Source organism: Coleofasciculus sp. A1-SPW-01 (genome assembly GCF_040217205.1).
Lineage (GTDB): Bacteria > Cyanobacteriota > Cyanobacteriia > Cyanobacteriales > Coleofasciculaceae > Coleofasciculus > Coleofasciculus chthonoplastes_A.
This window is the reverse complement of the sequence record NZ_JAVJNP010000023.1, coordinates 57672-140891: the sequence shown is the minus strand read 5'-3', so window position 1 is coordinate 140891 and position 83220 is coordinate 57672. Positions and strand designations below refer to the sequence as shown.

56 protein-coding genes and 1 pseudogene (1 of these 57 cut by a window edge) are annotated in these 83220 nt (G+C 44.3%); 37 read left to right on the top strand and 20 right to left on the bottom strand.

Annotated elements, in window-relative coordinates; all coding sequences use genetic code 11:
• The 9 genes and pseudogenes from RH949_RS04540 to RH949_RS04500 all read left to right on the top strand — a co-directional run.
• A pseudogene (locus tag RH949_RS04540) lies at window positions 1-174 on the top strand (RRXRR domain-containing protein); the annotation flags it as partial.
• Between the two features lie 220 nt (window positions 175-394).
• A complete protein-coding gene (gene fabG / locus RH949_RS04535) occupies window positions 395-1093 on the top strand; it encodes a 3-oxoacyl-ACP reductase FabG (RefSeq protein ID WP_446352060.1) in 699 nt (232 codons plus the stop codon).
• A 220-nt stretch (window positions 1094-1313) separates the two neighbouring features.
• A complete protein-coding gene (locus RH949_RS04530; RefSeq protein ID WP_198016436.1) occupies window positions 1314-1844 on the top strand; it encodes a Rab family GTPase in 531 nt (176 codons plus the stop codon).
• Window positions 1845-2041: 197 nt separating this feature from the next.
• Entirely contained in the window at window positions 2042-4009 is a 1968-nt protein-coding gene (locus RH949_RS04525) for an adenylate/guanylate cyclase domain-containing protein (RefSeq protein ID WP_006100553.1), read from the top strand.
• Between the two features lie 356 nt (window positions 4010-4365).
• The gene (locus RH949_RS04520) at window positions 4366-5634 is read left to right on the top strand and encodes an RRXRR domain-containing protein (protein ID WP_446352059.1); all 1269 of its coding nucleotides are present in this window, start codon (window positions 4366-4368) and stop codon (window positions 5632-5634) included.
• Window positions 5635-5768: 134 nt separating this feature from the next.
• Window positions 5769-6536, top strand: a complete 768-nt coding sequence (locus RH949_RS04515) for a PAS domain S-box protein (protein WP_446352058.1) — start codon at window positions 5769-5771, stop codon at window positions 6534-6536.
• A 293-nt stretch (window positions 6537-6829) separates the two neighbouring features.
• Window positions 6830-7816, top strand: a complete 987-nt coding sequence (locus RH949_RS04510) for an ABC transporter ATP-binding protein (RefSeq protein WP_006100698.1) — start codon at window positions 6830-6832, stop codon at window positions 7814-7816.
• 151 nt (window positions 7817-7967) lie between these two features.
• The gene (locus RH949_RS04505) at window positions 7968-9839 is read left to right on the top strand and encodes an ABC transporter permease (RefSeq protein ID WP_446352057.1); all 1872 of its coding nucleotides are present in this window, start codon (window positions 7968-7970) and stop codon (window positions 9837-9839) included.
• Window positions 9840-10049: 210 nt separating this feature from the next.
• On the top strand, window positions 10050-11633 hold the full coding sequence (locus tag RH949_RS04500; protein ID WP_446352056.1) for a hypothetical protein: 1584 nt from the start codon (window positions 10050-10052) through the stop codon (window positions 11631-11633).
• 376 nt (window positions 11634-12009) lie between these two features.
• Here the strand turns inward: RH949_RS04500 and RH949_RS04495 are convergent, their stop codons facing one another.
• Window positions 12010-13236: a methionine gamma-lyase family protein gene (locus RH949_RS04495; RefSeq protein ID WP_446352055.1), complete on the bottom strand. Its 1227-nt coding sequence runs from the start codon at window positions 13234-13236 to the stop codon at window positions 12010-12012.
• 31 nt (window positions 13237-13267) lie between these two features.
• On the opposite strand from RH949_RS04495, the gene RH949_RS04490 reads away from it, so the two are divergent.
• Window positions 13268-13888, top strand: coding sequence for a hypothetical protein (locus RH949_RS04490; RefSeq protein ID WP_446352054.1), 621 nt, complete (start codon window positions 13268-13270; stop codon window positions 13886-13888).
• A 386-nt stretch (window positions 13889-14274) separates the two neighbouring features.
• Here RH949_RS04490 and RH949_RS04485 read toward each other — a convergent pair whose 3' ends face one another.
• Together RH949_RS04485 and RH949_RS04480 are read right to left on the bottom strand one after the other, a co-directional pair.
• Window positions 14275-15687, bottom strand: coding sequence for an aminopeptidase P family protein (locus tag RH949_RS04485; protein WP_446352053.1), 1413 nt, complete (start codon window positions 15685-15687; stop codon window positions 14275-14277).
• A gap of 146 nt (window positions 15688-15833) precedes the next feature.
• Complete coding sequence (locus RH949_RS04480; protein WP_446352052.1) at window positions 15834-16013, bottom strand: hypothetical protein; 180 nt, start codon at window positions 16011-16013, stop codon at window positions 15834-15836.
• A gap of 683 nt (window positions 16014-16696) precedes the next feature.
• Here RH949_RS04480 and sfsA point away from each other — a divergent pair.
• Window positions 16697-17437, top strand: coding sequence for a DNA/RNA nuclease SfsA (sfsA, locus tag RH949_RS04475; RefSeq protein ID WP_446352063.1), 741 nt, complete (start codon window positions 16697-16699; stop codon window positions 17435-17437).
• A 180-nt stretch (window positions 17438-17617) separates the two neighbouring features.
• Here sfsA and RH949_RS04470 read toward each other — a convergent pair whose 3' ends face one another.
• Window positions 17618-18562, bottom strand: a complete 945-nt coding sequence (locus RH949_RS04470; protein WP_446352051.1) for an Rpn family recombination-promoting nuclease/putative transposase — start codon at window positions 18560-18562, stop codon at window positions 17618-17620.
• A gap of 425 nt (window positions 18563-18987) precedes the next feature.
• Between RH949_RS04470 and RH949_RS04465 the strand changes: the two genes are divergently transcribed.
• Both RH949_RS04465 and RH949_RS04460 read left to right on the top strand, forming a co-directional pair.
• Entirely contained in the window at window positions 18988-20424 is a 1437-nt protein-coding gene (locus RH949_RS04465; RefSeq protein ID WP_446352050.1) for a polysaccharide biosynthesis/export family protein, read from the top strand.
• Window positions 20425-20649: 225 nt separating this feature from the next.
• The gene (locus RH949_RS04460) at window positions 20650-23010 is read left to right on the top strand and encodes a GumC family protein (protein ID WP_446352049.1); all 2361 of its coding nucleotides are present in this window, start codon (window positions 20650-20652) and stop codon (window positions 23008-23010) included.
• A 312-nt stretch (window positions 23011-23322) separates the two neighbouring features.
• Here RH949_RS04460 and RH949_RS04455 read toward each other — a convergent pair whose 3' ends face one another.
• A complete protein-coding gene (locus tag RH949_RS04455; RefSeq protein WP_446352048.1) occupies window positions 23323-24327 on the bottom strand; it encodes an NAD-dependent epimerase in 1005 nt (334 codons plus the stop codon).
• Between the two features lie 363 nt (window positions 24328-24690).
• On the opposite strand from RH949_RS04455, the gene RH949_RS04450 reads away from it, so the two are divergent.
• The 8 genes from RH949_RS04450 (at window position 24691) to RH949_RS04415 (ending at window position 39529) form a co-directional block, all read left to right on the top strand.
• A complete protein-coding gene (locus tag RH949_RS04450) occupies window positions 24691-26433 on the top strand; it encodes a hypothetical protein (RefSeq protein ID WP_006100571.1) in 1743 nt (580 codons plus the stop codon).
• A gap of 62 nt (window positions 26434-26495) precedes the next feature.
• A complete protein-coding gene (locus tag RH949_RS04445; RefSeq protein ID WP_006100648.1) occupies window positions 26496-28088 on the top strand; it encodes a glycosyltransferase family 39 protein in 1593 nt (530 codons plus the stop codon).
• A 54-nt stretch (window positions 28089-28142) separates the two neighbouring features.
• A complete protein-coding gene (locus RH949_RS04440; RefSeq protein ID WP_044206695.1) occupies window positions 28143-29099 on the top strand; it encodes a lysylphosphatidylglycerol synthase transmembrane domain-containing protein in 957 nt (318 codons plus the stop codon).
• 31 nt (window positions 29100-29130) lie between these two features.
• Window positions 29131-30873, top strand: a complete 1743-nt coding sequence (locus RH949_RS04435; protein ID WP_446352047.1) for a hypothetical protein — start codon at window positions 29131-29133, stop codon at window positions 30871-30873.
• On the top strand, window positions 30863-32641 hold the full coding sequence (locus tag RH949_RS04430; RefSeq protein ID WP_006100653.1) for a glycosyltransferase family 39 protein: 1779 nt from the start codon (window positions 30863-30865) through the stop codon (window positions 32639-32641). The genes RH949_RS04435 and RH949_RS04430 overlap by 11 nt, the downstream gene beginning before the upstream one ends.
• Window positions 32642-33325: 684 nt before the next feature.
• Entirely contained in the window at window positions 33326-37117 is a 3792-nt protein-coding gene (locus tag RH949_RS04425) for a PAS domain S-box protein (RefSeq protein ID WP_446352046.1), read from the top strand.
• A 168-nt stretch (window positions 37118-37285) separates the two neighbouring features.
• A complete protein-coding gene (locus RH949_RS04420; RefSeq protein WP_446352045.1) occupies window positions 37286-38638 on the top strand; it encodes a hybrid sensor histidine kinase/response regulator in 1353 nt (450 codons plus the stop codon).
• Window positions 38639-38929: 291 nt separating this feature from the next.
• Window positions 38930-39529 carry a hypothetical protein gene (locus RH949_RS04415; RefSeq protein ID WP_446352044.1) on the top strand — a complete coding sequence of 200 codons (600 nt, stop codon included), beginning with the start codon at window positions 38930-38932 and terminating at the stop codon, window positions 39527-39529.
• Window positions 39530-39922: 393 nt separating this feature from the next.
• Here RH949_RS04415 and RH949_RS04410 read toward each other — a convergent pair whose 3' ends face one another.
• Window positions 39923-40693 (bottom strand): hypothetical protein, encoded by a 771-nt coding sequence (locus tag RH949_RS04410; protein ID WP_446352043.1) that lies wholly within the window; start codon window positions 40691-40693, stop codon window positions 39923-39925.
• Window positions 40694-40942: 249 nt separating this feature from the next.
• On the opposite strand from RH949_RS04410, the gene RH949_RS04405 reads away from it, so the two are divergent.
• Window positions 40943-42202, top strand: coding sequence for a DUF3747 domain-containing protein (locus tag RH949_RS04405; RefSeq protein WP_446352042.1), 1260 nt, complete (start codon window positions 40943-40945; stop codon window positions 42200-42202).
• 652 nt (window positions 42203-42854) lie between these two features.
• On the opposite strand, the gene RH949_RS04400 is transcribed toward RH949_RS04405, so the two are convergent.
• On the bottom strand, window positions 42855-43952 hold the full coding sequence (locus RH949_RS04400; RefSeq protein ID WP_446352041.1) for a hybrid sensor histidine kinase/response regulator: 1098 nt from the start codon (window positions 43950-43952) through the stop codon (window positions 42855-42857).
• A 184-nt stretch (window positions 43953-44136) separates the two neighbouring features.
• On the bottom strand, window positions 44137-47415 hold the full coding sequence (locus tag RH949_RS04395) for a PAS domain-containing sensor histidine kinase (RefSeq protein WP_446352040.1): 3279 nt from the start codon (window positions 47413-47415) through the stop codon (window positions 44137-44139).
• 409 nt (window positions 47416-47824) lie between these two features.
• On the opposite strand from RH949_RS04395, the gene RH949_RS04390 reads away from it, so the two are divergent.
• Window positions 47825-48511 carry a class I SAM-dependent methyltransferase gene (locus tag RH949_RS04390; protein ID WP_446352039.1) on the top strand — a complete coding sequence of 229 codons (687 nt, stop codon included), beginning with the start codon at window positions 47825-47827 and terminating at the stop codon, window positions 48509-48511.
• An 858-nt stretch (window positions 48512-49369) separates the two neighbouring features.
• On the opposite strand, the gene RH949_RS04385 is transcribed toward RH949_RS04390, so the two are convergent.
• From RH949_RS04385 to RH949_RS04370, 4 genes are all read right to left on the bottom strand, one after another.
• Window positions 49370-53557 carry a CHAT domain-containing protein gene (locus RH949_RS04385; RefSeq protein WP_446352038.1) on the bottom strand — a complete coding sequence of 1396 codons (4188 nt, stop codon included), beginning with the start codon at window positions 53555-53557 and terminating at the stop codon, window positions 49370-49372.
• Window positions 53558-53886: 329 nt separating this feature from the next.
• Window positions 53887-54843: a succinylglutamate desuccinylase/aspartoacylase family protein gene (locus RH949_RS04380; RefSeq protein ID WP_006100498.1), complete on the bottom strand. Its 957-nt coding sequence runs from the start codon at window positions 54841-54843 to the stop codon at window positions 53887-53889.
• Window positions 54844-55082: 239 nt separating this feature from the next.
• Window positions 55083-55988, bottom strand: a complete 906-nt coding sequence (gene rimK / locus RH949_RS04375) for a 30S ribosomal protein S6--L-glutamate ligase (RefSeq protein ID WP_044206699.1) — start codon at window positions 55986-55988, stop codon at window positions 55083-55085.
• A 7-nt stretch (window positions 55989-55995) separates the two neighbouring features.
• Window positions 55996-56460 (bottom strand): ATP-dependent zinc protease family protein, encoded by a 465-nt coding sequence (locus RH949_RS04370; protein WP_006100567.1) that lies wholly within the window; start codon window positions 56458-56460, stop codon window positions 55996-55998.
• Window positions 56461-56583: 123 nt separating this feature from the next.
• On the opposite strand from RH949_RS04370, the gene dapB reads away from it, so the two are divergent.
• The 3 genes from dapB to RH949_RS04355 all read left to right on the top strand — a co-directional run bounded on the left by dapB (window position 56584) and on the right by RH949_RS04355 (window position 58416).
• Window positions 56584-57411: a 4-hydroxy-tetrahydrodipicolinate reductase gene (gene dapB / locus RH949_RS04365; RefSeq protein WP_006100377.1), complete on the top strand. Its 828-nt coding sequence runs from the start codon at window positions 56584-56586 to the stop codon at window positions 57409-57411.
• Between the two features lie 64 nt (window positions 57412-57475).
• Complete coding sequence (locus RH949_RS04360) at window positions 57476-58174, top strand: phosphate ABC transporter permease (RefSeq protein WP_446352037.1); 699 nt, start codon at window positions 57476-57478, stop codon at window positions 58172-58174.
• Window positions 58175-58281: 107 nt separating this feature from the next.
• Entirely contained in the window at window positions 58282-58416 is a 135-nt protein-coding gene (locus tag RH949_RS04355; protein ID WP_446352036.1) for a hypothetical protein, read from the top strand.
• Between the two features lie 251 nt (window positions 58417-58667).
• Here the strand turns inward: RH949_RS04355 and RH949_RS04350 are convergent, their stop codons facing one another.
• The 5 genes from RH949_RS04350 to RH949_RS04330 form a co-directional block, all read right to left on the bottom strand.
• The gene (locus RH949_RS04350; RefSeq protein WP_446352035.1) at window positions 58668-59297 is read right to left on the bottom strand and encodes a precorrin-8X methylmutase; all 630 of its coding nucleotides are present in this window, start codon (window positions 59295-59297) and stop codon (window positions 58668-58670) included.
• Between the two features lie 335 nt (window positions 59298-59632).
• On the bottom strand, window positions 59633-59911 hold the full coding sequence (locus RH949_RS04345) for a hypothetical protein (protein WP_044206702.1): 279 nt from the start codon (window positions 59909-59911) through the stop codon (window positions 59633-59635).
• Between the two features lie 198 nt (window positions 59912-60109).
• A complete protein-coding gene (locus tag RH949_RS04340) occupies window positions 60110-62260 on the bottom strand; it encodes a PAS domain S-box protein (protein ID WP_446352034.1) in 2151 nt (716 codons plus the stop codon).
• Window positions 62261-62352: 92 nt separating this feature from the next.
• Window positions 62353-62748 carry a response regulator gene (locus tag RH949_RS04335; RefSeq protein WP_006100424.1) on the bottom strand — a complete coding sequence of 132 codons (396 nt, stop codon included), beginning with the start codon at window positions 62746-62748 and terminating at the stop codon, window positions 62353-62355.
• Window positions 62749-62856: 108 nt separating this feature from the next.
• Window positions 62857-68484, bottom strand: a complete 5628-nt coding sequence (locus RH949_RS04330) for a trifunctional serine/threonine-protein kinase/ATP-binding protein/sensor histidine kinase (RefSeq protein ID WP_446352033.1) — start codon at window positions 68482-68484, stop codon at window positions 62857-62859.
• A 917-nt stretch (window positions 68485-69401) separates the two neighbouring features.
• Between RH949_RS04330 and RH949_RS04325 the strand changes: the two genes are divergently transcribed.
• Together RH949_RS04325 and RH949_RS04320 are read left to right on the top strand one after the other, a co-directional pair.
• The gene (locus RH949_RS04325; protein WP_446352032.1) at window positions 69402-69803 is read left to right on the top strand and encodes a hypothetical protein; all 402 of its coding nucleotides are present in this window, start codon (window positions 69402-69404) and stop codon (window positions 69801-69803) included.
• Complete coding sequence (locus RH949_RS04320) at window positions 69754-70986, top strand: hypothetical protein (RefSeq protein WP_446352031.1); 1233 nt, start codon at window positions 69754-69756, stop codon at window positions 70984-70986. The genes RH949_RS04325 and RH949_RS04320 overlap by 50 nt, the downstream gene beginning before the upstream one ends.
• A gap of 369 nt (window positions 70987-71355) precedes the next feature.
• On the opposite strand, the gene RH949_RS04315 is transcribed toward RH949_RS04320, so the two are convergent.
• On the bottom strand, window positions 71356-71703 hold the full coding sequence (locus RH949_RS04315; RefSeq protein ID WP_446352030.1) for a CU044_2847 family protein: 348 nt from the start codon (window positions 71701-71703) through the stop codon (window positions 71356-71358).
• Window positions 71704-71724: 21 nt separating this feature from the next.
• Between RH949_RS04315 and trxB the strand changes: the two genes are divergently transcribed.
• The 5 genes from trxB (at window position 71725) to RH949_RS04290 (ending at window position 76194) form a co-directional block, all read left to right on the top strand.
• A complete protein-coding gene (trxB, locus tag RH949_RS04310) occupies window positions 71725-73116 on the top strand; it encodes a thioredoxin-disulfide reductase (RefSeq protein WP_446352029.1) in 1392 nt (463 codons plus the stop codon).
• Between the two features lie 128 nt (window positions 73117-73244).
• Window positions 73245-74186 carry a COX15/CtaA family protein gene (locus tag RH949_RS04305; RefSeq protein ID WP_446352028.1) on the top strand — a complete coding sequence of 314 codons (942 nt, stop codon included), beginning with the start codon at window positions 73245-73247 and terminating at the stop codon, window positions 74184-74186.
• A gap of 145 nt (window positions 74187-74331) precedes the next feature.
• Complete coding sequence (locus tag RH949_RS04300) at window positions 74332-75315, top strand: heme o synthase (RefSeq protein ID WP_446352062.1); 984 nt, start codon at window positions 74332-74334, stop codon at window positions 75313-75315.
• 224 nt (window positions 75316-75539) lie between these two features.
• The gene (locus tag RH949_RS04295; RefSeq protein ID WP_446352027.1) at window positions 75540-75794 is read left to right on the top strand and encodes a hypothetical protein; all 255 of its coding nucleotides are present in this window, start codon (window positions 75540-75542) and stop codon (window positions 75792-75794) included.
• Entirely contained in the window at window positions 75775-76194 is a 420-nt protein-coding gene (locus RH949_RS04290; protein ID WP_446352026.1) for a PIN domain-containing protein, read from the top strand. Before RH949_RS04295 ends, RH949_RS04290 begins: the two co-directional genes overlap by 20 nt.
• Window positions 76195-76220: 26 nt before the next feature.
• Here the strand turns inward: RH949_RS04290 and RH949_RS04285 are convergent, their stop codons facing one another.
• Complete coding sequence (locus RH949_RS04285; RefSeq protein WP_446352025.1) at window positions 76221-77957, bottom strand: glycosyltransferase family 39 protein; 1737 nt, start codon at window positions 77955-77957, stop codon at window positions 76221-76223.
• 150 nt (window positions 77958-78107) lie between these two features.
• A complete protein-coding gene (locus RH949_RS04280; RefSeq protein ID WP_446352024.1) occupies window positions 78108-78272 on the bottom strand; it encodes a hypothetical protein in 165 nt (54 codons plus the stop codon).
• Window positions 78273-78656: 384 nt separating this feature from the next.
• Here RH949_RS04280 and RH949_RS04275 point away from each other — a divergent pair, with 384 nt between their 5' ends.
• From RH949_RS04275 to RH949_RS04260, 4 genes are all read left to right on the top strand, one after another.
• The gene (locus RH949_RS04275) at window positions 78657-80801 is read left to right on the top strand and encodes a GAF domain-containing sensor histidine kinase (RefSeq protein ID WP_006100759.1); all 2145 of its coding nucleotides are present in this window, start codon (window positions 78657-78659) and stop codon (window positions 80799-80801) included.
• A gap of 8 nt (window positions 80802-80809) precedes the next feature.
• Window positions 80810-80956 carry a hypothetical protein gene (locus tag RH949_RS04270; RefSeq protein WP_446352023.1) on the top strand — a complete coding sequence of 49 codons (147 nt, stop codon included), beginning with the start codon at window positions 80810-80812 and terminating at the stop codon, window positions 80954-80956.
• Between the two features lie 164 nt (window positions 80957-81120).
• On the top strand, window positions 81121-81543 hold the full coding sequence (locus RH949_RS04265; protein WP_157453148.1) for a hypothetical protein: 423 nt from the start codon (window positions 81121-81123) through the stop codon (window positions 81541-81543).
• 237 nt (window positions 81544-81780) lie between these two features.
• On the top strand, window positions 81781-83220 hold the 5' portion of the coding sequence (locus RH949_RS04260) for a peptidoglycan D,D-transpeptidase FtsI family protein (protein ID WP_446352022.1). 306 nt of this gene lie beyond the right edge of the window; only the first 1440 of its 1746 coding nucleotides appear in the window; the start codon lies at window positions 81781-81783; its stop codon lies off the right edge, out of view.

The following is an 83220-nucleotide window of genomic DNA, read 5'->3' as shown; positions in this document are numbered from 1 at the left end:
CCAGCTAAAGCTAGCCGTGTTCGACGGTGGTTAAAGTCAGGCAAGGTCAAGGTTATACGCAATGACTTAGGTGTCTTTCAAGTCCAGTTAGTCAAGGAACCGTCAGGTGAACAGACCCAAGATATTGCAGCCGGAATTGATCCGGGAAAGCTGTTTACTGGGATTGCTGTCCAGTTATCCCCCTCCGACCTACTTCGTTGAGGTCGGAGTCCCACGAGGTAAAACGATGGACTCGGAGGGGTTTGGTAACCAAACCCCTGTTGTTTGTGCCGCCTATCCTAGACATCCATCCGATCAGGTGAAGCCAATTCGTGCTTGAATAGAGTAAGGGCAGCTTAATCGCTGCTCAAATTACGGTATTTTGGGAAAGGAAGATACCCACCTGTTCAACTTAATGAAAGGCAAACACGTTTTACTCACTGGCGGTACTGGCGGACTAGGAATAGGGGTGACTCCAGCCGTATTAGCCTCTACACCCAAAACGGTAACCATTCCTTATCGCAATCCTCAAGATGTAGAACGCCTGAAACAAATCCTATCTCCGGCGGATTTTGCCCGGATTAGCTTTGTCCCTACCGATCTCACTGATGAGGCGAATGTCAGCAAAATGATCAACGATATGGAAGGGGTGGATGTACTAATCCATTTAGTGGGTGGCTTTTCCATGGGAAAAACCCACGAATACAGTTATGAAGCCTGGAAAAACGATTTTGACCTGAACTTAAATACCACCTTTTTGGTGTGCAAGCACAGTTTGGCGAAAATGCTGCCCCAGAATTATGGGCGCATTATTACCGTAGGATCGCGGGGTGCTGTGCAACCGGGGGGACAGTTAGCCGCCTACTGTGCAGCAAAAGCTGGCGTTGTCGCCCTGACTCAAGCGATCGCGGATGAAACCAAAAGCACGAATATCACTGCCAATAGTGTACTCCCTAGTGTGATTGACACACCAACCAATCGCCAAGCCATGGGGGAAGAAAATGCCATTCAGTGGGTGAAACCCCAATCTATCGCCCAAGTGATTTGTTTCTTAGCCTCAGACGCGGCGCAGGATGTAAGCGGTGCGGCTGTTCCGGTTTATGGCAGCATTTAAGAGACGCGCCATGGCGCGTCTTTACATTGTTGTAAGGGCGGGTTTTACTTAACTCAATTGCCCTTCTTTGGAGATCATATCTGGATAATTAATCGCCCATCATTGGTCATTCGTCAGTGATAAGAAACACAAATAACCAATAATTTTATAACTATTTTATATCGCTTAACTCTAAATATACTATACTCTATTCCCTCTCAATTGGAGTTACACAACAAGCATGACTTCTCTGATCTCTAAAAAAATATGTATGCTGGGTGATTTTAGTGTCGGTAAAACCAGCTTAATTCGTCGCTTTGTAGAACGACAGTTTAGTGATAAGTATTTGTCCACTGTGGGGGTAAAGATTTCCCGAAAAACGGTTGAGGTGCAAGCCAAGACGCCAAAAAAGGCGCTCCAGGTACAAATGCTAATCTGGGATTTGGAGGGAAATACTAAATTTAAAACGGTGACGCCGATGTACCTACAAGGCGCAACCAGTGCGGTAATCGTAGCTGATGTCAGTCGCCAAGTCACAATCGATCATATTTCAGATCACTTACAGGCGTTTTTATCCGTCAATCCAAAAGGATTTGGTATCGTTGCGTTAAATAAAGCGGATCTTCTTTCGGAAAAACAACAGGAAGATTTGCTAGACAAGTGTCAATTGAATTATCCAAATAAAATCGCTGCTGTCTATCCCACATCAGCGAAAACTGGTAAAAATGTTGACGATATTTTTTTGACCCTAGCTCAGCGAATGGTTGAATGAAGAAGATTTCATCGACTGTATGACAAAATCGCATTATGTATAACGATGAAATACATTACTATAGGCTGGAGTTGATAGTACGAAAAATAGCGAGGATCTGTCAAAGGTGAAAACATGGAGCAATTTCACAGATTTGCCACCCTAGACGCCTGCACCGAATAATGTGGCTTTAGCTGAAAGCCTAAACCCAAGCTGATATGAGCAGATTTTTAAATAAACTTTTATCCCTGTTAGTACCACGCCATAGGGAATATTTACTAATTAATAGAGACGGTAAAATTCTGGAGACTTCTCCGGGAGTCAAGCGATTTGCCGAAGATTCCGATCAAGTTCGCCAAGGACAAAATATCTGTCTGGGATTTCCAGAACTCATTGGGTTAGAAACCATTTTGATTGATATTCTGGACGAACGACAGGATAATTTTGAATTAAAGGGGATTAGTCGGTGTTCAGTGACAGGCGAATCGCTGTATTTTGATTTGTATGTGATTAAACATCCTTTGGCTTTTGACCAGTATAACCCTGACAAACCAAATCAATTAATTATTTTATTAGAAGATGTCACAGAACGGATGGTTTTAGAACAAACCTTAGTTCAAGCCACTAATGAAACCCGTTTATTATTGAGTCGATTATCAGCATCTAAAGGGTATATTGATCAAATTATTACGGCTATGGCAGATGCACTCTTGGTGACGAAGCCGACTGGAACCATTAAAACAGTTAATCGTTCGGCACAAAATTTATTTGGCTATGACGAATCTGAGTTAGTTGGCAACTCTATGCGCCTAATTTTGTCTCTAGCTGATGACTTACTTGCCGAACATCAACAGCAGCTTTGTGTTGAGCAAAAATTTATCAATAATTGGGAGGTTGTCTGTCAGAAAAAAACGGGAGAAAAAATAATGGTATCCTTCTCCTGTTCAGCGATTCAAATGGAAACAGAAAGTAGTCTCCATTTTATTTATATTGGTCGCGATATTACTGAACGTCAGCGCACACAAAAGCGGATAGCTACTCAACATGCCATTAGCCGTATTCTATCGGATTCAGGCACAATCGAGGAGGCTATGCCTAAAATTTTGCCTGCAATTGGTGAAACGTTGGTGTGGGATTTGGGTGAACTTTGGATTTCAGAAGTGATAGGCGATCGCGAGATAGATAGGATAACACCTCAGTTGCGGTGCGAACACACTTGGGTTAGCCACGCGATTCCAGAATCGATGTCGATAACTCAGCCATTAATCGCATCCCCTAAGGGGGGATTACTGGGTCAAATTTGGACGAGTCGTTCTCCTAAATGGATTAGCGGTATCACCTCAGAATCGCTATCCCCAATCTTGCCAATTGCTGAATTACGCAGTGCTTTTGGCTTTCCGATTCAAGACGATGAGCAAATTTTGGGTGTAATCACCTTCTATTCCTATGATGTGCAACCCCCAGATCCGGAACTAACGCAGGTTATGGCAACAATTGGTAATCAGTTAGGACAGTTTATAAAGCGTAAACAAGCAGAAGCCGCATTGCGACAAGAGCAGGAAAAATCTGAACAGCTACTCCTGAATATTTTACCTGAACCGATTGTCGATCGATTGAAACATGAACATCAGATTATCGCCGAGGATTTTGCTGAAGTTTCGGTTCTTTTTGCTGATATTGTCGGGTTTACTCAACTGTCGTCCTCAATGCCTCCGATTACGCTGCTTAACTTACTCAATCAAATCTTTTCGATTTTCGACGAACTGTGCGAACAGCATCAATTGGAGAAGATTAAAACTATTGGGGATGCGTACATGGTGGTGGGGGGATTGCCGCGATCGCCCCTCAACCATGCCCACGCGATCGCCCGGATGGCACTGGATATGCAAGCCGCGATCGCCCAATTTCGTGACCAGACGGGACAGGCGTTTAATATGCGAATTGGCATCAACACCGGACCTGTGGTTGCTGGCGTAATTGGTCTAAAAAAATTCAGTTATGATTTGTGGGGAGATACCGTGAACATTGCCAGCCGTATGGAATCACAGAGTATACCCGGACGTATCCAAGTAACAGCGGCAATCTACGAAAAATTAAAGGATACATTTGAGTTTGAGCAACGAGGTATGATTGACGTGAAGGGTAGAGGCAAGATGACTACCTATTTTCTGATTGCTGTAAAATAAATTATTATAATTGGATAGCCAATAAACACACTCAGGGAGGAAGTATTTGCTTTTCTCCAGCTTGGTTAAACTCTACGCTGATCAGGTAGAGACGTAGCCAGCTACAGCGGTGATTAATAAAAGCAGGATAAGAATATTCAACAACCCTGACTTAGCTATCGCTTGAAGTCAGGGATTGACGGACAAACGTCATTAAACGTTGAATACCGCGTAGAGTCTCAGCTTGGTACAGACATCCGGATATTTCCCTAGTCCGGATTACCTCTAAAACCTTTTGTCGGGTTGTTGTTAAGCCAAGACATCTTAGCTGAGATGGCGGGAAGGGACTACACACTTTTACTCGGAGGTTTATCACCATGTTACGAGTACCAGTTTTATCGAAATCAGGTAAACCGTTAATGCCTACAAAACCCAGCCGCGCTAGGCGTTGGTTGAGGGATGGTAAAGCTAAAGTAGTACATAACGACTTAGAATGTTTTGCCATTCAATTGACCTTTGAAACCCAAGAGAATACTCAACCCATAGCCATGGGTATAGACCCTGGTAAATGCTATTCGGGGATTGGGGTTCAATCGAGTCTCTTTACCCTTTGGATGGGACATCTGGTTCTACCGTTCAAGACGGTTAAGGAACGGATGGAATTACGGCGGGTCATGCGTCGAGCCAGACGGGGGAGACGGATTAACCGGAAGCTGCCTTACTCTAAACGCTGTCATCGTCAAGCTCGGTTTGATAATCGCAGGCAAGGCAAACTCCCACCGTCAATTCGAGCCAATAAGCAGCTAGAGTTACGGGTAGTCAAAGAACTGTTTAAGCTGTTCCCGATTAGTGCCATTCATTATGAGTTGGTCATGGCTGACGTAGATAAAACCAGTGGTCGTAAATCGGCTCGGTCTGGTATTGGATTCTCTCCAGTTATGGTAGGACAACGACAGATGCTCAACTGGCTATCTAAGTTAGCTCCTGTTGTTACCCACAAGGGGTGGCAACGGGATGGTAACGGAACCAGTCAGCTTAGACAATGGCTAGGATTAGCTAAGGACAAAAAGAACAAAGCTAATCAAACTCCAGCAACTCACGCTGTTGACGGTGTAACCTTAGCCGCGTTTGAGTTTACCCGATGGCAGGAATGGCACTCTGATAATGCCAAACATGGCGACTGGAGTGGTTATGTTCAAATCACACCTGCACCATTTGCGGTAATCCGTAGACCGCCAATTAGCCGTAGACAGTTACATTTATGTGTCCCTTCTAAAGGAGGTAAGCGGCGCAAGTATGGCGGCACAGTTACCCGCCATGGGTTTAGGAAAGGTGACAAAGTTATAGCCGAAAAAGCTGGGAAGACTTACGTCGGTTGGTGTTCTGGAGACACCGAGAGACAAGTTTCGGTCAGTGACGCCAACTGGAAACGGTTGGGACAGTTCACTGCATCCAAAGTCCAATTGTTGCAGCGAAGCACGGGGTTAATCGTTCGCCGCCAAGCGAAGTCGAAATGTCGTGCCTTCAACTGGATTGTCAAATCTCCCCTTATTGAAAGGGTCGATTTGACCTCTATCCCTCTCCACCCTCCTGAGCCTGCGAAGGATCTGCTGAGGGTGGAGTCTCACGCGAAATACGATGAATGAAGAAGAATTAATAGTGTTAAATCCTATGCTTGCCATATATAATTTCTATGCTGTAATTATTGAGGTCAAAAATTATTAGGAATAAAATAAAATAAAACTGAAAAGATTAGCCAATCTAGATAATATAAATTTCCATGCATCCCCTGTTTAAAAAATTATTATTTTCTCGTCATATTGAATACTTAGCCGTCGATGAGTCATTCAATATTTTAGAACTATCTCATAAAATCGCTCAGTTCGCCGACCGTCCTCAGGATTTGAGTATCGGTAAGGATGTGCGTCTGAGTTTCCCGGAACTTGTAGGGATTGAAGAGATTTTAAGCCATATCCTTCAGGGGCGACAGTTAAACTTTGATTTAAAAGGAATTGGACGATTTTCTGGACGAGGTAATCTTCTCTATTTTGATATGTATATTATTAATGACAGTGAAGACTATCAGGCAGGAAATAAACTAATTATTTTATGTGAGGATGTCACTGAGCGGATGAATTTAGAACAGACTTTAGTTCAACGCTCAAATGAAACGACCTTATTATTAGATGCTTGGGCAGCATCAAGTCAATATCTTGATAAAATTATTCAATATATAGGAGATGCTTTATTCGTCACTAATTCGTCATCTGTTATAAAAATTGTCAATAAAGCAGCTAATTTCTTATTCGGTTATAACAATTCTGAGTTAATCGGCAAATCTTTATCTTTAATTATTGATGAATCTCAGGTGAAAAATTTAGTGGCACAGAAAAATGGATCTTATTGCAATGGCATCAACACAACTAAAGTGGTTTGTCAGACTAAGACAGGAGACAAGATTCTCGTGGCATTTTCCTGTTCTAGAATTGAGAGCAAATTAGAAGACGAACAGGATATTATTTATATTGGGCGTGATATCAATCGCTGAAGTAAAGTTAATAAATATTAAGAAACCTCAAATTCTTACTGTTTCCTATTTCCTGTGACACACCGAGCGTGTTACTGAGCGAAGTCGAAGTAAGCCGAGGTAAGCGTTCGACGGCTCGACTGAGCGCTCACGCCGAAGTCCAAGGTGTTCCCTAATCTCAACCGTTAACTTTAATTTTTTCTAGTGCTAGTTCCCCAATCCCCCGCCCAAACTGCATAAGTGTCACCGGATGAGAGATACCTTGGCTTTAAAGAGGTTAAACTGGCGGACATTAGATCCCATCAGCATCAACTATGGAAGCAGGAACATTTCTCCCATCCCCACCCCCCCTAAGTCAAGACTTAGCCATTTCTACCCATGGATTGACAAAACAATTTGACCGACATATCGCCGTCAATGATATCGATTTACAAGTCGCCGCTGGTGAAGTCTATGGATTGATTGGTCCCAATGGCGCAGGGAAAACGACGCTAATTCGCATGTTAGCCGCCGCTGAGGAACCGACGACGGGTGAAATTTATATTAATGGCGATCGCTTGTTGCGAGATCAAAGCAACCCCAAACTCAAGCAGCGCATTGGTTATCTTCCCGATGATTTCCCTGTCTACGAAGATTTAACGGTTTGGGATTATCTGGACTATTTTTCCCGACTCTATCGCCTGCGAGAACCCCGACGTACTCGACGCCTACGGGAAGTGTTGGAACTGGTACAGCTTACCAGTAAGCGCAAAAGTTTAATTGCTACCCTATCGCGGGGGATGAAACAACGCCTGAGTTTGGCGAGAACGATTATTCACGAACCGATTCTGCTGCTACTCGATGAACCCGTTTCCGGATTAGATCCCATCGCCCGGATGCAGTTTCGGGAAATTATTAAAACGTTACAAGAAGCAGGAATGACGATTCTGATTTCGTCCCATGTCTTAAGTGACTTAGCCGAACTCTGTACGTCAGTGGGGATTATGGAACTCGGCTATTTGGTGGAAAGTGCGCCTTTAGCTGAACTTTATCGCCGCCTTAGCCGTCAGAAAATTATTCTCTCCAGTTTAGGAGATATGGACACATTGGCGGCTGAATTGAAAAATTATCCGTTAGTGCAAGAAATCGAACGAATTTCGGGAAAGAACCAGATACGGGTTGATTTTTCCGGGAATCCAGAAGAGAGTGCGATGTTGTTGCGATCGCTAGTTGAAGCGGGAATTCCGTTAACCGAGTTTCACTGTACCCAAGAGGACTTAGAAACCATATTCTTAAAGCTAGGACATCAGCAAGTCTCTTAGAACGTTTTGAATTATGTGTAGGGGCGGGTTTTACTATTATCATTTTTGACATCACCCCGATGTAACTATAGCAGCCCCGATCCAGGTTTTTTCACGAATAACAAATGACATAAGACTAAGGACAAATGACCAAATTTAGGAGACTGTTTTCATGCTACTCAAAGGAATAGACAGACTAGGAGACTGGAACCCGCAACTCTTGCGGGAATTGAAGGGAAAATTAAAGGGGCGGAATATCGCGATCGCAGTTGGCGCATCGGTACTTGGCTATCTAGCCATGTTCTTCTATGGATTGAATCAATTTACTCGCTTGAGTGATCCTGATGCTTACCCCTACATTCGCAGCACCGAGATATTCTGTAAACTACGAGATAGTTACCTCGCTAATCAGGACAAACTGTCCCAACTACGGGAACAGTATCGCTCACTTCAAGACCAATTCTTTCGCTATAGCAGTGCAGAATCCTTTGATCTGGACAAAATTAATCAACTCAAAGGTAGTATAGCGGACGTTAAGGCAAAAATCGCCCATCTACAAGGAATTGAAACCGTCCACAAATGCCCGCAAGATGCCATCGATATTCCTCTGTGGTGGCAATATCAACAGGGACAAATGTTCGCATTGCTGAGTGTAATTGCCCTATTTATCCTGCTAATCGTGGGAACTTATATGCTAATCGCTGACTTAGCCGGAGAGGAACGTCGCGGCACATTTAATTTTATTCGCGTTAGTCCCCAATCTGCCCAGAGTATTTTATTCGGCAAATTGTTAGGCGTCCCCATCTTACTCTATCTCGCCGCCATTCTGATCATTCCCTTGCATCTGTGGTTAGGCTTATCTGCCCAAATTACTCTAGGAGAAATTTTCAGTTTCTATGCTGTTTTAATCGCAGGTTGTGCCTTCTTCTACAGTGCAGCACTGCTGTTTGGGTTAATAAGTTCTGGGTTAAATGGCTTCCAATCCTGGTTGGGAGGTGGTGCTGTTTTTACTTTTTTGTTGATCGCCCAAAACAATTGGATATCTAACAGTCCGGCTGACTGGATCAATTTATTTTCTCCGGCTGTAGTTCTACCCTATCTCTATAATCACACCGAACTTCATTATCAAGCCTTTCCATTCTCGAAAAACGACATCCAAACACTGCAATGGTTCCATTTTCCTGTGGGTTTAGCTGGATTAGGTATCGTCAGTTTTGTCTTAGTGAATTATACCTTATGGACAGGTTGGATTTGGCAAGCCTTGAAGCGACGCTTTCAAAATCCCAACGCAGCTATCTTGAGTAAACGACAAAGTTATTGGCTAGTCGCTTGTGTTGAACTCTTGCTGTTAGGATTGGCTTGGCAAAAGAGACAGTATGTCTACTCCTCTTATTCAGTTGTTGAGAATCTCGCTATAATCGCCTGCTTCAATGCTGTGTTATTTCTGGGTTTAATTGCCGCACTTTCATCTCATCGCCAGGTAATACAGGATTGGGCGCGTTATCGTCAGCAACAAGGAACAAGTCGCAAACAGGGGGGAATCGTTCAGGATTTAATTTGGGGGGAAAAGAGTCCAGCTATTGTCGCCATTGGACTTAATGTAGCGATTGCGACAACTCCGTTTTTGGTTTGGATTGCCGTGTGGTATGAACCAGGATTTGACAAACTCAAAGCGTTGTTAGCGGTTGCTTTCTTTATCTGCATTACTCTCATTTGTGCTACCCTAGCGCAGTTAATGTTAATGATGAAAACATCCAAGCGGGCGCTGTGGGCAACGGGAACGATTGGTGCTGTACTGAGTTTGCCTTCAATTCTGTTGTTAGTCTTGGGAGTTGAGCCTTCGGATAATCCTATTCCCTGGTTATTTTCGTCTTTTCCTTGGGCAGGAATTGAATATGCGGCTACCTCAATGATGGCTTGGGCGTTGCTTACCGAATGCCTAATCTGGGGACTATTAACGGTGCAGTTAACACGGCAACTACGCAAAGCAGGTGAGTCAGCAACTCAAGCTTTATTAGCGGGACATTCCTCAAGTCGTCGTTAGAGGCAACTTAATGTAAATGTTGCTGATTTAAGCGGGTTTCGTTCGTTCGTAGTCGGCACTTTAGTGCCATAAGCGCTCGCATCGCTGACTACAAACTGATAAAAGACCCGTTAAACTTGAGAGTATGAGTTCAGTGTTTGTGGTTATGACTCAAGGTTTTAGGCGCTAAAGCGCAACTACGAACGAACAGTTAATTTGGAGATATTTCCCATGCTTTCTACACTGATAAACCGACTGGGTGACTGGAATCCCCAGTTTATGCGAGAACTTCGAGGACGGTTGCAACTCCGCAATGGATGCCTGGTTGTGGCAACGTCTTTAATGATTCAAGCGTTAATTTTATTAACGTTTTCTAGCCAAAATTGTACGAAGCGTGTTAATGATTACTGTGTCGAATCCGTCTGGGAAGTTGATTGGCTGACGATTTTCAGAACACTGAATTGGATTCTACCTCTGTTTTTATTTTCCATCGGCGTCTATTTGCTGATTTCTGATTGGATGCAAGAACATCGGCGTGGTACGCTCAATTTTATTCGCCTCACTCCCCAATCTAGTCAGCGTATTTTGTGGGGGAAAATGCTAGGTGTGCCGATATTAGTTTACCTGGGATTAAGTTTGGCTATTCCTCTACATTGGATCTCAGGAATTGTTGCGGGTGTTCCCTTGGCTTGGATTATCAGTTTTTATGCTTTAATCCTGGTCACTTGTGGATTGTTCTATGGTTTAGGATTACTCAATGCGTCCTTAACTCAAGCGTCTTATCAAGGGTTAGCAGCTAGTCTAATCGGGGCGTGGTTAGGAAGTTTGTTTATTGGGGTGCTGGATTGGCATTTTGATTGGCAAACCTTGACATATAGGGATTTGGGAAATTGGTCTTGGTTTATTTGGAATCTGGGTGAAGCACCTTTACAGCTAACGTTGTGGATGCTAATCACTATTAGCGTTAGCGCCTACTGGGTTTGGCAAGCAACTAATCGTATGTTCCGCAATCCCAATGGAACGCTGTTAAATAAACAACAGAGTTACTGGTTAGTAGGAAGTGTTCAAATTTGGCTATTGGGATTATTTTGGTCCCTTCCCCGCCAGTTTATAACTAGCAAAGATGCACTATTTGGCTGTCTGTTTGGAATTTCTCTGTTTAGCTTGGTTGCCTTATTAGCGGTTAGTTTTGCAATTTCGCCGCAACGACAAAGTTTGCTGGATTGGTCAAGGTACGGGCAATTCCAACGTCAGAATTCAAAGGTTAAAAATGTGCAGATGTCATGGTGGGATTGGCTTTGGGCTGAAAAGAGTCCTTCGTCAATTGCGATCGCGTTGAATTTAGGGATTACGGCAATTGTCTGGTTCCCGTGGTTACTGCTGTTTCCCACTGGTGTCGATGACAAAGTGAAAGCGATCGCGGGATTGTTACTGTGTGCTAATTTAATTGGATTTTACGCCCTTCTCATTCAATTGATGTTGATAATCCGACGCAAAAAACCGTGGATTTGGGCAGGAAGTACCTTGAGTCTGACGATTTTTGTACCTCTATTTATTTTATCTATCATACAAGCGGACTTCACTTCAGGAGTACAATTGCCCGGATTATGGCTTGTGTCAGTATTTGGTGCGCCTTGGATTATCTTAGAACAGACATCTGTCTTCACTGTCTTGTTTAGTGTATTGGGTCAATGGGCGATAATGGCAGGATTAATTGTGCAATTAACTCGTCAGTTAAAACGTATCGGTGAATCAGCATCAAAACCGCTATTTGCCAATCCTAATGCTTTGCCTAATTTATCGAAAGTGCGCTGAAGTTTCATTAACCAGTTTGGGTTAACACGACAAACATTTAAGGTGTGCCACGCCACTACTGGATTGACACAGCTAAAATTGTGGATTAGATGTGACAATTGAATGGGGCGCAAGTCTTTGCGCCCCTACAGTTTCTGGATGGAATGTAATTGATTAATTACATTAGGTGTGCCAAATCATTACTTTCCAAACTTCCCTGTTTCTCCCCTGTCGCGTGCAAAAAAAGTAAGCTCCTTAAGCCTAGAACTAAAGTTCTGGCTTAAAGCTAAAACCCGTTAAAACGGGTTCAAAGTTTTATCCAGTAAGCTCCATTCTTACTTGAGCTTAAAGATAAGAAATTTATTTCCTGGCGTCCAAGTTGACGAATTCCCCCACCCTATATTGCTTCTATTGCTGCTTCCAGTGCGATCGCGACATGAGTCCAATGGGTTCCCCCTTGACAAAATACAATATAAGGCTCTCGCAACGGTCCATCAGCAGAAAACTCCGAGGTACTCCCATCAATAAACGTTCCTCCCGCCATAACTAACTGACTCTCATATCCCGGCATTTTGGCGGGTACAGGATCGAGATAGGAACCAATGGGAGAATATTGCTGAATTGCCCGACAAAAGGCGATTAATTTCTCCGGTGAACCTAACTGAATTGCCTGAATAACATCTCGGCGAGATGCCATGGGTTGAGGATTGACGGGATAGCCTAACTGATCAAAGACATAAGCGGTTAAATGCGTTCCCTTAATTGCCTCTCCCACCATTTGCGGGGCGAGAAAAAGTCCTTGAAATAATAACCGATTCTGTTCAAATGTTGCCCCACCCGAACTACCAATTCCGGGGGCGGTTAATCGACAGGTTGCCGCTTCGACTAACTCGGCTTTTCCAGCGATATATCCCCCAGCAGTGACAATTGTGCCACCCGGATTTTTAATCAACGATCCCGCCACTAAATCCGCACCAACGGTTGGAGGTTCTTTGTCTTCAATAAACTCGCCGTAACAGTTATCGACAAAACAAATTGTATTCGGATTTTGCTGTTTAACGCATTGGACAATTTTTTCGATGTCTGTTATAGAAAGACTAGGACGCCAAGAATAACCACACGATCGCTGAATTAAGACCAGGCGTGTACGTTGTCCAATTGCTGTTTTTAACGCCTGCCAATCTATTGTTCCATCAGCAGTTAATTCTAACTGACGATAATCAATGCCAAACTCCCGTAATGATCCTTGACCTTGACCTCGAACACCAATCACTTCTTCTAAGGTATCGTAAGGCGCACCCACCACAGATACCATCTCGTCACCAGGACGCAACACCCCAAACAAGCAACAGGCGATCGCATGAGTTCCAGAAACCAATTGAACTCGCACGGCTGCTGCTTCAGCACCCATGACTTCTGCAAATACTTGGTCTAAGGTTTGCCGACCTAAATCGTCATGACCATAACCACTCACTCCAGCAAAGTGATGTACCCCAACGCGATAATTACGAAAAGCCATCAGGACTTTTTTCAGATTTTGCTTGACGTTGATGTCAATCTCTTCAAAAATTGGGCGGAGTGCTTTAACAGCATCTTGAAGCTGTTCTGAACTGTTGATTACCATAGAATTGTTTTTTTTAGATCAAATCCATAAAATGCAACGTATTTTTGTCCAACTTGTTATCGTAACCAGTTTAGCCCTAAGCCTCCTCCTGACTAGCATCGCTCCCGCTGAAGCAATGACGGTTAATTTTACTTGGCAAGGCAATCAGGGGTATTCGGCAACAGGAACCTTCAATTATGATGAAAAAACGGCTCCTGCTATACTATCAGAAAAAGGAGTGGGTACAACTCAAGCCTTAGAAAGCTTGACCGTTTCTTTTGCTGATCCATCGAATCACCCGATCAAAACATACAACACTATTAACGATGGTGTATCAACGGGCAAGTATTTTCAGTTTAACTTTAATACGATGACTCAAGACATTATCGGTTTAATTGATATTGGCGGTGAGTTACCCGGAGATATTTATCTAAAAGGAACAGTTGATAGTAACTTATCCCTAATTCAGGTTTCGGCTTCAGGAGTGGAGGAAATAGTCGATAGTAATTCAGGGACAATTATATGTCATGCTGAGCAGAACGCAGTGAAACGGAGTGACGCGAAGCATCTGTCCAGATTCTCGTATCTCTTTCCTCGCTATAGCTTCGCTTCACGCTTCGCTCAGAATGACATGATATCGCTCTTATGTCACTTTCGGAAGGACGAAGCCTGAAACCCTTACAGTCAGGGAGTTTGGCAACTTACCCCTATATCATAAGTTTCTATCAGTTTCTAAATGCCCAAATGCTTTGCAGCCATGGCTTTCAGCAATCAGATTTAACATTTCGTTTCCCAGAGTGACAATAAAGCGATAGAACGCACCTTAGTATTAGGTCAGCTTGCAATCCCAGGATGCAAGAGGGTGGTAGAGATACTGTAGGGTGGGCATTGCCCACCAGCCTTAAGTCAGTGAGCAAGATGCTCAATGTAGCGAGCAAGATGCTCAATGTAGCGAGCAAGATGCTCGCACTACAGCAAGGATTTCACCATTATTGACATTAAGGTTTAAATGCCGAACAGCTTATGACATAAGACAAATGGCGATCCCCACTATTAACTTTAATTTCTCCCACCTAATAGAACCAATTCTTCAATCGCATCTGCCTCAGTTGGTAAAGTGGCGGTGAGAACTTCACTACCCTCCGGAGTGACTAAAACATCATTCTCAATCCGAATCCCACGCACATCAGCAAACTCAGCCAAACGATTCCAATTAACCACATCTTGATACTTGGCGCGTCGTTCTGGATCATTTAAAATAGCTGGAACTTGATAGAATCCAGGTTCAATCGTCACTAGCATTCCAGGTTGTAATGGTCGATCCAATCGCAGAAATCCTAACCCAAAGCGATCGCTCCTGACTCGCCCCTCTGCATATCCCGCTAAATCTCCTAAATCTTCCATATCATGCACATCTAAGCCCAGCAAATGCCCAATGCCATGAGGAAAGAACAAAGCATGAGCATCTCGTTCGACTAAATCTGATACCTGTCCCCGCAGAATCCCCAAATCCACTAATCCTTGAGTCAGGGTGGCGGCGGCTAACAGATGAATATCGCGATATTCCACACCGGGATGAATTTTCTCAATACAAGCGTTATGGGCGGCTAAAACAGTCTCGTAAATATCGCGCTGCGTCGCAGAAAACCTTCCGGTTACAGGGAAGGTACGAGTCACATCAGCTGCCCATCCTCTCTCCGTTTCTGCCCCCACATCTGCCAACAGTAAATCTCCGGGTTGCAAGGGATGGTGATACTGTTCATTGTGCAACACTTCGCCGTGAACGGTGACAATACTGCCATAAGCACAACTCATGTTGTGGGCAAGAATCATCCCTTCCATCGCCCCCCGGATTGTGGCTTCGTAGAGACATTCTGTTGCCACATCTCTACCCCCAATTGCCTGCATTCCCGCTTTATGGGCAGCTACCGTCACGGCGGCGGCTTGGCGTAACTCGGATAATGCCTCAGCATCGTGGCACAGTCGCAAGTATACAATGGCTTTGGCTAAGTCTCGGTCAATTCCTTCGGGGGCGTTAGCCCGGTTGACGCCTCGATTTAACAGTTGTTCTTGCTGCTGATAAGTGGCGATATCTTGCACCGCCAACGTTGCAGCATCGGCTGTGCGTGAGGCTAATTCTGATAATGGAAACGCCGCATCAGCACCCATTTGTTGGGCAATCTCCTCTCGTTTAGGCATTTCCCCATGCCAAAGGGTACTGGCTGGCGAGGGTTCATCCAGAAACAGTTCCAACCTGCCATGGTTGAGATAAATGGCAGCACCTTCCAACGGTAAACCTGCAAAGTAGAGAAAATGGCTACTGGCGCGAAATGGAAACGGATTTGCCGGAAAGTTACGTGGATAAGACTTGCCCGCCCAGAGAATGACAGGAAAATCAATAAGCTGGGCGAGACGAACTCGGCGATCGCGCAGGGTTGTGGCTAGGCTATCGTAGTTTTGCTGGCTCTCCATTAACAATTGTGTTAACCCATCACTGTATGATAACAAAACTGTTATATCTTAGACGTCCAACCTGTAACTTGGAGGTGAGAGCCTGCTACTTTTTTATCCTATGAGTCAAAACTGTTGGTGTATATAAGGAAAATTCGCATTTGAGATTATTCAGGATCATCATCAGCAGTGGTGTCTATCCCTTCCGCTTCATACCGTTTTTCTGCCTCCGTTTTTTCTTCAGCGGCGTCTTGATCAGCATCTATGACTGAATCATTCTCAGTTGCCTGATTTTCATTTTGTGGCGTGGATTCACTGATGGGTTTTACCAGTCCGCAGGAGGTCATCGTTAAACTACCCATCATCAGCAGTAAGCTTAATGAAGCGAGAGACGTCCAAAGGGGTTTTCTCGTGTTTGGTTTTCCTGAAAACATGAGTCAGCCTTTATTTTTATTTATCCATTTAGTCTTAAGGGACGCCAAAAGAAATCAAAAAGTTTCGTAGATTTTTGGTGTTTTAAGCTAGTTATTTTTATTTTTAAATCGAAAAATAAATTTAAATCAAAGCATAATTAATTGAGTGAATTGAGCTCTGTTCAAGACTTACCTGCCAAATATTTACAGCAGATTTCAGGTCGATGAGGTACAGCCTCAAGCAAGATCCCCGACTTCTTGGAGAAGTCGGGGATCTGTCTGTGTACCTAACTTACTTGTAACCTCTTCGCTTTCGGAGGGGAGACTTTCGGAGGGGAGAATGGGAACCGGAACTATCCCTGACAGACTGGCTGATTTCAATCGATCACAATTGACCCTAACCTCGTGTCATTTTGATATGATCCATAATCTGTTGTTTTTTAGAATCGGAATTCATCGAAAAGCCTCGCTGAGGAATGGTGATCGAGCGCTTTATGTGTTCCATGATCCGCTGTTTCCGTTGGTCTGAGTTAGCCATGTTGAGTCCATTGAATGTTACTGTATATTAAGTTATTTTAATATATTAGTTAAGTAATGTGAACAGTTCCAAAAAATTAATGGACGATCGCTCCGATTGGATTTACAGTTACCCACCGCTAGAGACGGGGACGCTACTCAGACGCTACAAGCGGTTTTTTGCCGATATTCAGCTTACATCAGGGGAAACCATTGTCGCCCACTGTCCGAATACGGGTCCAATGACAGGGGTTTCCACCCCTGGAAGTTTAGTTCAGGTCTCTCGTAGTGATAACCCTAAGCGCAAATTAGCCTACACCTGGGAGATGATCCAAGTCAATGACACCCAACCAACTTGGGTGGGGATTAATACCGCCCTACCCAATCGGGTGATGAAGATCATCCTGGAACAAAGGCTGATTCCGGAATTAGCCAATCGCTACAGCCAAATTCGCCCCGAAGTGGTTTATGGTGAAAACCGGAAAAGTCGGGTTGATTTTGTGCTAACGGGGGAGAATGACGCGCCTTCTATTTATTTGGAAGTGAAAAATACGACTTGGGCGCAGGGAACCTTAGCCTTATTTCCCGACACCGTAACCACAAGGGGACAAAAGCACCTGCAAGAACTCCAGAAGTTATTACCCCAAGCCAAGGCGATCATGCTTTATTTTATCAATCGGGGGGACTGCGATCGCTTTAGTCCAGGTGATAGTACTGATCCTGTTTACGGAAAACTTTTGCGAGAAGCGGTTCTCCATGGGCTTGAGGTGTTACCCTGTCGTTTTGAGATTACTCCCCAAGGTATTCGCTATTTAGGGTTAGCCGAGTTTCTTGTTGATTAGGGATTAGAGAATTACCCGCATACATCAGATGAGGGCGAGTCGAGATACCTGAATTCTCACGCCGCCTACGATATGCAGCGACTCGCCCCTACAACCGCGATAATCCCGATCATCCCGATAAATTAGCGGTTAGCGATATTCATGGCTTTCTCGATTGCTGGATCGGTATACTGCTCTTATTTACCTGCCCTTTGTATTGTCTTGTAACCAAACCGATAATTCCTCTAAATCGTTAAAATCTAAAATAGCATCACCTAGATCTTCTAATTCTTCAACAGACAAGTTTTGAATCTGATTAATGATTGCGGGCGGAATTGACCCAAACTGACGCTCCAGTAAACGCAATGTCCATCGGATTCCTTCTTCTACTCGTCCTTCTACTCGTCCTTCTACTCGTCCCTCTACTCGTCCCTCCTGCTTTGCCTTAACAATAAATCCCCGTTGATCTTCAAGGAATACCTCTCGCTTGCGTATTTTTTCTAATTCCTCTACACTTAAATTCGCTTGGTTAGCAATATTCATGGCTTTCTCGAGTTCGGGAACCTGTCTAAACGTGGGTGGAATGACTTCCAAGCTGGGAGCGTCTTTAATAAAGTAAATCCATTTATCGGTTAAATTGTCTAACTGCTCAAGCTTTTTATTGAATTTGGTTAATTCGACAAAAATTAGTTCGATTTCCGGATCGGTATAGTCAAATAATTCCTGTTTTTCCTTTAAGCCAAAACGAGTCAGGAACCGCTGAGTCTGGTCAAAGAGTTGGAAATCCGTTATCGTTAAGGCGATCGCGGGTTTAAGATGGGAGTATCCTTCTCCATATTTTAATTGATTAGCATAAGTTTTTGTCAGGTTATAAATGACCCGCTTTTCAAAGGATGCCACGTTAAGCACCTGCATTTCGATTAACACCGTTGAGCCATTATCCAGGACAGCTCTGACATCAAGATAACTATCTTTTAAATCGACAACATCTCCAGGATTGTACGGATCAATAATTTCTAAATCCTGAATTACTGGATTGGCATTATAGATTAAAGCGTTTAAAAAGCTAATCAAGATATCTTTGCTATCCTTCGCGCCAAAGATTTTCTTGAAGGCAAAATCTGTTTTGGGGCTAATAAATCTCATGATCATAATTTATCAATAATTTAAATATTAAAAGTATAATTTTTTTTAGCATAATTTGCTTTTTTTGAAGACGTAGCCGATTACGTTGCTGGAGCAGACGGTTTCAATTACACCGACAGGTATTCTCGAAACGAGTCTATATATTGATCATAGTTGAGACGAGCCTTCTCCCTAACGTTGACAGGGATATCGCTTGTGTTTCTCTAAAGATTTTTCCCATACCCCACACTCTACCTACCTTTGACGCGAGCTTGTCACCCCTTCAGCTTTAACGGTTTGGCAAAAGAACTTTTTCGTCCCCATTGGCTTCAACGGTAATGTGAGCTGATCACGCATGAGCCAAGACATCTGTAATAAATATGACTAAACTGAGAGTTAAAGAACCCATTGAGAGTTTTCGCACCATAGGGATCGGGAGGATCAACTTGAGCAAGCATTTAACACCATCTGTGGCAGGTTTAACCCTATTCGCCTTTTTTGCCATAACCGCACCGCTTCCGGGAATGGCGCAAGTCCCTACATTTTCGCCCCTTGCACCCACGACGGTTACGAATCCACCACCCGATTTACCCTATACCCTCGGATCAGGCGATCGCGTGGGCGTAACCATCTTTGATGTTCCCGAATACAGTGGAGAATACCAGGTTTTAGTAGATGGAACCCTTAATTTACCCGTTGCTGGCAGTATCCCTGTCGAAGGGTTAACCATTAATGCGGCTAGTGAACGGATTTCTCAGCGATACGCTCCCTATGTCAGACGCCCTTTAGTCACCTTAACCCTGATTGATCCTCGCCCCCTAAAAATCGCGGTCGCGGGAGAAGTCAATCGTCCGGGTTCCTACAGCGTAACTCTGAACGAAGGACAACAATTTCCCTCCGTGACTCAAGTGGTTCAGCTTGCTGGTGGAATTAGTCGCTCGGCTGATGTGCGAAACGTGCAAATCCGCCGCCGGATGAACTCAGCTACCCGACAAACCTATACAATTAATCTCTGGGAGTTATTGCAAAATAGCGATCTCGCTCAAGATGTGACCTTGAGAGATGGTGATGAAATCTTTATCCCCACCACCACCGGAATTGACCCCCTAGAAAGCCGTCAACTGGCAACCGCGAGTTTTTCGCCAGAGGCGGTTAAGCCAATTAAAGTTGCCGTAGTCGGGGAAGTGGTGCGTCCGGGTCCTTATACCGTTACCGCCGCCACATCGGGAGCGGCTACGGCTGACCAGGCTGGTGGCGGCGGTGGTAACAATACAGAACCGCCAACGGTAACTCAAGCGATTCAAGTAGCCGGAGGTATTACTCAATCTGCCGATATTCGTAATGTTGAAGTGCGACGCACCACCAGAGATGGCTCTGAGCAACTGATCGTTGTCAATCTCTGGGAACTCCTGCAAGAGGGTGATCTCTCTGAAGATGTGATTCTGCAACAGGGAGACACGATTAGAGTCCCGGAAGCCGAAACCCTGACCGCTTTAGAAGCGACAAAATTGGCATCAGCGAGCTTTTCGGCGGCGATTATCAATGTCAATGTGGTGGGAGAAGTTCAGAAACCCGGTACAGTTTCCGTCCCTGCTAACGCCCCCTTAAATCAAGCCCTGCTAGCATCTGGCGGATTTGATAATCGCCGCGCCCGCAAGAGTTCTGTAGAGTTGATTCGTCTGCAACCCAATGGTACGGTTAAAAAACGGGAAATCGAGGTGGATTTTACGGCTGATGTTAACGATGAAAGCAATCCGCCATTGCGCCCTAATGATGTGATTATCGTCAGACGTTCCGGTTTGACCCGCGTCACGGATACATTGGGGACAATTGTCAGTCCGATTGGTAGTGTGTTCTCTGTGTTTAGATTTTTTGGATTTTAGAGTAGAGACGTGCCATGGCACGTCTCTACAGAAAATAGGGATATTGTTGCTTCTGTTACCGTTTTTGAGGAATTGGATTGTTGATGGCTGATTCCCTACTCCTATCAAATTTGTAAATTTCAGCGGTATTCGTGACGATTTTGAGCCAACCTAGTACACAATTAAACAAGGTAAAATGATTTTTTGACGAACGCGCTCAATCCACGCAGAAGGAGTAGGGGGAAGATGGAAATCGGTCAGATTCAGCCACCATTATCGCCTAATGGTAATGGAAAACACCCGCAGTATGCACCACCGATGGTCTACCGGACGCCACCTCCGGAACCCGAACCTGATGAATGGACATTGCGACAGTTAGTCAACGTGATTCGGCGTCGGGCGTTAGTGATTGCTGGAGTCGCGATCGCAGTGACATCGGGGATCAGTTTTTGGACGTTGAATCAGACACCGAAGTATGAGAGCAAGTTTCAACTGTTGGTCGAACCCGTCACCGAGGAAGGAGACTTAGACAAACTCACGGAAGCAGTGGGTGGCGGTGATGGACGGAATTCCACACTGGATTATGATACCCAGATTCAGGTGTTACGCAGTCCTCAGCTAATGGAGGCTATTGTCCAAGAGATCCACAAGCATTATCCTGAGGTCAGTTACGAGTCCTTAATGACTCAGCTAATTGTCAGCCGACTGGGGGACACCAAGATTCTGGAAGGGCGTTATCGGGATACTGAGCCGGAAAGAGTGCGGCGGGTTTTACACGAAGTTGCTCGAGGTTATCTACGCTACTCCCTACAAGAGCGACAACTGAACCTGAAACAGGGAATTCAGTTCGTTGATGATCAATTACCCGTGCTGCGCGATCGCGTGAATAAGCTGCAAGGACAACTGCAAGCCTTTCGCCAACAACATAACCTCCTCGACCCGGAAATCCAAGCCCAAGAGTTATCTCAACGGGTGAGCGCGATCGAACAGCAGCAGTTGCAAACTCAGGTTCAGTATCAAGAAACGCGATCGCTTTACAATACCCTCTTACAGCAGTTGGGATTATCACCCCAGCAAGCTGTTGCTACTGTAACCCTCAGTGAAGCCCCTCGCTACCAACAGTTACTTAACCAACTCGCGGAACTTGAATCCCAGATCGCCCTAGAATCGGCGCGGTTTACGCCACAAAGTCCCACGATGCAAGCCTTGCGCCAGAAACGGGATAATCTCTTACCCTTACTCAACCAAGAATCCCAAAACGTATTGGGCGCAAGCCTAACCGAGGCTGGGGTTTCCAGTGCTTCCCCCAATTCGATTCGCACAAACTTGACCCAGCAACTGGTGCAAGCGACTAATCAACTGCAAGTCTTGCAAGTCAAGCAAAGTGCGATCGCGCGATCGGCTCAAATGCTCAACCTCCAGGTCAAACAAATTCCCGTCATCGCCCGCCGCTACACAGACTTACAGCGAGAACTCCAAGTCGCCACCGATAGTTTAAATCGCTTTCTGGCGGTGCGGGAAAATCTGGAAATTGAAGCCGCCCAGAAAGCCTTACCCTGGCAGATTATATTAAAGCCAGAAGTCCCCCAAGTCCCCGTGTGGCCCAATACCCAGCGCAATATCACATTAGGGGCGATCGCGGGATTATTGTTAGGTATGGGCGTGGCGTTGCTGATCGAACGTTTGGATAATGTCTTCCATTCTCCCGATGAACTCAAAGACTTAACCAAACTGCCTCTACTGGGCATTATTCCCTACCAAAAACAACTCAAACAACAGATGATGTCTACGGCAAACTTAACCCAGATGACATCATCATCCCCGTCCACTAACGGTCGAAAATCTCGCCATTCATCCCGAAGCTACAATGCGTCTCCCTTCTTAGAATCATTCCGTTCCCTCCAAACGAATATTCGGTTTCTGGGTAGCGATACACCCGTTCACTCCATTATTATTAGTTCCGCCACCCCCTCAGAAGGAAAATCGACGGTTTCCGTTCACCTCGCCCAAGCCGCCGCCGCCATGGGTCAACGAGTATTGCTGGTGGATGCGGACTTACGCCGCCCTCAGGTTCATCACTATTTGAACCTAGACAACCAGGTGGGCTTAAGTAACGTCATTGCTACTGGACTGACAGCAAAACAAGCAATCCAGCGCCTACCGATGTGGGATCGGTTGTATGTCCTCACCGCCGGTCAAGTCCCCCCTGATCCCAGTCGGCTGCTGTGTTCCAAGAAGATGCAACATTTGATGGAACAATTTCATGCGGTTTTTGACCTAGTGATTTACGATACACCACCTGTGTTAGGACTAGCAGATGGTCGTCTCTTGGCGGCTCACGCTGATGGTGTGATGATGGTGGTGGGCTTGGGTAAGAGCGATCGCTCGGCGTTAATGCAAGCCCTAGATAGTATGAGAATTTCTAACGCTACCGTGTTAGGAGTGGTTGCCAATGGTGTTAAAGGGTATACCACCCGGTCTTACTACTACTATCACAATCATTATGCAACTGGAACCGAATCCGATATCCTCAAAGCCAAACAGCTCTTGATGAAACGGATGGAGGAAAACATCCAGCCGGATGACGAACAGAAGAATCACGAATAAAAAAGGTTTAAACCTTCACCTGTGTAGGGGCGGGTTTCACTACTATCATTTCTGTTGCACCTAGATGCGACTAAACCCGCCCCGATTAAATATTATTTTTGACCTAAATAGGGCTTGCTGAATTAATTGTGAAGCTATACTATACAAGGGTTTAAAGCCATTTTTCCACCCAACAAGTGCAAGGTTTTTACACTTTTGAGATCTTGCATCCTTGGCTTGTAAGCCTCCGCGATGGCAAAATTTCCCCCCAACAGGGGGTTGAAACTGTTCCCTGTTCCCTGTTCCCTGTTCCCCAAACTTATTCAGCAGCCCCTAAATATTGTAATAAGACCGATACCATTGAACAAAACGTTCCACACCCACTTCAATCGGCGTATTCGGTCTAAATCCCACCTCTTGCATCAAATCATCCACATCCGCATAAGTAATCGGCACATCTCCCGGTTGCATAGGTAGCATATTTTTCACCGCCGTTTTGCCCAAACACTGTTCTAGAGTTTCGATGAGTTGTAGCAATTCAATCGGTTGATTATTGCCAATGTTGTAGAGTTTGTAAGGAGCAGAACTTCTCGAACCAGGTAAAGCATTTCCTGACGCTTCCGGCGGCGGAATTTTACCCATGACTCGCACCACCCCCTCGACAACATCATCAACGTAAGTAAAATCCCGTTGCATCCGACCATAATTGAACACATTAATCGGCTGTTCAGCGAGAATCGCTTTGGTAAATAAAAATAATGCCATATCGGGACGATACCACGACCCATAGACTGTAAAAAAGCGCAAGCCAGTTGTCGGGATGTTATACAGATGACTATAGGCATGAGCCATTAATTCATTCGCTTTCTTAGTAGCCGCATAGAGGCTAACGGGAGAATCGACATTATCCTGTACCGAAAACGGCACTTTCGTATTCGCGCCGTACACCGAACTGGAGGAAGCAAACACTAGATGCTTGATGTCAGAATGGCGACATCCTTCCAGGATATTGGTAAAACCCACCAAGTTACTATCCACATAGGCATAGGGATTTTTCAAGGAATAGCGAACCCCCGCCTGCGCCGCCAGATGGATGACACACTCAAAGGATTCTTGGGCAAATAACTGGGCAATTCCCTCTCTATCGGCTAAGTCTAGTTTATAAAAGCGAAACCCAGGTTGGTTCTCTAGTTGCGCCAGTCGAGCCTGTTTGAGGGAGACATCATAGTAGGCATTCAGGTTATCCAGTCCAATCACGGTATCACCCTGGGCAAGTAACCGTTGACTGAGGTGGTATCCGATAAAGCCGGCGGCGCCTGTAACTAAAACGTTGACCATATATCTGCTCCTCTCTAAACTCTTACCTTAAATTGACTTGCTCAGGATTAATGCTACACTGCTTTAATTTAACTGGAATATCTGATACTCTACTAATGCCCAGATGATAGAAATTGCATTGAACAGCAGATTGGCAATGAATGACACAGACTCAAGAGGTGATTGGACTGGTGATTTCCCATTGTATAGGTGGTTTTACACTCAAAACATGTTTATTTAAGTGGCATGTAACTGGAAATACCTTGGCTACCAGCCTATTACTATAACAAGATTGTCGAGAATGGAGGCTTTGTCGTCTTATTTTTTAGATTGTTTGGCTTCTGGTTTCTCTGAAAACTTGACGGGTAATCTTCAATCGCTACTATGCAAATCTCTTATCTGCAACAATGGCTCACGACACCCACTTATAAAATACACCGATCTCAGCTTAGATTTTGGTTCAGTTTGAGCCTAACGTTCTCTGTAATTTACAGCGTATTAGCCCTAGAGCTAGCGTTTCGCGGTAACTATCTGATTGATAGTGATGCTCGTCAGCATGTATTCTGGATGCAGCGGTTCTTAGATCCTGCCCTATTTCCTAATGATTTAATTACTGATTACCATCAATCGGTAGCACCTTCGGGATATGCCGCGCTTTACTGGTTAATCGCTCAGCTAGGCATCCCTCCACTGATTTTAAATAAATTGTTGCCTACTTTATTGGGTGTAATTACAACTAGCTATTGTTTTGCAACTTGCTTGCAGTTATTACCTGTACCAGCAGCAGGATTTATTGCCTCTTTAGTTCTCAATCAAACGCTTTGGATGCGGTATGATTTAGTCTCAGGTACACCCCGGGCGTTTATTTATCCACTATTTTTAGCGTTTTTGTACTATCTATTGCGGCGATCATTGCTGCCCTGTTTAATCGCGCTCGCGCTCCAAGGATTATTTTATCCCCAGTGTGTATTCATTTCATCAGGAATTTTAGTATTACAGCTATGGCGTTGGCACAAAGGACGACTTTGTTTGTCTGGGAATAAACAAGACTATTTATTTTGTGTAGCTGGACTAGGAACGGCGTTTCTGGTTATGCTGCCTTATGCGTTACAATCCTCGGAGTTTGGAGCCGTTATTACGGCTGCACAAGCAAAGATATCGCCAGAATTTTTACCGGGTGGACGAACTCCTTTTTTTCACGACAACTTTTTGGAGTTTTGGTTTTACGGGAAGCGAAGTAGTCTTGTACCCCGCCTGTCAAGGATAACTCCATTAATTTATACGGGTTTATTTTTACCGTTTCTCTTGTGGAAGTCATCCCAGTTTCCTTTGGCAAGACAGGTGACTCCTAAGGTGCAGGTTTTAATTCAAGGTATTATCGCTTCTTTGGGTATGTTTGTTATTGCCCATGTTCTCTTGTTCCAGCTACATCACCCCAGCCGCTATACGATGCACAGTTTACTGGTATTGCTGGCATTAGCGGCAGGAATCACATTGACGGTAAGCTTACAGGCTTTGTTTAATTGGGCAAAATGCTCGCCTAAATCTTACCCATGGAAAGGATATTTAGCGAGGGGTACTACAGTGTTTTTGGCAATTGTGCTGATTATTTATCCCGTTTTTACACCATTTCCCTATGCCAAGTATAAACAAGGTAAGGAACCGCTCCTCTATGAGTTTTTCAGCCAGCAACCCAAACATATTATGATTGCTTCTTTATCAGAAGAAGCCAATAATATACCAAGCTTTGCCCAACGCTCGGTTTTAACTAGCGAAATGTATACTATTCCTTATCATGTTGAATACTATAATCAAATTCGCCAAAGAACAATTGATTTAATCCGCGCTCAGTATAGTGCAGATTTAACCTTAGCACGAAACGTAATTGAAACCTATGGAGCAGATTTTTGGCTTCTGGATCGCACCGCCTTTACTCCAGAATATATTAGGGGAAGTAATTGGCTGATGCAGTTTTCGGAAGCCAGAGCAGTCGTGACGGAGCTTGAGCAGGGAATCATACCAGCGTTGTCTGGTATTATGGAGCAATGCTCAGTTTTGGAAACAGAATATTTGGTTGTTTTACCAACAGATTGTATACTTAAATTTGCTCAAAGAAAACGGAATTAATAATCTGAGTTCAAGAGATGAATTGCAATTAATTCAATTGACTGCTATACCGTGTATACCCGATGAAACAGTTAGTCAAATCCAGCCAAAACCAACAAAAGGTGCATTTACATTATCGTGATGCGTTCAAGCTTTGCATCATTGTCATTCTATTGCTCGGCGTATTATTTAGAGTCGTCAAGCTTGACCATAAGTTTTACTGGGAAGATGAGGTCAGAACGTCTTTAAGAATTTCAGGGTATACGGAAACGGAGATAATTGAGCAGGTTTATAATCAAAATATTCCTGTAAAACACCTAGACAAATACAAATTTCCTCATCCTGAAACCAGTTTAATGGATACCGTTCAAGCTCTCATGACTCATCCTGAACATTCACCTTTGTATTATCTCATGGCATACAATTGGATGAAGGTTTGGATGCAGTGGTTTGACAACCCAGTAACTGTTATTAGAAGTTTGTCAGTTTTAATAAGTTTTCTGGTTTTTCCGAGTATTTATTGGCTAGGTAGAGAATTGTTTAACTCACCATTTATTGCCGAAATTTCGGTCGCAATCGTTGCAATTTCACCGCTGCATATCGTGTATGCCCAAGAAGCCAGACAATATAGTTTATGGACAGTTGCGGTTCTTGTATCCAGTGCCACCTTACTCCAAGCACTCCGACTTAATACGACAAGAAATTGGGGAGTCTATGCCCTAAGCCTAATCATTGGTTTGTATTGTCACTTGTTATTTGGATTAGTCGTCTTAGCCCAGGGAGTTTATGTATTCATACTGCATCAGTGCCGCTTGCATAAAACAGTTATTCGTTATTGTCAAAGTCTTTTAATCGGACTAATTGCTTTTATTCCCTGGACTTGGGTGATATTTAATGCTTGGCTGAAATCCCAGAACAATCTGACACAATGGGGAGGCAAAACTTCTCTATCTCGTTTAACAAATCAATGGTTCCGAAATATCAACCGTGCATTTTTTGATGCTGACTTAGGCGCCGCTAATATGATAATTATTATTTTGGCAATTTATGCGCTGTACTTTCTCTGGCGTCATGCACCCAAAAAGGTTGGGTTGTTTATCGTTGCTATCGTAGGAATTTCAGCTTTAACGCTGATGATACCTGACTTGATATTCGGGAGTTCACTATCAACTCGACTACGGTACCTTATCCCTAGCTATTTAGGTATACAGATAGCGTTTGCCTACCTCTTTGGAACTCAGATGGCTACTGTTAGGACATGGAAACAACGATGGTGGAGAATTTGTGCGATCGCAATTATTTCGGGTGGCGTGATTGGTTGTATGGTTAGTTCTCCTAGAGCCGTAACTTGGAGTATGGATGATAATTCAGACTACTATGTTAAAATTGGACAAGTGATTAATCAAGCCCCACGTCCCCTGGTGATTAGTGATGCGTCCCCCATTCGGATTTTAACACTGAGCTATCGATTAGAGCCAAAAACGTGGCTGCAACCACTCACTACTTTGACAAGTGCAACGATTCCAGATAATGTTAATCATGTTTTCTTGTTTAAGTATACTAAACATGATACATCTCGGTCTTTAGTCGATTTTAATTCTACAAGTAAATTAGTTGTTCAAGGTCAAAGCCTATATTTATGGGAACAGCTTTCCTTGCCAAATTCAGCAAGATAAGTTATATGTTGTGAGTCTTTTTGTTGCCATAACCCTTTAAATCCCGAATATTTAATGAAAAAAATTATTTCTTTTGCGGTCAGTCTAATTATTTTAGGAATCCTTTATTGGAAAACGGACGTCTCTCAGCTTATGACTGTTCTACAAAACTGCGATTGGCTCTGGCTAACACTGAGTATGAGCCTAATCGCACCGATCACGATTCTGAATGCTTGGCGTTTGCAACAATTGATACCAATGCCCTATCAGATGAAGTTTGGGCAAGTTTATCAGTTAATTTTAATCGCCAACTCTTTAAATATGGTTTTACCCTCAAAAATGGGTGATGTTGCTAAAGCTTATTTTATCAAAGAACAAGGACATATAGATGGTTGTTTATCTCTCTGTTTAATCATTTTTGAAAAATTATGTGATATGTTGTCAGTATTAATATGCTGTGGATTTGGTCTATTTTTTTATGATACTAAAAGCCAGGTTTTAGAAGGAGTCTCTATCTTTATATTTTTGGCAATATTGGGGGGATTCGTTATCCTGTTTTCTGCTGAATTAATGCCCACAATTGATCGAACCTTAAAAATAAATTATCCGCGTCTACATCAAAAATCAAAAAATCTGATTAAATCTTGGCGAACTCTCAATCATTACATTTGGCACAATAAAATTATCTTTGGCAAAATTATACTAACATCCTTAATTATTTCATTTCTAAATTTTTTGCAAATTTGGTTGTTGATTATTGCCCTCAATGCTTGGACACCTTTTTTGATCAGCCTCGCACTCACTCCCCTTGCTATCTTAGCCGGATTACTGCCATTCACATTTGCGGGCATTGGAACTCGCGATGCCGCATTTATTATGCTTTATCAGCCATTTTTTAATACCCCGACAGGTGCAGCATTAGGTTTACTGTGTACATCACGCTACTTGTTACCTGCCATTATGGGGTTACCGTTCCTCGGACGTTCTTTATCATTTATTCAACAAAAACCCCATTATCAAAAAGAACTCTAATTTCTAGTTAACTTTTAAACTAAACACACTAATGGACAATTTGTTTATTTCCCACACTCCCAAAAAATCTCAGATTATTTTTTGGCTAGCTTTAAGCCTAACCTGGGCAGCGATTTACGGTATCTTAGGACTCCAGCAAGCGTTTGCGAGTGAGTATGTTGTCCAAGACGATGCCCGACATCATGTATTTTGGATGCGCCGATTTTTAGATCCAGAGTTACTCTCTAATGACCTAATTGCCGATTATTTTCAATCAATTGCACCTTGGGGCTATACTCTATTCTACAAGTTTTTTGCCACGATTGGTATTGATCCAATTTTATTAAGTAAAGTATTACCGATTATTTTGGGAATGATTTCCACTATCTACGGCTTTGGCATCTGTTTTCAACTTTTACCCGTTCCTCTAGCTGGATTTATCGGTACATTACTCCTCAATCAAAATCTTTGGTTTAAGGATGATTTATCATCGGGAACGCCAAGGGCTTTTTTATATCCAATTTTCTTAGCATTTCTGTATTATCTATTGAAGCGCTCTTTTATTCCTGCTTTAATTGTTTTAGCACTGCTCGGTGTATTTTATCCTCAGTATTTGCTCATTTGTATCGGGCTGCTCTTCCTACAACTCTGTTCCTGGGACAATGGACGACTACGTTTTTCGTCTCAGCGACAGGATTACCTATTCTACGGTGCTGGGATAGGATTGGCTTTATTCATGATTTTGCCTTATGTCTTGAACTCGTCTGAATTTGGTCCCGTGGTTACGGCGGCTGAAGCTAGAGCAATGCCAGAATTTTGGCCCGGTGGACGCACGAAGTTTTTCACGGATCATTTCTCAGATTATTGGTTCTGTGGTGGACGTACCGGGATGTTTCCCCGTGAGTGGTGTCAACTGGGTTTTCCACCGCCCCAAATTTTCCTGGGAGTGCTACTTCCCATTGTCTTGCAATTTCCGTCTCGGTTTCCGTTAGCGAAACAAGTCAGTCACAAAATTAAGCTTTTGGGTCAGCTTTTATTCGTGTCCTTTGGTTTCTTTTTTCTGGCTCACGCTTTGTTATTTAAGCTTTATCTTCCTAGTCGCTATACAGAACATGGATGGCGAATTGTCATGGCAATTGCTGCTGGAATTGCCTTAACGGTTGTACTCGATGGAATTTTTTCTACTAGACCTAAGCCTTCACCTTCACGCTCTCGCCCATGGCAGAAACAAGGAGTAGCAATAGGGTTTACTGTACTCATTAGCGCGTTTATTATACTCTATCCTACCCTAGAAGATGAATTTCCTGACGTCGCCTACAAAGTGGGTAAAGTTCCCAGACTCTATGATTTTTTTGCCCAACAACCGAAAGATAGTCTCATTGCTTCGGTTTCCGGAGAAACCAATTTTTTGCCCACTTTTTCCCAGCGTTCTGTTTTAGTTAGCAAGGAATATGCTATTCCGTTGTTAGTGGGTTATTATCAACAGATTCGCCAACGAGTGGTTGATTTGCTCATGGCTCAATATAGTACCGATGAGGCAGATGTACAGGCATTTATTCAAAAGTATGGTGTAGATTTTTGGTTACTTGACCGTTCCGCATTTACCCCCAATTATTTAGCCAGTAATAGCTGGCTGCAGCAGTATCAACCTGTTGCCACTGAAGCGTTGACAACTTTGCAGCAGGGGAAAATACCTGTTGTGGAAACCCTGATGGAACGCTGTACAGTTTTCCAAACCGAAGAAGTCGTTGTCTTAGAGGCAGAGTGTATTTTAGAAAAACGTCATGGTCGATAAAAAATCCTTTTCAACTGGACTGAGATATTTAATTGTGAGTTTGCTGATTATTGGTCTAGTTTTCCGATTTGCTCATCTCGATAAGAAAGTCTATTGGATTGATGAGGTTAATACGTCGATTCGCGTCTCTGCTTATACAAGTTCAGAAATCATGGAGCTTGTTCCCACGGGAGAGGTTATCGGTGTTAAGGATTTACAAGCCTTTCAACATCCTCATCCCCAACGAGATATAAGAGATACGATTCAAGCCTTGACAGGAAATGCTGAACATTCGCCCCTTTACTACCTAATGGCACGATTTTGGATGCAGTGGTTCGGTAGTTCGGTCATAGCCATGAGAAGTTTACCTGCAGTGATTAGTTTACTAACATTTCCTTGTCTCTATTGGCTTTGTCGGGAATTGTTTCCCTCTCCATGGGTAGGTGGAATAGCGATAGGATTAATGGCAATCTCTCCATTTCATCTGTTGTATGCTCAGGAAGCCCGTCAATACAGCCTATGGACGGTAACAATTTTGTTATCAAGTGCTGCCTTATTATGGGCAATGCGGAATGATCAGCCTCAAGTCAATGGCATTAACTTAAGGCTGATATATACTGTATACCCTAGTACAAATAAAGATTTATCGAAATCAAAAAAATCCAATTTAATACATACGATAAACCCTAAATACATCGGTGTTAAATGGGTAATTTATGCGGCAAGTATATCCCTGGGTTTATATTCACATTTGCTTTTTCTGTTTGTTATTTTATCTCATGGATTATATGTTTTAATCTGTCAAATTTTGCAAATTCAGGCAGGAAAATACCTAGAAGTTGAACGGGAGTTAGTTCCTGATATTTTTTTTTACAAACCCATAGGTAAACTGCTGATTTATAGTTGGGCAACATTGATTGGAATTGTTGGGTTTTTTCCCTGGATTTTAGTCCTATTTAACAAGTCAGCAGGCATGGCTGGCTGGTTAGTGAGAACCCTATCTATTACTGAAATTACTCAAAGATGGTTAATTAACTTAAGTTCTATCTTTTTTGACATTCAAGTGGGTTATGTTAGCCCGATATTTAGTATTGGTTCAGCGGAAAGTGGCATTTACCTGTCTGTTGACAATCCTTTTACTTATGTCATTTTCGCCATTGTTGTTATAGAGATTTATGCTGTCATTACGCTAGTCACGACTCAACCGCCCCAGACTTGGCTATTTATCCTAACCTTAATCGTTATTCCAGCCATGGCTCTAGTTCTACCCGATTTAATTTCTGGAGGACAGCGCTCGGTTACCGGTCGATATTTAATTCCCAGTTATTTAGGAATTCAAATCGCTGTAGCGTATTTACTCAGGATGAAACTATTTGATTTAAAGATTCAGTCCCGAAAATTATGGCAATTATTACTCATTGCTTTAATTTTGGGAGGCATTTTATCCTGTGGAGTTAGTTCTCAATCCGAAACTTGGTGGAATAAATACAGCAGCTATGATTATCCTCAGGTTGCTAAGGTGATCAACCAAGCACCGTCCCCACTGATCATTAGTGATCGGGAAAAAATTGGTCGCTTGATCTCGTTAAGCTATCTACTTGATGACAAGGTAAGCGTTATGGTCATAGAACCTTCTAGTCTTCCAAACATTCCTGCCGGGTTTCAACCTGTTTTTGTGTTTAAGCCGATGGAACAATGGTTCTCAGATATCAAAGTAAAACCAATGATGAACATTGAACTCACTCACCAAATTGGAGACCTTTGGCTAGTTCAACCAAGAATTCTTTAAATTTGATTTAATGACACTGTTGAACAGTATGAAGGTTCCTGTTGACCAAATACTCGATGTCATTTTTGTATTTTAATCGTTGTATAAAAGGTATCAATTAAGTTGTTTTTGTACTAGGCGACATGATAAGCTTGAGGCACTGAGCTGACTTTTTCTCGGGGGCTACTGCCAACTTTATAAGATTTTACAACAGAAAGCTCGAAAAGTTGGGATGCATTCAGCCGTGAGTAGGGTTCAAGGGATTCAGGCATGGCTTGGTAACAATGGGGGCAGAACCAGTAGACTTGGTGAGAGCGAATGTGCCTGAGTAAGGTGTGTGAGCAACAAAGACAAGTATGACTAAACATCTCTTTCCTTCCTATTTGCAGTAGAGTTTAATTCAATTCCGGTACGATACCGTTATTGGCGTGGTTTGACGAGACTGTAGAGTGTGATACAATCTACGACAACTCTGCTTTATCTCTAGACTAAAACCGAAATCTGAGGAAATTCTGAGGATAAAAATCTGTTTCAAAAGTTTAGAGTTTCCTGACTGTGGTGAATCGGACAAGAGTATTAAAAGAGTATTAAATAAAAGCTATTCAATTTATTTTTGTGGTAGGCAATCAGGCGGATCAGGCGTCACCGTGTCAAACTGGGGCGTCAAAATAGGGATTCTGTGACGATCGCACTGTAGATAGGAGTATGCCCCAACCCAGGATCTGTCGCATCAATGGCGGAATAACGGGTTTGGGCAAACCTCACGCACGCGATCGCAAGAATCAAGAATACAGTATGGTTATCCCTTACTCTGCTAGCAATCCTAGTCAAAGCCAACCCGCCAACCCGGTATCATGCCCGTTTCAGGAACAAAAGGGGAATTCTGAGGCTTGTGCGTTTCTGGCAATCTTCAATGACTCCTTGGATGCTATGGTTGTTGCTGATAGCCAGGGAAAATTCCTCAGAGTCAATCGGGCGGCGGGTGAATTATTTAAATTGTCTGAGGATCAACTGCTGCATCGCACGATATTGGAAACTACTCCAATTAGTCTTCATGATTGGTGTCACTTTCTTGCCCAAAGACGAATCACTTATAACTTTTGTCTGTGGCGTGCCGATGGCACTCAACGAGACGTAGAGTTAGAAGGTACTGCCAATATGTTGCCGGATCATCATCTATTAGTGTTGCGAGATGTAACTGAATATCAGCAAGCGGAAAAGGCATTGCAGCAATCCCAGAATTTTGTTGAACAAATCAGTCAATCTATTTCCGCCATTGTTTATATCTACGACATCATTGAACAACGGAATATCTATAGTAATCGCACCATCACCGAGATTTTGGGATATTCGCCGGAAGCGGTACAAGCCATGGGAGAAACCCTGTTATCTCAACTCATGCACCCAGATGATTTAGCCAAATTATCGGCACAAATTGAACGCTTGGCGACAGCTTCCGATCGCGAAATTATCGAAACTGAATACCGAATGCGTCGGGCGAATGGGGAATGGTGCTGGCTTTATAGCCGAGATACAGTGTTTGCCAAAACTCCCGATGGCAAACCTCAACAAATTTTAGGTGTCGCTACCGATATTACCACAATAAAATTAGCCGAAGCCAAAATATTAAGCTTGAATGCTGAATTAGAACAACGGGTGAAAGAACGCACCGAAGCCTTACAGCAAGCCAATGAAGAACTCAAACGAGAAATTCGCGATCGCCAACAGGCTGAAAAAACGTTACGAGAGAGTGAAGAACAATTCCGTTCTATTTTTGAGAATGTCTCGGTGGGAATTGCCCTGCTGGATCTCGACGGGTATATTCTGACCGCAAATGAAGCCAATTGTCGGTTCTTAGGCTACTCCCCGGATGAAATCGTCGGGATGCATTTTTCTGGGTTGACTCACCCGGAAGACTTATCTCTGGATACCGACTTATTTGATTCAATCCTGTGCGGAAAACGCACAAACTACACCATTGATAAACGCTATCTGCGCCAAGATGGTGCTTGTGTTTGGGGGCGGATCACGGTATCGATGATTAAAGATGAACAGAGTTCACCCCGATATATTGCCGTGGTTTGTGAGGATATCAATGATCGCAAACAAATGGAAGAAGAATTAAGAGAAAGTCAACAGAAATACAAAACCCTGTTTAAAATCTTTCCGATGGGTATTTCCATTACTGATAAAGGGGGAAATATTATTGAAGCCAATCAAGCCAGTGAGGAAATTTTAGGACTATCCCGTCAAGAACAAACCAGTCGCACTTATGATGCTCCCAATTGGTCTATTATTCGACTCGATGGTACTCCCATGCCAGCCTCTGAATTTGCTAGTGTTCGCGCTTTAACCGAAAATAGAGTCATTGAAAATATGGAAATGGGAATCCTTAAAGCCAAGGATAAAATCACTTGGATTAGCGTCACCGCCGCCCCCATTCCTCTCGCTGATTATGGCGTTGCCATTGCCTACATTGACGTTAGCGATCGCAAGCGCATGGAAAAGGCATTACGGGAAAGCCAACAAAAATATAAAACCCTGTTTCAAATCTTACCGATTGGGATTTCAATCACCGATAAACAGGGGAATCTGATTGAAGCGAATGCGGCGAGCGAGAAAATTTTAGGCTTATCGGTTTCTGACCGAATTAATGCTAAATATGTGACGCCACAATTGAACGTGATCCGACCCGATGGCACAGTAATGCCCCGATCAGAATTTGCCAATGTCAAAGCATTAATTCAAAACCAAGTGATCAAAAACCATGAAGCTGGAATCGTTAAGCCAGATGGAAAAATTACGTGGATTAGTGCGACAGCTTCACCGATTCCGTTACGGGATTCGGGTGTCGTTGTTGCCTATTTAGATATTACCGAACGCAAGCAAGCCGAAGAAGCCCTCCAGCAAGCGAAAGAAGTGGCAGTTCGAGAAGCCAAACGCAGCGAAATTGCCAACCGTGCCAAAAGCGAATTCTTGACCAATATGAGTCATGAACTCCGCACGCCATTGAATGGTATTTTAGGGTATACTCAACTGCTCAAACAAGACACAACGTTAACCAATCCACAGCACCATAATTTGAACATTATTCACCAATGTGGTGAACACCTGCTTACGTTAATTAATGACATTCTCGACTTAGCTAAGATTGAAGCGCAAAAGATGGAACTCTATCCCACAGAGTTTCACTTGCCGAACTTTCTCCATAGTCTGGCTGATTTGTTTCAGTTACGTGCCCAACAAAAAGATATTATCTTTACCTATCAAGTGCTTTCGCCCCTTCCGAATGGGGTGATAGCGGATAACAAACGACTGCGACAGGTTCTGTGTAATTTACTTAGTAATGCGATTAAGTTTACGGATCGGGGTGAGGTAACATTTACGGTGAGTGTTGTTAATCGAACCGATGTAAAATCGGCTTGTAGAAATTCTGCCGTTGAATCAAAACTTAGTCAGAGCGGGTTTTGTACAAACCTTACCAGCAATAGTCAAAATCAAGTCCCTAAACCCACCCCGACAAACCCGGTTTACTCGCGGGTGGCGAAGGATCAACACTGTAAAACAATTCGTTTTCAAATTAAAGATACAGGTGTGGGGATTGATTTGAGTCAATTAACCAAAATCTTTTTACCCTTCCATCAAGTCAGTGATCATAGCCATGCGACTGAAGGAACGGGATTGGGATTGGCGATTAGCCAGAAATTAATTCAACTGATGGGGAGTGAAATTAAAGTTAAGAGTATTCCCGGTAAAGGGAGTACATTCTGGTTTGATATTAATTTACCCTTAGTCTCAGGATGGCACGAACCGAATCCTTCTACCAAACGCCGGATTACAGGCTTCAAAGGGGACAAACGGAAATTAATGATTGTGGATGATAATAGAGTGAATCGTACTCTATTGCGGGCGATGCTAAAGCCTTTAGGGTTTGAAATAATAGAGGCGGTTGATGGTCTAGACTGTTTGCAGAAGGTTGTCGAATCTTATCCTGATCTAATTTTAATCGACTTAGTGATGCCAGAAATGGATGGATTGGAAACCACACGCCGAATGCTAGCATTACCCCAACTTCAGGATAAAGATATCGTCGCGATCGCGCTTTCGGCAAGTGTCTACCCCCAGATTCAGCAGGAGAGTCTCGCCGCCGGGTGTCGGGGTTTTCTCGCCAAGCCTGTGGAAAGCCAGCAACTTCTCGACGCGATCGCACTCCATTTAAACCTAGAATGGATTTATTCCCTACCCCAATCTCTCTCCCCAACGAAGGCGGCTAATCTGACGCAGACGCCGATTATTTCCCTACCCGCATCAGAAATTACAGCATTAGCTGATTTAGTTAAAATGGGGGATATCCAAGGCATTATCGAACGCGCTGAATCTCTAGCCCAACAAAATTCGCAATTTGAACCCTTAACCAGCCAAATTTGTCAGTTAGCGAGAGGGTTTCGATTGAAACAACTGCGGGAACTGATTCAAGATCATCTTGTTGATGGTTAATTGTTTATGGTTCATGGTTCATTGTATTCCTTTTCCTCTAAGGCAATCCATTATTTAGCCGTCAGGGGTATTCCGGGAATTCTTGATTACATCGTTCTAGCTAAACCATTACCCTATTAATCACTATATGTCTTGGTTGGTTGCTTGTTTCATCAGTTATCATTTATTATGACCCTTCAAGTTCCGGAGAAAAGTAAACTGCTGATTGTCGATGATAACCCCACCAATTTAGGGTTTCTCTTTGAATATTTAACTCAATCTGAATTCAAAGTCTTAGTCGCCTTAGATGGAGAAAGTGCGATTGAACAAGTGCAATATGCCCAGCCGGATCTGATTTTATTAGATGTAATGATGCCGGGATTGGATGGATTTACAACCTGTAAACACCTCAAATCTGATCCATCGACTCAAGATATTCCCGTAATTTTTATGACCGCCCTGTCTGATACCGTCGATAAAGTCCAAGGCTTTAAAATTGGTGCGGTTGATTATATTACCAAACCCCTGCAACCGGAAGAAGTATTGTGTCGCGTCCAAACCCATCTTGCCTTGAGAAATCTACAAAAGCGACTCATTAACCAAAATAAAAAACTATTGGATTCACAAGATAAAGAACGGCAAAGATCCTTAGAACTTGAGCAGGCATTAAAAAAATTACAACAAACCCAACTTCAACTCATTCAATCCGAAAAAATGTCAAGTTTGGGTCGAATGGTTGCCGGAATCGCCCACGAGATTAATAATCCGTTGAATTTTATCTACAGTAATGCTTCGATTACAAAAACTTATCTAGAAGAACTCTTACACTTGCTTCATTCTTATCAACGCACCTACAATAATCCCAGCCCCGAAATTGTTGCAGAAACGGAAGCCATTGATCTGAATTTTTTACAGTTAGATTTACCCAAAATTCTTAACTCAATGCAAGTGGGGGCGGAACGAATCTGTCAGATTATTCTGTTGTTGCGGAGTTTTTCCCATTTGGATGAATCAGAATTTAAGTTAACGGATATTCATCAAGGAATTGATAATACACTGTTTTTGTTACAGCACTGTCTTAAATCTCAGTCAGACCGACCAGCTATTCGAGTGATTAAAGAGTATAGTGATCTGCCTAAAATTGCCTGTTATGGTAGTCAGCTTAACCAAGTATTTACGTCTATTATCACTAATGCCATTGAAGCCATTGATCAGGAGAAAGAGAAATGGAGAACAGGTAACAATGGGTTTGAATCGAATCCGCCAACACCAACGATTTGGATTTGTACGGAAATTAAAGACAATGCCAATGTGGTTATTAAAATTGCCGATAATGGTTCAGGGATGAATGATGAGGTCAAACGCCAAATCTTTGATCCCTTTTTTACGACAAAGCCTGTGGGGTCAGGAACAGGTTTAGGTTTGGCGATTAGTTATCAGATTATTGTCGAAAAGCATAAAGGTCAGTTACAGATAAATAGTCAACTGGGAAAAGGAACAGAATTTGTAATTGATATCCCGCTAGATTTGAATGAAGAGTAGAAATAAATTCCATTAACTTTCACCTTGTTACACCGCCTTGAAATCTGGAAAACCTCTCTCCAAACCTCTCTCCTGCAAGGAGAGAGGCTTTGAATTCTGCCCCCTTCCGTGCAATAAAAGGGAAGCATCTTTTTTTCTAAATAGCGTTAAAAGTCAGATCTATCCCTCACCTCCTCACCATAATTATGGGTATTCAACCGGACATGATATTATTAATTTGTACGGAGATTTTTTTGATAATTAGCAAAGTGTAAGTATTCAATCGAACGTTATATTACAAATGGATAACCTATGTCCTACAGCCAGTTTACCCTTGCTCAAGCCGTAGCAGACTTTAATCTCGTCTTGGTTGAGGTTCCGCAATTTCTGCCAGAAATTGCTCCGGTTACACCGTCACCCATATTAACGGAATTCCTAGAAACGAGTCTACCTTTAACCGCCACAGGGAGTGAAAAGGCACGGTCTGAGGGTATTATTTACCCAATTCTCTGGGAAGTCAAACGCCTTTTATCTTCTCAAGTTAGCTTGTTTTCAGGAGAAGAATTTGATGTCGATCCCTCGGTCGGTTTAAATGGGATCTGTGATTTTATTTTGTCTCGTTCGGTTGAGCAACTATTTATTCAAGCCCCAGTGGTTCTATTAACGGAAGCAAAGAAGGCAGATATTCGCACGGGATTAGGTCAATGTGTGGCGGAAATGGTGGCGGCGCAGCGATTTAATGCGGCGGCGGAACGTTCGATTACGACGGTGTATGGCTGTGTAACCAGTGGTACACAGTGGCGGTTTCTGAAGCTGGAGGGACAAACGGTAACAATTGCGCTAACTGATTATCCGTTACCCCCAGTTGATCAGATTCTCGGATTTCTAATTTGGATGGTTAGAGACGGTTAATTGTAGGGGCGGGTTTAGCCGTTTAATTGACGGGTGTACCCATAACTGATCAACAAAACCCGCCCTCTTTTTGTTTCTGGAGGGACAAACGGTAACGATCGCGCTAACTGATTATCCGTTACCCCCAGTTGATCAGATTCTCGGATTTCTAATTTGGATGGTTAGAGACGGTTAATTGTAGGGGCGGGTTTAGCCGTTTACTGAACGGGCGTACCCACAACTGATCAACAAAACCCGCCCTCTTTTTGTTTCGATTTGAACCAAATAACGAATGACGAATGACGAATTATGCGGGAGCATCCCGTTTTGGACAAAGCATTACCTAAAGTAACGCAATTGCAAGGGTTTCAGCCCCATTTAAAGAGCCAACGTGCCAAATTGGGATGCTCCCAATTATGCTGTCTTGAAAAAGCGGATAATTTCGCGAACGTGATCCAGGAATTGACTATCTGTAGTTAATTGGGCGATCGCTTGTTGGGCTTCCCGGGCTAAACGCCTGTGTTCCGCTTCATTCTGGGCTTCGAGTTGATCAAAAGAAGCGCGGAGTCGGGCGATATCTTTGCGGCTTTCTTCCCAGTTACGGTTTTGTATCGCTACCCAGGACTGCTGATTTTCGGGATCGAGTTGGGGTTGGATCTGTCTGATATCCTGTTCTAAATTTGAGACGCGATCGCGCAATTGGTACACATCCTCACGCGGATACTTAAACTCCCGGCGAATCATCGCTAAACGGGCGGCTAAATATTCATAGAGTCGGATGGCTGGGCGTAAGGCGGTTAACAACAATGCTGCACCCGAACTAATGTAACCCACTGCACTAATTCCCGTAGCCGCTAGCGTGTAAAGCCCAATCGCAGATAGAATATGTAAAGCTATCGCCACCCAGAGCGATCGCGTTGCCACAACTTGAGCATAATTAACCTGTTTGGCGTCAATCTCTATTCCCTTTTCCGCCGATTGCGCCGCATCTGCCAAAACCGACTTGGCTTCAAAGTGGACATTCCAGGGAACTGTCACAACCACCAACAGCCACCAAAAGCTGGCAACTCCAATCACCCAATCCAGAAAATGTCCAGCGCTGATATGCAACCATTGCAGGATGCCAAATATCAGCAGGGTTACGATTCCCAATGCGCCACTCCATCCGATAAAGTTAAATAACATATCCTGTGACCTGTAAGTGTGAAACGTTTTCCCCGATCATGGGTAAGGGTTCCAGGGACAGGGGTTCAGCTTGTGATACTTTCTTTTGTTTCACAGGGGTACACCTGATCCGGTTGATTGTTACGAGATATTAAATACACGCTAAGTACCGAGGAATCTGGGAAACTTTTATACACGAGAGTGATCACAGACTTTGTACAGAGGAAAGTTGTTGAAGAACTACACAATTAAAGGATTGAAGCGGACAAGATGAGAAAGCGTGCATTTTTTACACAAGTAGCCACCCTAGCCACAATCGCCCTATCTAGCCTAATCGCGAATAAATCAGTGGCGGCGACATTTGAGCAAATTCCGGTTGATCAAAATAAATTTATTGCCGTGGCTGCACCTTTTGGCGAGAGTTCCCATCAACTGCTGATTATTGAACAAAAAAGCAATGCGCGGCAGTGTTGGAGTGAAAGTGGCAGTAATCCGGTTACCGTAGATCCCTTATTATTGAACTTTGACTTTAGTGGGATTTGCGGACGTAGCACCGATAGTAATGGGTATTCCATCCGCATGGCGGGTGAAGATTTGGGCTTAGATTATTTACTCAGAATCGTTGAACGCAATGGTGAATTGGTACTGATAGGAACCAATAGCCGCGATCGCAGCGCCCCAGAGGTTATAGTGGGTAGAACCCAAGGATTAGCCAATGGGTTTGTCAAGATAGTCTTAGAACCCGGTTGGGACTTTGCCCGACGTTCCTATCAAGGTAGACCATTGGGTCATATTTATCTGGCAAATAGTCAACCTTTAAGCAGTATTGGTACAGGTGGCGGTTCTGGTACAGGTTCTAACCCAGGCACAGGTTCCGGTACGGGGTCTAATCCAGGTGCTAACCCAGGCACAGGTTCAGGAACTGGCAATCCAACAGTAACCTTTCCCGATGTTGCCAATGACATTTATGCCAATGAAATTCAGCAAGCCGTGGCAATGGGATTTATTGCTGGATTCAGAGAAGATAACACATTCAGACCCCAAGCGGCTTTAACTCGTGAACAATTGGTTTCGATTATTTTTGAAGCCCTGAATCAACTTCCCAACGCCAATCTAGAACTGCCTAATCAAGTTACCTTTGCCCCTTATCCTGATGTTAATCCCTCCCGATGGAGTGCGGCGAAAATTCAATGGGCGCGGGAGAATAATATCATCAGTGGTTATGCGGATGGCAAATTTCGACCCACCCAACCCGTAACTCGCGCTGAACTGATGGCAATGGAACGACGGGCGGCGGAGTTTGCCTTAACCCTTCAAGGTCAACAACCGACGCTGACAGGCAATCAGTCTGCTTTACAGTTTAGCGATATTCAGGGTCATTGGGCAGATGCGCTGATTACTCAAATGTCGGCTTATTGTCGAGTGGCGTCTCCATTGAATGAAAGGGGGAGTGCTTTTTCTCCGAATAGCCAAGCCCAACGGAATTATGCGGCGGCGGCGACGGTGCGAATGCTTAATTGTGTGAAATAATTGGTCATTGGTTATAGCAATACGCATTGAGGTTAGGACAATAAAATTGGGTAAAAAGGCAATAGGCAATAGGCAATAGGCAATAGGGGAATGTCCTAACCTATGCCCGTAGTGCGATAAATCGGATTCTCTTGCTCCCCTCTTGCTCCCCTCTCCCAAGCTTGGGAGAGGGGCTGGGGGTGAGGGCTGGCGTGGGTGAGGGCTGGCGTGGGAGTCGCTGCAAAATGAACACAATTGACCGATAAAATTTACCGGGTCGCCCTGCATCAGGTATCAGAAAAACCCAGGAAAATCGACATGAACCATTGCCTAAAATTAACCTATCAATTTTCTGGTCAAAACGCAACAATCAACACTATTTCAACGGTGATGTCACGGTAAAGGTTGTGCGGTCTGGGCGGGTTTAGTTACATCTGGGTGAGGTGAAAAACGATAATAGTGAAACCCGCCCCTACACAGACACCTTCATCAAAGGTATGGGTCAACTATCAACCATCAACACTTTCAACGGTGATGTCACGGTAAAGGTTGTGCGGTCTGGGCGGGTTTAGTTACATCTGGGTGAAGTGAAAAACGATAATAGTGAAACCCGCCCCTACACAGACACCTTCATCAAAGGTATGGGTCAACCATCAACCATCAATCATCAAAACTATGTCAAGGGTAATTTAACGGTAAAGGTTGTGCCGACATTAACTTCACTCTCTACGCTAATTTCACCGCCATGGATATCCACGCAGCGCTTGACGATGGAAAGTCCTAAGCCTGTTCCTTTAATTTTGCCAACATTGCTGGCACGATGGAAGGATTCAAACAGGTACTTTTGTGCCTCTGGAGGAATGCCAATTCCACTGTCTTTAATCTGGAACGTGATCGTTGTATCGTTCCTGAATAAATGAAACGTGACGACGCCACCTTGCGGGGAGTATTTTACCGCATTTGCTAGTAAATTAGAGAGGATAGGGCGCAATAGATTAATATCCAGACAAGTCTCGGTGAATTCACCTTGATGCGTAAAAATAATTTGGTACTTATCCCCAGCATTGGTCTGGATTTCTTCGACTAAGTTATGACAAAATTTAACTAAATCGATAGGAATAAGTTGAAGTTCAACTTTTCCGGATTCGGCTCTACCAATCAGTAAAACGTCATCTAACAACTGGATCATCTGGTTCACAGATAGTTTAATTTGCCGCAAATGCTTTTCTTTTTTGGCATCCATGGTATCTCGACAATAGCGTTCGAGCAGATCATTTGAGGAACTAATTGTGGTGAGGGGGGTGCGGAATTCATGGGAGGTGATGGCGATAAACTGAGTTTTCAGTTGGTTTAATTCTTTTTCTTTAGCTAAGGCTAACCGCAGCCGTTCTTCAGATTGATGGCGCGAGAGGGCAATCTCAATCGTGGTTTGCAGTTCGTCTTCTTGGAAGGGTTTGAGAATATAACCAAAGGGGGCGGTTATTTTAGCTCGCTTTAAGGTAGATTTATCTGCATGGGCAGTCAGATAAACGACGGGAATATTTAGACGTTGACTAATCTCCTCAGCCGCTTTAACTCCATCCAGTTTTCCGGGGAGTCGAATATCCATGAGAACTAAGTCAGGTTTAGTTTGAGTCGCCGTGGCGATCGCCTCTTCTCCCGTCGTCGCTATCCCCACAACGTCATACCCTAGTGTCCGCAGTGTGGTTTCAATATCAAAAGCCACGATTTCTTCGTCTTCTACAATCAGCAGCTTGGCATTGGAGATCATGATGATGGCTTCCTTGCTAATAGAGAGTTGGTTCGGTTAGCTCAAACTTGAACGCCCTAGACAATTTTATATCGTTATGGCTATATTCCATAGAATGCTCTTAATGAATAACAAAACATAACCAATGTATGACAAGATACCTAGCCTAGAGCAAGTCAGGCGAGTTCAATGTTGTCTGGAAGGACTAGCAACTCCTGTTAAAGATAATTATAAACAGAGTTCCCTGATTGCGATCGAGTGTTATCTCACCGTTGAGTTGCTTAGCCAACCGACACACAAGCTGTAAGCCTAGAGACGAGGTTTGCCTAAAATCCACGTCCTCTGGGAAACCAATGCCATTATCACCGATAGTCAAGCATAATTGTTCTTGGAGAACAGAGGATAGAGAGTCTGAAGTGGCGTTTGTTAAGTTGTTTTCCCCATCTTCCCCATCTCCAATGGCACTGACTTTAGAGTTTGTAGTCAGCGCTTCAGCGCTTATGGCACTAAAATACCTACTACGAACCCAGCTTAAGTCAGCGACATTCCCCCTATCTCCCTGATCCTCCCCTTCGCCTTCATTAGTTCCTCCTCTCGTTTGGAGAGTGATGCCAATCTCACCATTGCGGGAGTCGGGAAAGGCATATTTTAAGGAATTGGATACTAATTCATTAATAATTAATCCACAAGGAATAGCGGTATCAATCGACAGCGAAACGGGAGCAATTGTCAGATTAAAGGTAATTCCTTTTTGCCTTGCTCCATAGCAGCGAGAGAGAGAGTAAACCAGACTTTTGATATAAGTACCAAAGTTAATCTTAGATAAATGTTCAGACTGATACAGTTTTTCGTGAATCAGTGCCATTGCTTGCACTCGATTTTGACTTTCTTGCAAAAGGTCTAATATTTCGGGTGTTTTCATTTTTCTTGCCTGTAAACGCAGCAAGCTGGATATAATTTGCAGATTATTCTTGACCCGATGGTGAATTTCTTTGAGCAAGGTTTCTTTTTCAATTAAGGACGCTTTAATTTGAGCTTCTGCTTGCTGGCGTTGGGTAATATCGCGCCAGGTTACGGCTAACCCATCATCGAAACGAACAGCACGAATATCAAAGGCTTGTCTCAAATTTTGTGGATGGGATAAATCATCATAGAAAAGTAATTCTTTAAGCAAGGGTTGACCCGTTTCCAAAACTTGACAGTAGGCATCGAATAACTCATCTTGATAAGCCGGGGGCAAAATCGAGTAGATTCGTTGACCTCTTTGTACGGGTTGAGTAAAACAGTGATACTGATTAGTAGCATCATTGACATACTCAATGACAAAATCAATAATTTGACCCGAATCATCGCGAATAGGTTTATACAACCCAAAGCAATCTAATATATTATCCAGCGAGGTTTGGATTCGGTGTTCACTTTGGGTTAATTCATCTTGTAACTGTTGCTGGTGAGTAATATCTTCGATCATGGCAACACAAAATACAGGTTCGCCAATCAAGTCGCGCAGCACCGCAACGGTTAGATTTGCCCAGACAATCTCACCATTCTTTTTAAAATAGCGTTTCGGCATCCGGAAACTATCGATTTCCCTCTGATCAATTTGTTCCATGTAGTGTAAATCATGCCCTAGATCATCAGGATGGGTAAAATCGTCAAAGGTAAGCGACATGATTTCTGACTCCGAATATCCCAGTGTCTGATAATAAGCCGGATTGACTTGAATAAACTGATGGGTATGAAAGTTGATCAGGGACATACCAATGGGAGCATGATCAAAAATTTGCCGGAATCGTTGCTCACTTTTTTGTAAGGCAAGTTCTGTTTGTTTACGCTCGGTGATATCCTGAGCAATTCCAGCAATGCGGTACATTTCACCTTGTTCATTGTAGATGGGAAAAGCGCGATCGCGAATCCAACGCATTTCTCCATCGGGTCGTATTATTCGATATTCTTCATCATACTCGCCTAATACCTCTTTGTGGATAGCGCTGCGGATGCGATCGCGATCATCGGGGTGAATTGTATCCAACCAAGATAGGCAATCAGTATACCAAGAAGCACAGGGTTGACCCCAAATTGTTTCGTAAGCCGGACTAATATAAATATTTTTGGTTTTCTCTACATTTGTCATCCAGAAAACATCTTGAATATTCTCTGCAAACTGACGGAAGGTTTCTTCACTCTGGCGCCATGCGGCTTCAGTTTGCTTGAGATTTGTGATATCTAGAATTGTCCCAAATACACCAATTATCTGGTTGTCTGAGTTTAAAATCGGTTTCCCTTTAGCGAAAATGTGGCGAATCGAACCATTGGGACGAATCAGTCGATAGTCTAATTTATAGGGTTGTTTATGTTGGATACTATGGGCAACGGTTTGAGTAAAATATTTGCGGTCATCGGGATGAGTAATCTGGTGTACCAGTTGTGCATAAGTTGGTTCACCGTGATCCGGATCTCGACCAAAAATCCGGAATGTTTCGGCTGACCAAGTAATTTTATGAGTCGTTATATCATAATGCCAATGACCCAGATGAGCTAGTTCTTCTGCTTCAGCAAGTTTGGCTTGGCTTTGACGTAAATGTTCCTCAACTTGTTTGCGATCGGTGATATCTTCAGCAATTCCCACAGTGCGGTTAGCTTGTCCAAAGTCATCGAGAATTGGCAAAGTACGCGCCCAAATCCAACGCTGTTCACCATTGGGTTGGATAATCCGATATTCTTGCTCAAAGGGTTTGTCCCAGACATGAGTTTGCCATTCGGTAATCACGCGATCGCGATCGTCTGGATGAATCGCATCTTGCCAAGATTCTGGCTGTTGATAGAGAGAGTCACAAGAGAGTCCCCAGATTTTTTCGTAAGCTGGACTAACATAAATCATCTGATTAACAGTGCGGATAAATAAGACTTCCCGAAGGGTTTCCGCAATTTGGCGCAAATTCTGTTCACTTTCTTTGAGTTTACGGTTGACGTGCTGACAATATTGAATTTCTTGAACCAGTTTTTGACTCGTGTGACGTAAATCAAGGGTGCGCTGATTCAGGTTAGATATCAATATCTTGTTGAAGAAGTGAGATGGATTAACTTCTTTTTTTCTGCGTTCAGTAATATTCAGACTACTACTAATTAGCCGATAAATCCGCGACTCTTGATTATACAAAGGTGTGAGCGTGGTTAACCACCAACTATCCTGAGATTGACAATAAGTTTCATAGACAATCGCACGTCTCTCCTGAACGCATCGGGTATAGTTATCCACGATAGCGGTTGCTTCAGCCGCCGGAAAAATCTGTTCCGGGGATTTGTCTTTTACTTCCTCTAAACGTTTTCCCATCCATCGTTCAGATGCCAGATTTATCTCCACGAAACGAAATTCACCAGAGGGTAAAACATCAATTACCGTGATAGGATGAGCAACACTTTGATAAATACTCTCTAAGAATTGGTTTCGTTGTTGAAGTTGGGCGTAGGTTTGTGGTTCCATTTCTCGCTAAAGTGGCTAGTGCAAGAAGGCAGAAATAACTGAACAGCTAATATCTCCCCCCGCTTCCCCTGCTCCCTCTGCTCCCCCTGCTTCATCGTATCTACGAAGCTGCTCAAGTATTTTTGCCTAGCTCCACTAGGGTGTAGGGGCGGGGTTCATCTCACCCCAATATAACTAAACCCGCCCTGACTTGACCCTTAGGTAGATTGGCACGTATTGGAAAATGTGCTAAAAGGTCAACAGGATAGAGTTAGATCGGATAGATATCAATATCTGCATCCTGCGATCGCGGCTACGCCCTTAAGTCGAATGTCACTGACTTTAGAGTTTGTAGTAAGCGCTAAAGCGCTTCTGGCACGCTTCGTGCCTACTACGAACCCAGCTCCCTATTCCCTGTTCCCTATTGCCTATGTCTAATAAAACCCTCGGTTTAGATACTCCACTGTATAAATATTTATTATCGGTGTCCTTGCGAGAACCCGATATCCTACAAAAATTACGGCAAGAAACCGCCACCCATCCAGATAGCGCCATGCAAATCGCCCCGGAACAAGGGCAGTTTATGGCATTCTTGGTTCAGCTTATGGGGGCGATGAAAACCTTAGAAATTGGCGTATTTACAGGTTACAGTGTTTTAGCTGTCGCCTTAGCCTTACCCAAGGATGGCAAGATTGTCGCCTGTGATGTGAGTGAAGACTATACCGCCATTGCCCGCCGTTACTGGGATGCCGCCGGAGTCTCGGATAAAATAGATTTGCGATTAGCACCTGCTTTGGAGACTTTGGATGAATTATTGGCAGCAGGGCAAGCAGAAACGTTTGATTTTGCGTTTATCGATGCCGATAAAGTAAATTATCTGGCATACTATGAGCGATCGCTGCAATTAATTCGTCCGGGGGGTTTAATTGCTATTGATAATGTCCTTTGGGGGGGACGAGTTGCTGATTCTCAGATGCAAGATAAAAATACCGCCGCGATTCGAGCATTTAACCAAGCCATTAGTCAAGATGAACAGGTTATTTTAAGTTTAGTCCCGATTGCTGATGGATTAACCTTGGCATTGAAGAGAGAGCCAAGAACTCAAGTTCTTGGCTAAAAGCTTAAACCCGTTAAAACGGGTTCAACGTCTTACCCCGAACAAATGACTACCTATAATTTTGCCAACTGAGTTAGGAACGGTAACTAATAGTTAATGCCGCAATTGATAATCAATCCCCTAAACATGTAGTAATTATAGGTGGTGGGTTTGGTGGACTTTTATCGGCATTTGAAGCCGCAGAAAAAGAAGCTGATCCTGATCAACGTCGGGCGTGGTTAACTTGGATTTTTGTACATATCTTTTTCCTAATTGAATTTGATAATAAAATCATCGTCATGGTGCAATGGGCATGGAGTTATTTCACCCGTAATCGTGGCACTCGGTTGATTACTAATCCAGAGGAGTAATCGTCATTCGTCTTATGTATAGCACTACGCATTAAGGTTAGGACATATCAAGAAAAATTTAAATCGCTCAATCCCTTGTCAGGTAAGCGTTTATTGAATGGTAGGGGCGACCCGCTGCAAAAATGAACACAATTGACCTATAAATTTTATCGGGTCGCCCTGCATCAGGTATCAGAAAAAGCAAGGAAAATCGACATAAACCATTGCCTAAAAATAAACCGTTAATTTTCTCTATGTAACCCTAAATTGCGTATAATTAATTATCGGAAACTATCACATTTGGCAGGGCGAGCAGGGCGAGTCGAGAGCAGTTATAGCGCTACGCGCCAGGGAATAGGCAATAGGCAATAGGCAATAGCACCATTGTAGAGACGCGCCATGGCGCGTCTCTACATAAATGATGTGTCCTAACCGCTATGGCGGTTGCTATACTTAGTGTGCTAAATTGTTAGTTTGATTTGCCCTAATATTGGACAGCAATAGAGCTTAGCGGTGGTTCAAAACTTTATTACCACGGACTTCCAACTAAAGTAAACGCACTCCAATAATAAGGATGAGTGAGTTCCTTTGATGGCAAATTCGCTAATTCTGGCGGTAAGGCAATCCGACGATTTGGCGTAACTAAATAACCCTCTTCTAATCGCACTTGTCCGCGAATCATGGCTAATTGTGCCTGTCGTAATGCTTCCGCTTTCAGAGGTGATTGCTGTAGTTGTTCATAAAAACCTGTCATTAACCCTAACGTGCCTTCATCACTCACATACCATAAACTTCCTAGGGCAGATTTAACCCCAGCTTGTACCGCTAACCCAGTAAATCCTAACTCCGCTTCTGCGTCTCCTAAAGCCGTCCGACAGGCACTTAATACCATCAGTTCCACAGTGGGATCATGTAATCCCAATTGGCGGATGTCACTCAGTTTGAGTTTACGATCCCAAAACTGAATATAAGAAGAACTGGGTTGACCCGATTTAAATTCACCGTGGGTGGCTAAATGGATAATTCCAAAGGGTTGAGATGCCCTCGCTGTTTTCAAATTAGCGGCGGTAAAGTCTTCATTCAAGAAGGATTTACCCTGCCATAATTGAGTCGCGATCGCGGATAATTCAGTGGGTACAGCCGGTAATGGGTTTTGATCCGTAAATTGTGACGCACCCATAGCTAAAACCTGCACATCTCTCACATCTCGATAGCGGGTATCAGTGAGCGAAAGACTAGGCATGAAACCGATACTATATTGTTCAATTATAAATTTATCCCCATCATGCAAAACAGCCAGAGGTAGGGAACGTAATCCCTGATCCATAATGAAGGCTAGATTATTAATCTCTTGCGTCTTTAATTCTGTTTCTAAGGGGGCAATTAACCACTGATACAACTGTTGGGCATAACGTTGATAGGGACGAGGAATGTGAGTATCAGTAACAGCGCGGCGCAATTTGTTAGCGGTATCCATTACTTTTTCACGGGTTGCACCCGGTATCGAGTGGCGTATGAGTTCCCCATTGGCGGTGACGAGGATAATTTGGAGTTGATCACTATCTCGTGAGGGAGACTCCTTGGCTGAAGATTGACTGTCTTGACTGCGAGTTTGGGGCGCTACTGTGGTGGGTACAAAAACGGCGTAGATAAGTGCAGGTTTAGCCCCTGTAGCTTGTTCGATACGATGTAAAGTTGCCCGGGCATCTGCCAGAGTCAAAATGGTAGTATCTTGGAGTCCTAAATAGGTCTCATAGTCACGGGTTAACGATTCCTCCCATTTAGCAACCTGGGTGTCAATTTCGATTTCCGGCGGTTCGTCTTTGTTGGGAGGTAAAGTGGGTTCAGTCAGAGGTTTAAGTAAATTAACAGGATTGATAGGAGGATTCGTTTCATCTGTATCCGGAATCGGTGGAGAATCAACGCTGATAATTTGAATATTGCCCACCTTCTGAGTAAACAGAAAGGATTGAGTGGGGGCAATAGTGAAATCGCCACTGGTAATCGTTCCCCTGGTGCCATTGGTTGTCCCATCACCCACGATGAAGGGAGTAAAACCATTTCCACCATGTCTCAACGTGATAGAATCTCCACCCAATCCCCCAGCCGTAGAGATGCTGGCGCTAATCCCATTCTGGTCAATAAATATTCCCGTAGCCCGGAAAAATTGACCAGCAGTGATATCAACTTGACCTCCTTGACCACTATTTCCGCCTTGGGCGTTGATCAAGGTAACTTGGATATCACCAATGGGATCTAACGTAACATTACCGCCATCGCTGATAGTACCGCTACTATTAATTTTTTCCGTTGTAATTGCAGTCGCGGCATCAATTAAAATATCACCGCCACTAAATCCAGAACTGTTGAGATCATTCGTGGTAATTTCTCCATCACGGCTGATTAACGTGATGTTTGCCCCTTGACCATTTCCACTCGAACTGGCATCAATATTTCCCGTGGTAATATCCCGAACGGCGGTTAGCGTAATTGTCCCACCATTGCTGTTTTGAGCATGACTATCGAGGATGCCGCTACGAGTATCAATCGACCCGTTACTGGTGAGAGTAATTGCCCGACCGGGATTAATAATTGTACCTGTCGTGATGCGTTGATTTCCTTGTAGTGTAATCGTAGCATCCTGAGTACCCGTTATCGTGAAACCTGTGGTATCAATTGCCCCTGAACCAAAAGGCGATCGCAAAATTACGGGAACCTTAAAGGTGATGTCATCTGCCAACATAATTGTACCCTGACTATCCTCGCCACCAATCACAAGTTGCTCAAATCCATCTTGGAAGAGATTCAGTTTATCAGTATCCAGGTTCCAGATATTACTATTACTATTGGTTGTATCTCCAATGGTTATATTTACAGTCGGGTCAAGGGGAGATAACACCACCGTTCCTGTGCCTTGGACTTGTGGCGTTTGCGGGATATTGGGAGTATCAACGACCCGAATTTCATCAGCAATCAAGGTTGTTGTACTCTCTCCTGTTCCGCTGGCTTGAATAAAACCATCTTGCACATTAATCCCTGCTGCACCATTAGCACCGATTCCCTCTAGGGTGAGAGTTCCGTCTGCGGTTGTCTCCACACCACCCCCTCTTAAATCAATGCCATAGTTACTTTCTCCTGTTCCTTTACCTACTCCGATTAGAGTAATCGCGCCATCCCTGGCGGTAATTCGAGAAGGATTACTCTGGTTAGGATCTATTTCCTGAATCCTAATTCCGTGATTTTCCGTTATTCCCGCGCCAGCAATTCCCTCAATCGTAATATTACCCTTTCCGGTTACCTCAACAGTAGAACCCCGAAATAGTTCAACCCCATGATTAAATTGATCGGGTTCAGTTCCCCCCTCACCAATAAACTGAATATTCCCATCTCTGGTACTAACTAAACCACCTAAATCAAGTTTGATTCCTTGACTCCCATGCAACGTCCCTTCTCCTCCATTCCCTCCAGTCCCCTCAACAATAATTGTTCCTGTTCCTGTTGACTGGACACTTCCTCCCTGATTACCAATAGAAACTCCATAATGTAAACCATTATCCCCAGAACCCCCAGTGCCGATGAGATGAATGATGCCATCTTGGGAAGACACCGTCGCGTTATTAATCGATATGCCCCGATTTCCTAGAATATCTTCGCTGAAATTCCCGCCGTTTCCTCCTGTACCGTTTAAGGTAATTGTTCCTTGTCCAATTGCTTCTAAACGGCTACCATCAATAATGTGGATACCAGAAATACCCGAGGTAGTATTTTCTTCAGTTCCGCCAATCCCTAGGATTGAAATATGACCTGTACCCGACTCAACTGTCCCTGACGCGATCGCAACCCCAACCTGACTTGGTATAATTCCCCCAGAATCCGTCTGTATCTCTCCCGATGCCGTTACCTCGACCCCAGTTTCCACCGTATTACCCGAACCTGTTAACAACGTCGCTAAATCCAGAGGGTTTGTCGGTAACGCTAAACCCCCATTACTCCTCGGTAACTCCACCTCAAAACTTAACACCTGTCCCGATTGGGAGATTTTCACCAAACGAGAATTCGGCACCGCCGCGATGGTAATCGTTCCCCCGGATGACGTCAGCGTTCCCGTATTCACCACTTGTCCACCCAGTAGTGCTAAATTCTGTCCGGGTTCAACCGCCAATTCACCCGCATTAATAATGATTCCCCCTTGAGATAAATCAAAGGCAAATTGACTGGGTTCTCCGACCAAGTCCTGATAATTATTATCTCCAAAGGCATTAAACCAGTTATTGCCAAACCCAATTCCTGTCGCCGTCGTTGCCGTAAAATCAGCCGGGACATTGAGTTGAGCATTCGCGCCAAAAACAATTCCCGCCGGATTCATTAAATATAAATTGGCTGTTCCCCCTGTCACCTGAATCAATCCGTCAATAATGGAAGGATTTTCGCCAATCACTCGTCCCAGAATATTTCTCAAATCCGGAGTTGCCAAAAAATTAGCAATTTGCTCTGAATTAATGCCAAACTCTTGAAGACTGTGGAATAAATTCGTCCCATCACTCGACAAACTGCCACCTTGAATATCAAATTGGTTGCCATCTTGGGTGACAGTTGTACCCGTACCGTCATCGGCTGGGGTAATCGGTTGAGCCAACACTGGAGTAGCTGTTACCAGTCTTACCGTTCCAGCTAAGAGAGTCAACAGGCAGATTTTGCACCACTGAGCAGATTTCATCAGGTTAATTGTTTGTTACAAACAGACTGCATTCTATCCCAGTGTTCTTTTTTATTTTTCCTTCAGCAACAAAACTCTAAAAAACGCTAACTTATGTAATCTTGTCGGTTGGTGGAAATAAACTCAACCCTATTAAACGCTGTAAATATTTCTCAAACTCTTACATAAGACAGATGACACAAGACATAAGATGAATGTCACTGACTTAAGGCTGGTGGGCAATGCCCACCCTACTAAAAAACGCTAAAACAGTTTATTATAATGTAACGGTTTTTAAATGAGTTGTGTAATCTTTTATTGCCTATTGCCTATTGCCTGTTCCCTGTTCCCTAATCACTCAAAACCGCTAAATGCAAAATCCCATCGCCCTGATTCACCAATGGATTCTGCGTGTGACCAATAACTAAGCCATCAAAGGGCGCATACGCTTTAATGCTATTCTCACCAAAGGCGTCAGAGATAATACACAAAACTTGCTTTTTGTCAACGCGCTGACCCAATTTAACAGTAAGGCGCAAAATCCCGCTACGGGGCGCTCGTACCCACTTACTTTGCTTAACTTCTAGTGATGGGTGCAACGATTCCGGGAACGTCAACTCAATCATCTTTAACCCCACCATCATTCGTAGAATACCTTCGACACCGATTGCGATCGCATCCGGGTCAAATCGCAACGCCTCACCCCCCTCATACAAGAGGATTGGGATACCTCGCTTCGTCGCGGCTTGGCGCAATGATCCATCACGCACCGTTGAATGCATCAGCAGGGGGGCTGCAAACGCTTTAGCACAGTAATAGGTTTCTGGGTCATCTAAATTCGCCCGTATTTGTGGTAAATTTGTACGATGTTGAGCCGCCGTGTGCAAATCAATCCCATGGGTACAGCGACTCACTATTTCTGTCATAAACAAGTCCGCCAACCGAGAGGCTAAAGAACCACGAGAGGAACCAGGAAACGAACGATTTAAATCTCTGCGATCGGGCAAATAACGGGATTGTTCAATAAAGCCAAAAACATTAACAATTGGCACCGCAATCAGGACACCATGAAGCTGAGATGGATTAATCCGTTCTAAGACTTGGCGAATAATGTCCACCCCATTAATTTCATCGCCATGAATCGCCGCACTCATCCACAGTCGTGGACCCGCCTCCACACCATTAATCACAGTAATTGGTAATGAAAGCAGCGTTTGCGTTGGTAGACGGGCGACCGGAATTTCTGTGCGCTTTCGTTCTCCGGGCGCAATACTAATTCCACCAATTGTTATAGTTTCATGATTCACAGTTGAGTTTTTAATTTTGACCCTTCACTGCGTTTGAGGTAACCGAGTTCGTAGGGGCGGGTTTAGGGACTTACGTTTCGCTATTGATGATATACGTTTGCACAAAACCCGCCCTTTCCAAATGTAGGCGGAGGTTTCACGATTATCATTGCTTCCCTCACCCATAAGTAACTAAACGCGCCCCGACTAACTTTTGCATACAACAAACAAAGGACAAATGACCAATGACATAAGACCCATTAATACTGAATGCGATCGCGCGTTTTTCCGGATGCTGCATTTTTCTGCAAAAACTCAATAATTTTCCCCGCCACATCCACCCCCGTCGCATTTTCAATCCCTTCTAAACCCGGAGACGAGTTAACTTCCATCACCACCGGACCATGATTAGATCGCAACAAATCCACACCCGCCACTCTTAATCCCATCGCTTTCGCCGCCCGTACCGCCGTACTACGTTCCTCTGGAGTTAACTTAATTTGTTCAGCATTACCACCCCGATGCAGATTGGAACGGAATTCCCCCGGTGCGCCTTGTCGCTTCATCGACGCCACCACTTTGTTATCAATCACAAAGCAGCGAATATCCATACCCCCCGCTTCTTTAATAAACTCTTGCACCAAAATATTGGCATCTAAACCGCGAAACGCTTCAATCACCGACTTCGCCGCTTGATGAGTTTCTGCGAGAACCACACCAATCCCTTGAGTCCCTTCTAGCAATTTAATCACCAGAGGCGCACCGCCCACAATGTCAATTAACCCATCAATATCTTGAGTGGAATGAGCAAACCCCGTCACCGGAAGTCCCACACCTTCACGGGAAAGAATCTGAAGACAGCGTAACTTATCGCGGGAACGAGAAATGGCTTGGGATTCATTCGCCACGAACACCCCCATCACTTCAAATTGGCGCACCACAGCCGTCCCATAAAACGTCTTAGACGCACCGATGCGAGGAATAATCGCATCCAACTCTTCCAAGACTTTCCCCTGATACACCACTTTGGGCTTATGAGACGTAATATTCATGTAACAACGCAGGTAATTAATCACCCGCATATCATGACCCCGCGCTTCCCCCGCTTCCTTGAGGCGTCGCGTGGAATATAGCGAAGCATCTTGGGACAAGATAGCTATTTTCATACAAAGACTATTGAATCATTTGCTTAATTGTGCGCTTCCTGGTTGAACTTTGGACAAAAGACCGACCCGCATCGACTAAAAAGCGTTTGCGAACGGCTTGACGCCCTAACAGCATCCGGAATCCCATGACATCTCGGTTCGTCAGGGTAAGTTCAATCAACCAGCGCTCCCCGTTTAGTTCTACCATAGTTTGGATCACGGGTCGTAACTGGGCGTGACCCCCAGAATTGCGAACCTGTCGTTGGTCAATCAGTTCCGCTTCAGCACAGACGGTGCGATGGGTATCCCGTTGATAGGGATGGACTTTGAACCGAACCATGGTTTTGTCATCCCGCGAGAAAGTTTCGACATCAAAAGCGTGTAAGGCGGAGGAACGCGCCCCGGTGTCAATTTTAGCTTTGATCTGGGCAATTCCTAGATCCGGCAAGGCGACTCGTTCCCGCCAGCCGATAATGGATAAAGATTTGGACATAAAGCACGGCAATACCTGTAGGGGCACGGCATTGCCGTACCCATACCATTGTGTTCTACAACGCCGCCTATCGCCAAAAAAAGCTAAAATTCCCTTGACGAGTCTCAAGGATAAAGCAAAACCATGACAAATGCATCTCCCATCCCCGTGGTTGTCAACGGTGCGGCGGGTAAAATGGGTCGTGAAGTGATTAAGGCGGTCAGTCAAGCCGATGATATGACCTTGATTGGTGCCGTTGATCATAACCCGAACTATATGGGTCAAGATGTTGGCGAAGTCGCAGGTTGTGGTGAATTGGAAATTCCGATTCTGAATGACCTGCAAGCCACACTCGTCATGGCAACTCAGGAGAAGGTGCAAGGGGTGATGGTGGATTTTACCCACCCTGACAGCGTTTATGAGAATGTTCGTACCGCGATCGCCTATGGGGTTCGTCCAGTTGTCGGTACGACGGGACTCAGCAGTGATCAAATCAAAGACTTAGGCGAATTTGCCGAAAAAGCCAGCACAGGTGCTTTAATTATTCCCAATTTTTCCATTGGCATGGTCTTATTGCAACAAGCCGCCATCCAAGCCTCCCACTACTTTGACCACGTTGAAATTATCGAACTCCACCACAATCAAAAAGCCGACGCCCCAAGCGGTACAGCGATTCAAACCGCTCAACAATTAGCCGGATTGGGCAAAACCTATAATCCCGCTAAGGTAGAAGAAACCGAAAAACTGGCGGGGGCTAGGGGGAGTGTCGCCAATGACAACATTCGCATTCACAGTGTCCGCTTACCCGGTTTAATCGCTCACCAAGAAGTCATCTTTGGTGCTACTGGTCAAATCTACACCCTACGTCATGATACCAGCGATCGCTCTTGTTATATGCCAGGGGTCTTGCTTGCCATTCGCCAAGTGACTCAGCTCAAATCTCTCGTCTACGGATTAGATAAGATATTGTAATAAATGACGAATTCCCTATTCCCTATTCCCTCTTCTCTGAACAAATGACCAATGACTAAAACCCATGCTAGTACCACTTACCCGCCAGAGCTTTGAGCAACTCATTCCGGTAATTGCCACAAGTTCCCAGTATGCTTACTACTGGGGAAAATTCCCCGACTTTTTAAAGCGACTACTGATTTCGGTTGTTGCTGTTGTCGTCATCTTGCTCTTAAAATTCCTTTTGGGTGATGGGTTTGATCCCTTGCTCTTTCTCTTAGGTATTATCGCTGGGTTGTACTGGTTTTGGAGTCCTGTCTACTGGGCAAGTCGGCGTAATATTGAGATACGTCGCTATAAATATAGTGGCTTCTGGCAAGGTCGAGTCTTGGATGTCTTCGTCACTGAAGAATTGATTGGGACTGAAGAAAATGTCAACAATCGGGGCGAGTTGGTGATTGTGGAAAATCGGGAGCGACGCCTGAATGTAGAAGTCGGTGACGAGAGCGGATTTACCACACTGCTACAAGTCCCTCTGCGCCGCACTCACAAAGGTATTGTTCCCGGTCAAATTGCCCAGATGGTGGTGATGTCGAATCAGCCGGATTTATCCCGTATTACCACCAATAGTGATATTTATATTCCTCGCTTGAATATCTGGGTAAGTGACTATCCTTATGTACAGCGCACTGTGTTTAGTCAAGTTAGTCGCCAGTTAACTCAAGCGGAGGAGGATGATTATCCAGCTAACCGTGTGGTCAAAACTCGGCGTCGTCGGCGTTGAGATGGGGAAGCTGGGGGGGAGCATCCCAATTTGGCAGGTTGGCTCTTTGAATGGGGCTGAAACCCTTGCAATTGCGTTACTTGAGGTAATGCTTTATCCAAAACGGGATGCTCCCAGCTGGGGGAGCTGGGGAAGCGGGGGAAGCTGGGGAAGCTGGGGAAGCTGGGGAAGCTGGGGAAGCTGGGGAAGCTGGGGAAGCTGGGGGATCTGGGGGAGCTGGGGAGGTTTTGGCTGTTCCATGATTTCTGCCAAGCTGTATTAGTCAGGGCGGGTTTAGTTACATCTGGGTAAGGAAAGAAACGATAGTAGTAAAACCCGCCCCTACACACTTGGTTAGGGCGGGTTTTGCCCAAACGTTATCATCAACAGCGAAAAGAGATTCCCTAAACCCGCCCCTACAAAATTGGTCAGGGCGGGTTTTGAACAAACGTTATCATCAATAGTGAAACGTGACTCCCTAAACCCGCCCCTACAACCCATACCCTCGAAGAATTCAACTGACACTGGTACTATCCTGCCCGTATGCCTGCCATGCTAAGTCTACCAGTCCATTGACAATAGCCGCCGCGACGACCGATGAACCTTTACGTCCTTCGATGCGAATATGAGGCACTAAGGAATCTTCGAGTCGGGATTTGGCAACATCTACCTCAACAAATCCTGAAGGTGTGCCAATGACTAACGCGGGACGGATTTCCTCTGCTTCAATCAGTTCCACCAACGCCGTTAGCGCCGTTTGCGCTTGCCCTACCACAAAAATCCCCTCTGGGTAACGTCGGGCTAGGGTTTGAATTCCCCAAGCCGCCTTCGTCTTTTCTTTTTGCGGGCGGGTGATGGCTTCCATGCTGCAATAGACGGGATTGGCAAAGGTTTCTTGAATGTGAGGCGTAATTCCCACCTGTACCATCGGCACATCAACCACAATCGTAGTCCGAGCCGCTAGAGCCGCCGCACCTGCTTGTAACGCACGTTCGGAAAACCGAATCAGCTTTTGATACTCAAAGTCGGCTGTTGCATAAATCACCCGGCGCACAATTTCGTATTCGGCGGGTGAAAAGGTATGAGCGCCAATTTCGCGATCGATAATTGCCAAACTTTGAGCATCTGTTCCGTGCCATTCCATGGTGTCTCTCAATGCCAACCCGATTTTTGAGCCGTGAAAACTTTAGGACTGACCCTAGGTCAGCTTCCTAGATAGCTTATCAAACTATTCTTACATTCAGTAGACCGAAACGGCTTGCGATCGCGCATTTTGCCTCTGAAAGATAATGTAGCGTGTAATACAAATAAATCCATTGTAGGGGCGACCCACCTGCATCAATTAACACCACCAATCCACTCAATGGGATCGGGTCGCCCTTTCTATAGGGTCAGGTTATCCTCTGCTTGTGATTTGAATCACGAGTAGAGACGTAGACTGATCCATCTCGACATCACCGACGATTACACCAATCGATGCTATGCGAACGGTTTGGTTAAATGGGAACAATAGCGATCCTCAACAATTGTCGATCTAGAGGACATCTTTACCGATTTATGGTGCGAGGTTGGGGAAACCACCTCTTTTTCTGGATGAATCGTAATCTGCTTACACACTAATTGCTGACTTCCGGGACGCACAAACCCCCAGGTATACACTTGGGAATCAGGGGTTGTCGCTTGCGCTGGAGCTAGTCGGATTGTGGTTGGTAATACTAGCCCTAAAATAAATAAAATGACAAGTACGGTTTTCCGCATTTATTTCTCTCAGTTGACTGAGTTCAAATTAATTTTGCTCTCTACTCTTTATTATAAGTAATCGAACAAAATTCAACTTCCTTTACAACTCCAAACGGCAAGGGATAAACTCTAATTTAATTTTTCTCCCATTTCCCCCATCTTTCTTCCCCAGCTCCCCAGACGCGCCATGGCGCGTCTCTACAAGCCTCTCCAGCTTCATCCCTCATCCCTCATCGTCAAAAAAAATCCGTTTTGCTGGAGTTGCGCCAGGGAACGGTTAAGATAGATTTGCGCGATCGTATCTTGGGGATTAATCCTCAAAACCTCTTCAAACCGCTGTTTTGCTTGACCAAAGGCTTGCTTGGCGTAGAGGAACAACCCTTCTTCAAATATTGAGATCGTAGCTAACTTGCCCTCCTTAATCTTGAGCGGATCTCCATCAAACACTTCAAACACCGCTACTGCTTTTGACTTACCCTTAACCTTAACCTGCTCCACAAACCGGAGACTATACTCGGTTGGATTATGTAAACGAGTTAACGTCTGTCCCGAAATTAATAACGACACCTTATACTGTTTCGTTAGTCCCTCCAAACGAGCCGCTAAATTCACATCATCACTAATCACCGTACTATCTATTCGGTGTTTTCCCCCAACTGTACCCAGCATCAACCAGCCAGTATTAATGCCAATACCAATTTTGATGGGGGTATACCCGGATTGCAGACGACATAGATTATACTCATATAACCGTTGAACCATGGCAATTCCGGCTTTAACCGAATCATCAGCAATCCCGCTAAAGAGTGCCATAATCGCATCGCCCATATATTTATCGATAAAGCCTTGATGTTCGATAATCGCTGGTTCCATCCGCTTTAAAAAGGCGTTAATAAATTTGAAATTATCCTGGGGAGTCATTCGTTCTGAGAGAGTGGTGAAATCCCGAATATCTGAAAAAAGGACGGACATTTCCTGCTGAACTTGGTCACCTAATTCTACATCAACCACACTTTCTTTATTTAAAATCTGTAAGAATTGACTGGGGACAAAGCGGGAAAAGGATTGATTCAGTTGGAACAGTTCATTCGTGAACTTGATCCGCTCCGCTTCTGCTTGTTTGCGAGAGGTAATATCTTCCACAAACCCCTGATAATAAAGTGGAGTTCCCGACGCATCATATACAGTGCGAGCATTCTCACTAATCCAAATAATTGTGCCATCTTTGCGACAGATCATCGACTCAAACTCGCACACAACACCATGCTGCTGTATCCCTGTCATAAAGTCCTGACGCCGACGGGGGTCAACGTAGAGTTGATGCTGAATACTGTTCAGAATTGCCATCAATTCTTCGGGGGAACTGTAGCCATAAATGTGGGCTAAAGCGGGGTTAGCACTGAGATAACTCCCATCCAGCGCAATCTGAAAGATTCCTTCTTGGGCGTTTTCAAAGATAGAGCGATACTTTTGTTCTGCTTTTACCAGTGCAGCTTCAGCTTCTTTGCGTAAACGTAACTCATTATAGACATCGCTAATATCTCGACCTTCGATAATCAAAAACTCAATACTGCCATTGTCATTAATAATGGGTTTAATCGAAAAATCAATTGTCGCAATGCGTTGTTGTGCGCCTAATATATCCACTTCATACCGGATAAACTTACCGCTAGCCGCTTGAGCAACGGCGGATTGTAACTGAGCTTGGGTTTCCCTGGAAATAGTCCACCAGTAACAGTCCCAAAACGGTTTTCCTGCCACATCCTCTAAATGCAATTCACCAAAATTTAGGGCAGTTTGGTTGACTTCTAGGACAATTCCGTCAACACTCAGCATTCCCGTCAACTGAAAAGTTTGATTGAAAATCGCCCGAAATTTTAACTCACTAGCACTGAGGGATTTAATCGATTGTTGTAGATCTCGATTTAAACATTTAAGTTTGGCGTTTTGTTCATCTAACTTTTTTGCTTGCAGATAACTATTAACGGCTTCTTTGACCGTCAAACTCAAGTCTGACGCCTGCCATGGCTTGGCGATATAACGATAGAGTTTGGCATACTTAATCGCATTGCCTACTGCTTCAATATTCGCTTGCCCAGTGAGCATAATTTTCAGCGTTTTCGGTGACAATTCATGGACACGCTTTAAGAGTTCATCCCCTTTCATCCCTGGCATGATATGGTCAGAGATAACCAAAAGAATCTCATAGTCCTCCTCTAAGAGTTCTTCAACTAACTCTAATGCCTCTTCTCCCGCTTCGGCAATTTCGATCAGGTAATTCTTGCCAATCGCTTCCTTAAGCTCGACTTTTAGACTTCTGAGTACTGTTTTCTCATCATCGACACAAATAATTACCGGTTTAGTCATAGTAGATTGCCCGTAGGGTTACGCCGCAGTCACAAGGATTTTGGATGGGGTTGAAATCATCGGATTGAGTGGGTAATTTTCCAATTAGTACGTTATAGTTGAGATAATCCTAATTTAATGGCTTCCACTAATTCCGCTTCTGACCAGGGTTTGTATAAGCAGTGATGCAGCTTTGCTTGCTGTTTTGCGCGTTCAATCGCCTCCTCATCCGCTTGACCTGTCAGCAGGATTTTAATGATATGGGGGAATTTATCATGCACCTGAACCAGAAACTCATCCCCTTTCATTCCCGGCATTAACCAATCCGACACAATCAGAATAATACTGACATTTTCTTCCACAAGTTCATCTATTAATTCTAACGCTTCATCAGCCGCTTCTGCCAGTTCATAGGTATAAGCATCACCAAAAGCTTCTTTGAGTTGAGTCTTGAGACTTTTAAGCACAGATTTTTCATCATCAACACACAAAATAACGGGTTTAGTCATTGGTTATTTGTCCTTTGTTATTGGTCATTTGTCATTTGTCATTCGTCATTTGTTCGATAAAGTCCGTTTGACATTTTTTAGTAACCCAACCTACTTGAACTGCCGTCTCTAGCCTTCCGCTGTCCGAAAAGGCAATGAAACAGTAAAAGTAGTTTTACCTGGAATGGATTCAACGTCAATTTTACCCTGATGCTTTTCAATAATCTTTTTCACAATATCAAGCCCTAATCCACTCCCTTCTCCGGCTGACTTGGTTGTAAAAAATGGCTGAAATATCTTAGCTTGAATTTCTGGAGGGATTCCCTTGCCACTATCGGTAATGCTAACGTTTATCTGTTGGTTTTGCTGCTTGACATCAAGGGTTAATGTTCCTTTATTATCCATTGCCTGTAACGCATTATGAATCAGATTCGTCCAGACTTGATTCAGTTCATCTGCATAACATAATATCGGTGGTAACTCGTCATAGTTGCGGATGACATTAATTCCATGTTTGAGTTGATTCTGATACAGGGTTAGCACAGTTTCAATACCTGCGGTTAGGTTTGCCGGAATCATTTTCCCCGATTCGTCATAACGGGAGTATGTTTTTAAGGCAAACACGACTTTAGAGGCTCGTTCAGTTGCGGTGTTGATGGTTTGAGTTCCCCGTTGTAATCCCGATAGTTTGTACGCTATTTCTAAGAGGTGCAAACTATCGGGACGTTTCAGTATAGGGAAAAAGTCTTCAATATTTTCATAAATCCCCATATCAACCAAAGTATCGGCTAGGGTATCCGCATCCTGAATGTCTTCCGCCTCTAATTGGCGAACTAAGACTCGCCGCCGTTTGCGTTCTTCTTTCGCGGTTAAATCCGATTCGTTTTGGAGTGAACGTTGCAACATTTTCAGAAAATCGTGTCCTTCTTCTGGCGATAAGGATTGAAACAGCGTGGGTAATTGTTCCAGGGTTTGACTTAAAAACTTAGAAATATTTCCGGCGGAGGAACGAATCGCCCCCAAGGGTGTATTAATTTCATGGGCAATCCCAGCAATTAATTGTCCCAAGGCTGCCATCTTTTCCGATTGAATCAGTTCATCTTGGGTAGCTTTGAGAGAGTCGAGGGTATTTTTTAACTCTTGGGTGCGGGCGGCAACATTTTGTTCTAGAGTGTTATAAAGTCGGGCATTGTCGATCGCGATCGCGGCTTGTCCAGATAGGAGTTGTAACACTTCCAACCTGTCTGGCGTAAAGGCGTCTGTAGCCAGGTTATTTTCCAGATAAACGATACCACTGAGTTGACCTTGATTCAGTAGCGGCGCACACAAAACGGATTGGGTTTGATCGGCTTGAATATAAGGATCGTTGGTAAACTTGCCAAGTTTAGCCGCATTGGTTTGAACGACGGTTTCTTGGGTATGGGTGACATAGTTAATAATCGAGAGAGGGAGGTGATTTTCTAAGGGTAGAGATTGCAACACGGTGACGTGATTTGTTTCCACATTTAGCGACGCCTCAATCACCCATTCTCCCGATTGATTTAAAATCAAAACTCCCGTTTGCGCTCCTGTATTTTCGATTAAAATTTTCATCAACGCCGCCAGTAACTTATTCAGGGCAATTTCACTACCAATGGCTTGAGAGGCTTTCATCAGTGTGGCAAAATCTAACAGCGAAGCCGACTGATTTCTCTGAGACACACTACTCACCGTCGTGCGGCTGTCTGTAAGAAAACTGACGGGAGACGATGGCGCAAAAAGCTGGGAATATTGGGCTTCTAAATCTCTAACTTTTGCCGTCGCCCCCCAGCGGGTGTAAGTATAATGTGCCTCTTTAATATACGTATCAGCAACCTTGTCCATCCCCCGATTCTGATAAAACATGGCAGCTAAATTATAGGCTAAGGCTTCCTCTTGAATATAACCATTATCCCTCGCCCCGTTAATCGCTTGTTCATACCATTCCATCGCTGTCATCACTTCCCCCAAAACTCGCGCTTTTTCAGCGGCGACTAAATCCAGTTTATGCTGCTGATTCATCGCACCATGGTTTGCCCAGATCTGCATTTTTTCTTGATTAGCGTTAACCCGGTTAATCAACGCCTGTTTATCCGTTAGTGTGGCTTCAGGTAAAAGGGCGAGATGGGCAAGAGAATCATAAAAATAGAATATTGGAATTACGATCATTGCCGTAACTCCATTTAAATATTGTTCCGCTAAAACTGCATTTTCTACCGCTTGCTCAACCTCACCAAAGAGATAACAGAGAATCAGCTTATTTAAATAGAATAAATGCAGTTCTGTTCGGTCATTCGCCGCCAGCGCCCGGGGTAAGGATATCACTTCATTATATGCCTTACCCATTAACTGGGTGGGATTTTCTCCTTGATCCTGTAAATTCTGCACCGCCTGTAAAAAAATCGCCGTCCAATTAAATGGACTTTCCCGGCGAATTTGCCGCACCGCCTGATTATAGGTAGCAATTTCTTGTTCCACCTGCGTTAGTTCCACCCCACTAAAATAGAGATGATCGCAGGTATAAAAGGCACAATACCCAGCAAACTCAAAATCCCCCGTTTCCACGCCACTGTGATAACCCTCAATTAAAATAGGCAGGGTTTGACTAAAATGCTCTTTCCAATGCAAGATATGAGCGCCCAGCACCTCAAATACCTTACATTTGACTTGCTGAGCATTAAACCGATTCACTAAACTAAGCGCCAATTTACCAAATTGATATCCCGCCTCAAAATTTTGCTGACGATCTAATAAAATAAATCCATAACAGGCATAGCCAAATGCTGACAACGGCGCGTTCCCATGCTTAACCGATAACTGTACCATTGATGAGGCAATCAGGACAAAAAGATCGGGTGCGGCGATATAAGCAGCGGCAACTAAATTGGAGAGAATTAGCATAGCGGCTAGGGGTTCAGCGGCGGCCATTTCTGGTAGGTTAATTAGGTCTTCAATTTCATGTCCTGCCAATAGGGTAGCCGTTTCATCTAGTCCATTTTGCAAATCCGCAGCACTGGGTTCTTCAGGTAAACTAATCCCCAATAAATTCAGCACTTGCAGTCCAAGATGAATCGCTTCTTGGAGATTGTTTTGCGACGCGATCGCTTGAATCTTAACTTCATACACATTGACTTTTTCCAGCACAGTTTGAGCATGGGCAAAGAGAATCTCAGTCAATTCCTCCATAACCGTAAACTTGCCACCTAAATAGGCAGCTTGGGCGGCTTCTTCATATAAGGCTAAGGTTAAGTCATAGTCCCATTGCCAACTGTCTGCACCCAGCAGTTCTCGTCCCACAGTTAAATAGTTTAGCGCGGCACCATAAGCGGCTGATCCTTTGGCTTTTTGACCCGCGATTAAATTTAATTGGGCGATTTGATGGCGTTCAGCTTGACTAATTTTTCCTGATGTGTAATCCCAAGTATCACCAATTCCTTGATTCAGATGATCAACGATTGCAAATATTTTATTTGATAAGGTTTCCGAGTCAGCACTCTGCCAAAGTAGGCGACCAATTTGTAAGTGAACCGCTTTCTTTTGGCACTCATCAATTAAAGCATACGCCGCTTGTTGTACTCGGTCATGCAGGAATTTATACTCGTGAACCAGCAAGTCTGGATTGAGTTCCGAAAGGGGTACGATTAATTCCGATTGAACCGCTGTGACTAAGTTCGCGAAAATCACATCCTCTGGTTGTTCACAGACAATTGCCAGCGTTAATAAGTTGAAATTAGCACCGATACAGGCAGCTAACTGTAAGACATTCTGGGTTGAATCCGGCAGTTTTTTTAACCGATTCGTCATCAACTCGACGACGTTATCGGTAATGTTTTTCCCCTTGATTTTATTAATATCCCACTGCCATTGATGATTTTGCAGATTGAAAGTGATTAACTTTTCCGCATAGAGATTCCTTAAAAACTGATTCACGAAAAATGGATTACCTGCCGTTTTACTCATCACCAGTTCAGCTAAATGCTGGGCAGATTCGGGTGAGGATTTTAAGGTGTCACAAATAATTTGGCGAATATGGTCTAATTTCAAAGGCGATAAGGTAATACAGTTAACTGTCGCGCCTTGTTTTTGTAATCCATCTACTGTCATCATTAACGGATGAGTAGAGTTGACTTCATTATCCCGATAAGCACCGATTAAAAATAGATAATGGATCTCGCTATCGGTCATAATCAGTTGAATTAACTTCAGCGTCGCCAAATCTACCCACTGCAAATCATCGAGAAACATCACTAAGGGATGTTCGGGTGAGCAAAATGCCCGCATGAACTTGCGAAAGACAATATTAAACCGATTTTGGGCTTCTTGTGACCCTAATTCTGGCACCGCAGGCTGTTGACCGACAATTCGTTCCACTTCCGGGATAACATCAATAATCACTTGACCATTTGCCCCCAAAGCGACTAATAATTTTTCTCGCCATTGATTGAGTTGGGCTTCGCTTTCGGTTAAAATTTGCTCCACCAATTCCTTAAAGGCTTTGACAATCGCTGAGTAGGGAACATTTCGTTGAAACTGGTCAAATTTGCCGGAGATAAAGTAGCCACGTAGTCGTGTATTCGGTTTATGAATTTCGGCAACTAAACAGGATTTACCAATCCCGGAATACCCTGCCACCAGCATCATCTCGATGGGGGGATGAGACGTGGGGAGTGAACCATCGACGGAAGAATCTGCCGATTTCTGAATGTCCTGATCCTCTCGATTCGCCACCCGATCAAAGGCAGCGAGTAAGGTGTCCACTTCCGCCTCTCGCCCATAAAGTTTTTGGGGAATGTGGAAGTGTTCAGAGATATCTTGAGAACCCAGCGGAAAGTCTTTAATTGTTCCCGTTTCGGCTAATTGTCTCTGACAGTTTTGCAAATCAGCTACCAGTCCCCAAGCACTTTGATACCGTTCTTCAGCCGTTTTTGCCATCAGTTTCATGACAATATTAGAAACGGTTAGCGGAATGGGTTTCAGAGGTTTTGCCGGAACGTCTCTACGCGCTTTTTCATGCACAATATGGAGAGGTGTCGGGACTTTGGCAATATGACAATGGACTAATTCTATGGCATCTTTTGTCTCAAAGGGTAGCGTTCCAGTTAGGAGTTCATAGAAGGTGACACCTAGGGAATAAAAGTCGGTGCGATAGTCGAGAGAACGATTCATTCGCCCTGTTTGTTCCGGGGAAATATAGGCTAATGTTCCTTCTAAGACATGAGGATTTTTGAGTGCCGTATTTTCGCGGGTAAGCTGGGTGGAGATGCCAAAGTCAATGAGTTTAAGTTGTCCGGTTTCGGGGTTGAAGACAATATTGCTGGGGTTAATATCTTTGTGAATGACATCAACGGCGTGAATCTGGGCGAGAATTTCGGCTATTTTGATGGCAATGTTGAGAAAGTCCCATAGAGGTAGAGGTGAGGAGAGTTTTGTTGGCTGACTCATCCACTGCTTTAAGGATTCACCGCCAAAATCCTCTAAGATGATCACTAAGGTTCTCTGATAGGGTTGGATATTATACGCTTTAACTACGCCATCAATCGCCAGATTGTGCGTAATTTCATACTCTTGTCGATATCGAGTTAACTCTTGTGGAGTGGGATAGTCTTGTTTAAGAAGTTTGAGAATGACGGGTTTGTGTTCACCTTCCTGAATACCGCGATAAACTAAGGTATTGGCACTTTCGTAGAGTTGGGACAGAATGCGGTAGTTAGCTATTTTTAAGATGGTGTTATTCGTCATACGTTGTCGGACTAGGAAATTCAGATAAGAGCGTTTACAAAAACAATATGATATGGTATTAATCGAGCCATCGCCCCAGAAATTTAGCCGTCGAACCGAAAAATCTGGGCGCGAATGGGATTCTATGAGTTTTCCTTGGGAGTAGGCGAACGCCTTTCCTATTCACCAACTCTGGTTAATGACACCCGAAAATGAAGCCTTCTATTTGGCATAGCAAATAGGGGCTATAGAGAGCGATCGCGAAACCCACCTGGCAAAGGTAACGGTAAATGACACCCGAAAATGAAGCGTTAGCGTGGCTTACCTTTATTTAACACATACAGTTTTATGTAATTATACTCTATGAAGACTTATTAGATGCTTAAATCAAGCTTAATTTTATTTGTTTATGTCATACATTTATATGACTTGTAATACAGCCATTGTGAACTCTTGTCTGTCCAGATGTCAGATATTGCATCTGCACTAAGCTGTCATGAATTTAAATTGGGTATTAGTCGCGAGCAAGATGCTTAGTCGCGAGCAAGATGCTCGCACTACATACAAGATGCTCGCACTACATACAAGGATGAGAGCCATTATTCATTAATACCAAGTTGCGTTCTATCATGTCTAGGAAGAGCGAAGCGTGAAGCTTTCGCTATAGCGAGGAACGAGATACGAGAATCTGGACAGATGCGCGAGCGTCATTCCGTTTCACTGCATTCTGCTCAGAATGACAGATTCTACCTTAGACTGCAACTTGGTATAAGGTTTAAATGCAGAACCGCTTAGCTTCCCTGTCACCTAAAGTAAAAGGTAGAAGACTGAAGGTAGAAAATAGAAGCTTTATTACTGCTACGCGGTCGTTTCATCCGTTAAACTTGTCCTAACCTTTAGGGTGACAGTTATAAATCGAAACCATTGTGATCAACTGAATGTGGATAACCAATTTGCACCGTTTTCTCACAGGTACAACGAAGCCTTACTTTAGGGTTTGGTTGACGCTGAGTCTACTAATTGCCACACTTTACGGCACGTTAGCCTTTCAACCCGCCTTCAGCAGCGAATACGTGGTGCAGGATGATGCGCGACAACACGTCTTCTGGATGCGGCGATTTTTAGATCCAGAGTTATTTCCGAATGATATCATTGCCGATTATTTCCAATCGGTTGCACCGTTAGGATATCGCGCCCTGTATCATTTCATGGCAGGGATTGGGATTGATCCGATTGTTTTAAGTAAAGTTTTACCTCTAGTTTTGGGATTAGTTACCACGGGTTACTGTTTTGGCGTGGCGTTGCAGGGCGTTTCTGATTTTGCAGTTGTGGCGGTTTAACCTGAAATTCCCCTCTGTGTCTCAAAATCGCCGCGATTATGTATTCTGTTTCACGGGTTTGGCGGTGGCGTTTGCGGTGTTATTCCCCTACAGGATGAGTTTGTCAGAATTTGCCCCAGTGATCACGGCTGTACAAGCCAAAGGTTTACCCGATTTCTTATCGCAAGGGCGAACCAGATTTTTTGTCAACGATGCTTGGTCATTCTGGTTTAATGGACGCAGTGGTATCCGCATTGATACCGCATTAGCGCCGCCTCTGAGTTATTTGGGGTTGCTATTACCTGTTGTGTTATGCTTTCCCTCTCGCTTTCCCCTCGCCAAGCAGGTAACTGGGAAGATGGGAGTCTTAGGCAAGTTCTTATTGGCGTCAGCTATCTTATTTTTAGCCGCCCATGCCCTGCTGTTCAAACTGCACCTACCCAGCCGTTATACTCAGCATAGCTTACGGATTGCGATCGCACTGGCGGCGGCAATCGTTATTACCCTAATCCTAGACGCGGTTTTCGCGTGTACAGATGCGCCATGGCGCGTCTGTACGGTTAAATTGGGATCAGTTTTGGCATTAGCTTTAACTGGTGTCATCGGAATTACTTTAGTCGGCTATCCTCACTTAGTTCTAAATACATTTCCCTGGACGGCTTATATTGGTGGCAATGTGCCGACGTTATATGAGTTTTTTCAACAGCAACCGAAGGACATTAAAATTGCCTCGTTAGTGGAAGAAGCGAATAATTTACCCACGTTTTCTCAACGGTCAATTTTAGTTGGTCGCGAATATGCGATTCCCTATCATTGGGGCTATTATCGCCAATTTCGCCAGCGGATGTCGGATTTAATTGAAGCACAATATAGTCCAGATTTGGCGATTGTCCAGGAGTTTATCCAAAAATACGGGATTGATTTTTGGCTGCTACCGACTACACCGTTAACAGTCGAATCGATTGCGAATGATTCTTGGTTGATGCAGTACCAACCTGCGGCAAATCAAGCCATCGCTCAACTTAAAGCTGGGAAACAACCTGTTTTGGCATCGTTGAGAACTGATTGTGCGGTTTGGGAAACGCCGGGATTGATGGTTTTAGAGGCAGAGTGTATCCTACAACAAAGCACCATTTTCAATAAGGCGGTTAGAAACCGCAGCTACACAAACAAAACCCGCCTTGCCTTCGGCAAGCTTCGCTAACGCGGGTTCCAAAACTCTTAATTTTTCTCGATTTCCGCGTTAACTGTTGTGGCGATGCCTGTTATGTTGTCAGGGGAGGATGTATTACCAGGGTTGAGTTTAGAAATTATGTAGGGGCGGGTTTAGGGATTCAATCAACGATATCACCGATAACTTTTCAACAAAACCCGCCCTTTTCATACGTCTCGCTGACTGGAGTTTAAGGTTGGTGGGCAATGCCCACCCTACGATATATCAAGAATTTCGGTGATCCTAAAATGCAAATTTTCAGTGCCATTGTTTTTTACGAGAAATCCTGCCCCAACGACGAATCCATTGGCGTGGGATATGCGAATAATCGCAGTTTTAAAGGCATTCAGGTAAACTGAGTTATCTGCCATCACGTTTTTTCGATTGACTCTGATTCCATTTCAAGGTAATTTCATAGCTGACTTCGCCACCGACTGAGGTAAAGACTGCGCCTGCGTCAGCGGTTAACTTCAGCCCAAACTTGACTTCCACTTCATCAGCGGGTGTGTTGAGGTCATTGAGTTTGGAAATTATCTTAGAGGCGACAGGTTTAATCGTATCTAGTGCCTGATCAAATGACTGTTGGGTTTTCAACGCTAACCGCCCCGAGGGTAACGCGACTCGTTCAACCGCCGTCGTTTCGGGTTCGTCTACCTCGACGAAGAACGTGGTGTCGTCGTCTAGGGAAAATTCAACGAGTTGTTTCAATGTCGTTATGAGTTTATTTATATGTCCAGCTCTACTGTAGAAAACTTGGTGATTATCGGTTCGGGTCCTGCAGGTTACACCGCTGCCATTTATGCCGCCCGTGCTAACCTTAAACCCTTGATGTTTGAAGGCTTCCAAGCGGGAGGACTTCCTGGCGGTCAGCTAATGACCACAACTGACGTAGAGAACTTTCCCGGTTTCCCCGAAGGGATCACAGGTCCGCAACTGATGGAGCGGATGAAAGCCCAAGCCGAACGCTGGGGAACGGAGTGCTATACCGAGGATGTCACGTCTGTGGATTTGAGTCGGCGTCCTTTTATTATCCGTTCTGATGAACGAGAAGTCCAAACCCACAGTATTGTAATTGCCACTGGTGCTACCGCCAAACGTTTAGGACTCCCCAGTGAAAACCAATTCTGGAGTCATGGGATCTCCGCCTGTGCGATTTGCGATGGTGCGACTCCCATTTTTCATGGTCAATCCCTAGCCGTGGTGGGTGGGGGTGACTCGGCGGCTGAAGAAGCGGTGTATTTAACCAAATATGGGGATCATCTGCATCTATTGGTGCGCCGTGACCAACTAAGGGCATCGAAAACCATGCAAGATAGAGTGTTAAATAACCCCAATATTACCGTTCACTGGAATACGCAGGCGGTGGATGTGTTTGGCGAAAATGGTCGGATGAGTGGAGTCAAACTCCGCAACACCCAAACGGACGAGGAGAGCGACTTACAGGTTAAGGGATTATTTTACGCGATCGGTCATACTCCCAACACCTCCCTGTTTCAAGGACAACTCGACCTGGATGACGTGGGCTATGTTATTACTAAACCGGGTTCGGTTGAAACCAGTGTAGAAGGGGTGTACGCAGCAGGTGATGTGCAAGACCATGAATTTCGCCAAGCGGTTACGGCGGCGGGAACTGGCTGTATGGCTGCTATGTTAGCTGAACGCTGGTTGTCTGCCAATAACCTGATTCAGGAATATCACCAGAAACCCGAATCTGAACCACCAACCCAGACGGCGCAACAGAAACCAGCCGCAGATACAGAAGCAACTTTTGATATAAACAAGACATGGCATGTTGGCGGTTATGCCCTACGCAAACTCTTCCACGAGAGCGATCGCCTGATTATGGTTAAGTATGTTTCACCCAACTGTGGTCCTTGCCATACCCTGAAGCCAATTCTAAATAAAGTGGTGGATGCATATTTGGGCAAAATCCACTTTGTCGAGGTCGATATTGAAGCAGAACCCGAAATCGCTGAAAATGCCATGGTTACTGGAACACCCACGGTACAATTTTTCAAAGACAAAGAAATCGTGGATCAACTTAAGGGTTTAAAACAAAAAAGCGAATACCGTCAGATGATTGAGAAGTACCTACCTGCCGAAGTTTCAGCAGCTAGATAAGTTGCAGGTACGGGAGTTGTAAATACACGCCTAGCGACTTGCGATGAAAACCTACGGTGAGAAATCAACAGTCGCGTTATCGTGTGAGTAAATGAACTACCCCTGAGTTAGTATTAGCAATGAGTGCTATGACTGAATCCGTCCTTCATCAACATACGATTGAGTCCCCCGATCGCAACCAAGCCAGGGATCGTACCCGCCGCCTTGTTTGGAAAATCGCGATCGCTACGTTGCTGTTGATGGCAGTAGGGAGTGCGACGCGGGTGATGAATGCTGGACTCGCTTGTCCGGATTGGCCCCTGTGCTATGGACAGTGGGTGCCAAGTCAGCAGATGAATTTTCAAGTCTTTTTGGAATGGTTCCATCGCCTCGATGCGGCATTAATTGGTGTCAGTACAATCGCCCTAATGGGTTTGTCGTGGTGGGATCGCCGTTTTTTACCCAAGTGGCTGCCTTGGGCGGCAACCTTTGCCTTGGGTTTAATTGTGTTTCAAGGCGTCTTGGGTGGCTTAACGGTGACCGAACTGTTACGGTTTGATATTGTGACAGCTCACTTGGGTACAGCCTTGTTGTTTTTCTCAACCTTACTGATTATTGGTACTGCCCTGATGCCTTACAAGGGTACAGGAGCGGTTGGACGCTTACCCTGGATGGGTTTGACGGCAGCTATTTTGGTTTACTTACAAAGCTTGTTGGGAGGTTTGGTGGCTTCCCGTTGGGCATTACATCAATGCTTTGGCGCATCTCAACTTTGCACCGTGATGAATAGTCATATTGCGGGTGTAGTCCCAGCTACGTTAGTCACTTTAACCCTGGTTATTTGGGCATGGCGCACACCTGCCCTCCATCCCCTGTTGCGACAGTTGGCAAATCTGGCAGGTGGATTAGTAATTTTACAGATTATTCTGGGAGTGGCGACGTTCTGGTTACACCTACAGGTGGAACCTCTAACCGTGTCTCATCAAGCTGTAGGCGCTGCATTACTGGGAGATTTGATTGTCTTTACCGTTTTGGCATTACGCGATCGCACCACTGGGTTAGCGGTAGAAAAAGTAGGTGGGGACAATTAATGGGGATTGTCATTTGTCATTTGTCATTTGCTTCCCTATCTCCCCTATCTTCCTACCGCCGCCCCTACAGCATAAAAGCGGCGATTGTGTCAAAGTGTTAATGATTGTATATAGTGTTTCAATAAATAAGGAATTGGTGAATTTAATGATTGGGACAACTATATCCCGTCAACATGAAAACTTCCGGCAAGTGATTCAGAGCTACTACCAACTCACAAAACCTCGCATTATTCCTCTGCTGTTGATTACGACAGCCGCAGGGATGTGGATGGCATCTGAGGGGCAAGTTGATCCATTTTTGCTACTCATTACCCTGGTTGGAGGAACCTTAGCTGCTGCTTCGGCTCAAGTTCTCAACTGCATTTATGATCGCGATATCGATTATGAGATGCTACGCACCCGTAGCCGTCCAATTCCCTCAGGGCGGATACAAACTCGTGATGCTTTGTTATTCGCGATCGCTCTCGGATCTGCATCGTTTACCCTATTAGCCGTCTTTGCCAATCTTCTAGCTGCATTATTGGCAATGTCGGGCATTCTCTTCTACATGGGGATTTACACCCACTTACTCAAACGCCATACACCCCAAAATATCGTAATTGGCGGTGCAGCAGGGGCAATTCCAGCGCTGGTGGGTTGGGCGGCGGTGACGGGAGAGTTGAGTTTACCCGCCTGGTTACTGTTTGCTGTCGTCTTTTTGTGGACTCCTCCCCATTTCTGGGCACTGGCTTTGATGATTCGCGAGGATTACGCCAAAGTCGGGATTCCCATGTTGCCTGTTGTAGCAGGTGAAGAGTCTACAACCCGTCAAATCTGGGTTTACACGTTGTTAGTTGTTCCCGCGTCGCTGTTATTCATTTATCCGTTAGGAGTATCGGGTGTGGTGTATGGTGCGATCGCGCTGGTGTTGGGTAGTATTTTTCTGCAAAAAGCATGGCAGTTATTACAAAGTCCCACCAATAACCAACTGGCGCGAGGGTTGTTTAAGTATTCGATTCTGTACATGATGCTGTTATGTACTGGCATCGTAGTGGATAGTTTACCGATCACCCAGCAACTCTCGACGGCTTTAGCTGATAATTTGCAAACTTTGGTGAGTGCGATCCCGTTTTTGCCGTTTTCGGTTTAATGGGAATAACCAACTGTGGTAGAGACGTTCCGGCGGAACGTCTCTACTAAATGATTCGTGCTAATCGATGTCTGAGGTTATAAAATCAGGACTGACGCAACCACACCATATATATTGGTTAAGGTTCATTACGCTACGCTAACACACCCTACATATCGAGCCTTTGCCTAAGTCATAAAAATGTTAGAATTTCAGCAAGCTCCTGATGCAAGAGGCTAGGCAGAATGACAAAGATCGAAGTAGAACTCGACCAACAAACCCTTGAAAGTGCCAAGCTTTTGGCAGAGTATCGGCAAAGTACATTACCGGAACTGATTGCAGACGTTATCAAACTACTGATCCGGCAAAAAAGAACAAAAGATCCTTGGTTAGGATTAGTTGCTGATGAACCGGAACTTGTTGATGAGATACTTGAAGAAGCCCTAAAAAATCGGAGAGTACAGTTATTCAACGAAAACATTGGAAAAGGCACTGCTTGACACAGACATTTTGTCTGAAATTTTTAGGAGAATTAATCAAAGGGTTATAGCTAAAGCTACTGCTTATCGTGCTGTTTTCGGTTGCTACACAATTTCGGTTATTACCGTTATGGAGGTTGTCCAAGGTTGGCATAAACGTCAACGAGAAGATCGTGTTCACGAGTTTTTAGCTACACTTACCTCTGAAGAGGTTTTGACACTAGAACTGCCAGATGCCGCATTAGCAGGGCGTATCTATGCGGATTTAGAACGAATAGGACAACCCATTGGTTATCCTGACTCAATGATTGCTGCGATCGCTCTACAACATAATCTTACTTTGGTAACTGGCAATTTATCTCACTATCAGCGAGTTCAAGCCTTAGGTTATCCTCTGAGGTTGGATAATTGGCGAATTTAAATCGAAAGGTTTAGTCTAATTTTTATTTATTTTTCTGGCAGACAACGATAAAGTTTATATTTATATTCCCCTGCCCATGACCCATAAGACCGATCGCGAAAACAATGCTGCGCCTCTAAATCAACCGTAGTCCGAAAATCCACTAACCATAAATCGAAGGGGCGTGGTAGTTCAGTTAACGTGTTCTGCAAGCGTGCGATCGCGTCTGTATAGGTTCGGGTTTTGGGATCACGATCCGCTAGAAAAAATTGGGCAGATGCAGTTCTATCCGTTTCAGAATTATTCCTATCCGATAACCGTTTAAATTCCCAAGCTAACCCCATCAGTCGTCCGGTTTGTCCATGATGCTTGTGAGTGGTGGCGATGAATACGGGAGATTGAGACGCCTCTTGGATTACAGGTGCAAGTAAATCGGGACGGTGATTTTGTAAGTACCCTAAATTCCCAATTGCGGTGAATCCTCCCATTAATCCCATCAGCCAAATCATGACCACAATTGCTTTGCCATGCTTTAGCCTAGAAGCTGAATCAAATGTCACCTGCTGCCAAACTCCAGCCAGCATCCCCGCTAATAACAGGATCACAGCCGGAAAGTAAACAAACTGAAACCGCGCCCCTAGAGTTAAGTCCATACCTAAACCGTAGGTGATGCCCAAGACTAATGCGATCGCACTCCCTAAATATACCGACAAAATCTGCAAGGCTAAACGGCGATCAGGAAAGTGCTGCTGGAGTTTCCAGCCATTACCGAGTCTCGGTATCAGGCTAACCACAAATACCACCGTTACGATACCGGAGATTACCACGATCCAAATCGGCAGAACAGTTGTGGCGGTGGGAAGCAAGACGATCATACTCAGCCCCCAAATAAACAGCCGCCCGATGGGTGCTAACCATTCACGAGTGAGATCCCCGTCGGCTATCCAGGCTGTGGGTTCGCTACCGTAGATACTGGATAAAGCAGGTAGCCAGACTAAACCCCCGACAAGCGTCCCTAAAGCAACCCCATAGATACGCCGCCAATGCGATCGCGCCCAACTCTGAGGATCTTTCCTTCGCTGTTGCCAAGCCTGCGTCAACAGCACCACTCCTTCCGCACAAAGGGTTAAGCTAAAAAAATAATGGGTAGCGATGCCCAAACTATTGACACCCACCCACACTAATCCCATTCCTACTGATAACGGTTCCTCACGGTGGATACCCTGAATCGCCACAACTAAACAGGATAAAGACGCAATTACCCATAAAATCGCCAGAGTGTAGTGACGTGCATCTTGGGCGAGGAAAATCCCGTAAGGTGAAACCGCCATCATTGCGGCGGCAATTTGACCGACTAACCGAGAACCAAACACCAGATACCCCAAACCAAATAGGCTAGGAATAGCCGCAATTCCCAATAATGCCGAGAGCGATCGCGCCCCCCATAAGGATACCAATCCGTCATCGGTAGGAAATACCTTGATCCACAAATGGGTTAAGACAAAATAAATCGGTGGATGTGTACTTTCTTGGCTTAAATGGTTGACAACTGAACTAATATCTGCATCAGCCACAGGATGCAAGGGATAGAGCAAGACATCTAAACTAATCCACTGATTCAGTGGCACGGTTTGAAAACTGTTGCCTAAACTAAAGACCATCGTGGCGAACTCATCAGTCCATGGGGGTAGAGAAACCAAACGACTCAAGCGCAGAATTGCACCAATGGCTATCCATAACACGAGTAGCCCAAAGTGCAACCAATGTCGTTGTTTAGGGTTCATGGTTCATGGCAATTGATACACCAAGGCTTGAAGCCAAGTAAAAAGCGATACCTGACGATGAAGTCTAGATATCGCGTTTTGGCTTAGGAAATAGTTTCCAGCTTCCGGGATAAGGCGATCAATAGGTGATCGCATTTCTTTGTGGCTTTTCTACTCGGGAGACTCAGTGGGAGACTCAGTGGGAGACTCAGCCGGAGACTCTGTGCCGTCTCCACCGTCTGCTGGAGGTTCATCTATGCCTGCGTCATTTTGGCAAGCGCCCAAACTAGCTCCCAAAGCCAATACCAGCAGCAAACTCAGTAATTTCTTAGTCATACACTCCCCTTTGTGTTAAAGACTGCGTCAAATCAGACGTTACGCTAGCTTACTATAACTTTATACTTTTAACACGACTACTTGTTTTTTCCCTTAATCCAGCTAGAATGAACCCACTCTAACCGATAAGGGTGGCACTTCGCTACGCGCCGCTTCGCTAGCGTGAGAGTGAGGGAAGATGTTCAGATAGACTGGGATGACATTCACCCGCTTGTCTGACCCAGTTGTCTGAAGGTTGGTTATGATTCAGTAAATTCTGAAGAACTACGTAGAATAACTAAATTAGCTGCATAATTGTTAATATAGGGTTTTTTTGATGGTTTAGCCTATAAAATCAGGACAAGCCGTCAAGGTGGGTGCGGAGGATTGTTTAAGGAATGCATTGTGTTTTCTAATCTTTATCACGCTTTTCAATCGATCCAAGCTTGGATCAAGTATCCCCCAAGGCAAGCAGCACTAACCCAAAAAATCGTTGATCGCATCCGTAATTCCCTGGAATTGCAAGTTGTTGTGCAAACAGCCGTAGACGAAATTGCGGCGTTGCTTCGACTTGATTGTTGTAGTTTTTTCTGGTACTGGGAAGAACGGGGACAAGTTGAGATTGTCTGCGAACGCCGTCAGCATGAGCATCAGCCCTCGTATTTGGGAGAGTATCCCCTAGAATGTTTTGGTACTATGGCAAGAGCGATCGCCGAAGGGAAACGGATCGTTAATCGTGGCACAGCGCACTTGACACCCACAGGACTAAGGTGGAGAATTCAACAGCTTTTACAGAAATCCTCTGCCAATCCCCCATCCCTCATTCCCAATCCCTCCCCCTGGGACTATAAAGCCAGCTTATTGATTCCCGTCACAGGTAAAGAAAACGGAATTGGGTTTATTGCTTGTCTTTGTGAACAACCTCGGTTTTGGGCAACTCCAGAAATTCAATTTTTAGAGTCGATCGCGGAATCCTTAGAAATTGGTATCCGTCAAGCTCAACTCTATGAACAAACCCAGAACCAAGCCATTCGGGAGCAACTCGTTAATCATATTACCAGCCAAACTCGCCAGAGTTTTGATCCCCAGACCATATTAACCGAAGCAATTAGCCATCTGCGTTCAGCCTTGGAAGTGGATCGATGTTTGGTGCATTTAGTCGAGGATTACCAAACTTCAGATCTGCCAGTCGTCAACTCAGAAACCGCCGCTACCTGTAATGGTGAGTCATTAAACCGGGATCATCTCTATGAGGTGTATCGCCAACCCTTTACCCCTTGTAAAGACACATTTAATCCCCAAGGACCAATTACGCAGTGGATTATTCAGCACCGACGGGCGGTAGTGATTCCCGACGTAACCCAAGATGAACGGATTGATACCAACAACGAAGAATACCAGTCTGCCCACATCAAATCCTCATTAGTGGTTCCGGTTCAAGCCCATGGTAAACTCTATGCCATTTTGTTCCTCAATCAATGTGCTTACATTCGCTATTGGTCAAAACACGATCAAGAACTGGCACAAGCTGTCGCCGATCAACTCGCTATTTCCCTGCAACAGGCATATTTATATACCCGCACCCAGCAACAAGCGGCACATAATGCTATGCAAGCCCAAAAACTAGCAGAAATGATCGAAGAACTGCGGCTGACCCAAGTCCAACTGATTCAAAGTGAAAAAATGTCCAGTTTAGGTAGAATGGTGGCTGGGGTGGCTCATGAAATCAATAATCCCATTAGTTTCATCTATGGCAATATTCCTTACTTAGAAAATTATGTCAATGACTTGCTGCGTTTAGTGCAAGCCTACCAAACTGAATATCCCAACCCCTCACCGAGGCTGGAAAATATCTTGGAGGAGGTAGAAATTGAATTTTTAAGCAAGGACTTACCAAAAATTTTGCAATCCATGCAATCGGGAACCCGGCGAATTCAGGAAATCGTCCAGTTATTGCAGAGATTTTCGCGGCACAACGAAGCCTCCTTGAAACTGATTGATATCAACGTGGCATTGGAAAATACGTTATTAATCCTGCACAACCAATGCATCAATACGATTACCATAGAACGGCATTACGATAACCTCCCTCATGTCGAATGTTACCCTAAGCCGATCAATCAAGTATTTCTCAATCTTCTGACGAATGCCATTGAAGCACTCAATCGTTCACCCAATTCTGATAAAATGATTACCCTGCGAACGCAATGGAAACCGAGCATCCATTCCTCGGATGAGGATCGGGTAGAAATTAGTATCGCTGACAATGGTGTAGGCATTAATCCAGAGGTTCTCTCAAGTATCTTTGAGCCATTTTTCACAACCAAAGCTGTTGGAGAAGGTCGAGGTTTGGGTTTAACCGTGACCTATCAAACCATTGTTAATCAACACCAGGGGCAACTAGACGTGCGATCGCAACCGGGTCAAGGGACTGAGTTTATTTTGCAAATCCCCGTGCGCCATCATCATGCCCTAAAATCGAGTCCCTCGTCCTCTCAATCCCCCACTCCTGCTTCTGACTTGTCACGGGAAGTCGCTAAACCAAGTTGACAGGAGAGATGGGGAGATGGAGAGATGGGGAAGATGGGGAAGATGGGGAAGATGGGGAAGATGGGGAAGAATTTTCTCAGTCAATGGTTAACAGCCAACACTCTTGCACTCAAAACTCGGTAGGGGCGAGTTTTGTCACATCCTTTGTCAGGTAAGAAATGATAATAGTCAAACTTGCTCCTACACAAAACTAAAAACTCAAAACGCAAATATCTGCCAAACGCTTATGAATGCTGTCTCTCGTTCTGTTCCAATTCAACGTCATCCTTCTCGCCAAGTTCCGGTTTCCTCGAAAAGGCGGTCATCTCGATCAAGCCCTGTGTCCCCCTTGGCCTCTAGAACCAGTCGCCAAAAGGTAGAAAGGCTTGACACCTCACGAGAACGGACTCCTGGCTGGTTGCGATCGCTGATGATTCTGCAACGCGGTTCGGATGTGATCACGCTGATCCTGGGTATTGTGACACTAACCATTTATTCCTGGACTGTATATACCCAGCAGCAGTGGACGCAAGAATACCGAAAATTGGGAACGCTCCAGCGGAATGAGCGTGATCTGACAACAACGAATGAAATCATCAAAGATCAACTCGCTCAACAAGCGGAACGCCCTGCCACAGGTTTGGTAACACCTACTACTGCCAATACCCTTTTGCTCTCTCCGGCACCTCAGCGCCCATTCCAGGAATCTCCGAATCAGACGCCTGATCAAGAAACCCTGGCAAAGACTCCTTTGGGATATTGAGGTAACACACACAAGTGCAGAAGGAGCTGGGGGAGCTGGGGCAGCAATGTAGAGACGTGCCATGGCGCGTCTGGAAGCTGGGGGAGCAGAGAAAGAAAAGATTTAATTAGAGCTTATCCCAACCCGATTGGGAGTAGAAGAGTACAAGGGCAGAGGAGACTATTGCGCCCAGCGAATCGGTGACACTCATTGTTTGGGTCAAGTCGTAGAGGTTACTCGGGCAGGATGAATGATCGAATGCAAAACTCAAAACTCAAAACTCAAAACTCAACACATTTTCAACGCCCTGGGTTTAGATTGCTGTTAATTTGGGTAATCATGATGGCAGGGAGTTTTGGGCTTTTATTCAATTTATATCGGCTGCAAGTCGTCATCTCACCTAGCTTGGAAGAAAAAGCAAGGCAACAGCAGATGATTTATATGCGCCCGTTTATTCCGCGTCGTCCAATAGTTGACCGTAATGGTAATGTTTTGGCTGTGGATCGGCGCGTCTATACCCTTTACGTTCATCCCAAACTGTTTAAGCTATCCAAAGTCACTATAGCGACTCAGCTAGCGCCAATTTTGGACAAGTCGTCTACTGACTTGGAAACGCTATTTAATAAAAGAAATACAGGGATTCAAGTTAGCGGGTCATTAACGGAAGATACAGCGAACAAAATTGCTCAATTAAGTTTGGATGGACTCGAACTGATTCCCAAATATTCTCGCCTTTATCCTCAGCAAGAGTTAGCCGCCGATGTGGTTGGGTATGTCAATGTTGATCATCAAGGTCAGGCAGGAATTGAGTATTCTCAGGAAAAATTATTAGAACGAGAAATTCGCACGCTGCGAATGAGTCGGGCAGGTAATGGTACATTGATGCCGGATCATATTCCAGAAGGGTTTCTCCACTCAGATGATCTGCGGTTGCAACTGACTCTAGATAGTCGGTTACAACGTGCGGCACGTTCTGCCCTTAAGCAAAAAATTAAGGAATTTAATGCCAAACGAGGTACTGTAATTGTTATGGATGCCTTGGATGGTTCCTTGTTGGTGTTAGTCTCAGAACCAACCTATAACCCGAATCAATATTCGACCTCTGAAATTAGTTTGTTTAAAAATTGGGCATTGGCAGACTTGTATGAACCGGGTTCCACATTTAAGCCTTTGAATGTAGCGATCGCGCTGGAATCTGGGGTAGTTCGTCCTGATAGTTTATTTAATGATACGGGTTCGATTCAGATCGGTCGGTGGCCCATTGCCAACTATGACAAAAAAGCCCATGGCATGATCAATCCGGCACAAATCCTGCAACATTCCAGTAACGTGGGCATGGTGCGGATGATGCAGCAAATGCAGCCTGAGGTTTACTATGGTTGGCTAGAACGATTGGGATTAGGGCAGAGATTAGAAACAGATCTGCCCTTTGAAACCGCCGGACAGCTCAAAAATCAGCGAAAGTTTACCAGTTCTCCGATTGAACCAGCCACAACAGCGTTTGGTCAAGGCTTTTCATTAACGCCGCTTCAGCTTGCTCAACTCCATGCTACGTTAGCCAATGGGGGTAAGTTAGTTATGCCTTATATGGTACAAGGACTTTTTGATAGTCAAGGTCAGCTATATTGGCAACCACGCCTGAGTGCGCCCCGCCCTATCTTCTCACCAGAAACCAGTCAGAAGGTTCTGGAAATGATG

Excerpts from the sequence above, each read along its gene's own strand:
- fabG (WP_446352060.1), top strand. The coding sequence starts at position 395 with ATGAAAGGCAAACACGTTTTACTCACTGGCGGTACTGGCGGACTAGGA.
- RH949_RS04530 (WP_198016436.1), top strand. The coding sequence starts at position 1,314 with ATGACTTCTCTGATCTCTAAAAAAATATGTATGCTGGGTGATTTTAGT.
- RH949_RS04525 (WP_006100553.1), top strand. The coding sequence starts at position 2,042 with ATGAGCAGATTTTTAAATAAACTTTTATCCCTGTTAGTACCACGCCAT.
- RH949_RS04520 (WP_446352059.1), top strand. The coding sequence starts at position 4,366 with ATGTTACGAGTACCAGTTTTATCGAAATCAGGTAAACCGTTAATGCCT.
- RH949_RS04515 (WP_446352058.1), top strand. The coding sequence starts at position 5,769 with ATGCATCCCCTGTTTAAAAAATTATTATTTTCTCGTCATATTGAATAC.
- RH949_RS04510 (WP_006100698.1), top strand. The coding sequence starts at position 6,830 with ATGGAAGCAGGAACATTTCTCCCATCCCCACCCCCCCTAAGTCAAGAC.
- RH949_RS04505 (WP_446352057.1), top strand. The coding sequence starts at position 7,968 with ATGCTACTCAAAGGAATAGACAGACTAGGAGACTGGAACCCGCAACTC.
- RH949_RS04500 (WP_446352056.1), top strand. The coding sequence starts at position 10,050 with ATGCTTTCTACACTGATAAACCGACTGGGTGACTGGAATCCCCAGTTT.
- RH949_RS04495 (WP_446352055.1), bottom strand. The coding sequence starts at position 13,236 with ATGGTAATCAACAGTTCAGAACAGCTTCAAGATGCTGTTAAAGCACTC.
- RH949_RS04490 (WP_446352054.1), top strand. The coding sequence starts at position 13,268 with ATGCAACGTATTTTTGTCCAACTTGTTATCGTAACCAGTTTAGCCCTA.
- RH949_RS04485 (WP_446352053.1), bottom strand. The coding sequence starts at position 15,687 with ATGGAGAGCCAGCAAAACTACGATAGCCTAGCCACAACCCTGCGCGAT.
- RH949_RS04480 (WP_446352052.1), bottom strand. The coding sequence starts at position 16,013 with ATGACCTCCTGCGGACTGGTAAAACCCATCAGTGAATCCACGCCACAA.
- sfsA (WP_446352063.1), top strand. The coding sequence starts at position 16,697 with ATGGACGATCGCTCCGATTGGATTTACAGTTACCCACCGCTAGAGACG.
- RH949_RS04470 (WP_446352051.1), bottom strand. The coding sequence starts at position 18,562 with ATGAGATTTATTAGCCCCAAAACAGATTTTGCCTTCAAGAAAATCTTT.
- RH949_RS04460 (WP_446352049.1), top strand. The coding sequence starts at position 20,650 with ATGGAAATCGGTCAGATTCAGCCACCATTATCGCCTAATGGTAATGGA.
- RH949_RS04455 (WP_446352048.1), bottom strand. The coding sequence starts at position 24,327 with ATGGTCAACGTTTTAGTTACAGGCGCCGCCGGCTTTATCGGATACCAC.
- RH949_RS04450 (WP_006100571.1), top strand. The coding sequence starts at position 24,691 with ATGCAAATCTCTTATCTGCAACAATGGCTCACGACACCCACTTATAAA.
- RH949_RS04445 (WP_006100648.1), top strand. The coding sequence starts at position 26,496 with ATGAAACAGTTAGTCAAATCCAGCCAAAACCAACAAAAGGTGCATTTA.
- RH949_RS04440 (WP_044206695.1), top strand. The coding sequence starts at position 28,143 with ATGAAAAAAATTATTTCTTTTGCGGTCAGTCTAATTATTTTAGGAATC.
- RH949_RS04435 (WP_446352047.1), top strand. The coding sequence starts at position 29,131 with ATGGACAATTTGTTTATTTCCCACACTCCCAAAAAATCTCAGATTATT.
- RH949_RS04430 (WP_006100653.1), top strand. The coding sequence starts at position 30,863 with ATGGTCGATAAAAAATCCTTTTCAACTGGACTGAGATATTTAATTGTG.
- RH949_RS04425 (WP_446352046.1), top strand. The coding sequence starts at position 33,326 with ATGCCCCAACCCAGGATCTGTCGCATCAATGGCGGAATAACGGGTTTG.
- RH949_RS04420 (WP_446352045.1), top strand. The coding sequence starts at position 37,286 with ATGACCCTTCAAGTTCCGGAGAAAAGTAAACTGCTGATTGTCGATGAT.
- RH949_RS04415 (WP_446352044.1), top strand. The coding sequence starts at position 38,930 with ATGTCCTACAGCCAGTTTACCCTTGCTCAAGCCGTAGCAGACTTTAAT.
- RH949_RS04410 (WP_446352043.1), bottom strand. The coding sequence starts at position 40,693 with ATGTTATTTAACTTTATCGGATGGAGTGGCGCATTGGGAATCGTAACC.
- RH949_RS04405 (WP_446352042.1), top strand. The coding sequence starts at position 40,943 with ATGAGAAAGCGTGCATTTTTTACACAAGTAGCCACCCTAGCCACAATC.
- RH949_RS04400 (WP_446352041.1), bottom strand. The coding sequence starts at position 43,952 with ATGATCTCCAATGCCAAGCTGCTGATTGTAGAAGACGAAGAAATCGTG.
- RH949_RS04395 (WP_446352040.1), bottom strand. The coding sequence starts at position 47,415 with ATGGAACCACAAACCTACGCCCAACTTCAACAACGAAACCAATTCTTA.
- RH949_RS04390 (WP_446352039.1), top strand. The coding sequence starts at position 47,825 with ATGTCTAATAAAACCCTCGGTTTAGATACTCCACTGTATAAATATTTA.
- RH949_RS04385 (WP_446352038.1), bottom strand. The coding sequence starts at position 53,557 with ATGAAATCTGCTCAGTGGTGCAAAATCTGCCTGTTGACTCTCTTAGCT.
- rimK (WP_044206699.1), bottom strand. The coding sequence starts at position 55,988 with ATGAAAATAGCTATCTTGTCCCAAGATGCTTCGCTATATTCCACGCGA.
- RH949_RS04370 (WP_006100567.1), bottom strand. The coding sequence starts at position 56,460 with ATGTCCAAATCTTTATCCATTATCGGCTGGCGGGAACGAGTCGCCTTG.
- dapB (WP_006100377.1), top strand. The coding sequence starts at position 56,584 with ATGACAAATGCATCTCCCATCCCCGTGGTTGTCAACGGTGCGGCGGGT.
- RH949_RS04360 (WP_446352037.1), top strand. The coding sequence starts at position 57,476 with ATGCTAGTACCACTTACCCGCCAGAGCTTTGAGCAACTCATTCCGGTA.
- RH949_RS04355 (WP_446352036.1), top strand. The coding sequence starts at position 58,282 with ATGCTCCCAGCTGGGGGAGCTGGGGAAGCGGGGGAAGCTGGGGAAGCT.
- RH949_RS04350 (WP_446352035.1), bottom strand. The coding sequence starts at position 59,297 with ATGGAATGGCACGGAACAGATGCTCAAAGTTTGGCAATTATCGATCGC.
- RH949_RS04345 (WP_044206702.1), bottom strand. The coding sequence starts at position 59,911 with ATGCGGAAAACCGTACTTGTCATTTTATTTATTTTAGGGCTAGTATTA.
- RH949_RS04340 (WP_446352034.1), bottom strand. The coding sequence starts at position 62,260 with ATGACTAAACCGGTAATTATTTGTGTCGATGATGAGAAAACAGTACTC.
- RH949_RS04335 (WP_006100424.1), bottom strand. The coding sequence starts at position 62,748 with ATGACTAAACCCGTTATTTTGTGTGTTGATGATGAAAAATCTGTGCTT.
- RH949_RS04330 (WP_446352033.1), bottom strand. The coding sequence starts at position 68,484 with ATGACGAATAACACCATCTTAAAAATAGCTAACTACCGCATTCTGTCC.
- RH949_RS04325 (WP_446352032.1), top strand. The coding sequence starts at position 69,402 with ATGTGGATAACCAATTTGCACCGTTTTCTCACAGGTACAACGAAGCCT.
- trxB (WP_446352029.1), top strand. The coding sequence starts at position 71,725 with ATGTCCAGCTCTACTGTAGAAAACTTGGTGATTATCGGTTCGGGTCCT.
- RH949_RS04305 (WP_446352028.1), top strand. The coding sequence starts at position 73,245 with ATGACTGAATCCGTCCTTCATCAACATACGATTGAGTCCCCCGATCGC.
- RH949_RS04300 (WP_446352062.1), top strand. The coding sequence starts at position 74,332 with ATGATTGGGACAACTATATCCCGTCAACATGAAAACTTCCGGCAAGTG.
- RH949_RS04295 (WP_446352027.1), top strand. The coding sequence starts at position 75,540 with ATGACAAAGATCGAAGTAGAACTCGACCAACAAACCCTTGAAAGTGCC.
- RH949_RS04285 (WP_446352025.1), bottom strand. The coding sequence starts at position 77,957 with ATGAACCCTAAACAACGACATTGGTTGCACTTTGGGCTACTCGTGTTA.
- RH949_RS04280 (WP_446352024.1), bottom strand. The coding sequence starts at position 78,272 with ATGACTAAGAAATTACTGAGTTTGCTGCTGGTATTGGCTTTGGGAGCT.
- RH949_RS04270 (WP_446352023.1), top strand. The coding sequence starts at position 80,810 with ATGGGGAGATGGAGAGATGGGGAAGATGGGGAAGATGGGGAAGATGGG.